Source organism: Pseudomonas kielensis (assembly GCF_030505375.1).
GTDB lineage: Bacteria > Pseudomonadota > Gammaproteobacteria > Pseudomonadales > Pseudomonadaceae > Aquipseudomonas > Aquipseudomonas kielensis.
The window spans coordinates 3,158,128-3,271,117 of record NZ_CP130043.1 but is presented as its reverse complement, the minus strand read 5'-3'; the positions used below and the strand labels follow the sequence as shown (position 1 = coordinate 3,271,117).

Annotated in this window: 108 protein-coding genes, 1 other RNA gene, 2 pseudogenes and 1 riboswitch (1 of these 112 cut by a window edge); of the genes and pseudogenes, 49 read left to right on the top strand and 62 right to left on the bottom strand. The window is 62.0% G+C overall.

What is annotated here, in order from left to right:
- A protein-coding gene (locus tag Q1W70_RS15310) for an ATP-binding protein (RefSeq protein ID WP_182342194.1) crosses the window boundary here: on the bottom strand, positions 1-1,269 show its 5' portion. It extends 75 nt beyond the left edge of the window; 1,269 of the gene's 1,344 nt are visible here — the first part of the coding sequence; the start codon lies at positions 1,267-1,269; its stop codon lies off the left edge, out of view.
- A complete protein-coding gene (locus Q1W70_RS15305) occupies positions 1,266-1,976 on the bottom strand; it encodes a response regulator (protein ID WP_166589669.1) in 711 nt (236 codons plus the stop codon). Before Q1W70_RS15305 ends, Q1W70_RS15310 begins: the two co-directional genes overlap by 4 nt.
- Before the next feature lie 168 nt (positions 1,977-2,144).
- Between Q1W70_RS15305 and Q1W70_RS15300 the strand changes: the two genes are divergently transcribed.
- The 6 genes from Q1W70_RS15300 to fnr all read left to right on the top strand — a co-directional run bounded on the left by Q1W70_RS15300 (position 2,145) and on the right by fnr (position 8,443).
- The gene (locus Q1W70_RS15300) at positions 2,145-2,936 is read left to right on the top strand and encodes an MlaA family lipoprotein (protein ID WP_166589670.1); all 792 of its coding nucleotides are present in this window, start codon (positions 2,145-2,147) and stop codon (positions 2,934-2,936) included.
- Positions 2,926-3,204, top strand: a complete 279-nt coding sequence (locus Q1W70_RS15295) for a hypothetical protein (protein WP_166589671.1) — start codon at positions 2,926-2,928, stop codon at positions 3,202-3,204. Before Q1W70_RS15300 ends, Q1W70_RS15295 begins: the two co-directional genes overlap by 11 nt.
- Before the next feature lie 73 nt (positions 3,205-3,277).
- A complete protein-coding gene (locus Q1W70_RS15290) occupies positions 3,278-5,200 on the top strand; it encodes an alkaline phosphatase D family protein (protein WP_166589672.1) in 1,923 nt (640 codons plus the stop codon).
- A 50-nt stretch (positions 5,201-5,250) separates the two neighbouring features.
- Positions 5,251-5,679, top strand: a complete 429-nt coding sequence (locus tag Q1W70_RS15285) for a bleomycin resistance protein (RefSeq protein WP_166589673.1) — start codon at positions 5,251-5,253, stop codon at positions 5,677-5,679.
- 269 nt (positions 5,680-5,948) lie between these two features.
- Positions 5,949-7,622 (top strand): cation:proton antiporter, encoded by a 1,674-nt coding sequence (locus Q1W70_RS15280; RefSeq protein ID WP_166589674.1) that lies wholly within the window; start codon positions 5,949-5,951, stop codon positions 7,620-7,622.
- A 98-nt stretch (positions 7,623-7,720) separates the two neighbouring features.
- Positions 7,721-8,443: a fumarate/nitrate reduction transcriptional regulator Fnr gene (fnr, locus tag Q1W70_RS15275; RefSeq protein ID WP_302097509.1), complete on the top strand. Its 723-nt coding sequence runs from the start codon at positions 7,721-7,723 to the stop codon at positions 8,441-8,443.
- Between the two features lie 13 nt (positions 8,444-8,456).
- On the opposite strand, the gene Q1W70_RS15270 is transcribed toward fnr, so the two are convergent.
- Positions 8,457-9,632 carry an aspartate aminotransferase family protein gene (locus Q1W70_RS15270; protein ID WP_182342207.1) on the bottom strand — a complete coding sequence of 392 codons (1,176 nt, stop codon included), beginning with the start codon at positions 9,630-9,632 and terminating at the stop codon, positions 8,457-8,459.
- Between the two features lie 102 nt (positions 9,633-9,734).
- On the opposite strand from Q1W70_RS15270, the gene Q1W70_RS15265 reads away from it, so the two are divergent.
- From Q1W70_RS15265 to Q1W70_RS15250, 4 genes are all read left to right on the top strand, one after another.
- Positions 9,735-10,688, top strand: a complete 954-nt coding sequence (locus tag Q1W70_RS15265; protein ID WP_185818382.1) for a LysR family transcriptional regulator — start codon at positions 9,735-9,737, stop codon at positions 10,686-10,688.
- Between the two features lie 274 nt (positions 10,689-10,962).
- Positions 10,963-11,580 carry a hypothetical protein gene (locus tag Q1W70_RS15260; protein WP_166589678.1) on the top strand — a complete coding sequence of 206 codons (618 nt, stop codon included), beginning with the start codon at positions 10,963-10,965 and terminating at the stop codon, positions 11,578-11,580.
- Positions 11,573-12,310, top strand: coding sequence for a hypothetical protein (locus tag Q1W70_RS15255; protein ID WP_302097507.1), 738 nt, complete (start codon positions 11,573-11,575; stop codon positions 12,308-12,310). Before Q1W70_RS15260 ends, Q1W70_RS15255 begins: the two co-directional genes overlap by 8 nt.
- 142 nt (positions 12,311-12,452) lie before the next feature.
- On the top strand, positions 12,453-13,466 hold the full coding sequence (locus Q1W70_RS15250) for a sensor domain-containing diguanylate cyclase (RefSeq protein WP_166589680.1): 1,014 nt from the start codon (positions 12,453-12,455) through the stop codon (positions 13,464-13,466).
- A 6-nt stretch (positions 13,467-13,472) separates the two neighbouring features.
- On the opposite strand, the gene msrA is transcribed toward Q1W70_RS15250, so the two are convergent.
- Together msrA and msrB are read right to left on the bottom strand one after the other, a co-directional pair.
- Positions 13,473-14,180: a peptide-methionine (S)-S-oxide reductase MsrA gene (gene msrA, locus Q1W70_RS15245; protein ID WP_302097506.1), complete on the bottom strand. Its 708-nt coding sequence runs from the start codon at positions 14,178-14,180 to the stop codon at positions 13,473-13,475.
- 69 nt (positions 14,181-14,249) lie between these two features.
- Positions 14,250-14,759 carry a peptide-methionine (R)-S-oxide reductase MsrB gene (gene msrB / locus Q1W70_RS15240; protein ID WP_166589682.1) on the bottom strand — a complete coding sequence of 170 codons (510 nt, stop codon included), beginning with the start codon at positions 14,757-14,759 and terminating at the stop codon, positions 14,250-14,252.
- A gap of 153 nt (positions 14,760-14,912) precedes the next feature.
- On the opposite strand from msrB, the gene Q1W70_RS15235 reads away from it, so the two are divergent.
- Together Q1W70_RS15235 and Q1W70_RS15230 are read left to right on the top strand one after the other, a co-directional pair.
- Positions 14,913-15,629, top strand: a complete 717-nt coding sequence (locus Q1W70_RS15235; protein ID WP_166589683.1) for a response regulator transcription factor — start codon at positions 14,913-14,915, stop codon at positions 15,627-15,629.
- A complete protein-coding gene (locus Q1W70_RS15230; protein WP_166589684.1) occupies positions 15,626-17,146 on the top strand; it encodes a sensor histidine kinase in 1,521 nt (506 codons plus the stop codon). The genes Q1W70_RS15235 and Q1W70_RS15230 overlap by 4 nt, the downstream gene beginning before the upstream one ends.
- Before the next feature lie 134 nt (positions 17,147-17,280).
- On the opposite strand, the gene Q1W70_RS15225 is transcribed toward Q1W70_RS15230, so the two are convergent.
- Genes Q1W70_RS15225 through Q1W70_RS15215 form a run of 3 tightly spaced genes read right to left on the bottom strand, consistent with a single transcriptional unit; the run spans position 17,281 to position 20,710 of the window.
- Positions 17,281-18,039, bottom strand: a complete 759-nt coding sequence (locus Q1W70_RS15225; protein ID WP_166589685.1) for a class II aldolase/adducin family protein — start codon at positions 18,037-18,039, stop codon at positions 17,281-17,283.
- Complete coding sequence (locus Q1W70_RS15220; protein ID WP_182342215.1) at positions 18,036-18,965, bottom strand: CobW family GTP-binding protein; 930 nt, start codon at positions 18,963-18,965, stop codon at positions 18,036-18,038. The genes Q1W70_RS15225 and Q1W70_RS15220 overlap by 4 nt, the downstream gene beginning before the upstream one ends.
- Positions 18,962-20,710, bottom strand: coding sequence for an amidohydrolase (locus Q1W70_RS15215; protein ID WP_095168905.1), 1,749 nt, complete (start codon positions 20,708-20,710; stop codon positions 18,962-18,964). Before Q1W70_RS15215 ends, Q1W70_RS15220 begins: the two co-directional genes overlap by 4 nt.
- A gap of 186 nt (positions 20,711-20,896) precedes the next feature.
- On the opposite strand from Q1W70_RS15215, the gene Q1W70_RS15210 reads away from it, so the two are divergent.
- The 6 genes from Q1W70_RS15210 (at position 20,897) to Q1W70_RS15185 (ending at position 26,792) form a co-directional block, all read left to right on the top strand.
- On the top strand, positions 20,897-21,802 hold the full coding sequence (locus Q1W70_RS15210; RefSeq protein ID WP_095168906.1) for a LysR substrate-binding domain-containing protein: 906 nt from the start codon (positions 20,897-20,899) through the stop codon (positions 21,800-21,802).
- Between the two features lie 186 nt (positions 21,803-21,988).
- A complete protein-coding gene (locus tag Q1W70_RS15205; RefSeq protein WP_166589687.1) occupies positions 21,989-23,080 on the top strand; it encodes an ABC transporter ATP-binding protein in 1,092 nt (363 codons plus the stop codon).
- Between the two features lie 89 nt (positions 23,081-23,169).
- Positions 23,170-24,282 (top strand): ABC transporter substrate-binding protein, encoded by a 1,113-nt coding sequence (locus Q1W70_RS15200; protein ID WP_166589688.1) that lies wholly within the window; start codon positions 23,170-23,172, stop codon positions 24,280-24,282.
- A gap of 10 nt (positions 24,283-24,292) precedes the next feature.
- Entirely contained in the window at positions 24,293-25,159 is an 867-nt protein-coding gene (locus tag Q1W70_RS15195; RefSeq protein WP_166589689.1) for an ABC transporter permease, read from the top strand.
- A gap of 8 nt (positions 25,160-25,167) precedes the next feature.
- Positions 25,168-25,995 (top strand): ABC transporter permease, encoded by an 828-nt coding sequence (locus Q1W70_RS15190; protein WP_166589690.1) that lies wholly within the window; start codon positions 25,168-25,170, stop codon positions 25,993-25,995.
- A gap of 92 nt (positions 25,996-26,087) precedes the next feature.
- On the top strand, positions 26,088-26,792 hold the full coding sequence (locus tag Q1W70_RS15185) for a hypothetical protein (protein WP_166589691.1): 705 nt from the start codon (positions 26,088-26,090) through the stop codon (positions 26,790-26,792).
- A gap of 704 nt (positions 26,793-27,496) precedes the next feature.
- Here Q1W70_RS15185 and cyoE read toward each other — a convergent pair.
- The 7 genes from cyoE to hmpA form a co-directional block, all read right to left on the bottom strand.
- Entirely contained in the window at positions 27,497-28,384 is an 888-nt protein-coding gene (gene cyoE / locus Q1W70_RS15180; RefSeq protein ID WP_095168912.1) for a heme o synthase, read from the bottom strand.
- An 11-nt stretch (positions 28,385-28,395) separates the two neighbouring features.
- Positions 28,396-28,728 (bottom strand): cytochrome o ubiquinol oxidase subunit IV, encoded by a 333-nt coding sequence (gene cyoD / locus Q1W70_RS15175; RefSeq protein ID WP_095168913.1) that lies wholly within the window; start codon positions 28,726-28,728, stop codon positions 28,396-28,398.
- Positions 28,729-29,355: a cytochrome o ubiquinol oxidase subunit III gene (locus Q1W70_RS15170; protein ID WP_166593142.1), complete on the bottom strand. Its 627-nt coding sequence runs from the start codon at positions 29,353-29,355 to the stop codon at positions 28,729-28,731.
- 3 nt (positions 29,356-29,358) lie between these two features.
- The gene (cyoB, locus tag Q1W70_RS15165; RefSeq protein WP_166593143.1) at positions 29,359-31,389 is read right to left on the bottom strand and encodes a cytochrome o ubiquinol oxidase subunit I; all 2,031 of its coding nucleotides are present in this window, start codon (positions 31,387-31,389) and stop codon (positions 29,359-29,361) included.
- A gap of 3 nt (positions 31,390-31,392) precedes the next feature.
- On the bottom strand, positions 31,393-32,328 hold the full coding sequence (cyoA, locus tag Q1W70_RS15160) for a ubiquinol oxidase subunit II (protein ID WP_095168916.1): 936 nt from the start codon (positions 32,326-32,328) through the stop codon (positions 31,393-31,395).
- Between the two features lie 818 nt (positions 32,329-33,146).
- Positions 33,147-33,656, bottom strand: a complete 510-nt coding sequence (locus Q1W70_RS15155) for a disulfide bond formation protein B (protein WP_166593144.1) — start codon at positions 33,654-33,656, stop codon at positions 33,147-33,149.
- Between the two features lie 811 nt (positions 33,657-34,467).
- Positions 34,468-35,649 (bottom strand): NO-inducible flavohemoprotein, encoded by a 1,182-nt coding sequence (gene hmpA, locus Q1W70_RS15150; protein ID WP_182342224.1) that lies wholly within the window; start codon positions 35,647-35,649, stop codon positions 34,468-34,470.
- Between the two features lie 157 nt (positions 35,650-35,806).
- On the opposite strand from hmpA, the gene norR reads away from it, so the two are divergent.
- The 5 genes from norR (at position 35,807) to Q1W70_RS15125 (ending at position 40,123) form a co-directional block, all read left to right on the top strand.
- Complete coding sequence (gene norR / locus Q1W70_RS15145) at positions 35,807-37,363, top strand: nitric oxide reductase transcriptional regulator NorR (protein ID WP_302097502.1); 1,557 nt, start codon at positions 35,807-35,809, stop codon at positions 37,361-37,363.
- 150 nt (positions 37,364-37,513) lie between these two features.
- The gene (locus Q1W70_RS15140; RefSeq protein ID WP_166589694.1) at positions 37,514-38,416 is read left to right on the top strand and encodes a chemotaxis protein CheV; all 903 of its coding nucleotides are present in this window, start codon (positions 37,514-37,516) and stop codon (positions 38,414-38,416) included.
- Positions 38,417-38,419: 3 nt separating this feature from the next.
- Positions 38,420-38,902: a GNAT family N-acetyltransferase gene (locus tag Q1W70_RS15135; RefSeq protein WP_166589695.1), complete on the top strand. Its 483-nt coding sequence runs from the start codon at positions 38,420-38,422 to the stop codon at positions 38,900-38,902.
- Positions 38,903-38,966: 64 nt separating this feature from the next.
- Entirely contained in the window at positions 38,967-39,293 is a 327-nt protein-coding gene (locus Q1W70_RS15130; RefSeq protein WP_166589696.1) for a hypothetical protein, read from the top strand.
- A gap of 80 nt (positions 39,294-39,373) precedes the next feature.
- Entirely contained in the window at positions 39,374-40,123 is a 750-nt protein-coding gene (locus Q1W70_RS15125) for a YkgJ family cysteine cluster protein (RefSeq protein ID WP_302097501.1), read from the top strand.
- Positions 40,124-40,174: 51 nt separating this feature from the next.
- On the opposite strand, the gene Q1W70_RS15120 is transcribed toward Q1W70_RS15125, so the two are convergent.
- The gene (locus Q1W70_RS15120) at positions 40,175-40,420 is read right to left on the bottom strand and encodes a hypothetical protein (RefSeq protein WP_159997873.1); all 246 of its coding nucleotides are present in this window, start codon (positions 40,418-40,420) and stop codon (positions 40,175-40,177) included.
- 209 nt (positions 40,421-40,629) lie between these two features.
- On the opposite strand from Q1W70_RS15120, the gene Q1W70_RS15115 reads away from it, so the two are divergent.
- The 7 genes from Q1W70_RS15115 to Q1W70_RS15085 all read left to right on the top strand — a co-directional run bounded on the left by Q1W70_RS15115 (position 40,630) and on the right by Q1W70_RS15085 (position 50,527).
- Positions 40,630-41,799, top strand: coding sequence for an efflux RND transporter periplasmic adaptor subunit (locus Q1W70_RS15115; protein WP_302097500.1), 1,170 nt, complete (start codon positions 40,630-40,632; stop codon positions 41,797-41,799).
- Complete coding sequence (locus Q1W70_RS15110) at positions 41,796-44,891, top strand: multidrug efflux RND transporter permease subunit (RefSeq protein WP_185818374.1); 3,096 nt, start codon at positions 41,796-41,798, stop codon at positions 44,889-44,891. Before Q1W70_RS15115 ends, Q1W70_RS15110 begins: the two co-directional genes overlap by 4 nt.
- 8 nt (positions 44,892-44,899) lie before the next feature.
- Entirely contained in the window at positions 44,900-45,577 is a 678-nt protein-coding gene (locus tag Q1W70_RS15105) for a heavy metal response regulator transcription factor (protein WP_159997879.1), read from the top strand.
- Entirely contained in the window at positions 45,567-46,931 is a 1,365-nt protein-coding gene (locus Q1W70_RS15100) for a heavy metal sensor histidine kinase (RefSeq protein ID WP_166589700.1), read from the top strand. The genes Q1W70_RS15105 and Q1W70_RS15100 overlap by 11 nt, the downstream gene beginning before the upstream one ends.
- A gap of 141 nt (positions 46,932-47,072) precedes the next feature.
- The gene (locus tag Q1W70_RS15095; protein WP_166589701.1) at positions 47,073-47,297 is read left to right on the top strand and encodes a hypothetical protein; all 225 of its coding nucleotides are present in this window, start codon (positions 47,073-47,075) and stop codon (positions 47,295-47,297) included.
- Positions 47,298-47,490: 193 nt separating this feature from the next.
- Positions 47,491-48,807 carry an OprD family porin gene (locus Q1W70_RS15090; RefSeq protein ID WP_166589702.1) on the top strand — a complete coding sequence of 439 codons (1,317 nt, stop codon included), beginning with the start codon at positions 47,491-47,493 and terminating at the stop codon, positions 48,805-48,807.
- A gap of 211 nt (positions 48,808-49,018) precedes the next feature.
- Positions 49,019-50,527 (top strand): sensor domain-containing diguanylate cyclase, encoded by a 1,509-nt coding sequence (locus Q1W70_RS15085; RefSeq protein WP_166589703.1) that lies wholly within the window; start codon positions 49,019-49,021, stop codon positions 50,525-50,527.
- Between the two features lie 71 nt (positions 50,528-50,598).
- Here Q1W70_RS15085 and lpxC read toward each other — a convergent pair whose 3' ends face one another.
- The 18 genes from lpxC to rsmI form a co-directional block, all read right to left on the bottom strand.
- Positions 50,599-51,510, bottom strand: a complete 912-nt coding sequence (gene lpxC, locus Q1W70_RS15080) for a UDP-3-O-acyl-N-acetylglucosamine deacetylase (protein ID WP_007939852.1) — start codon at positions 51,508-51,510, stop codon at positions 50,599-50,601.
- Positions 51,511-51,622: 112 nt separating this feature from the next.
- Positions 51,623-52,819, bottom strand: a complete 1,197-nt coding sequence (ftsZ, locus tag Q1W70_RS15075; protein ID WP_095168932.1) for a cell division protein FtsZ — start codon at positions 52,817-52,819, stop codon at positions 51,623-51,625.
- Positions 52,820-52,892: 73 nt separating this feature from the next.
- Positions 52,893-54,155, bottom strand: coding sequence for a cell division protein FtsA (gene ftsA / locus Q1W70_RS15070; RefSeq protein WP_095168933.1), 1,263 nt, complete (start codon positions 54,153-54,155; stop codon positions 52,893-52,895).
- A gap of 14 nt (positions 54,156-54,169) precedes the next feature.
- Positions 54,170-55,036, bottom strand: a complete 867-nt coding sequence (locus Q1W70_RS15065) for a cell division protein FtsQ/DivIB (protein ID WP_166589704.1) — start codon at positions 55,034-55,036, stop codon at positions 54,170-54,172.
- Between the two features lie 4 nt (positions 55,037-55,040).
- Positions 55,041-55,997 (bottom strand): D-alanine--D-alanine ligase, encoded by a 957-nt coding sequence (locus Q1W70_RS15060; RefSeq protein ID WP_166589705.1) that lies wholly within the window; start codon positions 55,995-55,997, stop codon positions 55,041-55,043.
- Complete coding sequence (gene murC, locus Q1W70_RS15055; RefSeq protein WP_166589706.1) at positions 55,994-57,454, bottom strand: UDP-N-acetylmuramate--L-alanine ligase; 1,461 nt, start codon at positions 57,452-57,454, stop codon at positions 55,994-55,996. Before murC ends, Q1W70_RS15060 begins: the two co-directional genes overlap by 4 nt.
- A complete protein-coding gene (murG, locus tag Q1W70_RS15050; RefSeq protein WP_166589707.1) occupies positions 57,447-58,517 on the bottom strand; it encodes an undecaprenyldiphospho-muramoylpentapeptide beta-N-acetylglucosaminyltransferase in 1,071 nt (356 codons plus the stop codon). The genes murC and murG overlap by 8 nt, the downstream gene beginning before the upstream one ends.
- Positions 58,507-59,724, bottom strand: a complete 1,218-nt coding sequence (gene ftsW, locus Q1W70_RS15045; protein ID WP_166589708.1) for a putative lipid II flippase FtsW — start codon at positions 59,722-59,724, stop codon at positions 58,507-58,509. The genes murG and ftsW overlap by 11 nt, the downstream gene beginning before the upstream one ends.
- Positions 59,721-61,067: a UDP-N-acetylmuramoyl-L-alanine--D-glutamate ligase gene (gene murD / locus Q1W70_RS15040; protein ID WP_182342248.1), complete on the bottom strand. Its 1,347-nt coding sequence runs from the start codon at positions 61,065-61,067 to the stop codon at positions 59,721-59,723. The genes ftsW and murD overlap by 4 nt, the downstream gene beginning before the upstream one ends.
- Positions 61,068-61,072: 5 nt before the next feature.
- Positions 61,073-62,155 (bottom strand): phospho-N-acetylmuramoyl-pentapeptide-transferase, encoded by a 1,083-nt coding sequence (mraY, locus tag Q1W70_RS15035; RefSeq protein ID WP_095168940.1) that lies wholly within the window; start codon positions 62,153-62,155, stop codon positions 61,073-61,075.
- Positions 62,155-63,522 (bottom strand): UDP-N-acetylmuramoyl-tripeptide--D-alanyl-D-alanine ligase, encoded by a 1,368-nt coding sequence (locus Q1W70_RS15030; RefSeq protein WP_166589710.1) that lies wholly within the window; start codon positions 63,520-63,522, stop codon positions 62,155-62,157. Before Q1W70_RS15030 ends, mraY begins: the two co-directional genes overlap by 1 nt.
- Complete coding sequence (locus tag Q1W70_RS15025) at positions 63,515-64,978, bottom strand: UDP-N-acetylmuramoyl-L-alanyl-D-glutamate--2,6-diaminopimelate ligase (RefSeq protein WP_166589711.1); 1,464 nt, start codon at positions 64,976-64,978, stop codon at positions 63,515-63,517. The genes Q1W70_RS15030 and Q1W70_RS15025 overlap by 8 nt, the downstream gene beginning before the upstream one ends.
- Complete coding sequence (locus tag Q1W70_RS15020) at positions 64,978-66,717, bottom strand: peptidoglycan D,D-transpeptidase FtsI family protein (protein WP_178117370.1); 1,740 nt, start codon at positions 66,715-66,717, stop codon at positions 64,978-64,980. The genes Q1W70_RS15025 and Q1W70_RS15020 overlap by 1 nt, the downstream gene beginning before the upstream one ends.
- The gene (ftsL, locus tag Q1W70_RS15015) at positions 66,717-67,010 is read right to left on the bottom strand and encodes a cell division protein FtsL (protein WP_095168944.1); all 294 of its coding nucleotides are present in this window, start codon (positions 67,008-67,010) and stop codon (positions 66,717-66,719) included. The genes Q1W70_RS15020 and ftsL overlap by 1 nt, the downstream gene beginning before the upstream one ends.
- Positions 67,007-67,954: a 16S rRNA (cytosine(1402)-N(4))-methyltransferase RsmH gene (gene rsmH, locus Q1W70_RS15010; RefSeq protein WP_162530210.1), complete on the bottom strand. Its 948-nt coding sequence runs from the start codon at positions 67,952-67,954 to the stop codon at positions 67,007-67,009. Before rsmH ends, ftsL begins: the two co-directional genes overlap by 4 nt.
- Entirely contained in the window at positions 67,951-68,406 is a 456-nt protein-coding gene (mraZ, locus tag Q1W70_RS15005; RefSeq protein WP_019693566.1) for a division/cell wall cluster transcriptional repressor MraZ, read from the bottom strand. The genes rsmH and mraZ overlap by 4 nt, the downstream gene beginning before the upstream one ends.
- 453 nt (positions 68,407-68,859) lie before the next feature.
- Positions 68,860-69,213: RNase P RNA component class A (gene rnpB, locus Q1W70_RS15000), an RNA gene on the bottom strand.
- 75 nt (positions 69,214-69,288) lie between these two features.
- The gene (gene rsmI / locus Q1W70_RS14995; protein WP_166589713.1) at positions 69,289-70,161 is read right to left on the bottom strand and encodes a 16S rRNA (cytidine(1402)-2'-O)-methyltransferase; all 873 of its coding nucleotides are present in this window, start codon (positions 70,159-70,161) and stop codon (positions 69,289-69,291) included.
- 209 nt (positions 70,162-70,370) lie between these two features.
- Here rsmI and Q1W70_RS14990 point away from each other — a divergent pair, with 209 nt between their 5' ends.
- The 5 genes from Q1W70_RS14990 (at position 70,371) to Q1W70_RS14970 (ending at position 73,983) form a co-directional block, all read left to right on the top strand.
- Positions 70,371-72,182 (top strand): penicillin-binding protein activator, encoded by a 1,812-nt coding sequence (locus Q1W70_RS14990; protein WP_166589714.1) that lies wholly within the window; start codon positions 70,371-70,373, stop codon positions 72,180-72,182.
- Entirely contained in the window at positions 72,182-72,544 is a 363-nt protein-coding gene (locus Q1W70_RS14985) for a YraN family protein (protein WP_166589715.1), read from the top strand. The genes Q1W70_RS14990 and Q1W70_RS14985 overlap by 1 nt, the downstream gene beginning before the upstream one ends.
- 101 nt (positions 72,545-72,645) lie before the next feature.
- Complete coding sequence (locus Q1W70_RS14980) at positions 72,646-73,239, top strand: phosphoheptose isomerase (RefSeq protein ID WP_007904374.1); 594 nt, start codon at positions 72,646-72,648, stop codon at positions 73,237-73,239.
- Positions 73,236-73,814 carry a BON domain-containing protein gene (locus Q1W70_RS14975; RefSeq protein WP_166589716.1) on the top strand — a complete coding sequence of 193 codons (579 nt, stop codon included), beginning with the start codon at positions 73,236-73,238 and terminating at the stop codon, positions 73,812-73,814. Before Q1W70_RS14980 ends, Q1W70_RS14975 begins: the two co-directional genes overlap by 4 nt.
- The gene (locus Q1W70_RS14970) at positions 73,798-73,983 is read left to right on the top strand and encodes a hypothetical protein (protein ID WP_185818420.1); all 186 of its coding nucleotides are present in this window, start codon (positions 73,798-73,800) and stop codon (positions 73,981-73,983) included. Before Q1W70_RS14975 ends, Q1W70_RS14970 begins: the two co-directional genes overlap by 17 nt.
- 24 nt (positions 73,984-74,007) lie before the next feature.
- Here Q1W70_RS14970 and Q1W70_RS14965 read toward each other — a convergent pair.
- The 8 genes and pseudogenes from Q1W70_RS14965 to rplM form a co-directional block, all read right to left on the bottom strand.
- Positions 74,008-74,630: pseudogene (locus Q1W70_RS14965) on the bottom strand (transposase).
- A gap of 62 nt (positions 74,631-74,692) precedes the next feature.
- A complete protein-coding gene (locus tag Q1W70_RS14960) occupies positions 74,693-75,106 on the bottom strand; it encodes a ClpXP protease specificity-enhancing factor (protein ID WP_166589717.1) in 414 nt (137 codons plus the stop codon).
- A gap of 16 nt (positions 75,107-75,122) precedes the next feature.
- A complete protein-coding gene (locus tag Q1W70_RS14955; RefSeq protein WP_095168949.1) occupies positions 75,123-75,740 on the bottom strand; it encodes a glutathione S-transferase N-terminal domain-containing protein in 618 nt (205 codons plus the stop codon).
- A 150-nt stretch (positions 75,741-75,890) separates the two neighbouring features.
- A complete protein-coding gene (locus Q1W70_RS14950; RefSeq protein WP_166589718.1) occupies positions 75,891-76,673 on the bottom strand; it encodes a cytochrome c1 in 783 nt (260 codons plus the stop codon).
- The gene (locus Q1W70_RS14945) at positions 76,673-77,884 is read right to left on the bottom strand and encodes a cytochrome b (RefSeq protein WP_166589719.1); all 1,212 of its coding nucleotides are present in this window, start codon (positions 77,882-77,884) and stop codon (positions 76,673-76,675) included. Before Q1W70_RS14945 ends, Q1W70_RS14950 begins: the two co-directional genes overlap by 1 nt.
- Complete coding sequence (petA, locus tag Q1W70_RS14940; protein WP_095168952.1) at positions 77,884-78,477, bottom strand: ubiquinol-cytochrome c reductase iron-sulfur subunit; 594 nt, start codon at positions 78,475-78,477, stop codon at positions 77,884-77,886. Before petA ends, Q1W70_RS14945 begins: the two co-directional genes overlap by 1 nt.
- Positions 78,478-78,729: 252 nt before the next feature.
- Positions 78,730-79,122 (bottom strand): 30S ribosomal protein S9, encoded by a 393-nt coding sequence (gene rpsI, locus Q1W70_RS14935; RefSeq protein ID WP_003205364.1) that lies wholly within the window; start codon positions 79,120-79,122, stop codon positions 78,730-78,732.
- 14 nt (positions 79,123-79,136) lie between these two features.
- The gene (gene rplM / locus Q1W70_RS14930; RefSeq protein ID WP_007905295.1) at positions 79,137-79,565 is read right to left on the bottom strand and encodes a 50S ribosomal protein L13; all 429 of its coding nucleotides are present in this window, start codon (positions 79,563-79,565) and stop codon (positions 79,137-79,139) included.
- Between the two features lie 245 nt (positions 79,566-79,810).
- Between rplM and Q1W70_RS14925 the strand changes: the two genes are divergently transcribed.
- A complete protein-coding gene (locus Q1W70_RS14925) occupies positions 79,811-80,851 on the top strand; it encodes an NADP(H)-dependent aldo-keto reductase (protein WP_182342254.1) in 1,041 nt (346 codons plus the stop codon).
- Between the two features lie 106 nt (positions 80,852-80,957).
- On the opposite strand, the gene Q1W70_RS14920 is transcribed toward Q1W70_RS14925, so the two are convergent.
- Positions 80,958-82,094 carry an acyl-CoA dehydrogenase family protein gene (locus tag Q1W70_RS14920; RefSeq protein WP_166589721.1) on the bottom strand — a complete coding sequence of 379 codons (1,137 nt, stop codon included), beginning with the start codon at positions 82,092-82,094 and terminating at the stop codon, positions 80,958-80,960.
- 244 nt (positions 82,095-82,338) lie between these two features.
- Here Q1W70_RS14920 and Q1W70_RS14915 point away from each other — a divergent pair, with 244 nt between their 5' ends.
- On the top strand, positions 82,339-83,235 hold the full coding sequence (locus Q1W70_RS14915) for a GlxA family transcriptional regulator (RefSeq protein ID WP_185818413.1): 897 nt from the start codon (positions 82,339-82,341) through the stop codon (positions 83,233-83,235).
- A gap of 74 nt (positions 83,236-83,309) precedes the next feature.
- Here Q1W70_RS14915 and zapE read toward each other — a convergent pair whose 3' ends face one another.
- From zapE to Q1W70_RS14900, 3 genes are all read right to left on the bottom strand, one after another.
- Positions 83,310-84,404 carry a cell division protein ZapE gene (gene zapE / locus Q1W70_RS14910; RefSeq protein WP_182342257.1) on the bottom strand — a complete coding sequence of 365 codons (1,095 nt, stop codon included), beginning with the start codon at positions 84,402-84,404 and terminating at the stop codon, positions 83,310-83,312.
- A gap of 90 nt (positions 84,405-84,494) precedes the next feature.
- On the bottom strand, positions 84,495-85,850 hold the full coding sequence (locus tag Q1W70_RS14905) for a tryptophan--tRNA ligase (protein WP_166589724.1): 1,356 nt from the start codon (positions 85,848-85,850) through the stop codon (positions 84,495-84,497).
- Between the two features lie 24 nt (positions 85,851-85,874).
- Positions 85,875-86,504, bottom strand: a complete 630-nt coding sequence (locus Q1W70_RS14900; RefSeq protein ID WP_166589725.1) for an alpha/beta hydrolase — start codon at positions 86,502-86,504, stop codon at positions 85,875-85,877.
- Positions 86,505-86,650: 146 nt separating this feature from the next.
- Between Q1W70_RS14900 and Q1W70_RS14895 the strand changes: the two genes are divergently transcribed.
- Entirely contained in the window at positions 86,651-87,085 is a 435-nt protein-coding gene (locus Q1W70_RS14895; RefSeq protein WP_095168962.1) for a Z-ring associated ZapG family protein, read from the top strand.
- A gap of 238 nt (positions 87,086-87,323) precedes the next feature.
- On the opposite strand, the gene Q1W70_RS14890 is transcribed toward Q1W70_RS14895, so the two are convergent.
- Complete coding sequence (locus tag Q1W70_RS14890) at positions 87,324-88,052, bottom strand: YiaD family glycine zipper/OmpA-like lipoprotein (RefSeq protein WP_095168963.1); 729 nt, start codon at positions 88,050-88,052, stop codon at positions 87,324-87,326.
- Positions 88,053-88,167: 115 nt separating this feature from the next.
- The gene (locus Q1W70_RS14885; protein WP_182342260.1) at positions 88,168-88,812 is read right to left on the bottom strand and encodes an MBL fold metallo-hydrolase; all 645 of its coding nucleotides are present in this window, start codon (positions 88,810-88,812) and stop codon (positions 88,168-88,170) included.
- Between the two features lie 134 nt (positions 88,813-88,946).
- Here Q1W70_RS14885 and Q1W70_RS14880 point away from each other — a divergent pair, with 134 nt between their 5' ends.
- From Q1W70_RS14880 to Q1W70_RS14870, 3 genes are all read left to right on the top strand, one after another.
- Positions 88,947-89,174 carry a DUF6434 domain-containing protein gene (locus Q1W70_RS14880; protein WP_302097491.1) on the top strand — a complete coding sequence of 76 codons (228 nt, stop codon included), beginning with the start codon at positions 88,947-88,949 and terminating at the stop codon, positions 89,172-89,174.
- A 151-nt stretch (positions 89,175-89,325) separates the two neighbouring features.
- Positions 89,326-89,640, top strand: a complete 315-nt coding sequence (locus Q1W70_RS14875; protein WP_302097489.1) for a PAAR domain-containing protein — start codon at positions 89,326-89,328, stop codon at positions 89,638-89,640.
- Positions 89,637-90,023, top strand: a complete 387-nt coding sequence (locus Q1W70_RS14870) for a hypothetical protein (protein WP_166589732.1) — start codon at positions 89,637-89,639, stop codon at positions 90,021-90,023. The genes Q1W70_RS14875 and Q1W70_RS14870 overlap by 4 nt, the downstream gene beginning before the upstream one ends.
- A 93-nt stretch (positions 90,024-90,116) precedes the next feature.
- Here Q1W70_RS14870 and Q1W70_RS14865 read toward each other — a convergent pair whose 3' ends face one another.
- Both Q1W70_RS14865 and Q1W70_RS14860 read right to left on the bottom strand, forming a co-directional pair.
- Complete coding sequence (locus tag Q1W70_RS14865) at positions 90,117-90,617, bottom strand: methylated-DNA--[protein]-cysteine S-methyltransferase (protein ID WP_166589733.1); 501 nt, start codon at positions 90,615-90,617, stop codon at positions 90,117-90,119.
- Between the two features lie 155 nt (positions 90,618-90,772).
- The gene (locus Q1W70_RS14860) at positions 90,773-92,143 is read right to left on the bottom strand and encodes an aspartate aminotransferase family protein (protein ID WP_185818817.1); all 1,371 of its coding nucleotides are present in this window, start codon (positions 92,141-92,143) and stop codon (positions 90,773-90,775) included.
- A 233-nt stretch (positions 92,144-92,376) separates the two neighbouring features.
- On the opposite strand from Q1W70_RS14860, the gene Q1W70_RS14855 reads away from it, so the two are divergent.
- A complete protein-coding gene (locus Q1W70_RS14855; RefSeq protein ID WP_302097488.1) occupies positions 92,377-93,285 on the top strand; it encodes a LysR family transcriptional regulator in 909 nt (302 codons plus the stop codon).
- Positions 93,286-93,300: 15 nt separating this feature from the next.
- Here Q1W70_RS14855 and Q1W70_RS14850 read toward each other — a convergent pair whose 3' ends face one another.
- The 5 genes from Q1W70_RS14850 to Q1W70_RS14830 all read right to left on the bottom strand — a co-directional run bounded on the left by Q1W70_RS14850 (position 93,301) and on the right by Q1W70_RS14830 (position 102,879).
- On the bottom strand, positions 93,301-96,039 hold the full coding sequence (locus Q1W70_RS14850; RefSeq protein WP_166589736.1) for a winged helix-turn-helix domain-containing protein: 2,739 nt from the start codon (positions 96,037-96,039) through the stop codon (positions 93,301-93,303).
- 222 nt (positions 96,040-96,261) lie between these two features.
- Complete coding sequence (locus tag Q1W70_RS14845) at positions 96,262-97,626, bottom strand: DUF1329 domain-containing protein (RefSeq protein ID WP_166589737.1); 1,365 nt, start codon at positions 97,624-97,626, stop codon at positions 96,262-96,264.
- Between the two features lie 27 nt (positions 97,627-97,653).
- Entirely contained in the window at positions 97,654-99,525 is a 1,872-nt protein-coding gene (locus Q1W70_RS14840; protein WP_166589738.1) for a DUF1302 domain-containing protein, read from the bottom strand.
- Positions 99,526-99,862: 337 nt separating this feature from the next.
- Complete coding sequence (locus Q1W70_RS14835) at positions 99,863-101,545, bottom strand: fatty acid--CoA ligase (RefSeq protein WP_166589739.1); 1,683 nt, start codon at positions 101,543-101,545, stop codon at positions 99,863-99,865.
- Positions 101,546-101,694: 149 nt separating this feature from the next.
- Complete coding sequence (locus tag Q1W70_RS14830; protein ID WP_166589740.1) at positions 101,695-102,879, bottom strand: MFS transporter; 1,185 nt, start codon at positions 102,877-102,879, stop codon at positions 101,695-101,697.
- A gap of 86 nt (positions 102,880-102,965) precedes the next feature.
- Here Q1W70_RS14830 and Q1W70_RS14825 point away from each other — a divergent pair, with 86 nt between their 5' ends.
- Positions 102,966-103,739, top strand: a complete 774-nt coding sequence (locus tag Q1W70_RS14825; protein WP_166589741.1) for an AraC family transcriptional regulator — start codon at positions 102,966-102,968, stop codon at positions 103,737-103,739.
- On the opposite strand, the gene Q1W70_RS14820 is transcribed toward Q1W70_RS14825, so the two are convergent.
- The gene (locus tag Q1W70_RS14820) at positions 103,723-104,352 is read right to left on the bottom strand and encodes a LysE family translocator (RefSeq protein WP_166589742.1); all 630 of its coding nucleotides are present in this window, start codon (positions 104,350-104,352) and stop codon (positions 103,723-103,725) included. The two genes, Q1W70_RS14825 and Q1W70_RS14820, sit on opposite strands and share 17 nt — an antisense overlap.
- A gap of 91 nt (positions 104,353-104,443) precedes the next feature.
- Here Q1W70_RS14820 and Q1W70_RS14815 point away from each other — a divergent pair, with 91 nt between their 5' ends.
- From Q1W70_RS14815 to Q1W70_RS14805, 3 genes are all read left to right on the top strand, one after another.
- A complete protein-coding gene (locus Q1W70_RS14815) occupies positions 104,444-105,409 on the top strand; it encodes a 2-hydroxyacid dehydrogenase (RefSeq protein WP_166589743.1) in 966 nt (321 codons plus the stop codon).
- A 33-nt stretch (positions 105,410-105,442) separates the two neighbouring features.
- Complete coding sequence (locus Q1W70_RS14810; protein WP_166589744.1) at positions 105,443-106,441, top strand: methyltransferase; 999 nt, start codon at positions 105,443-105,445, stop codon at positions 106,439-106,441.
- A 51-nt stretch (positions 106,442-106,492) separates the two neighbouring features.
- Positions 106,493-106,616: riboswitch (yybP-ykoY riboswitch) on the top strand.
- Between the two features lie 88 nt (positions 106,617-106,704).
- The gene (locus tag Q1W70_RS14805) at positions 106,705-107,289 is read left to right on the top strand and encodes a TMEM165/GDT1 family protein (RefSeq protein ID WP_166589745.1); all 585 of its coding nucleotides are present in this window, start codon (positions 106,705-106,707) and stop codon (positions 107,287-107,289) included.
- A gap of 50 nt (positions 107,290-107,339) precedes the next feature.
- On the opposite strand, the gene Q1W70_RS14800 is transcribed toward Q1W70_RS14805, so the two are convergent.
- The 4 genes from Q1W70_RS14800 to Q1W70_RS14785 all read right to left on the bottom strand — a co-directional run bounded on the left by Q1W70_RS14800 (position 107,340) and on the right by Q1W70_RS14785 (position 109,380).
- Entirely contained in the window at positions 107,340-108,158 is an 819-nt protein-coding gene (locus Q1W70_RS14800; RefSeq protein WP_166589746.1) for a M48 family metallopeptidase, read from the bottom strand.
- Positions 108,159-108,268: 110 nt separating this feature from the next.
- Positions 108,269-108,889: an SOS response-associated peptidase gene (locus Q1W70_RS14795; RefSeq protein WP_166589747.1), complete on the bottom strand. Its 621-nt coding sequence runs from the start codon at positions 108,887-108,889 to the stop codon at positions 108,269-108,271.
- 35 nt (positions 108,890-108,924) lie between these two features.
- A complete protein-coding gene (locus tag Q1W70_RS14790; RefSeq protein ID WP_166589748.1) occupies positions 108,925-109,185 on the bottom strand; it encodes a putative signal transducing protein in 261 nt (86 codons plus the stop codon).
- A 12-nt stretch (positions 109,186-109,197) separates the two neighbouring features.
- Positions 109,198-109,380 carry a CPXCG motif-containing cysteine-rich protein gene (locus Q1W70_RS14785; RefSeq protein WP_166589749.1) on the bottom strand — a complete coding sequence of 61 codons (183 nt, stop codon included), beginning with the start codon at positions 109,378-109,380 and terminating at the stop codon, positions 109,198-109,200.
- A gap of 140 nt (positions 109,381-109,520) precedes the next feature.
- On the opposite strand from Q1W70_RS14785, the gene Q1W70_RS14780 reads away from it, so the two are divergent.
- Complete coding sequence (locus Q1W70_RS14780) at positions 109,521-110,687, top strand: 1-acyl-sn-glycerol-3-phosphate acyltransferase (RefSeq protein ID WP_182342275.1); 1,167 nt, start codon at positions 109,521-109,523, stop codon at positions 110,685-110,687.
- A 53-nt stretch (positions 110,688-110,740) separates the two neighbouring features.
- On the opposite strand, the gene Q1W70_RS14775 is transcribed toward Q1W70_RS14780, so the two are convergent.
- Positions 110,741-111,025: a hypothetical protein gene (locus Q1W70_RS14775; protein ID WP_166589751.1), complete on the bottom strand. Its 285-nt coding sequence runs from the start codon at positions 111,023-111,025 to the stop codon at positions 110,741-110,743.
- 174 nt (positions 111,026-111,199) lie between these two features.
- Between Q1W70_RS14775 and Q1W70_RS14770 the strand changes: the two genes are divergently transcribed.
- Complete coding sequence (locus Q1W70_RS14770; RefSeq protein ID WP_166589752.1) at positions 111,200-111,406, top strand: hypothetical protein; 207 nt, start codon at positions 111,200-111,202, stop codon at positions 111,404-111,406.
- 73 nt (positions 111,407-111,479) lie between these two features.
- Here the strand turns inward: Q1W70_RS14770 and Q1W70_RS14765 are convergent.
- Positions 111,480-112,065, bottom strand: a pseudogene (locus Q1W70_RS14765) (YajG family lipoprotein).
- A 182-nt stretch (positions 112,066-112,247) separates the two neighbouring features.
- Here Q1W70_RS14765 and Q1W70_RS14760 point away from each other — a divergent pair.
- Positions 112,248-112,481: a hypothetical protein gene (locus Q1W70_RS14760; protein ID WP_166589754.1), complete on the top strand. Its 234-nt coding sequence runs from the start codon at positions 112,248-112,250 to the stop codon at positions 112,479-112,481.
- The last annotated feature ends 509 nt before the right edge of the window (positions 112,482-112,990 follow it).

Here is a 112,990-nt window from a genome sequence, read left to right as displayed (position 1 = left end):
ACCGTGCTCCAGCACAATCGCCCGGGCGGCCGAGAGGCCGAGGCCGACGCCGCCGGTGCTTTTGTTGCGCGAGCCTTCCAGACGATAGAAAGGCATGAATACCTGTTCATGGCTTTCCTTGGGGATGCCCGGGCCGCGATCCAGCACGCGGATGGTCACGTGGTCGTCGTGGCTGCGCAGTTCAATGGCCGGTTCGCTGGCGTATTTGAGGGCGTTTTCCAGCAGATTGGTGATCACCCGCTTGAGCCCCAGCGGACGGCCGAGGTAGGCCAGGCGCGGGGGGCCGCTGAAGGGGATGTCGATGGACTGGTCACGGTAGTCGTCGATCAGGGTTTGCAGCAGCTCGGCCAGATCGAACGGCGTGGCTTCTTCGAGGCGGGCGTTGTCGCGGAAGAACTCCAGGCTGGAATTGATCATCGCGTGCATCTCGTCGACGTCGCGGAACAGCTTGGCCTGCAGTTGCGGGTCGTCGATGAACTCGCCGCGCAGGCGCATGCGGGTCAGCGGTGCGCGCAGGTCGTGGGAGATGGCGGCGAGCATCTGCGTGCGGTCCTTGATGAAGTGCTGCAACTGGGCCTGCATCGCATTGAACGCGAGGATCGCCTGGCGGATTTCCAGCGGCCCCAACGGTTTGATCGGCGGCGCCCGGAAGTCCACGCCAAAGCGCCGCGCGCCCTGGGCAAAGGTCTGCAGCGGCCGGGCCAGGCGACGGGTGGCGATCAGCGCCACCAGGCCGGTTGACAGCAACACCAGGACGATCACGATCAAGTTGCGCGCCCAATGCTCCAGGCCCCAACTGCGCGAAGGCATGCTGAACATCAGCCAGGAGCCGTCGGTCAACTGCATCGCCATGGCGTACTGACCGTCCTGTTGTGGCCAGTCCGCCGGTTGATAGGCTTCCAGGTGTTGGCTGTTGAACAGTTCGTGAGCCTTCGGCGTGTTGGCCCGGGTGGCCGCCTCGGGGGTTGCCGGCAGGCCCAGGGCCGCATGGCTCGGGCTCCAGCGGATGCCCAGGCTACTGTCGCTGGCGGCAGCCGCCAGTTGTGGGCGCTGCGCGGGGTCGGAAGCGGCAATGACCCGGCTCAGGGAGGAGAGTTTTTCCAGCAGCCCGGTCTCGGTCAAAGGCGGGTAGGCCCACACCCCGGCCACCTGGGTGAACAGGGCGTAGAAGCCCAGCGAGGTGAGCATCGCCAGTATGGTGGTGAGGGCGATCCAGCGGGTCACGGTGTCCCGCGAGCGCAGGCACCAGCCCGCCCGCCAGCCTTTCATTGGCGGGTCACGCTTGGGGTGAACAGGTAACCGCCGTTGCGCACGGTGCGAATCATTTCCGGGCGTTTGCTGTCGATTTCCAGTTTGCGCCGCAAGCGGCTGACCTGGACATCGATGCTGCGGTCGAAGGCTTCGTGGGTGCGTCCCCGGGCCAGGTCCAGCAGCAGTTCACGGGTGAGGATGCGCTGCGGGTGCTCGACGAATACCAGCAACAGGTCGAACTCACCGGCCGACAAGGGAATCATCACTTGGTCGGGCGAGCGCAATTCGCGGCGCGTGAGATCCAGTTGCCAGTCGGCGAATTTGATCAGCGGATGCGGCACCTGGCCGGTCAACGGCCGGACTTCGCCCACCCGGCGCAACACTGCACGCACCCGCGCCAGCAATTCGCGGGCGTCGAAGGGCTTGCTCAGGTAGTCGTCGGCGCCCATTTCCAGGCCCACCACCCGATCGCTCAGCTCGCCCATGGCGGTGAGCATGATCACCGGCGTGGTGTATTGCTGGCGCAGGCGCTGGCACAGGGTCAGGCCGTTGTCGCCGGGCATCATCAAGTCGAGGATGATCAGGTCCGGCATTTGCTGCTCGAGTGCCGCCCACAGCGCGACGCCGTCGGTGGCCACGGCCACGTCATAACCTTGCTGGACAAAAAACTTACTCAGCAGATCGAGGACCTCAAGGTCGTCGTCCACGATCAAAAGATGGCTCACCGGCGGGCATCACTCAACGACTGATAGTGCGGATATCTAAAACCATTCGGCGCGCCGCGTCATTTATTTCATCCCGGTCACAAAGCGTCGACGCGGTAAAAAACCAGACATCTTTGCGCAAGACGCGGATGCCAGGATCAAGCTCCTTTTCTACGAAGACTGTTCCCCATGCCTTTGTTCAAGCGCTCCCCTGCACTGTTTCGCAATGCCGCACTGCTGCTGAGCTTGACCTATCTGTACGGATGCTCCAGTCGCACCTCGACCGATAACCCCATGACCTGCGCGCAAGTCAGCTACCCGCTGTACGACCCGGCCGAGCCGGTCAACCGCGGGATCTTCGCCTTCAACCAGGTGATTGACGAGTACGCCGTCGCGCCGGTCGCCCGAGGCTACGGCTACACGCCGGAATTTTTCCAGTTGGGCCTGCACAACTTCACCACCAACTTCAACGAGCCGACGGTGTTCCTCAACGACCTGTTGCAAGGCAACGGCAAGCGCTCGCTCAACACCCTGGGGCGCTTCACCCTCAACAGCACCGCCGGCTTGCTGGGGGTGATCGATGTCTCGGACTCCCTGGAAATTCCGCGCCACCGCTCCGATTTCGGCCAGACCTTCGGCGTCTGGGGCATCCCGGACGGACCGATCGTCGAAATCCCGGTGCTGGGTACCGCCAACAGCCGCGATGCCGTGGGCAAGGTACTGGCCGTGGCGGTCAACCCGTTCGGCGACAGCAGCGATACCGTCGAGACCCTGACGACCGTGGCCAGTGTCGGCGGCACCATCGACAAGCGCGCCGAAGCGCTGCCGCTGACCGACGCCCTGCAAGCCCTGCCGGACTACTACAGCGCGCTGCGTGACGTCAGCGCCGAAAAACGCGCGGACTTTGTCCTGGAGGGCAAGCGCGGCGCGTCCGGCCTGCACGACGATCTCTGCACAGAAGCTCCAACCGATGCCACGTAACAGCCCGTCGCTGATGCTCGAGCAACGCCTGGTCAAGCGCGCCAACGCCGGCCTGCACTGCAGCGAAACCAGCCTGCGGCTGTCGGAGGACGAGCGCGAACTGATCCTCAGCCGCTACATCGAACTCTACCGCCCCGAAGGCGTGGAGTGGGTCGAACGCAGCCACCGGGTCTCGGTCACCGCCCTGCTGCGCTGGATCATCGCCCAAGGCGAGGCGCTGCCAGTGGAGCAAGGCCAGGAACTGCCGGCGCGCCAGGCAATGAACTGAATTGCGCCGACAAGGGCCGCCTTCAAGTTGGGTTATCATCGCCGGCTTATTTTGCCCTGGAGCTTCGCCCCGGATGTCCACGCCAGCCCCACACACCCACACTTGCGCACCTCTGCCCGCCGTCCTGGTCGGCCCGCTGCTGCGGCGCCTGGAACCGACGCGCCTGGTGCTGTGGCTGGTGGGGTCGCGGGAGCTGGCGCTGACCTTGCGCCTGGCGCCTGTGGGCGACCTGATGCTCGATGCGTCGCAGTGCCGGGTCATCCCGGTCGGCACCCATGCCTTTGTCCACCTGATCGACATCCAGCTGGACAGCGCCCTGCCCCAGGACGTCTGCATTGACTACGACCTGTTGATCCGCGAGGACGACGCCAGCCTGCTCGGCATTGCCCAGTGGGCCCCGCATTTGCTCTACGACCAGGCCCAGTGCCCGAACTTCGTCCTGCGCAGCCGCATCGATCAACTGCTGCACGGCTCGTGCCGCAAGCCCCATCACCCAGCCAATGATGGCTTGCTCTGCGTCGACCAATTGCTGGCGACGGCCCATGAACCGAGCCAACGCCCGGCACTGCTGATGATGAGCGGCGACCAGGTCTACGCCGACGATGTGGCCGGGCCGATGTTGCGGGCCATCCATGCACTGATCGAACGCCTGGGGCTGTACGGCGAGCACCTGGACGGCGCAGTGGTGCAAGACAGCGCCGCGCTCTACCAGCACCCGGCCAGCTACTACCATCGCGCCGACCTGCTGCCGGCGCTGGAAAGTAACGACAGCCTGCGCGAGCGGTTTTTTGGAGGTGCGCGCAAGCCGATCTTCACCAGCAGCAGCGCCGACAATCACCTGGTGACCTTCGCCGAAGTCATGGCCATGTACCTGCTGGTATGGGCCCCGACCGCCTGGACCCTGATCGACCCGCAACCACCGGTGCTGACAGCCGAGCGCCGTGAGCGCTACGCCCTGGAACAGACCCGGATCGACGGCTTCAAGCAGGGCCTGGGCAACGTAGCCCGGGCGTTCGCCCACCTGCCCTGCCTGATGATCTTCGACGACCACGACATCACCGACGACTGGAACCTCAGCGCCCAGTGGGAAGAAACCGCCTACGGCCATCCGTTCTCCAAGCGCATCATCGGCAACGCCCTGCTCGCCTACATGTTGTGCCAGGGCTGGGGCAACAACCCGGATGCCTTCAGCGCGCTGCTGGAGAAAACCCGCGACCTCAACCCCCAGGGCGGCTACCTGGACAACAGCGCCCAGGATGAATTGATCGGCGACCTGCTGAAATTCCAGCAATGGCACTACGTGCTGCCAACCTCCCCGGCACTGGTGGTGCTCGACACCCGCACCCGGCGCTGGCGCAGCGAGTTCAACCTCAAGCAGCCCTCGGGCCTGCTGGACTGGGAAGCCCTCAGCGAGTTGCAGCAGGAATTGCTCGACCACCCTTGCGCCATCATCGTGTCGCCGGCGCCGGTGTTCGGCGTCAAGCTGATCGAAACCGTGCAGAAAGTCTTCAGTTGGTGCGGCTACCCGCTGCTGGTGGACGCGGAAAACTGGATGGCCCACCGTGGCGCGGCGCAGGTCATCCTCAACATCTTTCGCCACTCGCGCACGCCCGGCAATTACGTGATCCTCTCTGGCGATGTGCACTACTCGTTCGTCTACGAGGTGCTGATCCGGCACCGCACCGCCGGGCCACGGATCTGGCAGATCACCAGCAGCGGTATCAAGAATGAATTCCCGCCGAGCCTGCTGGAGTGGTTCGACCGCCTCAACCGCTGGCTGTATTCGCCACGTTCGCCGCTGAACTGGCTGACCAAGCGCCGACGCATGCAAGTGGTGCCCCATGTGCCCGAGCACGCAGAGGCCGGCGAGCGCCTGTGGAATTCGGCGGGCATCGGCCAGGTGTTTTTCAATCAACAAGGCCAGCCGCAAGCGATCTACCAGCACAACGCCAATGGCGCCGAAAAAACCCGGATGGTGGCGCCGACGGTCGATTGACCACGGCCCCCACACCAACGCAGTACTCACCAGGTCTACGAAGGATACGTATGCTCACACGGAACAAGATGGTCCCCGAACTGACGGTCAGCGACATCCAGCAGAGCCTGGCGTTCTGGACCGACCTGATTGGTTTTCAGATCGCCTACGAACGCCGCGAAGAAGGCTTTGCCTACCTGGATTTAGACGGCGTGCAAGTGATGCTCGAACAGTACATCGCCGCGGACGACGAGCAATGGCACACCGGCGCACTGCAAGCGCCGTTTGGCCGCGGGATCAATTTCCAGATGACGGTGGAGCGGGTCGAACCGATCCTGGCCCGCCTGGCCGCGGTGCAATGGCCGCTGTTTTGCCCCTTTGCCGATGCCTGGTATCGCTCCGGCGAGGTGGAGGTCGGCCAGCGTGAATTGATCGTGCAGGACCCCGACGGCTATCTGTTGCGACTGGTCGAAGCCCTGGGCGAAAGGCCCCTGCGCTAACGCCATGGCCTGCGCCGACGGGGTTATCCGTTTATCAATAATGCTTATTTGGCCCCCGGCGCGATTGACCCTAAAGGCCTGGCACGCCCCTAATGAAAGACCATCAGCAGCCGGTCGGGGGCGCGTCAGCCGGTAAACAGCCCTGCGCCGCACACCGGCTTCGCGCTCCAGCCACCGCTGGACTACCCTTGCTGCACCTTGAATGTTCAGTGCCACACCGCGACGCCCCATCTGCCTGACACGCTGTGCAACCACTCAGAGAACGACCCATGCTCAGAGATATTTTAATTATTCTTACGGCATCGCTGGTGGTCATTGCGCTGTTCCGGCGCTTGAACCTGCCACCGATTCTTGGCTACCTGTGTGTCGGCTTGCTGATCGGGCCGCAGGCACTGGGTTGGGTCAGTGACTCCGAAGGCCTGCCCTACCTGGCGGAGCTGGGCGTGGTGTTCCTGCTGTTTTCCCTGGGCCTGGAGTTTTCGCTGTCGAAAATGCTCGCCCTGCGCAAAGTGGTGTTCGGCCTGGGCAGCCTGCAGGTGCTGGTTTCCAGCGTGCTGTTGGGTGGAGCCCTGTACATGGCGGGCTTGCAGCCCAGTGCCGCGGTGCTGTTGGGGGCCGGCCTGGCGCTGTCGTCCACGGCCATCGTCAGCAAAGAGCTGACCAGCCTGGGCGAGGTCTTCAGCCCCCATGGCCAGAACGCCATTGGCGTGCTGCTGTTCCAGGACGTGATCGCCGTCCTGCTGCTGACCATGGTGCCGGTGTTTTCCGGGACGTCCGGACAGGCCTGGTATTGGGCGCTGCCGATTACCCTGGGCAAGACCGTGGTGCTGTTTGCCGGCCTGTTCCTGATCAGCCGCTGGCTGCTGCCCAAGCTGTTCGACGAGATCGCGGCCTCGCGCTCCGCCGAACTGTTCGTGTTGTTGGCCCTGGTGATTGTGATGCTGACGGCCTGGCTGACCCACCTGCTGGGGCTGTCGCCTGCACTGGGGGCATTTCTGGCGGGCATGCTGCTGGGTGAAAGCAGCTATCGCCACCAGATCGAGGCCGACATCCGGCCCTTCCGGGATATTTTGCTCGGGGTGTTTTTTGTCAGTATCGGCATGCTGATCGACCTGAAAATCTTCCAGAGCCACGGTTTGCTGATTGTCGGCCTGACCCTGGCGCTGCTGGTGACCAAGGGCCTGGTGGTCGCCCTGATCCTGCGGTTCACTGGCAACAACAGCGAAACCGCCTGGCGCAGCGGCCTGGCCCTGGCCCAGGGTGGCGAGTTCTGCTTTGCCCTGATGACCCAGATGCAAGCCAACAACCTGGTTTCCAAGGAACTGAGCGGGCTGTTGCTGACCGCGACCTTCTGTTCGATGGTGGTCACCCCGCTGATGCTGCGGGTCGCGCCGGCCATCGCCAAGCGCCTGCACCGGGCGCCGTACGATGCGCTCAACATCGATGAAATCGCCCAGCAAAGCCAGGAACTGCAGGGGCACGTGATCATCTGTGGCTACGGCCGTGTCGGCCGGGCCATTGGCCGGGTGTTGCAGGGTGAGCAGTATCGGTTTGTCGCGGTCGATGATGACCCCGCGCAAATCCAGCATGGGCCCGAGCACAAGCATGTGCACTACGGTGATTCGCGGCGCCTGGAGCTGCTCACCGCCCTGGGGATAAGTCGCGCCCGCCTGGTGGTGATCGCGGTGAATGACCCGGACGCGGCAATGGCCATTACCCACGCCGTGCGCCAGATCAACAGCACCATCGAAATCGTCGTGCGTACCCAGGACGACAGCCAGACGGTCGAGTTGAAAACGGCCGGCGCCACCGAGGTCATCCCCGAAGTGCTCGAGTCGGCGCTGACCATGGCCGCCCACACCCTGATCATGCTCGGCACCTCCAAAGAGCGTGTGCAACTGCGGGTCGAGGACGTTCGCCGCAATCGTTACCGCTTGCTGTAGGCCAGATAAAAGCCAATCCACCGTCACGGATACACGGGCGCCCGCCAGGAGCGACTGCGCCCCTCGATGACGCCCGACGATTCTCTCAAGGCTAAAACATGCTCAATTCTGTCGCCCTCAAGCACGTCGAAACGCTGCATTGTCAAAGCTGCAAGTTAGCCGCCTTGTGCCTGCCGCTGGCCCTCAACAGCCAGGACATCAGCGCGCTGAACGAGATCATCAAACGCGAACGCCCGTTGCGAAAGGGCGATTACCTGTTCCACCAGGGCGCCCCCTTCACCTCCATCTACGCGATCCGCTCCGGCACCCTGAAAACCTCCAGCCTCACCAGCAACGGCGAAGAACACATCATCGGCTTTCATTTGCCGGGCGAACTGATCGGCTTCTCCGCCATGGACCTGAACGCCTACACCTCAACGGCCCAGGCTCAGGAAACCACCACGGTGTGCGAAATCCCCTTCGACCAACTGGAAAACCTGCTGGAGAAAATCCCCAAGCTGCGCCGCCAGTTGATTCACATCATGAGCCGCGAGATTCGCGACGATCAGAACATGATGCGCCTGCTGGCGAAGAAAAATGCCCAGGAGCGCCTGGCGGCTTTTTTGATCAATCTCTCGGTGCGCTTTCACGCCAACGGCTACTCGGCCCATCAGTTTCGCCTGAGCATGACCCGCCAGGAAATCGCCAATTACCTGGGGATCGCCACCGAGACCACCTGCCGCACGTTCACCTTCCTGCAGCAGCAAGGCCTGATCCAGGTGCAGGGCAAATACGTCCAGATCATGGACGCCCCCTCACTGTGCGAGCTGTCCAACCGTTAGGGCCGTGGCCTGTTCACGACGCCTTCAAGACCCCATACACCCCACGCACAATCATCTCCACTTCCCGCTCATCCAGGGTCAGGGGCGGCAGCAGGCGAATGGTCTTGCCCCGGGTGACATTGATCAGCAGGCCATGATCGCGGGCGGCGATCAGGCTCAGGTCGCGGATCGAGTGACTCAGTTCGATCCCGATCATCAAGCCCCGGCCACGAATCGCCACCACGTTCGCCAGGCCATCGAGCTCGGCATGCAGCCGTGCCAGCAGGCGTTCGCCCTGACGCCTGGCGTTGTCCAGCAACCCTTGCTCCTCGATGATCTCCAGCACCGTGCAAGCCACCCGGCAGGCCAGCGGGTTGCCGCCGAAAGTGCTGCCGTGACTGCCGGGGGTGAATAGCCGGGCGGCATTGCCCCGGGCCAGGCACGCGCCGATCGGCACGCCGTTGCCCAGGCCCTTGGCCAGGGTCATGACGTCCGGCACGACACCCTCGTGCTGGAAGGCAAACCATTGCCCGGTACGGCCGATGCCGGTCTGGATCTCATCGAGCATCAGCAGCCAGTTGCGCCGGTTGCACCGCTCGCGCACCGCGCTCAGATAGCCCGGCGGCGCCAATTGCACGCCGCTCTCGCCCTGGATCGGCTCCATCAGAATGGCCACGATGCGCTGCCCGTGATCCTGGTGCGCCTGATCCAGCGCGGCGAGGTCGCCGAACGGCACTTTCAGGAAGTCCCCTGGCAAGGCGCCGAAGCCCAGGCGCACCGCCGGGCCGTCGCTGGCCGACAGGGTGCCGAGGGTGCGCCCGTGAAAGGCGTTTTCCATGACCAGCACCAAGGGTTGCTCGATACCTTTTTGCCAGCCGTACAGGCGCGCCAGCTTCAGCGCGGTTTCATTGGCTTCGGCCCCGGAATTGCTGAAGAACGCCCGCTCCAGGCCTGACAGTTGGGTGAGCTTTTGCGCCAGTTGCTGCTGCCAGTCGATGCTGTACAGGTTGGAGGTGTGCAGCAACAGCCCGGCCTGTTCGCTGATGGCGCTGACCAACCGTGGGTGCGAGTGGCCGACATTGGTCACCGCCACGCCCGCCACCGCGTCCAGGTACTCGCGCCCGGCCTGGTCCCACAGGCGGGTGCCCAGGCCCTTGGCAAAACTCAGGGCCAGGGGTTGGTAGGTGCTCATCAGGTGGGTGGCGGTCATCGCAGCGTGCTCCAGCAGGGTTCGGTGTTTTTGCAGTATCGTTAGCCACCTGAGCTGGATAAACAGCCTGAAACTTCAATCATCTTGAAGCTGGACTTGATAATGGACCTATTCCTGGCCATGACGGTGTACGTCAAAGTGGTCGAGACCGGCAGCATGACCGCCGCCGCCCGCCAGTGCAGCCTGTCGACCACCATGGTCGGCAACCACTTGCGCGCCCTCGAGCAACGCCTGGGCGTCAGCCTGATCAACCGCACCACCCGCCGCCAGCGCCTCACTGAGTTTGGCGCAGCCTACTACGAGCGCTGCCTGGAGGTACTGGGGCTGGTGCAGGACAGCGAACGACTCGCCGAAACCGTGCACGACGAACCCCAGGGGATGCTGCGTATCGCCGCCCCACCGAGCTTCGGTTCCGAATGCCTGGCGCCGGCCATGCACCTGTTCACCCAGCAGTACCCGCAAATCCGCGTCGATGTGGTGCTGAGCCAGCAGGTGGTGGACCTGATCGACAACAGTGTCCACGCCGCCATTCGCCTGGGCACCCCCGAGCCGTCGGGGCTGATCGCCCGGCCGCTGATGGACTTCACCCTGACCATCTGCGCTGCCCCCTCCTACCTGGAACGCCGGGGAGTGCCCCGCACGCCGGCCGAACTGAGCCAACACGCCTGCCTGACCTACGCCTACCCCGTCGGCGATGACTGGAGCGCGGTGGGCAAACAATGGCCACTGAGCGGGCCCGAAGGCGAAGTGCTGGTGCCGGTCAGCGGGCCGATGATGATCAACAGCGCACCCGGCTTGCACCAGGCCGCGCGCGCTGGCATGGGCATAGTCATGCTGCCCGATGCGCTGGTGCAACAGGACCTGCACGACGGCAAGCTGGTGGCGCTGCTGCAGGACTATCAACTGCCCCACCGGCCGATGAACCTGGTCTACGCCCCGGACCGCTACCGCCTGCCGAAGCTGCGCTGCTTTGTCGAGTTCGCACTGCAGATGTGGGGCAAACAAGGGCCCGGGGCCGGCGTACCCAAATCACCCAAATCACCCAAATCAACGTAGGAGCAAAGCTTGCTTGCGATCATGATCTCAAGGGCGTCATCGCGGCATAGGTATCTACACGACTGTGGTGCGACGTTGCATCTGTGGGCCTCCGGGGTGTTGGATTAGGCCGGGTACATATCCAACACCCCAGAGGCCGCCACGCGGGTAAGCCTTGCGCCTACGACAACCGCGCAGTCGAATCACATTATGGATTAGCCTCTAAAGGCTACTTTTGCAAATGTAGCCTTTAGAGGCTACTTTTAAGCACTACGTCTTTCCTCTAGGAACCTGCATGACGATCAAGGCAGTCCTGACCGGTGATCTGATTCACTCCCAGCACTCCCACGACACCCTGGCGTACATCGAGGGGCTTTCCAGGGTGCTGGCGACCTTGAGCGAGCGCTACGGCGCCAGCGCTGAAACCTTCCGTGGCGACGGCTTTCAACTGGTGCTCGGACAACCGGCGCTGGCCTTCGACTGTGCGCTGGCCTTGCGGGCCGGGCTGATTGCCGCCAGCCCCAAAGGCGAGCGCTGGGACGCCCGGGTCGCCGTCGGCATCGGGGCGGCGCCAGTCGATAAAGGCTACGGCGAAGTCTTCGTGCTGTCCGGGCAAGGCCTGGACAGCATGAAAAAGTCGACCCTGGGGGTTTTTTGCAGCGACAGCCGGTTTCTCGAGCGCACAGAGCTGGTGACCGAGTTTGTCGGCGCCATCATCGAGCAATGGACCCAAGTGGAAGCCCAGACCTATGGCGTGCACCTGACCAGCCAGGGCGATCAGTCGAGCACCGCCCACCACCTGGGCAAATCCCGGGTCACGGTGAACAAAGCGCTGCAACGGGCCCAGGCACGTTTGCTGGATCGTTACCTGGAACGCACCCACCAGTGGATCGAGGAGTTGCAACATGGCTGAGCCCAACACTCTGTTGCTGATACTGCTGCTGATCCATGTGCTGGCCGACTTCTCCCTGCCCTGGAAACGCTGGTTCAGCCAAGCCAGCAGCGGGCTCCACCGAGCACGGGCGCTGACCAGCTATGTCGGGGTCGCGGGGCTGGGCTACTGTGCCGCGCTGGCGCTGACCGCCAATCCGCTGCCCTGGGCCGCCCTGATCGCACTGTCGCTGGCCGTGGCGCGAGCCGCCCTGCATGGGTTGCTCCCGCGTCCCGCGCCCCATCCGGTGCGCCGCTTCCTCCTGGAACAGGGGGTTAGCCTGCTGGCGATCCTCGGGGTCTGGGCCGCGATCGAGGGCGCCGCCGTGCCCTGGCGTGCCTGGTTGACGGAACTGGTGAGTGCGCCAAACCTGTTGATCGCCCTGGCCTACCTGCTGGTGTTGCGGCCCACGTCCAGCCTGATCGGGGCCGCCCTTGCCCCGTGGATCAAGGAAATCGACAAACTCGGCTCACTGGCCAACGCCGGGGCGCTGATTGGCAATCTGGAGCGGGTGCTGATCCTGACCTTCGTCCTGTTGCAGCAATGGGAGGCCGTGGGTTTCCTGATCACCGCCAAAAGCATCCTGCGCTTCAATGAAATCCAGGGCGCCAAGGTCCGCTCGCTGAGCGAATACGTGCTGCTGGGCACCTTGTTGAGCTTCACCCTGAGCATCGCCGTCGGGCTGGCGGTGACGCGGATCCTGGGACTGTAGCCTCCTGAGGCTACTTTTCCCGTTGTAGCCTCAGGAAGCTACACCTGCGAGGCGACTCCCGGCACTGGAGCGACCCTGTGCCTTGGGCTAGTCTCAGCGACGCAAGGACCACTTCGGCATCAGCACAGCAAGGAGAGCGATCATGGGGGATGCGTCGGAATTCGAGCCATTGCAGGTCCACCCGGTGGACCTGAACGAAGACATACTGAGGGCGATCCTGGACCTGACCAGCGACGGCATCTGGGACTGGAACGCCAACACCGGCTTCGTCTACCGCAACCGCGGCTGGTACGAGATGCTTGGCTACGCGCCCCACGGCCTGGAAAACAGCGTACTGACCTGGGAAAGCCTGATCCACCCGGAGGATTTCCCCCAGGTGATGCAACTGTTCGACGACCATCTGCAGCAACGCTCGCCGCGTTACCTGGCGCAATACCGTTGCCGCATGCAGGACGGCGCCTACACCCGGATCGAAGACCAGGGCTACGTGGTCGCCCGCAATGCCGATGGCTCGGTCGCGCGGATGATCGGCGCCCACCGCAGCATTGAAGACAAGCAGCGCCTGGTGGAGCAGTTGGAGCAACGCAACAAGTCCCTGGAAGCCATCATCGACGAACGCACCCGCGAGTTATCGCGAGTCAATCAACAGTTGCAGGTGCAGTTGCAGGAGAACCGCAAGCTGGCCGAGAGCGACAGCCTCACCGGCATCGCCAACCGCTACCGCCTGGAAACCGCCCTGCCGCTTGAGTGCGAACGCGCCGAGCGGTTTCGCCAGCCACTGTCGCTGATCGCCATGGACATCGACGACTTCAAAGTCATCAATGACCACTACGGCCATGCCCTGGGTGATGCGGCGCTGGTGCACGTGGTGGAAACCCTCAAGCGCTGCGTGCGCGAAGGCGACTTGCTGGCCCGTTGGGGCGGCGACGAGTTCATCATGCTGCTGCCCAACACCCCCGTCACCACCGCCCGGGTCCTGGCCGAAACCATTCGCTTTGAACTGGAAAGCCTGGCGCCGGTGGGCGACTACCAGGTGACCATGAGCTTTGGCGTGGTCCAGCGCTTCGACGACGAACAGCAGACCGGCCTGCTGGCCCGCGCCGATCAGGCGCTGTATCGCTCGAAAAGCGTCGGCAAGAACATGATCAGCGAATGATCGGACTTACATCCCGGCCTTCACCAACACCGGTTGCGCCGAATACCGCTGCGGGTACAGCTGTTTGAGCTGCGCCACTTTCGGCAGGTCGTTGATGACGATGTAGGGGTGGTTGGGGTGCTCGGTCAGGAAGTCCTGGTGGTAGTCCTCCGCCGGGTAAAAACCACTGTCACGCTCGACGTTGGTCACTATCGGTGCGTTGAAGGCATGGGCCGCGTCCAACTGGGCGATGTAGGCCTGGGCGACCTTCTGTTGCCGGGCATTTTCCACGAACAGTGCCGAACGATACTGGGTGCCCCGGTCGGGCCCCTGACGATTGAGTTCCGTAGGGTTATGGGCCACCGAAAAATAGATCTGCAACAAGCTGCCGTAGCTGACCTGGGCCGGGTCGAAGGTCACTCGCACCGCCTCGGCGTGGCCGGTATCGCCTTCGCCGACACGTTCGTACTGCGCGGTTTCGGCCGTGCCCCCGGCGTAGCCCGACACCGCACTGGTCACCCCTTTGACATGCTGGAACACCCCCTGCACGCCCCAGAAACAACCACCGGCGAACACCGCGGTTTCACTCGCCGTATTCGGTACTTCGTCGACCACTGGCGCTGCCAGGACGACCGCCTCTTCGCTCGCGCCCAGGGAAAAACCCAGGCACTGCCCGACCACGCCGGCGAGCGCCAGGCCGAACAAGGTGTGACGCCAGGTCAATCGGCGATTCATGGTAAGTACTCCTGATGGGGGAAATGGGTGACTGACAGTGCCGTCACTGAGCAAGGTAAAAACCTGGGGTCAGGCCGCAAAGGTCATGGCCAGGCCATTCATGCAGTAGCGCAGTCCGGTCGGTGGTGGGCCGTCGTCGAACACATGGCCCAGGTGCCCGCCGCAGCGCCGGCAATGCACCTCTTCACGCAGCACGCCTAAGCTGCGGTCCTGGCGGGTGGCCACGGCGTTGGGCAGCGGCGCCCAGAAACTTGGCCAGCCGGTATGGCTGTCGAACTTGCGGCTGGAAGTGAACAGCGCCAACTGGCAGCCGGCGCAGGCAAAGGTGCCGTCGCGATGCTCGTCGTTCAGCGCACTGCTGTAGGCGCGCTCGGTGCCCTCCTCCCGCAGGATGTGGTACTGCTCGGGGGTCAGCAGGGCGCGCCATTGCTCATCGCTGTGGCTGACCTCGAAGGTCTCAGCCGCCTGCGCCGCACCGATCAACGTCGGGGGCGCCACCCGCCGGGTCAGGACCCCGGCCACCAGCGCTGCAACACCCAGCCCGCCGCCGGCCAGCAGAAACTGTCGCCGTGAATACATGGTCCCTCTCCTTCACTGTGCTGTGGATAACCTGGAACACAGCCTAGGCTTGAGGTGATCGCCAAATCCTCACGTACAGTTAAACAATTCGTGATAACTGAGCGCCGGGAAAAGCCGCACAATGGCCGCACTACGCAACCGGATCGGAGCTTTATGGACCAGCCAAAACGTGTCCTGGTGGTCGAGGACGACAGTCACATCGCCGACCTGATCTGCCTGCACCTGCGCGACGAACACTTCGAGGTGGTGCACAGCGCCGACGGCAACCAGGGCCTGCACCTGCTCGAACAGGGCAACTGGGACGCGCTGGTCCTGGACCTGATGCTGCCCGGTGTCGACGGCCTGGAAATCTGCCGCCGCGCCCGCGCCATGGCGCGCTACACGCCGATCATCATTACCAGCGCGCGTTCCAGCGAAATGCACCGCATCCTCGGCCTGGAACTGGGTGCCGACGATTACCTGGCCAAGCCGTTTTCCATGCTCGAGCTGGTCGCTCGGGTCAAGGCCCTGCTACGCCGAGTCGATGCCATGGCGCGCAACCTGAAGATGGACGCCGGCAGCCTCAGCAGCGACGGTCTGTTCATCGACCCGATCACCCGCGAAGTGGCGCTGCACGGCAAGCGCCTGGACCTGACGCCGCGCGAGTTCGACCTGCTGTACTTCTTCGCCCGCCAACCGGGCAAGGTGTTCTCGCGCATGGACCTGCTCAACGCGGTCTGGGGCTACAGCCACGAAGGCTACGAACACACGGTCAACACCCACATCAACCGCCTGCGCGCCAAGATCGAGGCCGATCCGGCGCAGCCGGTGCGCATTCTCACGGTCTGGGGGCGCGGCTATAAATTCGCCAGCGCGCAGGAGTCGACATGAAGCTGACCCTCAGCCAACGCCTGTCGCTGGTGTTCGCCCTGCTCCTGCTGATCTGCAGTGGCACCTCGGTATGGATGCAGGTGCGCGCCAACCAGATGCATGAGCTGGAAGTGGTGCAAGGCTTGTCCCGCGACCTGGCGCAGCACATCGCCCGTGACACCCAGTTGATGGATGCCAACGGCCTGAAACCCGAAGCCCTGCGTAACCTGTTCAGCCAACTGATGCTGGTCAACCCGAGTGTCGAGGTGTACCTGCTCGACAACCAGGGCCGAGTGATCGGCGATGCGGCGCCCGAGGGCCATCTGCGCCGCGAGCAGGTCGACCTGGCGCCCTTGCAGCGTTTGCTCAACGACGAGCGCCTGCCGATTCTCGGCGACGATCCGCGCAGTCTCGACGGGCGCAAGGTGTTCAGCGCCGCACCGCTCAAGGTCAACGGCCAGCAGGCCGGATATCTGTATGTGGTGCTGCTCAGCGAAGAACGTGACCGCTTGGCCGCGCGCGGCGCCACCAGTGCGGCGCTGAACACGGCCCTCTGGTCGATTGGCCTGGTGGCGCTTTTGTGCCTGATTGCCGGCCTGACCGCGTTCACCTTGATCACCCGGCCGCTACGGCGCCTGACCGACAGCGTCAAGGGCTTCGACATCGACGGCATCCCCGCCACGGCGCCCGCCCCCGCGCCTGTGGAGCCCTCCACCAGCCAGGACGAAATCGCCGTACTCGCTGCCGCATTCCGGCAAATGCAGAACCGCCTGGGCGAACAATGGCGCTCCCTGACCCGCCAGGATCAGGAGCGCCGTGAACTGGTGGCGAACATTTCCCACGACCTGCGCACTCCCCTGGCGTCGTTGCATGGTTACCTGGAAACCCTGTCGCTCAAGGACGCCAGCCTGACCCCGGACGAACGCCGGCGTTACCTGGGCATCGCCCTGGACCAGAGCCGCAAGGTCGGTGGCCTGGCGCAATCGTTGCTGGAACTGGTGCGCCTGGAGCACGGTTTTGTCCAGCCGGTGCTGGAGCGTTTTTCCCTGACCGACCTGGTGCAGGACATCTTCCAGAAATTCGAGCTGAACGCCGAGTCCCGGCATGTGCAACTCAAGGCCAGTTTTGCGCCGAGCGTGTCAGGGGTGTGCGCCGACCTCGGGTTGATCGAGCGAGTGCTGACCAACCTGTTCGACAACGCCCTGCGCTACACCCCGGCCGGAGGGGTGATCGAAATCCGCCTGGTGCCCCAGGGCAAATTCGTCGAAATCACCGTCAGCGACAGCGGCCCGGGGATTGCCGCCGAACTGCGCGAAGGACTGTTCCTGCGCCCGTTCAACATTGGCGGGGCGCGCCGCGACGGTGGCCTGGGCTTGCGGATTGTGCAGCGGATCCTTGAACTGCACGGCCGCCAGGTGCGCCTGCTGGATGTCCCAGGCCAAGGCGCGACCCTGTGCTTTTCACTGGCGGTGGACGAAGCCACGGCCACGGCCCTGGCAGTGCGCTCGATGAACCTCAACACACCGGGACAGGCCTGACGGACCGACGTAAATCCTGTGGGAGCTCGCTCGCGATGGCGGTGTGTCAGGCGCCATGGATATTGAATGTGCCGGCTTCATCGCGAGCAGGCTCGCTCCCACAATGGTTTTGTGGTGCCCACAGATACCCACTGTCAATCGCGATAACCTGGCGCCACTCGGTCAAGCAGCCGCAGCAAGGCTTTCCAGGCCAGATCCAGGGCATCCGGGTCACTCAGCTCGCCTTCGGCCAGCGGGCGCTGCGGTTGGTTGAACTGGCGTTCAGTGTGTTCGCAGACCGCTGCCGGTGGCAGCACCAGATCACCGCAGGCTTGGGCGGCCAACTGGATGTCGCAGGCCTTTTCCAGGTAGTACATGCGCAAAAAGGCCTGGGCCACACTGCTGCCGACGGTCAACAGGCCGTGGTTGCGCAGCATCAGCACGTGCTTGTCGCCCATGTCCGCCACCAGCCGCGCCTGCTCGGCCAGGTCCAGGGCGATGCCCTCGTAGTCGTGATAGGCGACACGACCATAGAACTCCATGGACATCTGATTAACCGGCAACAAGCCACAGGCCAGCGCCGCCACCGCGCAACCGGCACGGGTGTGGGTGTGCAGCACGCACTGGGCGTCCTCGCGGGCCGCGTGCAGGGCGCTGTGGATGACGAAGCCGGCCGGATTGACGGGATACGGGCTGTCCTCCACCGCACGTCCGTCGAGCCCGATCTTGACCAGGTTCGAAGCGCTGATTTCGTCGAACATCAAGCCATAGGGGTTGATCAGAAAATGGTGCTCAGGCCCCGGCAGGCGCACCGAGATGTGGGTGAAGATCAGGTCAGTCATGCGAAAGTGCGCGATCAAGCGGTAGCAGGCCGCCAATTCCTCACGCAGGGCTTGTTCGCTCGGATGGATCATTGGCATTGCTCCAGGCCCTCGACCAGCGCGTCCCAGTCGGCGAAGTCGCGACGGCCGATGAACACCAGGCGTGACCCCGTGGCGTGGGCCTCGTCGGTGGCGGCCAGAAACTGGCTGCGGGTGCCGACGTGTTGCAGCCAGTGTGCCTTGCTGCCCTGATCCAGCAGCACCAGGCCCTTGACCCGAAACACATCCCGGGGCAAAGCCTGCAACCAGCCGCGCAGGCGCTCGACATTCAACGGCGCCGGGCTCTGCCAGAGGAAGCTGCTGAACATTTCGCCGTGGTCGCCGACGGTTGCCCGGACCAAGGGCTTGAGCGAGCGCGGCTGCAGGTCCAGGTCCGAATCCAGCCACAGGGCGTCGGGCAGTTGCGCCTGGACGCTCTCGTGGATCCGGGTGCGCAGGCCCAGCGCGTCGCGCAGGGCTTGCAACTGGGCGGCGTCCACCAGGTCGGTCTTGTTCAACAGCAGCAGGTCGGCCGCCGCCACTTGCGCCCGGGCCAGGCGTGCGTACTCGCCATCGAGCTGCAAGTGCCCGGTGGCATCGACCACGGTGATCACCATGTCCAGTTGCATCTGGCTGCGCAGTTGCGGGTAGGCCAGGGTCTGCACGATGCGCTGTGGATCGGACACCCCGCTGCACTCGATGACGATGCGCTCCAGGCGTGGCTGCAATTGCGCCAGGCTGCTCAGTTGCGCCAGCAGGTCTTCTTGCACCGTGCAGCAGATGCAGCCGTTTTGCAGGCTGTACACCGCGTCGGTGACCTCGGAAACGATCGCCGCATCGATGTTCAGCTCGCCAAAATCATTGACGATCACCGCCAGCCGACTGCCTTCGGCGCGGCGCACCATGCGGTTGAGCAAGGTGGTCTTGCCGGCCCCGAGAAACCCCGAGACCACGGTCACCGCGATACGTTGAGGGTTCATTGGGCCTTGCCCTCCAGCACCGGTGGCTCACCGGTCCACACGGCCTTGAGGCCGGCGTCGGCCAGTGCGCCGTTGCGGTCATAGACCAGTTGCCCGTCGACGAAGGTCAACAGCACCTGGGTCTGGTGAATGTAATTGCGCGCCGGCTGGGCGAACAGGTCGCGGTCGATGACGATCAGGTCCGCCGACTTGCCAACCTCCAGGCTGCCGGTCGACTGCTCCAGGCCCATGGCCACGGCGCCGTTGAGGGTGATCACGTTCAGTGCCTGCTCGAGGCTGATGGGGTCGCCAAAGCAGGAGGGATCGTCGTTCCACGGGTTCTGCCGGGTGACCATGGTTTCCAGTGCCAGCCACGGGTCGATGGACGCCACCGGCCAGTCAGTGCCCATCACTGCGGTGCCGCCCGCTTCGAGCACGCCTTTGAAATCGTAGATGCGCTTGAGCCGCTCCTGGCCGTAGCCCGAACGTGCGCCGCTGGCGAACGGCGTCGGGTACCAGGCCGCCGGGGAGAATTCGGCGATCACATTGAGTTCCTTGAAGCGCGGCAGGTTGCCCGGGTGCAGCAAGGTGCTGTGGGCGCACTGGTGGCGCACACCGCTGAAGCCGTTGCGCCGACGGGCCTCGGCGACGGCGTCGAGGAACACATCGGAAGCGCCGTCGCCGGTGCAGTGGGCGATGACGCGGATGCCGCGGCTGTCCATGTCCACCACCATGTCGGTGATGTGCTCGGGGGTCAGGTTGAGCTTGCCGCGCCAGCTCGACTCTTCTGGCCAGGGGGTCAGCAGGTACGAGGACTTCGGCTCCACGGTGCCGTCGAAGTGGAACTTCACCGCGTTGGCACTCAGGCGTGCGCTGCGGTAGTAGTGACGTTCACCGCTGAGCAGTTCCCAGCGGCGACGCACCGGGAAGATGTCGTCCTGCCAACTGATGGCGGCTTCAATGCGCACGGTCAGTTCGCCGCTGTCGTCCAGCTCTTTCAGCGCCTGCAGGCGTTGCTCGCAGACGTGCACGTATTTGCTCGCCGTGACACCACGCGAACTCTGGAAATGCACCCCGTCACGGTAGGCGCGGCGCAGCACGCTGACCGGGGTCGGCGGCATGGCGGCGTGGATCATCGCGTAGGCACCGTCGATCATCAGGCCGTTGGGTTCGCCACTCAGTTCGTCGCGCTCCAGGTAGCCGTTGCGCGGGTCGGCGGTGTGGCGGTCGATGCCTGCCAGTTCCAGGGCCTTGGAGTTGACCATCATGGTGCCCCACATACGATCGAGCAGGGCCACCGGGCGATCCGGCATGACGCTGTCGAGCCACGCCCGGCCCGGGGTCAGGCCGGCTTCGCGGAAGGTGTAGCGCACCCAGTATTGCCCATAGATCCAACCGTCGCCGGGGTGGGCATCGGCATAGGCCAGGATGCTCGCGCGCAGCTGTTCCGGGGTCGGGTCTTCGATGCCGACATCCAGGTCGTCGCTGTAGCGCGGGGCCAGGGCCAGGTCAGGGTGGGTGTGCATGTCGTGCAGGCCCGGCATGCAGAAGGCCCCCTGCAGGTCATGCACCAGGGTGTTCGGGCCCTTGAATCCTTGCAACTCGGCCAGGCTGGCAACCCCCACCAACTTGCCGCCGCGAATGGCCACGGCCTCCGCCCAGGGCTGCGCCGGGTTCTGGGTATAGATGCGACCGTTGCCAAGGATCAGGTCGGCATAGGTCCCTTGCGCAGAATGGGTAGAGGAAAAGTTGTCGGACTCAGCCATGCAAGCCACCTTCGAGTTCAGTGCGGGTGAAGGGTCTTCCGCGCACATTTGGCTTCGGTGACCCTGACGAATGGCACTAGTATTGTTGAATCAACCAATACAACAATCGATTTTTTTTGGCTTAATCGTTCGATTTACGTCACCATACGATTCAACACTCAGCCCCCCTTAAAGACAGGATTCTTTATGCGCTTTCCTTCAATGACAGCCCTGCGGGCTCTGGATGCGGTGGCCCGGCTGGGCAGCGTGTCGGTCGCCGCCCGCGAACTGAACCTGACCCGCAGCGCCATCAGCCACCAGATCAGCAAGCTGGAAGAGTGCGTGGGGTTTGCCCTGACCGAGCGCATCGGCCGCGGGATCGGCCTGACCTACCAGGGCGAGCGCTACGCCCGCGAGGTGCACGGAATTCTGCTGAACCTGCTGGACGCCGGCCAGCCGGTGGACGACCAGGAAGTCTCGGGGCGGCTGTGTGTCAGTTGCGCGCCGGGATTCGCCACCTACTGGCTGTGCCACCACATTGGCGCGTTTCTGCGCCAGTACCCGCAGGTGCAGTTGCAGCTGATCTCCCCCAAATCGCCGGATGACACCCACAACACCAACGTCGACCTGTTTATCGCCTACGGCATTGGTGACTGGCCGGAAATGCACGTCGAGGAGATCGTCGCGCTGCGCTTTTTCCCGGTGTGCAGCCCGCGCCTGATCAACGCCTTGAGCGGCCTGAAGAACCCGCAGGAGCTCAGCGCCTACCCGCTGCTGCACATGACCGACTACTCGGACTGGCGCGTCTGGCTGACCGCCGCCGGCGCCTCGGGCGTCAATGCCATGAGCGGAATCCTGTTCTCCGACGCCCACTGCGCGCAGTCGGCGTGCATTGCCGGCCAGGGCATTGCCATCGGCGACAACCTGATCAGTGGCGATGCACTGTCCAAGGGGCTGTTGGTGCGCCCGTTCGACATCACCATCGACCTGCACCGCGGCTACTACCTGGCGACCGACCCGCAAAAAGCCGAGCGGCGGGTGGTCCAGGCTTTCAGCAGTTGGGTCAAGACCCAACTGCAGTCCTCCCACCAGACCTGGCAAGACACCCTCTGAGCCGACGGAAAACGCCGCCCCTTTTCAGGGCGGAATCAGCCGATAATTGAGTAATTTTTCTAACCAATACCCACAAAATAATTCCATTGATGTAGCGATACTTTTAACAATAATAAACCCAAAGCCCATTTCGGATTTGCATCCGTCCTCGTACGTCTTATGGGCAATAAAAAGAGGATCTCCATCGTGTCCAGCGGTTCAGCGATTCAGCTCAGCGCACAAGGTATCAGCCAGTATTACGGTCGTTTCGCAGCGCTGGATAACGTCGACCTGGACGTTCGCCAGGGCGAGTTCCTGACGTTGCTCGGGCCTTCCGGTTCGGGCAAGACCACCTTGCTGATGATCCTCGCGGGCTTCCTCAGCCCGACGTCCGGCAAGTTGATGGAACAGGGCGTCGACATCATCAAGCGCTCGGCCGAGAAGCGTAACTACGGCATGGTGTTCCAGGGGTATGCCCTGTTCCCACACATGACGGTGGCGGACAACGTGGCCTACCCGCTGCGCATCCGCAAAGTCGCCGCCGAAGAACGCCAGCGCCGGGTCAAGCACATCCTCGAAGTGGTCGGCCTCGGCGCCCACATGCACAAGAAGCCGGCCGAAATGTCCGGCGGTCAGCAACAGCGCGTGGCCATTGCCCGGGCGCTGGTGTTCGAACCGGACCTGCTGCTGCTCGACGAGCCCCTGTCGGCCCTGGACAAGAACCTGCGCGAACAACTGCAGACCGAACTGCAACGCATCCATCGCCAGGTCGGCACCAGCTTCGTGTTCGTCACCCACGACCAGAACGAAGCCCTGGCGCTGTCCTCGCGCATCGCGATTTTCAACCACGGCAAGCTGACCCAGGTCGACACCCCGGAAAACATCTACAACCGCCCCGAGAGCCGGTTTGTCGCCGAATTCCTCGGCAAGATGAACCTGTTCCCGCTGCAGGACCTGACCCGCAACGGCCCCACCGCCAGCGGCCGTTGTGGCGACAACCTGCTGCACGCCCAGGCCCCGGCCCCCCTGAGCAAACAGCCAAGCGTGCTGGCGGTGCGCCCCGAACACATGGACCTGCACAGCGAACGTCCGAACCGCGACGGCTACAACGTGATCCCCGCGCAGCTCACCGACAAGGTCTACCAGGGCTCCAGCACTCACCTGTCGCTGAAGGTTGGGGGCGATGCCCTGCCGATCAACCTCTCGGTGCCCGGCAATCACCCGGGAGCCCTGATGCCCAGCGGCGCGCCGGTGTGGCTGAGCTGGCCGGTCCAGCAAAGCTTCCTGCTGCAAGCCTGACCCCTGAACAACGTGCGTCACAAAGCTCTCTCCTAACGACAACAATAGGCCCTTGTCCCAACGGACTGCCGCCATCTGAGGACTTGCCCATGAGCCAGGATCATCAACGCGACTGTATTGAAGTGCTTATCGAAAAGGCCCGTGGCGGGCAGATCAACCGACGCACCTTCATCCAGGCCATGGGCCTGTTGGCGGCCGTGCCCCTGGCGCTGCGCAGCGGTATCAGTTGGTCGGCCGACAAGCCGCTGGTGGTGGTCAACTGGGGTGGCGACGCACTGACCGCCTTCCGCTCCGCCTGGACCGACACCTTCACCAAGAACACCGGAATCCAGGTGCGCATCGACGGCGCCGGCCCCACCGAGGGCGCGATCCGCTCACAACTGGCCAGCGGTCAGCCCAGCTGGGACGTGGTCGACGTCGAGAGCTACAGCGCCATTGTCCTGGGCAAGGAAAAGATCCTGCAGCCCCTGGACTACAACGTGATCAAGCGTGACCAGGTGGCGCCAGTCCTGGCCTCCGACCACGGCATCGCCAGCTACCAGTTCAGCTACGTGATGGCTTGGGACAGCGAGAAGTTCGGCGATAACGGGCCGAAAACCTGGGCCGATTTCTGGGACGTGAAGAAATTCCCCGGCAAACGCACCCTCTACAAATGGATGAACGGCATGCTCGAGGCGGCGCTGCTGGCCGACGGTGTTCCGGCCGATCAGCTCTACCCACTGGACGTGGTGCGCGCCCTGAACAAGATCGACGAGATCAAGCCCCACGTGCTGTCGTTCTGGAGCTCGGGCGCCGAAAGCCAGCAACTGATGGTCGATGGCGAAGTCTCGGTGGGCGCCATCTGGCACACCCGCGCCAAGCTGCTCAGCGAAGACACCGAAGGCCGTGTGCGCTGGAGCTTCGACAACGGCTTCATCAACTCCAGCAGCTGGGCCGTACTGTCGGGCAACCCGGCGGGGAGCCAGCCGGCGATGCAGTTCATCCAGCATGCCCTGCAACCGGAAGGCCAGCTCAAGCTCTTCGAACTGCTGGGCAACGGTCCGTCCAACAGCGCGACCGAGAAGCTGATGTCGGCCGAACAACTGCAAGCCAACTGCGCGTCGCCAGAGAACCTGAAAAAACAGATCGCGCTCAACGCCCAGTGGTACGCCGACAACTACTCCAACGCCCTGGAGCAGTACCTCACGCGGCTGTCCAAGTGAGCCATCGATCATGACCATGACCTTGACCCTGAGCAAACCCAAGCCGCGGTTCAGTTCGCCGGCGCTGGAACGCGGCTTGCTGCTGTTCCCGCTGCCGGTGTTGCTGCTGATCTTCTACGTGCTGCCGTTTATCGGCGTGGTCGGCTGGAGCTTCTCGCTGCCGACACCGGGCCTGGAGCAGTACGAACGCATCGCCACCGACCCGGCCATCCACGACATGCTCTGGCGCACCCTGCGCCTGTGCCTGACCGTCAGCGTGCTGGCCCTGGTGATCGGCTACCTGCTGGCCTACTGCTGGGTGTTCAGCCCGCCGTTCTGGCAGCGGGTGGTGGAGATTTGCATCTTCATCCCGTTCTGGATCTCGGTGCTGGTGCGGGCGTTCGGCTGGTTGATCGCCCTGCGCAGCAATGGGGTGCTCAACAACGGGTTGATGGGCATGGGCCTGATCGATCAACCGCTGCAACTGAGCCGCAATGAAATCGGCGTGGTGATCGGCATGCTCCACGTGATGATTCCGTACGCGGTGTTCCCGCTGCTGTCGAGCATGCGCCAGCTGGACCAGCGCATTCTCATGGCCTCCCGGGGCCTGGGAGCCGGGCCGCTGCGCACGTTCTGGCAAGTGTTGCTGCCCCAGACCCTGCCGGGGATGCTGGGCGCCTTCATCATGGTCTTCGTGTTCTGCCTGGGCTTCTTCATCACCCCGGTACTGCTGGGTGGCGGGCAAACGGTGATGATCGCCGAGTACGTGTTCCTGCAAATGTTCCAGACCAGTAACTGGGGCCTGGGGGCCGCCTTGAGCGTGGTGCTGCTGTTGTTGGTCAGCGCATTGATCTGGGTCCTGCTGAAAATGACCCGTGTGAACCGCCTGGTAGGCTGAGGTTATCTATGAACACCCATCGTACAAGCCTGAGTACCCGCCTGCTGGCCGTGATCGCCATGGCCTTCATGCTGTTCCCGCTGCTGACGGTCATACCGGTGTCGTTCACCAGCAAGCGCTTCCTGTCGATGCCCGAGGGCAACTGGTCGCTACGGCACTACGAGGCGCTGGTGAGCAATCCGGACTGGTTCCATGCCATCAGCCAGAGCCTGACCATTGCCTTTGCCACCAGCCTCATCGCCACCCTGCTGGCGGCCAGCTTCAGCCTGGGCATCTGGTACATGCGCTCGAAACTGGCCACCGCGTTGATCGGCCTGGTGCTGTTGCCGATGGCGATCCCGCCGGTGATTTCGGCGCTGGTGCTGTACTTCATGGAAACCAAGCTCGGCCGATTCGCCCCGGGCATGGGCTACGACACCCTGACCGGGGTGGTGATCGCCCACGTGATCATGGTGGTGCCGTACGGGGTGGTGACCATGCTGGTTGCCCTCAGCCAGATCGACCGACGGATTGAACTGGCCTCGCGCAACCTCGGCGCCAGCCTGATGCAGACCACCTTCATGGTGATCCTGCCGAACCTCAAGCTGGGCCTGGCCTCCACCGCCCTCCTGGGCTTTGCCCTGTCGTGGGAAGAAGTGGCGGTGACCCTGTTCATCACCAGCGTCAACGTCGACACCCTGCCCAAGCGCATCTGGAGCGGCCTGCGCGACAACGTCGACCCAAGCGTGGCGGCCATCTCGGTGCTGCTGATCAGCCTGACCCTGCTGGTGCTGATTGGGCGCCTGGTGGTCCAGCACCTGGTCGACAAACGGGCGCAAAGGCTTCAACACCCGTGACAACACCGCCCCGGTCCAATAGATTAGGCGGCCTGAAAAGGCCGTCGTGCTTTCTCGCCTCAATTCAAGTTTAAAGAAGTAGTGAAATTTCAATGCCAGATTCCAACACCGCTGAATCCGTAGTCACCTTGTCGTCCAAAGCGGAATACGAAAACTCCATCAATCTTTCACAACACGTGCCCCAGGCCAAAACCATCAGCGAGATGGTCCTGGACGCCTTCCACACTTCCAAGGAAAGCGACCAGATTCGCGATCTGCGCGCCGCCATCCGCCAGGCCCACGACCGCTTCGACGACGACCAGGCCTACGAACTGATGGGCCAGCTCAAGCAACTCAAGGACGCCGAGGCCGCCGACATCGCCGCCCTCGAAGACCTGAGCAGCAAATTCCCGATCAGCCGCATCCTGTCCAGCTTCAAGGACGACCCTGCTTTCCAGGAACTGGTCTACGGCCTGGCCCTGAAAGTCCTCAACCAGACCCACCAGGCCATCAGCAACCCAAGCGGCAGCAAGGGCAAGGCCGCCCGCGCGAAGAAAGAAGTCGAAGTGTTCAGCATCAGCAAGGACGGCCTCACCGTCACCCTGCCCCTGCGCACCCCACGCTCGAAACCCAGCGTCGATCGCCAAGCCTATGAATTCCTCGGCTTCACCTTTGTCGGTGAAGGCGACGAACTGGAACTGGAAACCGAAACCTTCCTCGACACCAGCGGCACCGAACAACCGGCCACCCGCAAAGCCATCATCACCGCCCTGCAACAACAGACCGCGTTTGCCGGCTACAGCATCGCGGCCCAGTAATCGCCGAGTAAATCGCCCCAACAAAAAGCCCCGCTCTTCGTTTGAAGGCGGGGCTTTTTGCTGGGGCGAGCGAGCGCATCGGCGGAGAAAACGCAGCGCAAGAGCGGCGAGGACCAGGTCCTCGAACGCAACCTCGCGGGCTCGACAGCTGCGGGGGATTGGGATATTGCCAAGATATGTGGTGTGGCGCAGATCACCATCGCTAGCAAGCTAGCAGCCACAAAGACATCCCACAGAAATACTCCAGCCAAAAAGAAGCAGGCCGGCCGATAGGCCGCCTCGCCCTTACCACTCAACAGGCCGAGCGTTAGCTCGCCTGCAGCTCTTGATCTTGATCCACCCGCCCCATCGGCAGGCTGAGCGAAGGTGTCCATCCGGGGGGAGGCGCGGAGCGCCGTGCGGCGAAGCCGCATACATCGAGAGGAGGTGCAGCGAAGCAAACCGGAGGCGATGCCCCCGGATGGATACCGTAGCGAAGGGACCCCGAGCCTTAGCGAGGGGCCGAACGCCTGGGGCAAAGACCTTTGGTTACTTTGGGCTGGGCCGGCACTCCGGCGTTTGCCAAAGTGACCCGCCGTAAGGGCGGAACCATTAGCCGCCATCACCACAGCAACGGATATGCCCCCCCCCCCCCGACAAACCCAGCCCCAACAAAAAGCCCCGCTCTTCTCACAAAGGCGGGGCTCCAGGCACAACGGCAAACCTTAAGGCGCGTAAGTCAGCAACAACTCACTCGGCACCTTGAAATCCAACGACATCATCACGCTCAACGCCGTGATGGTGAAGATCGAGAACACAAACAGCTTGCGTGCCCACACCGTGTCATCCACCGCCTTATAGCCGGTCCAGGCCATATACAACCAGTACATGCCCATGGCCGCGGCAACGGCCAGGTAGCTCATGCCCGCATAACCACTGAAGGTCAGCATCAAGGTCGCCACCAGGAACGCCAGGATATAGAGCAGGATATGCCGCTTCGCCACCTGGATCCCACGCTTGACCGGCAACACCGGAATCGAGGCCGCCAGGTAGTCGTTGAAGCGGAAAATCGCGATCGCATAGGAATGCGGCATCTGCCACAGGCTGAACATCACCAGCAGGGTCAGCGCAGCCATGTCGAAGCTGTTGCTCACGGCCACATAACCGATCACCGGCGGCATCGCCCCCGACAGACTGCCCACCAGCGTGCCGTGTACCGACTTGCGCTTGAGATACAGGCTGTAGAAGCCGACATAGATGACAAACCCAATCACCGCGAACAGCGCCGCCAACGGGTTGGCCACCTTGTACAGCAGGGCCACGCCCGCAACACCCAGGACAGTCGCGTAAACCAGTGCCAGTTTCAGGGAGATCAGGCCCTGCACCAGCACCCGGTTCTTGGTGCGCTCCATCTTCAGGTCGATATCACGGTCGATGCAGTTGTTGAACACGCAACCCGAGGCTACCACCAGGGACGTGCCGATCATCGCGGCCAGGAAAATGGCCAGATCGACATGCCCCTTCGAGGCCAGGAAGAATCCGCCTGCCACAGAAAGCACGTTACCGAAAATGATCCCCGGTTTGGTGATTTGGATAAAGTGCTTAAAGGACATCCGGACTTACCTCACTTCGCCATCATGAAGGTGTGGATGCTGAACATGATCCACAGCGACAGACCCACCAGCAGGACAATCACCAGTGCGGCGAAGACAAACGCGATCACGTTGTTACGCTGAGCCTGCGAACGATCCAGGTGGAGGAAGTACACCAGGTGCACCAGCACCTGGATCACGGCGAATGCCAGGACGATCCACAGGGTGATCGACTTCGGCAGCGATGGGTACATCACCAGGCCGAACGGGATCACTGTCAGGATGACCGACAGGATGAAGCCGATGGCGTAGGACTTGACGCTGCCGTGGCCGGCATCGTCGTGGGAATGTGATGTGTTAGCCATTTACATAGTCCCCATCAGGTAAACAACGGTGAATACGCAGATCCACACGACGTCCAGGAAGTGCCAGAACAGGCTCAGGCAGCTCAGACGGGTCTTGTTGGTCGCCGTCAGGCCGTTTTTCTGCACCTGATACATCATGATCGCCATCCAGATCAGACCGCTGGTCACGTGCAGACCGTGGGTGCCGACCAGGGTGAAGAACCCGGACAGGAAGCCGGAACGGCTAGGGCCGTAGCCTTCGGAGATCAGCAGGTGGAACTCGTTGATCTCCATGGCGATAAAGCCGGCGCCGAACAGGAAGGTCATGGCCAGCCAGCCCAGGACCTGGCTCTTCTTGCCCTTGAACAACGCCAGCATGGCGAAGCCGTAGGTGATCGAACTGAACAGCAGCAGAGCGGTTTCGCCCAGTACATACGGCAGTTCGAAGATGTCGTGGCCCGACGGGCCACCGGCGACGTTGTTTACCAGTACCGCGTATACCGCGAAGATCGACGCAAACAGGATGCAGTCGGTCATCAGGTAGAGCCAGAAGCCGTATACGGTCATCTCGCCCGAGTCGTGGTGATGGTCATCATGCCCATGTCCATCGACATGGGTGTGTCCAGCATTGGTCACTAAGTTCGACATGGTTTAAGCCTGTTCCAACGAGGTTTCAACACGGGTGGCGGTGGCTGGAACTTTCCCGGCCGCTACCAGACGCTTGTGCTGCTCGGCTTCGATGCGCTCGATCACGTCGACCGGCACCATATAGCCCTGATCATCACGCGCAGCGTGGATCACGAAGTACACCACGGTGCCGACCAGACCGAAGGCGGCCAGCCACCAGATGTGCCAGATCATCGCGAAACCGAACACTGTCAACAGTGCGCCCATGACCACACCGGTCGCGGTGTTGTTTGGCATGTGGATCGGTTCGTAACGGCTTGGCGCCTGGTACGCGGTACCGTTTTCCTTGGCTTCGGTGAACGGATCGATCACATCGGCTTTTGGCAGTACGGCGAAGTTGTAGAACGGTGGTGGCGAGGAGGTCGACCATTCCAGGGTATGGGCATTCCACGGGTCACCGTGTTCGCACATGTTTTCTGGCTTGTTGCGATCACGCACGCTGACGTACAGCTGGATCAACTGGCAGGCGATGCCGACAGCGATCATCACGGCGCCGAACATGGCGACGTACAGGTACGGTACCCATTCCGGGTTGGTGGTGGCGTTCAGGCGACGGGTCATGCCCATGAAGCCCAGGACGTAGAGCGGCATGAATGCGACGAAGAAGCCGGTGATCCAGAACCAGAATGCAGCCTTGCCCCAGCCTTCGTGCAGCTTGAAGCCGAACGCTTTCGGGAAGTAGAACGCGAAACCTGCGATGTAACCGAATACCGCACCGCCGATGATCACGTTGTGGAAGTGCGCGATCACGAACAGGCTGTTGTGCAGGACGAAGTCCGCACCCGGGATGGCCAGCAGTACGCCGGTCATGCCGCCGATGGCGAAGGTCACCATGAAGCCCAGGGTCCACAGCACTTGGCTGGTGAAACGCAGGCGGCCCTGGTAGATGGTGAACAGCCAGTTGAATAGCTTCACACCCGTGGGGATCGAAATCAGCATCGTCGCCAGGCCGAAGAAGGCGTTGACGCTGGCACCCGAACCCATGGTGAAGAAGTGGTGCAGCCAGACCATGAAGCCCAGGATCGAGATCGCGCCCGAGGCGTAGATCATCGAGTGGTGGCCGAACAGTTTCTTGCCAGTGAAGGTCGAGATGACTTCGGAGAAGATCCCGAACGCCGGCAGAATCAGGATGTAAACCTCGGGGTGACCCCAGGCCCAGAACAGGTTGACGTACATCATCGGATTGCCACCAAGTTCATTGGTGAAAATGTGGAAATCCATGTAACGGTCAAGCGTCAGCAGTGCCAGGGTAGCGGTCAGGATCGGGAACGAAGCGACGATCAGGACGTTGGCCCAGGTGCAGGTCCAGGTGAAGATCGGCATGTCCATCAGCTTCATGCCCGGGGTACGCATTTTCAGCACGGTGGCCAGGAAGTTGACCCCCGTCAGCGTCGTACCTAACCCGGATAGCTGTAGCGCCCAGATGTAGTAATCCATCCCCACGCCCGGACTGTATTGCAGGCCCGACAGCGGCGGATAGGCAACCCAACCGGTCTTGGCGAATTCGCCAACGCCCAGGGACAGGTTGATCAGCACCACGCCGGAAACCAGCAGCCAGAAGCTCAGGGAGTTCAGGAACGGGAAGGCAACGTCACGCGCGCCGATCTGCAGCGGCACTGCAAGGTTCATCAGGCCGGTGAAGAATGGCATCGCCATGAAGATGATCATGATCACACCGTGAGCGGTGAAGATCTGGTCATAGTGTTCAGGAGGCAGGTAGCCCGGCGAACCCTCGGTGGCCATGGCCAACTGGGTACGCATCATGATGGCGTCGGCAAAACCGCGCAGCAGCATGACCATGGCGACGATGATGTACATCACGCCGATTTTCTTGTGGTCGACCGAGGTCAACCACTCGGTCCACAGGTAGGTCCACTTCTTGAAGTAGGTGATTGCAGCGAACAGCGCCAGACCGCCGAGCGCGATCATGGCGATGGTAACCATCACGATCGGTTCGTGGAACGGGACCGCTTCCCAACTTAATTTACCAAACATCGTTTACTCCTCTGCCCCGGCAGCTGAATGCGATTCCATGTCCGTAGCGGCCACTTCTTTCTCTTTCTTCTCGTGCTTGACCTTCGGACCCGGTTTCATGCCCTCGTACTTATCGACGATGATCTGGAACAGGTTCGGCGTAACCGAGGAGTAGAGCTCGACTGGGTTGTTCTGGCTCTGCTTGGAAAGGGCTGCGTATTCAGCTTGTTCAAGCTGTTTAGGTGCCTTTTTGACTTCGCTTACCCAGGCGTCGAACTCTTCCTGGGTGGTGGCGATTGCCTTGAATTTCATACCGGTGAAACCAGCGCCGCTGTAGTTGGCGGAGATACCGTCCATTTCAGCGTTCTGGTTGGCGATCAGGTGCAGCTTGGTCTGCATGCCCGCCATCGCGTAGATCTGGCCGCCCAGGCCCGGGATGAAGAACGAGTTCATCACGGCGTCCGAGGTCACCTTGAAGTTGATCGGCGTGTGCGCCGGGAACACGATCTTGTTGACCGTGGCAATGCCTTGTTCCGGGTAGATGAACAGCCACTTCCAGTCCAGCGCGACCACTTCGATGGTCACCGGCTTCACGTCGGATTCCAGCGGACGGTACGGGTCCAGGGCGTGGGTCGATTTGTAGGTGACGTAACCCAGGGCAATGATGATCAGTACCGGGACAGCCCACACTGCGATTTCGATCTTGGTGGAGTGGTTCCACTTGGGCGTGTAGGTGGCGCTGGTGTTGGACGCACGGTACTTCCAGGCGAACAGGAAGGTCATGACGATGACCGGAACCACGACCAGGAGCATCAGCAGCGTTGCGGTGATGATCAGGTTTCGCTCATCCAGGCCGACCTGGCCCTTGGGATCGAGCAAGGTCATGTTGCAGCCTCCCAGCAACAGCGTGCCGAGCAGCGGCAATAAGCCTAGTAGTCTGGGGTACCTGTTTTTACTCATCTCACGACCTCTAAAGCAGCTTGCGCAATGCAGTTGGGTTTTGATCGCCAACACTTCACCCTGCCAAGGGTTGGCATTTTTCTTGGATTGAATAAGGGCTTGCCCGTCACGCGCTAAACGTTGATTGACACATCCTGGGCCAGCGGTGAGTTCTTATTCGAATTCGTGGTCAAAGGCCTTGTTACAGACCAATTCCATTTGGTGCGGATAGTTGGAAAGGCACCGACACCTGGGGTCGCACGAAGCTATCGAACCGCTCCTCGACCACCCTTCTCTGCTCAGGGGTGAGCAGTGCCGGAATTTCAGTGCGGGCGATTGTAGATATGTAACGTTTTATAAACCATGTCTCATCTCGAAATAATTTTTATCGGATACGGCAACAATCATTAACGAATCCTGTAACGATTGCCGATTTTATCGCGATTCATTCTCAACAAGAACCCCAAAAAATGTAGGTCTACTGTGCGCAGTTCAGACAGCTTCTGGGGCCGAGCTCAGCCCGCCATGTTCGCCAAACCCCCATTTTCACAAGGCCTGTGGCCATTCGCCGAAGCCTGTTAAAACTGCCTGGCGCGGCATGGTTGCTGGCTTTTGGCGAAGCCCGGTGCCGGGCAAACCTTTGTATCTTTTCATGCCAAAATGCTGCGCTTGAAATGCGTTGCGACACTTAAGCTGTGACAACATGTCGCACACTTGCCGCACCCTCGATTGTCCTGCATCACGGACTTTTTACCGCGCCACTGAAACGTCAAACGCCCCGGCCTCTTTCGAGGACCAGGGCGTTTTTTGAGCAATGACGGTGGCTGAGGGTAACGGCCTCAGTTCATCTGTTTGCGGTTGCGCGAGACCAGCAGCGGCACCAGGATCACGGTCAGGACAAAGGCCACCAGGGCCCATTGCGCCAGCGACAGGCCGAGGATCGGCGGATAAGGCGTGGAGCAGAAACCGTCGACCTGGAAGCCCAGCGGGAAGATCTTGGCCAGTGGCAGGCCATCGACAATCGGCTGCAGCACATCGATGCCGCAGCTCACCGATGGATAGAACTGGGTGTAGACGTGATGGGCAGCGGTGCCCGCCCCCGCCAGGGCAAAGATCACCACCAGGGTCTCGAACACCGTGACGCTGCGACGGGTGCGCATGGCCGCCCCGGCGAAGGCACTGAGGGCAATCAGCAGCAGCGCGTAGCGTTGCAGGATGCACAGTGGGCACGGGGCTTCACCCAGCACGATCTGCATGTACAGCGCGCCCCCGATCAGCGCCAGGCAGATAATGCCCAACAACACCAGAAAACGCCGCTCACGGCCCAGGCGCATCGAATCCTCGTTCATTCCCGTTTCCTTCGTCATAAATGCAGGCTATGGCCGCCAGTTTACACGCCGGGCGTGCGCATGCAGCACGCGGCGTGGTGTCGGACCTTTCGCGGGGAATTAACCGTGGGGGGTATTAACAGCGGATTAAGCCGTGGAGTCTGTGTTGACGCGCATGACGCCATCGCGAGCAGGCTCGCACAGTGAATCTGTGGGACCAGGCCAGGCGGCGCTCCGCTTGCCCGGGATGGCGGTGGGTCAGGGGGCATAAATGTTGGCTATGCCGGCCTCATCGCGGGCAAGCCCGCTCCCACAAAGATACTCCAACGCAGGAAAGCAGGCCGGCCGGTAGGCCGCCTCGCCTGCCCTTGCCACTCAGGCCGACCGGCAGGTCGCCGTGCTTTTGCTCTTGATCCACCCGCCCCATCGGCAGGCTGAGCGAAGGTGTCCATCAGGGGGGAGGCGCGGAGCGCCGTGCGGCGAAGCCGCATACATCGAGAGGAGGTGCAGCGAAGCAAACCGGAGGCGATGCCCCCGGATGGATACCGTAGCGAAGGGACCCCGAGCCTTAGCGAGGGGCCGAACGCCTGGGGCAAAGACCTTTGGTTACTTTGGGCTGGGCCGGCACTCCGGCGTTTGCCAAAGTGACCCGCCGTCAGGGCGGAACCATTAGCCGCCACAACCGCAGCAATGGATATACCCCAAATCCAAGATCAAAAGATCACAACCTTCAGCAGCTCCCACCGTTGACCTTGCCTAGACTAAAGACTGGTGGAAGCGAGCCTGCCCGCGATGGGGGGCGACTCGGTCTGACCAAGTCGCCCCCTTGCCGTCATTCCAACGCCGCAGCCGGCCCAAAGAACTCGTAGCGGCTCTGGCTTTCAGGCACTCCCAACGCCTTGAGGTGACGCTTGATCACCGCCATGAAGCCCTTGGGCCCCAGGAAGTAGGCGTCCAGGTCCCGCTGCTCGGGCAGCCAGTGACCCAATTGCTCCTGGCTCAGCAGCCCGACCTGGTCGGCTGCCGGGCTGACCCCGTCATCTTCGGCGTAGCAGTAGAAGCGCTTGAGCTGGGGATGACGCTCGGCCAGGCCGTCGATCCAGTCGCGGAAGGCATGCACCGCGCCGTTGCGCGCGCAGTGGATAAAGTGCACCGGGCGCTCGGTGGCCAGGGCCGCTTCGAGCATGGCCAGGGTCGGGGTGATGCCCACCCCGCCGCTGATCAGCACCAGCGGCTTGTCGCTGGCCGTCAGGGTGAAGTCGCCAGCAGGCGGGAACAGCTCGATGTGGGCACCGACCTGGAACTGGTCGTGCAGGTAGTTCGACGCACGGCCACCGGCTTCGCGCTTGACGCTGATGCGGTACTGGCCGTCAGTGCCCAGGGACGACAGCGAGTAGTTGCGACGAATCTCTTCACCGTCCAGCAGCAGCTTCATGCCGATGTACTGGCCAGGTTCTGCGGCAAGGATCGGGCCTTTGTCCGCTGGCTCGAAGTAGAACGAAGTGATTTCCGCGCTCTCCTCGACCCGCTGGGTCAAGACGAACGCCCGCGCCCCGCGCCAGCCACCGACGGCTTCGGCTTTCTGGTCGTAGATCGCGGCTTCGGCACCGATCAGGATCTCGGCCAGTTGGCCGTAGGCCGCGCCCCAGGCACTCATCACTTCGGGCGTGGCGATCTCTTCACCGAGCACTTCGCTGATGGCGCGCAGCAGGCAGCTGCCGACAATCGGATAGTGCTCAGGAAGAATCTGCAGGGCCACATGCTTGTTGATGATTTTCGCCACCAGGTCGCCCAACTGGTCGAGCTGGTCGATGTGCCGGGCGTACATCAGCACACCATTGGCCAGGGCCCGGGGCTGGTCGCCGCTGGCCTGGTGCGCCTGGTTGAACAGCGGGCGCACTTGCGGGTATTCGCTGAGCATCATGCGGTAGAAGTGGGTGATCAGGGCTTCACCACCGCTTTCCAGCAGCGGCACGGTGGATTTGACGATGGCACGGTCTTGGGCACTAAGCATAAGGGGATGAACTCCTGAACGACTGCTTTTAATGAATTGCCCTTTGGTTATCAGTTTCCATGCCAACAATTAAACCCTTATAAATCAATCATTTAATTAATATGTAGTCATAACGACCCTGGGGGTTTTATAGTCACCTCGACTACATGGAGTCAATATGACTGCAAAATCCCTGTTGACCACCCTGCTGCCCCTGGTCTCTGACCTGTCCCGCGAACTGCCCGAAGGCGAGCGCTACCGGCGCCTGCTGGAAGCCATGCGTGCCCTGCTGCCTTGCGATGCCGCCGCCCTGCTGCGCCTGGATGGCGAATGGCTGGTGCCGCTGGCGGTGGACGGCTTGAGCACTGACACCCTGGGTCGGCGCTTCAAGGTCAGCGAGCATCCGCGCTTCGCGGCGCTGCTCAACAGCCCTGGCCCGACGCGCTTTGCCGCCGACAGCGAGCTGCCGGACCCCTATGACGGCCTGGTCGACGGCCTCGACGAGCACTTGGAAGTCCACGACTGCATGGGCTGCCCGCTGTTTATCGATGAGCAGCCCTGGGGCCTGTTGACCCTGGATGCGCTGGACCCGGAACGCTTCGAACCCATCGAGCTGGATGCCCTACAGGCCTTCGCCAGCCTGGCGGCCGCCACGGTCAACGCCGCCGAGCGCATCGAGCGGCTGGCCAATCGGGTTGAAGACGAGCACCAGCGGGCCGAGGTCTATCGTCAGGCCAGCGGCCAGCAAGACCGCGAAATGATCGGCCAGAGCAAGACACACAAGCGCCTGGTGGAGGAGATCAAGCTGGTGGGCGGCAGCGACCTGACGGTGCTGATCACCGGGGAAACCGGGGTCGGCAAGGAGTTGGTGGCCCAGGCGATTCATGCCGCCTCAGCGCGGGCCAACAAGCCGATCATCAGCCTCAACTGCGCCGCCCTGCCCGACACCCTGGTGGAGAGCGAGCTGTTCGGCCATGTGCGCGGGGCCTTCACCGGCGCCACCAGTGACCGACGCGGCAAATTTGAACTGGCCAATGGCGGCACCCTGTTTCTCGACGAAGTCGGCGAGTTGTCCCTGACGGTGCAGGCCAAGTTGCTGCGGGTGCTGCAGAGCGGGCAACTGCAACGCCTGGGGTCGGACAAGGAGCATCAGGTCGATGTGCGCCTGATCGCCGCCACCAACCGCGACCTCGCCGAAGAAGTGCGCAGCGGCCGCTACCGCGCCGACTTTTACCACCGCCTGAGCGTGTATCCGTTGCGGGTGCCGGCCCTGCGTGATCGCGGGCGGGATGTGCTGTTGCTCAGTGGCTATTTCCTCGAACAGAACCGCTCGCGCATGGGCCTCAACAGCCTGCGCCTGTCCAGCGATGCCCAGGCCTCGCTGCTGGCTTACAGCTGGCCGGGCAATGTGCGCGAACTGGAACACTTGATCGGCCGCAGTGCCTTGAAGGCGCTGGGCAGCGCCCGCGAGCGGCCGAAGATCCTCAGCCTCAGCGCCGCCGACCTGGACTTGCCCCACGACGCCCTTGAGGCCAGCGCAGTCCCGGCGCCCGCCATACCTGCGCCAGCACCGGAGGTGAGCGGCGACCTGCGCCAGGCCACCGAGCAGTACCAGCGTCAACTGATCAGCGCCTGCCTGGAGCGCCACCAGCACAACTGGGCCAGCGCCGCCCGCGAGCTGGGCCTGGACCGGGCGAACCTGGGACGAATGGCCAAGCGGCTGGGCATGAAATGATCGCAGCCCCTGTAGACGCTGCCTCGCGGTGCTCGGCAGCTACAAAGGTGGTACCGGCCCTAAAGCCTGCCCCCGACAAGTCGATAACCCGTTATCAATAGTTGTCGGCGCTTGCGCGATCCTCCGTCACCTTTTCCACAGAAGGTTTTTATGTCCTCCACCAAAGCCCGCGCAGATTCACTTTCGCTTCTGCTGTTTACCTTGCGCAGTGGCAAGCTGATGGCGATCAACCTGCTGAAAGTCAGTGAAATCATCCCCTGCCCGCCGCTGACCCGGTTACCGGAGTCGCACCCCCACGTCAAAGGCATCGCGACCCTGCGCGGCAACTCGTTGTCGGTCATCGACCTGAGCCGCGCCATCGGCGAGCGCCCCCTGGCGGACCCCGACGGTGGCTGCCTGATCGTCACCGACGTCAGCCGCTCGAAACAGGGCCTGCACGTGCAGGCGGTGAGCAAGATCGTGCACTGCCTGACCTCCGATATTCGCCCGCCACCGTATGGCTCGGGCGGCGGACGTTCGTACATCACCGGCGTGACCTCGGTTGACGGCACGCTGGTGCAGGTGTTGGACATCGAGAAAGTCATCCACGGCATTGCCCCGGAGCCGGTGCAAATGGCACCCACCGAGTTGAGCATGGAAGATGCCGAGTTGCTGGGCAACGCGCGCATCCTGGTGGTCGACGACAGCCAGGTGGCGCTGCAACAGTCGGTAAACACCCTGCGTCACCTCGGTTTGTTATGCCACACCGCCCGCAGTGCCAAGGAAGCCATCGACTGCCTGCTGGAACTGCAAGGCACCGCGCAGCAGATCAACCTGATTGTTTCGGACATCGAGATGTCGGAAATGGACGGCTACGCCTTTACCCGGACCCTGCGCGAAACCCCGGACTTCGCCCACCTCTACGTGCTGCTGCACACCTCCCTGGACAGCGCGATGAACAGCGAAAAAGCCCGACTGTCCGGGGCCAACGCAGTGCTGACCAAGTTCTCCTCGCCGGAGCTGACCCAATGCCTGATCGACGCCGCCAAAGCGGTGGCGCAGCAGGGGCATTGAGCCGTGGTCCAGGCTTACTGCCTGTTGCTGCGCCGCGAACTGGCCGGCGCGCTGCCGCCCAGCGCCTGGCCGGCGGGCATCAGCCTGGCCACCTACCAGCCGACGATGGCTGAGGCGGTGCATCAGTTGCTGGAGGCGGGATATCGAGCGGGCGGCGGTCAGGTCTCGGCCCTGGCTGTCTGGCGCGAACGGTTTGAGCGCGACCCCGAATACGACCCGCAACTGTGCATCATCGCCTCCGACGCCCAGGGCCTCGTCGGCGTGATCCAGTGCTGGACCAGCGCCTACATCAAGCACCTGGTGGTGCATCCCCGCGCCCAGGGGCAAGGCTTGGGACGGGCGTTGCTGCTGCATGCCTTCAGCGTGTTCCAGCAACGTCGCGAAGGGTTTGTCGACTTGAAGGTGCTGGAAGACAACCTTCGCGCACGGCAGTTGTACGCCAGTTGCGGCATGCGCCAGGTCCGCCGGGAACCCGTCCCCGACTGAGGGCATGCCTGCCCCCACAACGGCATCAGGCATACTTGCTCTCCGACCCATCAGGAGCCCTGCCATGCGATCCCCTGCCCTGCTTTTCATCGCCCTGACCAGCCTCGCCCTCCACGCCCAGGCCTCAAGCCCCGACGCCTGGGCCGCCTACGACAAGGCCGTACTCGCCAGTTGCACCCAGGCCAGCCAGTTGAGCCACGCCAAGCCGGTGGGCAAGGCCGCGCAGTTCGATGATCGCGTCGGCTACAGCGCCTTGCTGCTTGAGGGCCAGTACCCACAGAAACACATGAAGGGACAGCGCGGCACCGAGCTGTGCCTCTACCACAAGCAGAGCAAGACCGCCCACGTCACCGAATGGGATTCAGTGCGCCCGGCCACCCCGGGCCAATGACTGGCGCACAACTTGCTTCGCCGCAGGCCCCGGCGCTGTTTTTTTGTCATCGCTGACGCTTTCGGACTGTGACCCCTCCCATGAACACATCGTTTTCCTGCGTAGGCTGCGGCAAATGCTGCAATGACCACCATGTGCCCCTGACCCTCGCCGAAGCCCGCATGTGGGCAGCCGATGGCGGCGCGGTGATCGTGCTGGTCGAGGGATTCCTGGACAACGGCCTGGGCCTGCCGGCCGCGCAGCGCGAACACGCCCAGCGCCGGTCCGTGGTGGTGCCCTGCGGTGGCACCCACGCCTACGTGACCATTACCTTCGCCGCCTTCAACGTGGGCCGCTGCCGGAATCTTGACGAAGACAACCTGTGCCGGATCTATGAGCGTCGGCCGCTGGTGTGCCGGATCTACCCGATGGAAATCAATCCGCACATTCCCCTGACACCGAGCGCCAAGGACTGCCCGCCCGAGTCATGGCAGCAGGGGGTGGAGTTGATTGTCGGCGGCCAATTGGTCGACCGCTCGCTGGCGAGCCTGATCGAGCAGTCACGCCAGGCCGATCGGGATGATATTCAAGCCAAGGAAGGGATCTGCGCACAGCTGGGGATTTGCACCACGGCCCTCAAGGGCGACGGCTTTACCGCCTATCTGCCTGACATGGCCGCGTTTGCCGCCGCCATGGACCGGGTCCAGGCCGAACCGCTGTCGGGTTCGGTCGGGCAGTGGCAGTTTCATCTGTCGGGAACAGCACTCGCCGACCAGGTGCTGGCCGCCGGTGCGCAGGTGACGACCGAGCACCCCCTGACGTACGCCTTTATCGCGTTGCAGGCGGCCTAGGCCGATATGGCAGCGGCCTGATGACCGCTGCGCAAGGCAAGGATCAGCCGATCAGCGTTTGCCCATCGAGCGACGGGTACCTGGCGGCGCGGCGCCCGGCACCTTGGTGTGGCCATTCTTGGCGCCGTTCTTGTACCACGGCTGGTTGCCGGCCTTGGCCGCAGCCAGTTCACCTGGCTTGAACGGGAACTTGAAGGCCGGGATGGCGGCGTTGCTGTCGCTGTCGGCGCTGGAGTCGACGCTGTCTGGCAGGTCAGCCTGGTCGTCAGCCGCAGGCGCTTGTGTCGGGGAAGTCATGAATGCTCCGGGTGTAGCGTTGAGTCGCGCCCGGATGATGGGTCGCGAAAAGCCGGCAGTATAACGGGAAGCGCCGCGGCAAGCTGCAAGCTTCAAGCGGCAAGCTGTCCGCCCTGTCAGTTAGCCGTCACCCTGCTGACCGTATCGCGGGGTTATAACGGAGGCATACTGGCTACCTACCCGACCCACCGGCCCCGGCGACTGACCTGATGCCCAGCAAAAAAACCACGCTCCTGCTTGTCGGTACCCTCGTCGTGCTTGTCGCCGCTGGGGCCTGGGCTCTGCTGCGGCCGACGGCGAGCAAACTCGCCGCGCCGACAGCGGTGCCGGTGCGTGTGGTCAGCGTCGCGCAACGCGATGTACCGCGTTATGTCAGCGGCATCGGCTCGGTGTTATCGCTGCACAGCGTAATCATTCGCCCGCAGATCGACGGCATCCTCACCCGACTGTTGGTCAAGGAAGGCCAACGGGTAAAAGCCGGCGACCTGCTGGCCACCCTCGACGATCGCTCGATCCGCGCCAGCCTCGATCAGGCCCGCGCGCAGCAGGGCGAAAGCCAGGCCCAGTTGCAGGTGGCGCTGGTCAATCTGCAGCGCTACAAGCTGTTGAGCGCCGATGACGGGGTGTCGAAGCAGACCTACGACCAGCAGCAGGCCCTGGTCAATCAGTTGAAAGCCACGCTGCTGGGCAACCAGGCAGCCATCGATGCGGCGCAGGTGCAGCTCTCCTACACCCAGATACGTTCACCAGTGACCGGGCGGGTCGGGATTCGTACCGTGGACGAAGGCAACTTCCTGCGCATGAGCGATGCCCAAGGGCTGTTCTCGGTGACCCAGATCGACCCGATCGCCGTCGAGTTCTCCCTGCCACAGCAGATGCTGCCGACCCTGCAAGGCCTGATCGGCGCGACGCCCGCCGCCGCGGTCGACGCCTACCTGGGGGCCGACACCGACGGCCAGACCGGCGACTTGCTCGGGGAAGGTCACCTGACGCTGATCGATAACCAGATCAACGCCAACACCGGCACCATTCGCGCCAAGGCCGAATTCAACAACCCCGGGCAAAAGCTCTGGCCCGGGCAACTGGTGACGATCAAGATCCAGACCGCGCTGGACAAGGCGGCCCTGGTGGTACCGCCGACCGTGGTCCAGCGCGGCCTGGACCAGCACTTTGTGTACCGGGTCACGGACGGCAAGGTCGAATCGGTGCCGGTGCAGGTGGTCTATCAGAACAGCGACCTGAACATCATCAAGGGGGTGCAGGCCAATGACGTCCTGGTCAGCGATGGCCAGTCGCGCCTCAAGCCGGGGAGCCGCGTGCAGATCCTCGACGAACCGCCGGAACTGACTCAGGCCACCGTTTCGGAGCAGCAGCCATGAAGGCCCGTGGCGGGATCAGCGCCTGGTGTATCGATCACCCGGTGGCCACGGTCCTGTTGACCTTCGCCCTGGTGCTGCTGGGCCTGATCGCCTTCCCGCGACTGCCGATTGCGCCCCTGCCGGAAGCCGAGTTCCCGACCATCCAGGTCAATGCCCTGCTGCCCGGTGCCAGCCCGGACACCATGGCCTCGTCGGTGGCCACCCCCCTGGAGGTGCAATTCAGCGCCATCCCCGGCATGACCCAGATGACCTCCAGCAGTGCCCTGGGCTCGACCAACCTGACCCTGCAATTCACCCTCGACAAGAGCATCGACACCGCCGCCCAGGAAGTCCAGGCGGCGATCAACACCGCTGCGGGCAAACTGCCCAAGGACATGCCGACCCTGCCAACCTGGCGCAAGGTCAACCCGGCCGACAGCCCGGTGCTGATCCTCAGCGTCAGTTCGACACAAATGCCCGGCACCGAACTCAGCGACTACGCCGAAACCCTGCTCGCTCGCCAACTGAGCCAGGTCGACGGGGTCGGCCAGGTCAACATCACCGGCCAGCAGCGCCCGGCCATCCGCGTCCAGGCCTCGGCCGACAAGCTCGCCGCCATTGGCCTGACCTTGGCCGACATCCGCCTGGCCATCCAGCAGACCAGCCTCAATTTGGCCAAGGGCGCGCTGTATGGCGAGTCGAGCATTTCCACCCTGGCGACCAACGACCAACTGTTCCACCCCGAGGAATACGGCGAACTGATCGTTTCCTACAAAGACGGCGCGCCGGTGCACCTGCGGGATGTCGCCCGGGTGGTCAACGGCGCGGAGGATGCCTATGTGCAGGCCTGGTCCGGCACGCAACCGGGGGTCAACCTGGTGATTTTCCGCCAGCCGGGGGCCAACATCGTCGAGACCGTCGACCGCATCCAGGCGGCGCTGCCCAGCCTGCAGGCGATGCTGCCGGCGTCGGTCGAGGTCAAGGTGCTGATCGACCGTACCCAGACCATCCGCGCCTCGCTGCATGAGGTGGAATTGACGCTGTTGATCGCGGTGTTGCTGGTGGTGGCCGTGATGGCGCTGTTCCTGCGTCAGTTGTCGGCGACGTTGATCGTCTCCAGCGTGCTGGCGGTGTCGTTGATCGCCAGTTTTGCCCTGATGTACGTGATGGGCTTCAGCCTCAACAACCTGACCCTGGTGGCGATCGTGATTTCGGTCGGCTTCGTGGTCGACGATGCGATTGTGGTGGTGGAGAACATTCACCGCCATCTGGAGGCCGGCGACGACCAGCGCGTGGCGGCGATCAAGGGCGCCGGCGAGATTGGCTTCACCGTGGTCTCGATCAGCTTCTCGCTGGTGGCCGCGTTTATTCCATTGCTGTTCATGGGCGGGGTTGTCGGGCGCCTGTTCAAGGAGTTTGCCTTGACCGCGACCTCGACCATCCTGATTTCGGTGGTGGTGTCCCTGACCCTGGCCCCCACCCTGGCCGCCCTGTTCATGCGCGCGCCGGTGCATCGCGCCCATGCCAGGCCGGGCTTCGGCGAACGCCTGCTGGCCCTGTATGAGCGCGGCCTGCGCCGCGCCCTTGCGCACCAGAAAGCCATGCTGGGGGTGTTCGTCCTGACCCTGGCCATGGCTGTGGTGGGCTACGTGTTTATCCCCAAGGGGTTCTTCCCGGTGCAGGACACCGGGTTTGTCCTGGGCACCACCGAAGCCGCCGCCGATATTTCCTATGGCGACATGGTGAAAAAGCACCTGGCGATGGCGCAGATTGTCGCGGCCGATCCCGCCGTGCAGACGTTTTCCCACTCGGTCGGGGTTTCGGGCAGCAACCAGACCATCGCCAACGGTCGTTTCTGGATTGCCCTCAAGCCACGGGGTGAGCGCGATGTCTCCGCCAGCCAGTTCATCGATCGGATTCGCCCGAAATTGATGGCGGTTCCCGGTATCGTCCTGTACTTGCGGGCCGGACAAGACATCAACCTCAGCTCCGGCCCCAGCCGGGCCCAGTACCAGTACGTGCTCAAGAGCAACGACGGCCCGACCCTCAACCAGTGGACCCAGCGCCTGACGGAAAAACTGCGCGGCATCCCGGCCTTCCGCGACATTTCCAACGACCTGCAACTGGGCGGCAGCATCACCCACATCACCATCGACCGGGCAGCCGCCGCGCGTTTCGGGCTGACCGCCAGCGATGTCGACGAAGCACTGTACGATGCCTTCGGCCAACGCCAGGTCAACGAGTTCCAGACCCAGATCAACCAGTACAACGTGATCCTCGAACTGGACACCCGGCAACGGGGCAAGGCCGAAAGCCTGGCGTATTTCTACCTGCGCTCGCCCCTGAGCGGCGAGATGGTGCCGCTGTCGGCGCTGGCCCGCTTCGACGCACCGACCATCGGCCCGCTGTCCATCGCCCACGATGGCATGTTCCCCGCCGCCAACCTGTCGTTCAACCTGGCGCCGGGTGTGGCCCTGGGCGATGCGGTGATCCTGCTCAACCAGGCGAAAGCTGAAATCGGTATGCCGAGCTCGGTCAACGGCAACTTCCAGGGCGCGGCCCAGGCATTCCAAAGCTCGCTGGCCAGCCAGCCATGGTTGATCCTGGCGGCGCTGGTGGCGGTGTACATCATTCTCGGGGTGCTCTATGAGAGTTTCGTGCACCCACTGACGATTATCTCGACCCTGCCCTCGGCCGGCCTCGGTGCCTTGATCATGTTGTGGCTGCTGGGCCAGGACTTCTCGATCATGGCGCTGATCGGCCTGGTGCTGTTGATCGGCATCGTCAAGAAAAACGGCATCCTGATGATCGACTTCGCCCTCGACGCCCAGCGCAATAGCGGGCTGACGCCCGAGGACGCGATCTATCAGGCCTGTATCACGCGCTTCCGGCCGATCATCATGACCACCCTCGCCGCCCTGCTGGGTGCCCTGCCGCTGATGCTGGGCCACGGCCCCGGCGCCGAGTTGCGCCAGCCACTGGGGATTGCCGTGGTCGGCGGCTTGCTGGTCAGCCAGGCGCTGACGCTGTTTACCACGCCGGTCATATACTTGTGGCTTGAACGGCTCTTTCATCGGCCTACACCAGCACCTGCGCTGGCGACCACACACTGAGGCGGGTCATGCGTGTCCTGATCGTTGAAGACGAAGAAAAAACCGCGGACTACCTGTATCGCGGCCTGACGGAGCAAGGCTATACCGTGGACGTCGCCCCCGACGGCATCGAAGGCCTGCACCTGGCGCTGGAAAGCGACTACGCGGTGATTGTCCTCGATGTGATGCTGCCGGGGCTGGACGGCTACGGCGTGCTGCGGGCCCTGCGGGCACGCAAGCAGACGCCGGTGATCATGCTGACCGCCCGCGAACGGGTCGAAGACCGGATCCGCGGCCTGCGCGAGGGGGCCGACGATTACCTGGGCAAGCCCTTCTCGTTCCTCGAACTGGTGGCCAGGCTGCAGGCCCTGACTCGTCGCAGTGGCGGCCACGAACCGGTACAGGTGAGCGTGGCCGACCTGTGGATAGATTTGCTCAGCCGCAAGGCCACGCGCGCCGGCACCCGCCTGGACCTGACCGCCAAGGAGTTCTCCCTGCTCAGTGTGCTGGCCCGGCGCCAGGGGGAAATCCTGTCCAAGACGGCGATTGCGGAAATGGTCTGGGACATCAATTTCGACAGTGATGCCAACGTGGTCGAGGTGGCGATCAAGCGCCTGCGGGCGAAGATCGACGGGCCATTCGAGGAAAAACTGCTGCACACCATCCGCGGCATGGGGTATGTGCTGGAGAGCCGGCGTGCCCCGTAATTCCATTGCCCTGCGCCTGAGCGCCATGTTTACCCTGGTGGCGGCGCTGGTATTCCTGCTGATCGGCTGGGCCTTGTATCAACAGGTCGACAAGGGCCTGGGCCTGTTGCCGGAAGCGGAACTGGATGCGCGCTACAGCGTGCTCGAATCCACGGTGGGCCGTTACGGCACGCCGGAGCATTGGGTCAAGATCAACAACAAGCTCAAGCTGCTCGGCGAAGAAGACAAGCGCATCAGCTTCTGGATCATCAGTGGCGACCGCCGCTACGAGTACGGCGACATCTCCCCACAGGTCCGCGCCTTCGCCGAGGGCCCGCTGGGCATGCGCGACCTGCAGTTACCGCAGCAGCCCTACCCGCTGAAGGTGCTGGTCAGCCAGTTCCCGGCCAAGGATCAGCGCCCGCCGCTGCGCTTCATGATCGGCATCGACACCCAGGCCGTCCAGGCCACCCAGCACCATCTGCTGATCGCCCTGATCAGCCTGGCAATCGTCGGCGTGCTGCTGGCATCGGCGCTGGGTTACTGGGTCGCGCGAATCGGCCTCAAGCCACTGATCAAGCTGTCCCAGGAAGCACAACGCCTGGCCCCGCCACTGCTGTCGGCACGCTTGCAGCTGTCGCCCTTGCCGCCGGAGCTCGATCAGTTTGTCAGCTCGTTCAACTCGACCCTGGAACGGGTCGAGCAGGCCTACACCCGCCTGGAGTCGTTCAACGCCGACGTCGCTCACGAGCTGCGTTCACCGCTGACCAACCTGATCGGCCAGACCCAGGTGGCCCTGACGCGCGGGCGCTCGGCGGAACACTACTTCGAAGTGCTGCAATCGAACCTGGAGGAGCTCGAACGGTTGCGCTCGATCATCAACGACATGTTGTTCCTGGCCAGCGCCGACCAGGGCAGTAAAGCCACCAAACTCACCAGCACCTCGCTGGCCGATGAAGTGGCGACCACCCTGGATTACCTGGACTTCATCCTCGAAGATGCCCAGGTCCAGGTCCGGGTCAGTGGTGACGCCCAGGTGCAGATTGAAATCGCCCACCTGCGCCGGGCCTTGATCAACCTGCTGAACAATGCGGTGCAACACACCGCGCCCGGACAGTTGATCGAGGTGCGGATCGACACCGAACACCATCAGGTCCGCCTTGGCGTGGCCAACCCCGGCGAGCCGATTGCCAGCGAACACCTGCCGCGCCTGTTCGAGCGTTTCTACCGTGTCGACGCCTCACGCAGCAACAGCGGCGCCAACCACGGCCTGGGGCTGGCCATCGTCAAGGCAATTGCGCTGATGCACGGCGGCGATGTGTTTGTGCGCAGTGACGATGGGGTCAATACCTTCGGTCTCTACCTGCCCCTCTAACGACATCCGCGGGGCGGGCGCCGCGCCAACTATTGCTGTTCACGCAACAGTCCTTTCTGCAATCCGCTCTGTTTCCTTTTACCCGGGACCCTTATCTTTGCCCGCACCAAACAGCACTTGCCAAGCAAGAAGGTTCCTTAGATGTCCAACAGTATGGGTATTGCCAGCGCGTTCGTTTTGTCGTCCTTGTTCCTTTCGCCAGTGGTCATGGCCGAAGAGTCGCCCGCCTTTGTCGCGCAGAATGCCGCACGGGCAGCCGCCTTCGACAAAGCCCAGACCGAACTGACCGCCAAGGCGCAAAACCCTGAGCACACCCCGCAAGCAGCGACTGTCCAGGCTCAGCCCCAGGTTGAGAAAGACAGCTGATCGCTCATCGTTTCGAGTTTCCCTCGACACTTCACTCGGCTCTTTCCCACGTGAAGTTGTCTTAAAAGCCGCTGCTATCAGCGGCTTTTTTTTGTTGTGTTTTTGCCCCGCCCGTACGCGTCCCCCTTCATGAGAAACACCGGATTTCAAACAATGACCCTACAGGTCATTGCGCCAAGGAGCTGTATCCCACGTGAGTATCACCGTCAAACTGAGTCCCCTGTTCATTGCAATCGCCGCAACGATCACCCCCGCCCAGGCCGCCGAAAATTCCCCGCGCGAAGGTTTTGTCGAGGGTTCCAGCCTCAACCTCAGTGCCCGCAACTACTACATGAACCGCAATCGCCTGCAGCAGGCTGACGACAATATCGAGTGGGGCCAGGGTTTGCTGGGGCTCTTCGAGTCGGGTTATACCCAAGGCCCGCTGGGCTTTGGCCTGGACGCCAATGCCATGCTTGGGCTCAAACTCGATGGTGGGGGCGGCACTGACGGCTCCAGCATCCTGCCGATCGGCGATGGCAACGGCAAAGCGCCGGGGTCGTTTTCCACCGGCGGTGCGACCCTGAAAATGCGCGCCATGGACACTGAGCTCAAGGCCGGTGACCTGTTTCTCAATAACCCGGTGATTGCCGGCGGCATGAGTCGCCTGTTGCCGCAGACCTTTCGCGGCGTCAGCCTGAGCAACCAGAGCTTCGATGGCTGGCTGCTCGAAGGTGGCCAGGCCAGTTTCACCAAGCCGTACAACCAGAGCGGACATCAGCGCATCGGCACCTCCTACGGAACTTTGGCCGACGGTGACGAAAGCCGCCACCTGAACTGGGCCGGCGTGGCCTGGAGCGCGGTGCCAGGGCTGAGCAGCAGCCTGTATGCCTCCGAACTCAAGGACGTGTGGAACCAGTACTACTACGACCTCGACTACCGCTACGCGCTGAGCGAGCACACCAGCCTGAACCCGGGCCTGCACTACTATCACACCCAGGACAGCGGCGAAGCGCTGCTGGGGGCGATCGACAACAACACTTACAGCCTGCATTTGACCCTCGGCGTCGGCAGTCATAGCGTCACGGCCGCGTATCAGCGGGTGAACGGCAACACGCCGTTTGACTACATCGCCCAGGGCGACAGCGTCTACCTCGACAATTCGCAGCAGTATTCGGACTTCAACGGCCCCAACGAGCGTTCGTGGAAGCTCAAGTACGCCTTTGATTTTGCCGGTGTCGGCGTGCCGGGCCTGACGTCGGCCCTGTCCTATTCGCGCGGTACCCTGAACCTGCGCAAGGTGGACCCGGACAGCCCCGGCTATGGTGCGTACTACAACGCGGACGGTCAGCACGCCAAGCATTGGGAACGTGACCTCGACCTGCAGTACGTCGTCCAGAACGGCACGGCGAAAAACCTCGCCGTGCGCCTGCAATGGGCGACCAACCGCGGTGGCAACGGCTATGGCGCACTGGACAACGATACCGACGAGTACCGAGTGATCCTCGACTACCCGCTGAACGTTTTCTAAGGCGAACGCCCTCCCCCGTAGGCGCGAGCGTGTTCGCGCCTATCAGGAATGGAGCTCGCAAAATTGATCGGTATCCCGCCATTGGGCTGGCCTTTTGTCCGCACCGGATCTATACATGCACTAGGCAATCAATTAACGAACTGATATCTGCAATGCCGCCCGGCCCGTCCGGGAACTACGCTGATGATGTCCCTTTGCAGAAATCAGAACCATGAGTGCAAGCCGTACGCACCTTCACTTGACGGGCAACACCCACCGGCCGGAATTCATGCTGATTCTCGGCAGTTCCCTGACCGTGATTGCCATCATCGCCATCGTCACCTTCCTGCTGATACGCGAACACGCCTACGCGATGCAGACGGCGACCCGTAGCGCGACCAACATCGTGCAATTGATCGATGCGGATGTGCTGCGCAACGTCGAACTCTATGACCTGTCGCTGCAAGGCCTGATCGCCGCCGCCCAGCGAGACGACCTGAAGCAGGTGTCGCCACAGATCCGCCACCTGGTGCTGTTCGATCGCTCCAGCACCGCACGCTTCAAGGGCGACCTGCTGTTACTGGACAAGTATGGCAATGTGATTGCCGACTCCTCCCGGGTGGAACCCAAGCCGGGGAACTTCGCCGACCGTGATTACTTCCTGGCCCATGCGTTCAACGATGACACCGGGATGTTCATCAGCCGTCCCTTCAAACCCCGTTGTGTATGCCCCGACAATGAGCAGTGGCGCATCAGTTTCAGCCGGCGCATCTCTTCACCCTCTGGTGAGTTTCTCGGCGTGGCCGTGGCGTCCATGCGTCTCGCGTATTTCGACGAGCTGTTCAAGAGCCTGAACATCGGCAACGACAGCACCCTCAATGTGCTCGACAAGGACGGTATTCTGCTCGCGCAAAAACCCATGCTGCGTGACAACAGCATCGGTAAGAGCTTCGGCAATCGGCCCAATGTGGTTCGCATCATGCGTGAAGGCAGTGGCAGTTTCAGCAGCGTCTCAAGCATGGACCACCGCAATCGCCTGTACACCTTCTCGCGCGTGGGCAACCTGCCATTGACGGTGATGGTGGCGCTGTCCATGGACGAAGTCTTTGCCACCTGGAAACGTACCGCCTATGTGATCAGTGGCGCCACCGGCGTGCTGTGCATCGGCCTGATGTGGCTGGCCCTGCTGCTGTGTCGCGAACTGCGCTTGCGCCAGCACGCCGAGCAGGAACTGGCCCATCAGGCGGCCATTGATCCACTCACCGGAGTCGCCAACCGCCGCACCCTGGATGCGGTGTTGAACCGCGAATGGTCGCGTGCCCATCGGTCGGGTAAACCGCTGTCGGTGCTGATGATCGACGCCGATCACTTCAAAGCCTTCAATGACCTTCACGGCCATCAGCACGGGGATGATGCGTTGCGCGTGCTGGCGAGGGTCATCAGCGAAAACATCCGCCGCCCGGCTGATCTCGCGGCACGCTATGGCGGCGAAGAGTTCGCCGCGGTGCTGCCCGAGACCGATACCGCCGGTGCACTGCGCATCGCTGAAAACATCCGTGCGGCGGTCGAACAACTACCGCCCTTTGCCGCCGGCGCATCACCCATGACCGTCAGCATCGGTCTCAGTACCTCCACGGGACAGCCGAATCAGAGCCTGGAAAACCTGATGTACACCGCTGACAAGGCCCTGTACAAGGCCAAACACCAGGGGCGCAACTGCGTGGTCAGCGCGCAGGCGTAGGTCTGGCCTGTGCGGCAGGCATAAAAAAAGGCCACCCGAAGGCAGCCTTTAAAAACTAGAGAGGTTTTTACTTACACCGCCGCAACCGGGCGCATGTAAGAGATCGGAGCAGTGCTGGCGTCTTCAAAGGTCACGACTTCCCAAGCATCTGTCTGCTCAATCAATTTGCGCAGAAGCTGGTTGTTCAGTGCGTGGCCGGACTTGAAGCCCTTGAACTCACCAATCAGGCTATTGCCCAGCAGGTAGAGGTCGCCAATGGCGTCGAGGATCTTGTGTTTGACGAATTCGTCTTCGTAGCGAAGGCCGTCTTCGTTCAATACACCGTCCGCATCGACCACGATGGCATTTTCAACGCTACCGCCGAGTGCGAGGTTGTGCTTGCGCAGGTACTCGATATCACTCATGAAACCAAAGGTCCGGGCGCGGCTGACTTCTTTTACGAACGAAGTGCTGGAAAAATCCACGCTGGCACTTTGGGTGCGGTCACGAAACACCGGGTGATCGAAATCGATCTCGAAGCTCACCTTGAAACCTTCGAAAGGGACAAAAGTGGCGCGCTTGTCGCCATCTTCCACAGTCACTTCACGCAGGATACGGATGAACTTCTTGGCGGCATCCTGTTCTTCCAGGCCAGCCGATTGAATCAAGAATACAAAAGGTCCAGCGCTACCATCCATGATTGGCACTTCGGACGCGGAGAGCTCGACGTAGGCGTTATCGATGCCCAGGCCAGCCATGGCCGAGAGCAAGTGCTCCACCGTGTCCACTTTGACGTCACCGTTGACCAGAGTGGTCGACATGGTGGTTTCGCCAACGTTTTCTGCGCGAGCAGGAATCTGCACCACAGGGTCGAGATCGGCACGACAAAACACAATGCCAGTGTCGACAGGTGCAGGCTTGAGGGTCAGGTAGACCTTCTCCCCGGAGTGCAGGCCGACACCTGTGGCACGGATAATATTCTTCAGGGTGCGTTGTTTAATCATGGCATGGGCCGCTTCAGCGCAAAGTGCGAACTGGTATCAACAAAGGCTGGCGATAATAGCAGACCAGACCTTTGCTGAACACCAATCAACTTAATACGCCTGATACATTTCATCAATCGGCCTGACGACGCAGGAATGCCGGGATATCCAGGTAATCCAGATCGTCTTGCGGATTGAGCTTTGCTGCCGCCGCTGCGCCGGCCTGAGCCTGGTTGCGCATCACGGTTGGACGGTCCAGGTCGCGGTAGTTCACCGACGGCATTTCCGGACGTGCGGCAGCGGCAGAAGGAGCCGGGGCGCTGGTCATGGAAGTGTGGACGGTGTTGTCGATGACCTTGACCGGCTTCTCGATTTTCGCGCCCAGACCGGTCGCAACGACGGTCACGTGCAGTTCGTCGCGCATGTCCGGATCGATAACGGTACCGACCTTGACCATGGCGTGCTCGGAAGCGAAGGCTTCGATGATGCTACCCACGTCGGAGTACTCACCCAGGGACAGGTCAGGACCGGCGGTGATGTTCACCAGGATGCCACGCGCGCCTTGCAGGTTGACGTCTTCGAGCAACGGGTTGCGGATGGCCGCTTCAGTTGCTTCACGTGCACGGTTCGGACCGCTGGCGCAGCCAGTGCCCATCATCGCCATGCCCATTTCGCTCATCACGGTACGCACGTCAGCGAAGTCGACGTTGATCATGCCCGGACGCTTGATGATGTCGGAGATACCGCGCACGGCACCGGCCAGCACGTCGTCAGCCTTGGCGAAAGCCGACAGCAGGCTGGCGTCCTTACCGAGGATGGTCAGCAGCTTTTCGTTGGGAATGGTGATCAACGAGTCGACGCTTTCGGACAGCAGGCGGATACCTTCGTCGGCCAGCTGCATGCGCTTGCGACCTTCGAACGGGAACGGACGGGTCACCACCGCAACGGTGAGGATCCCCATTTCCTTGGCCACTTCGGCGATCACAGGTGCAGCACCGGTACCGGTACCACCGCCCATGCCCGTGGTAATGAACACCATGTTGGTGCCCGCCAGTACTTCGGCGATGCGCTCACGGTCTTCCATGGCGGCCTGACGACCGACTTCAGGGTTCGCGCCGGCGCCCAGGCCTTTGGTCACGCTGGTGCCCAGTTGCAGGATGGTCCGCGCGCTGATGCTTTTCAGCGCCTGGGCATCAGTGTTGGCGCAGATGAACTCAACGCCTTCAATGTTGCTCTTGACCATGTGGTTGACAGCGTTGCCGCCGCCTCCGCCAACACCGATGACTTTAATGACCGGGCTTGCGGGGATGTTGTCTACGAGTTCGAACATTTTCCCTCTCCTTCAATTCTCTAGTTTTTTCGCCTACTGCGCCTACTGCTTGTAACGGTGTTGCGGTAAATCTTCAGAAATTGCCCTGGACCCAGCTCTTGATGCGGTCGAGCAACGGGCTCTTGGCCTCTTCGTTGCTGTAGCTATCGCGGCTGCTGCTGATCCCCGAGAAGGAAATGCCGTCGGACTGCTTTTGCAGGCCGTACATCAGCAAACCAACACCGGTTGAATAAATCGGGTTGCGCACAACATCGTCCAGGCCCTTGACGCCGTGGGGCACGCCCAGGCGGACCGGCATGTGGAAAATCTCTTCGGCCAGCTCTACCGCGCCTTCCATTTTCGACGTACCGCCGGTCAGCACGATGCCGGCCGGGATCAGGTCTTCGTAGCCGCTGCGACGCAGCTCGGCCTGGATCAAGGTGAACAGCTCGTCGTAACGCGGCTCGACCACTTCGGCCAGGGCCTGGCGGGACAGCTCGCGGGGCGGACGGTCACCGACACTTGGCACTTTGATGGTTTCACCGGCACCGGCCAGCTTGGCCAGGGCGCAGGCGTAACGGATCTTGATTTCCTCGGCGTACTGGGTCGGGGTGCGCAGCGCCATGGCGATGTCGTTGGTCACCTGGTCGCCGGCAATCGGGATCACCGCGGTATGGCGGATAGCGCCTTCAGTGAAGATCGCGATGTCGGTGGTACCGCCACCGATGTCCACCAGGCACACACCCAGCTCTTTCTCGTCATCGGTCAGCACCGAGTACGCCGAAGCCAGTTGCTCGAGGATGATGTCGTCGATTTCCAGGCCGCAGCGGCGTACGCATTTTTCAATGTTCTGTGCTGCATTGACCGCGCAGGTGACCACGTGGACCTTGGCCTCCAAACGCACGCCGGACATGCCCAGCGGCTCGCGCACGCCTTCCTGGTTATCGATCACGTAGTCCTGCGGCAAGGTGTGCAGGACCCGCTGGTCGGCCGGGATCGCGACTGCCTGGGCGGCGTCGAGGACGCGCTCAAGGTCGGCGGAGCTGACTTCGCGATCACGGATCGCCACGATGCCGTGGGAGTTCAGGCTGCGGATGTGATTGCCCGCCACGCCAACGAACGCCGAGTGGATCCGGCAACCGGCCATCAGTTGCGCTTCTTCGATGGCGCGCTGGATCGACTGCACGGTGGACTCGATGTTCACCACCACGCCCTTCTTCAGGCCGCGGGAAGGATGGGTACCGATCCCGACGATTTCCAGTTGGCCATCGGCCGCGACCTCGCCTACCAGTGCCACCACCTTGGAGGTACCGATATCCAGACCGACGATCATTTTGCCGCTTTGCACGTTTGCCATGGTCCTGCCTCTTCTCAATTCTTCGCGACGGCGGGTTGGGCCGTCGTGGGCGCTACAGGTTCCCGCCAGCCGACGGCAAGGCCGTTGGCATAACGCAGGTCGATGCGCGCTATGTTCGTAATCTGTTCTTTAAGCGTCTTGTCGTAGATGGCAAAGAAGCGGCGCATCTTTTCCACCAGGTTGCCGCGGCCCAACAACAACTCGATCCCCGGTCCCGCACTGCCGGCACCTGTGGTCAGGAACCAGCTGCCGCGTTCACGCAACTCCAGCCGGGCGATGGAAAAACCCAGTGGCCGAAGCATCTGGCTCAACACCTGATACTGCTGCATCACTTGCTGCTGGGCCCGCTGCGGGCCAAACAACTGTGGCAAATGTTCGTAGTTGGCCAGCTCACGCGGGGTAAACGCCTGGCCCTGGTTGTTCAGCAAGGCCTCGTCACCCCAACGGGCCACGGGCAGTTGTTCTTCCAGGCGAATCACCACCTGGTCAGGCCAGACACGACGCACTTCGGCGTGCGCGATCCACGGCATGGTTTCCAGTTCGGTGCGCATGCTCGCCAGGTCGATGGTGAGGAAGCTCGCCGCCACGTAGGGGGCGATCCGCTGCTGCACCGCTTGCTGGCTGATGTAGCTCAAGTCGCCCTGCACGTTGATCTTGCTGATCGGCCGGTCCACGTACGGCATCAGGCGCTGTGCACCCTCATAGGTACCGAAGCCCAACGCCACCAGCAGCACTGGCCAGAACACCGCTTTGAGAAAACCAAAATTGGCTTTCGGCAGGCGCACCGACATCGGCTCTTTGGCCACCATTCGGCTGGCACCCCGCGGTACCGGCTTGCGGCCGGGTGCGGGTGGCTGATGACGTAGCTGGGCGCCTTGCATGGACTTACCCTCGCGGCTCAATGCTTGCAGCCAGGATCGCCAACACCAACTGTTGGAAATCCAGGCCGGCTGCCCGGGCCGCCATCGGCACCAGGCTGTGATCGGTCATGCCCGGTGCGGTGTTGACTTCGAGGAACCAGAACTGCCCTTCGGCGTCCTGCATCACGTCAGCCCGTCCCCAACCGGCGATACCCAGCGCCTCACAGGCTTTCGCCGTGAGGTCCATGAGTTCTTGTTCCTTGGCACTGTCGAGGCCACACGGGATCCGGTACTGGGTATCGGAGGCCAGGTACTTGGCGTCGTAGTCGTAGAAAGTGTGTGGCGTACCCAGGGCGATCGGCGGCAACACCTGGTCGCGCAGCATGGCAATGGTGAACTCCGGACCTTGAATCCATTGTTCGACCAACACTTGCGAATCGTAGGTACTGGCCGCTTTCCAGGCGTCGGTCAATTCAGACGCTGATGTCACTTTGGCCATACCGATACTTGAACCTTCATGCGCCGGTTTGACGATCAAAGGGAAGCCCAGTTCCGTCGCAGCCGAAATACAATCCGCTTCGCTGCTCAGGACGGCGTGACGCGGGGTCGGAATACCCAGGGTATGCCAGACCTGTTTGGTGCGCAGTTTGTCCATGGCCAGGGCCGAAGCGAGAATGCCGCTGCCGGTGTAGGGAATACCCAGGCACTCGAGCAGGCCTTGCATGCTGCCGTCTTCACCGCCGCGACCGTGGAGAATGATGAACGCACGGTCGATCTTTTCATTGAGCAGGCGCTGCAGGAAGTCGTCGCCGACGTCGATGCCGAACGCATCGACACCGGCGCTCTGCAGGGCACTGAGCACAGCGTTACCGGATTTGAGCGACACTTCGCGCTCGGCGCTCTTGCCACCGAACAGCACGGCGACACGCCCGAAGTCTTGCGGGGCGATAGTCGAGAACAGGTTGGCGTAGGCTGCAGTCATTTCAACTTCCCCTCGCTAGGCGCGACAACGGCGCCTGCGAACAACGAACTTTTCAACAATTTGGGTGCAAGGCCACCGATATCACCGGCGCCCTGGCACAGAAGGATGTCTCCGGCACGCAGCAACGGCTTGACCAGCGGCGCGAGGTCAACGCCGCGCTCGATGTAGATCGGGTCAAGCTGGCCACGCTGGCGAATGCTGTTGCACAGCTTGCGGCTGTCGGCGCCCGGGATCGGCTCTTCGCCGGCCGGATAGACTTCCATCAGCAGCAGCACGTTGGCATCGGCCAGGACATTGACGAAGTCGTCATACAGGTCACGGGTGCGGCTGTAGCGGTGCGGCTGGTAGACCATCACCAGGCGGCGCTCCGGCCAGCCACCACGCACGGCCTGGATCACCGCGGCCACTTCGGTCGGATGATGACCGTAGTCGTCCACCAGCATCACGCTGCCGCCTTCGACTGGCAGTTCGCCGTAGACCTGGAAGCGACGGCCGACACCCTGGAAGCCCGACAGGCCCTGGACGATGGCTTCATCGCTGACGCCTTCGTCGGTGGCAATGCAGATGGTCGCCAGGGAGTTGAGCACGTTGTGATTGCCCGGCATGTTCACCGACACGTCCAGCGGCTCGCGATCGGGGCGCAGCACCGTGAAGAAGGTCTGCATGCCTTGCTGGCGAACATTGATTGCGCGCACGTCGGCGTCTTCGCTGAAACCGTAGGTGACGGTTGGGCGCTTGACCTGTGGCAGGATCTCGCGAACCACCGGGTCGTCCAGGCACACCACCGCCAGACCGTAGAACGGCAGGTTGTGCAGGAACTCGACGAAGGTTTTCTTCAGCTTGTTGAAGTCGCCGTCATAGGTCGCCATGTGGTCGGCGTCGATGTTGGTGACCACGGCCACCAGCGGCTGCAGGTGCAGGAAGCTGGCATCGCTTTCATCGGCTTCGGCGATCAGGTAGCGACTGGTGCCGAGCTGGGCATTGGTACCCGCTGCATTCAGGCGGCCACCGATGACGAAGGTCGGGTCCAGGCCACCGGCGGCGAACACCGAGGCGATCAGGCTGGTAGTGGTGGTTTTGCCGTGGGTACCGGCAACGGCGATGCCGTGGCGGTAGCGCATCAGCTCGGCCAGCATTTCGGCACGCGGCACCACCGGGATGCGGCGCTCGAGCGCGGTCGCCACTTCCGGGTTGGAGGTGTTCACGGCACTGGAGACCACCAGCACATCGGCATTGGCGGCGTTCTCGGCACGGTGGCCGAGGAAAATCTGTGCGCCAAAGGATTCCAGGCGCTCGGTCACGGGGGAAGCCTTGAGGTCGGAACCGGACACTTCATAGCCCAGGTTCAGCAACACTTCGGCGATCCCGCACATGCCCACACCGCCGATGCCGACGAAGTGGATACGACGGATACGGCGCATTTCCGGCTGCGGCATGGCTTTCTGATTCTCAACCATGAACCACCTCCAGGCAGATATCGACCACGTTACGGGTGGCATCCGGTTTGGCCAGGCGACGAGCTGCGCCAGCCATGTCGTTGAGTCGTTGTGGTTGCATCAGGACCTCGGTCAGGCGCGCAGCCAGTTCTGCGGCGCCGGTCGTTCTTTGCGGCATCAGGAAGGCAGCGCCTTCACGAGCCAAATAATCGGCATTGCGGGTCTGGTGATCGTCGATCGCGTGGGGCAGCGGCACCAGCATCGAGGGCAGACCGGCAGCAGCCAGCTCACTGACAGTCAGCGCACCTGCGCGACAGACCACCAGGTCGGCCCAGCCGTAGGCTTGGGCCATGTCTTTGATGAACGGCTGCACGTGCGCCTCGACGCCGGCAGCGCGGTAGCGCTCGGCTGTCACTTCATCGTGGTTTTTGCCAGCCTGGTGGAACACTTCCGGGCGCAGTTCGACGGGAACCTGCGACAGGGCTTCAGGCAGCAATTTATTCAAGGGTTCTGCCCCCAGGCTTCCGCCCAGGATCAGCAAACGCGCCTGGCGTCCGGCCAGGGCCGGGCGCGGGGTCTCGAGGAACAACTCGGCGCGCACCGGGTTACCGGTGGTCCGCCGACTGTCACGGGCAGCAAAGGTGTCCGGGAAAGCTTCGCAGACTCGCGCGGCCAAGGGCACCAGCAACCGATTGGCGGTACCGGCCACGGCATTCTGTTCGTGGACGATCACCGGCACGCCGGCCAACCTGGCCGCTACGCCACCAGGACCGGTGACATATCCGCCGAAACCCAGGACGCACACCGGTTTCAACTGACGGATGATCGCGCGCGCCTGGAACACCGCCTTGAGCAGCACAAAAGGCGCCTTGAGCAGGGACAACTTGCTCTTGCCGCGCAGGCCGCTGACGTTGATCAGGTGCAACGGCAGGCCCGCATTGGGCACCAACTCGTTTTCGATGCCACGCGGCGTGCCGAGCCAGTGCACGGTGTAGCCGCGCGCCTGAAACTCGCGGGCACAGGCCAGCGCCGGGAACACATGGCCGCCGGTGCCGCCCGCCATGATCAGCACGTTAGCGCCCATGGGTTGGCTCCTCGGCAAAATCGCTCTCCTTGAATTCCATCTCTTCGCTGCCCAGGTGGGTCCGACTCTCCCACTCGATACGCAGCAACAGCCCCAGGCACGCACAGCAGATCACCAGCGAGCTGCCGCCATAGCTGAGGAACGGCAAGGTCAGGCCCTTGGTCGGCAGCAGGCCGACGTTCACCCCGATGTTGATCAGAAACTGACCGATCCACAGGAACGACAAGCCGTAGGCGATGTAGGCGGCGAAGAACTGCTTGGACTTCTCGGCCCAGTAACCGATGTACATGCCACGGATGCAGACAAAGGTGAACAGTGCGACGGTGCACAGCGAGCCAATGGCGCCCAGCTCTTCGGCCAGGACCGAGAACACGAAGTCGGTGTGGGCTTCCGGCAGGTAGAACTGCTTCTGCACGCTGTTGCCCAGGCCAACCCCCAGCCACTCGCCGCGACCAAACGCGATCAGGGCCTGGGACAGTTGGTAACCGGCGCCGAACTGGTCGGCCCACGGATCGGCAAAGTTGGTCAGGCGCGCCATTCGATACGGCTGCACCTGAATCAACAGCACCACGGCCGCCACGGCCAGGACCACCATCAGGGAGAAGCGGAACAGCCCGACCCCGCCAAGGAACAGCATCGCGGCCGCCGCGCCCATCATCACCACGGTGGCACCGAAGTCCGGTTCCATCAGCAGCAGGCCCGCCATCGGCAGCAGCACGATGAACGGTTTGAAGAAGCCCATCCAGCTTTCTCGCACTTCTTTCTGCCGGCGCACCAGGTAACCGGCGAGGTAGATCACCACGAACACCTTGGCGATCTCGGAAGGCTGGACGTTGAAGAAGCTGAAGCCGATCCAGCGCATCGAGCCGTTCACTTCGCGGCCGATCCCCGGGATGATCACCATCACCAGCAGGCCGAACGCGCCAATCAGCATCAGCCAGCCCAGGCGTTGCCAGGTGGCGATCGGAATCATCATGGTGACGATGCAGGCCCCGAGGCCAAGCACGACGTAGATCAGGTGGCGAATCATGTAGTACAGGGCGCTGCCCGACTGCACGGCCGCCACTTCGGTGGACGCCGATGCAATCATCACCAGCCCCAGGCCGATCAGCGCCAGGCAACCGGCGAGCATCGGGAAGTCGAGGTCGATACCACGCCCGGTAATGATCGGCGAAGGATAAGGCTTGATGATGTTTCTCAGGTTCATGCCAAGTCCTCCACGGCCTGGGCGAACAGGTGCCCACGCTCTTCGTAGTTCTTGAACATGTCGAAACTGGCGCAGGCCGGCGACAGCAGCACCGCATCACCTGGCTGGGCCAGGGCACGGCATTGGGCGACCGCTTCGACCAGCGAGTTGACGCGAATCAGCGGTACACCGTCGCCGATGGCTTGGCCGATCAGCTCGCTGTCACGGCCCATCAACACCACCGCACGGCAGTTCGCCGCGACTGGATCACGCAGGTCCTTGAATTCGGCGCCCTTGCCATCGCCGCCGGCAATCAGCACCAGCTTGCCGTCGATGTCGGCACCCAGGCCTTCGATGGCCGCCAGGGCGGCACCGACGTTGGTGGCCTTGGAGTCGTTGTAGTAGCTCACGCCGTCCAGGTCACGCACCCACTGGCAGCGGTGCTCCAGGCCGGCGAAAGTACGCAGGGTGGCGAGCATGGCGTCGAACGGCAGGCCCACGGCGTGCCCCAGCGCCAAGGCCGCGAGGGCGTTGGACTGGTTGTGGGCGCCACGGATTTTCAGCTCGCGCACCGGCATCAGGTTGGTGAATTCGAAGGCCAGGTATTTCTCGCCATTCTCTTCACGCAGACCAAAGGCCTTGAAGTCAGGTTTGCCCAGGCCGAAGGTCCAGCATGGCAGGCCCTCCCCCATCAACGGCCGGCTCAGGGCGTCCTGGCGGTTGACCACCACTTGCCGCGCGCCGCGGAAGATCCGGTGCTTGGCCAGGTGGTAGGCCGGCAGGCCGCTGTAGCGGTCCATGTGGTCTTCGCTGACGTTGAGCACGGTGGCCACTTCAGCGCCCAGGTGGTCGGTGGTCTCGAGCTGGAAGCTGGACAGCTCCATCACGTACAGCTCGACGTCGTCGCGCAGCAGGTCGAGCGCCGGCGTACCCAGGTTGCCGCCCACGGCCACGCGCTTGCCGGCCGCAGCCGCCATGTCGCCGACCAGGGTAGTCACGGTACTTTTCGCGTTGGAGCCGCTGATGGCAACGATCGGCGCTTTCGCGTTACGCGCGAACAGTTCGATGTCGCCGGACAGTTTCACGCCACGGGCAGCCGCCGCCTGCAGGGCTGGAGTGGCCAGCGCCAGGCCGGGGCTCACGTAGAGCTCGTCGGCACGGCACAGGAACTCGACATCCAGCTCGCCACAACGCACTTCCACGTGCGGGTAGTCACGGCGCAGCGTGACCAGCTCCGGTGGATTGTCCCGCGTGTCGGCCACAGCGAACGCCACGCCCCGGTTCGCCAGGAAGCGAACCAGGGACATGCCGCTCTTGCCGAGGCCGACAACGATGCGGAAGTGGTCAGAAGCGATCAGAGACACTCGTTCTACCTCAGCTTCAGGGTGGCAAGGCCGAACAGCACGAGAATCACGGTGATGATCCAGAATCGGACGATCACGCGTGGCTCGGGCCAGCCCTTGAGTTCAAAGTGGTGATGGATCGGCGCCATGCGAAACACCCGGCGACCGGTCAGCTTGAAGGACGCAACCTGGATCACCACCGACAGGGTTTCCATCACGAACACGCCGCCCATGATGAACAACACGATTTCCTGGCGCACGATCACTGCGATGGTGCCCAGGGCTGCGCCCAGCGCCAATGCGCCGACGTCGCCCATGAACACTTGCGCCGGGTAGGTGTTGAACCACAGGAAGCCCAGGCCGGCACCAATCAGCGCGCCGCAGAACACAATCAGTTCACCCGCGCCCGGGACATAAGGGATCAGCAGGTATTCGGCAAATTTCACGTTACCTGACAGGTAGCAGAAGATCCCCAGGGCACCGCCGACCATCACGGTCGGCATGATCGCCAGGCCGTCGAGGCCGTCGGTCAGGTTGACGGCGTTGCTGGAGCCAACGATCACGAAGTAGGTCAGGACGATGAAGCCGGCACCCAGCGGAATGCTGTAGTCCTTGAGCATCGGCAGGATCAGGGTGGTTTCCACCGGGCTGGCGGCAGTCATATAAAGGAAGATCGCCGCGCCCAGGCCAAACACCGACTGCCAGAAGTACTTCCAGCGGCTCGGCAAGCCACGGGAGTTCTTCTCGATGACTTTGCGGTAGTCGTCGACCCAGCCGATGGCGCCGAACAGCAGGGTCACCAGGAGCACAACCCAGACATAACGGTTGGTCAGGTCGGCCCACAGCAGGGTGCTGACGCCGATGGCGGACAGGATCAGCGCGCCACCCATGGTTGGGGTGCCGGACTTGGACAGGTGCGATTGCGGCCCGTCGTTACGCACCGATTGACCGATCTGACGATTCTGCAGGGTGCGGATCATCCAAGGCCCGAAGCACAGCGACAGCGACAGCGCGGTCAGTACACCCAGAATCCCGCGCAGGGTCAGGTACTGGAAGACCGCGAAGCCTTTGTAGAACTGTTGCAGATACTCCGCTAGCAGCAGCAGCATTAATGTTTCTCCCCGCTCGAACCGCACAGAGCCGCAACGATGTTTTCCATCGCCGCGCTGCGCGAGCCCTTGATCAAAATAGTGGTGTTTGTATCGTGTTCGGCGCCCAGCGCCGCAATCAGGTCGGCCTGGGTGGCAAAGTGACGAGCCTGCTCACCGAAAGCGGCAACGGCATGCGCCATCAACGGCCCCACGGCGTAAAGTGCAGAAACCTTGCCGCTGGCATACGCGCCAACTTCGCGGTGCCCCTGCTCCGCCCACTCGCCCAACTCGCCGATATCTCCGAGCACCAGGACGGTGCGGCCGGAAAAGCCGGCAAGTATATCAACCGCCGCGCACATGGAGGTGGGGTTTGCGTTGTAAGAATCATCAATGACGCGCATGCCATTGCTCGCCAGCTGCGCCACCGCGCGTCCCTTGACCGGTTGCACGGCGTTCAGGCCGGTGACGATGCCGAACAGCGACACCCCGAGGGCATGGGCGGCCGCGGCGGCGGCCAGGGCATTGGCCACGTTGTGGGTGCCCAGCAGGTTCAACTGGACGTGTTCGACACCCAGTGGACTGTGCAGTTTGAAGGATGGGCAACCCCGTGCGTCGCGATCCAGGTCGCTGGCATGGAAGTCGGCCTGGCTATCGAGCAGGGCGAAGGTGAGCACCTGGCGACCGGCTGCGCGGGCCTTCCAGATAGCGAAGGCCTTGTCGTCCAGGTTCAATACGGCGACGCCATCGGCGTCCAGCCCTTCGAGAATTTCACCCTTGGCCTCGACGATTTTTTCCGGCCCACCGAACTCACCGACGTGGGCGGTCCCGGCGTTGTTGAGTACGGCCACGTGGGGCTTGGTCATGGCCACGGTGTAGGCGATTTCGCCGATCCGCGAAGCACCCAGCTCGATCACCGCGGCACTGTGTTCGGCCGCCAGTTCCAGCAGAGTCAGGGGCACACCGAGGTCGTTGTTCAGGTTGCCACGGGTCGCCAGTACGGGGCCGCGGGTGCGCAGGATGCTCGCGAGCATTTCCTTGACCGTGGTCTTGCCGCTGGAGCCGGTGATCGCCGCGACCGGCTTGGTAAAGGCCGCACGGTTCAGGGCACCCAGTTGACCCAGGGCCTGACGCGTGTCCTTGACCAGCAGTTGCGGCAAGGTGGCGTTGGCGACTTCGCGCTCGACCAGGGCGGCGACCGCACCTTTGCCGGCCACTTCATTGAGGTAGTCATGGCCGTCGAAACGCGGACCGGCCAGGGCCACGAACAACTGGCCCGGCACGATGGCCCGGCTGTCGATGCTCACGCCCTCGAAGCGGCTGTCGGTGCTGACCAGACGGCCACCCAGTGGACCCGCCACTTCGCTCAGTTGCAGGGCCTTAAGCATGGGTCACCTCCCAGGCGGTCAAGGCCCGATCGGCCTCCACCAGGTCAGAGAAGGCATGGCGTTGGCCATTGATTTCCTGATAGTCCTCGTGACCTTTGCCGGCCAGGACGATCACGTCATCGGCGCTGGCGCCAGCAACAATTTCGGCTATCGCCTGGCCACGGCCGGCGACAAAACGCACGTTATCCACAGCACTGAAACCGGCGCGGATGTCGTCGAAAATCTGCAGCGGGTCTTCTGTGCGTGGGTTGTCGTCGGTCACCAGCACGCCATCGGCCAGGCGCTCGACCACTTCGGCCATCAGCGGACGCTTGCCCCGATCGCGATCGCCGCCGCAGCCGAACAGGCACAACAACTGGCCCTTGGCGTGTGGACGCAGGGCCATCAGGACTTTTTCCAGGGCATCGGGGGTATGGGCGTAGTCGACCACCACTAACGGCTGGGTGCCACCGCCCAGGCGCTGCATGCGACCGGCCGGGCCTTCGAGCTTGGGCAGCACACGGAGGATTTCGTCCAGCGCATAGTCCAGGCCGAGCAAGGCGCCGACCGCGGCCAGCACGTTGCTCAGGTTGAAGCGACCGAGCAGGGTGCTGCGCAAATGGTGTTCGCCCTGAGGGGTCACCAGCGTGGCGCGCACGCCCTCGTCGTCGAACTGCGCTTCGCGGCAATAGAGGTAGGCGCTGGCGTCTTCCAGGCTGTAGGTGATCAGCCGCGATTCGCCCTTGTCAGCGGCCAGTTGCCGACCGAATTCGTCGTCGAGGTTGACCACCCGGCACTTCAGGTCGCTCCAGGCGAACAGCTTGGCCTTGGCTTCACCGTAGGCCTGCATGGTGCCGTGGTAGTCCAGGTGATCGCGGGACAGGTTGGTCATCACCGCCACGTCGAAGGCCAGCGCACTCACGCGCCCCTGATCCAGGCCGTGGGAAGAGACTTCCATTGCCACCGCCTTGGCACCGGCCTTTTTCAGGTCGGCCAGGGTGGCTTGCATGTCGATCGGGTTGGGCGTGGTGTGCAGGCCGCTTTGCAGCGCGCCGTAGAAGCCACTGCCCAGGGTGCCGACAATGCCGCAGTGCTGGCCGAGCAAGTCGAGGGCCTGGGCAATCAGCTGGGTCACGCTGGTTTTGCCGTTGGTGCCGGTGACACCGACCAGGTTCAGATGACGGCTCGGTTCGCCGTAGAAGCGCCCGGCGATGTCCGACAGTTGCACGGCCAGGCCTTTGACCGGGATCAGCGGTACATCGGTAATCGGCAGGACGGTCGCCCCTTCGACTTCATAGGCCACTGCTGCCGCACCGCGTTGCAGGGCATCGGCGATATGCGCACGACCATCGAACTTGCCGCCCGGCACGGCCAGGAACAGGTCCCCGGCGCGCACATTGCGGCTGTCCAGGGCCAGTTCGCGAATCAACAGATCGCGGCCGGCATGGGCGAAAATCTTGTTCAGGCTCAGAGACATCAGCCGCGCCCTCCGTTGGCTTTGAGTGGGATCGCCGGGGTGGCATTGGCTTGTTGGGTCGGCGGCAGGTTGTCCGGCGAGATGTTCATCAGGCGCAGGGTGCCCGACATCACTTTGCTGAACACCGGGGCAGAGACCAGACCACCGAAGTAGCCGGCCTTGCTTGGCTCATCGATCACCACCACGATGGCAAAACGCGGGTCGCTCATCGGGCCGAAACCGGCAAACAGCGAGCGGTAAGAGTTGACGGCGTAGCCCTTGAGGCCCGCGGAAGTCTTACGTGCAGTACCGGACTTGCCGGCCACGTGATAGGCCGGAACCTGCGCGCGGAATACCCCGCGCGGAGCCTCGATCACCTGCTGCAGCATGCCCTGCATGGTCTTGGCGACGTCTTCCGGAATCACCTGGGTGGTTTGCGGCAGCTTGTCGGTCTTGACCAGGGTCAGCGGCGCGATGCGCCCGTTGTTGGCCAAGGCAGAAAAGGCGTGGACCAACTGGATCGCGGTCACCGAAAGACCGTAGCCGTACGACAGCGTAGCCGTCTCGGCCTTGCGCCATTCACGGTAGTTGGGCAGGTTGCCGACGCGCTCGCCCGGGAAGCCCAGGCCGGTGTCCTGGCCCAGGCCGATTTTCTGAGCCAGGCGGAAAATAGTCTCGCCGCCAATATCGAAGGCGATCTTGCTCATGCCCACGTTACTGGAGTTGATCAGGATGCCGGTGAGGTCGAGCACCGGGCCTTCGCTCTTGGACACGTCACGAATGGTGTACTTGCCCAGTTGCAGGGTGCCCGGATAGACCTCGACCCGGTCGCTCGGCTTCCAGCGCCCGGTTTCCAGGGCGGCACTCATGGAGATGGCCTTCATGGTCGAGCCCGGCTCGAACACGTCGATCATTGCGCGGTTACGCATCATCGCCGGCTGCAGGTTGCGACGGTTGTTCGGGTTGTAGGTCGGCTGGTTGACCATGGCCAGGATCTCGCCGGACTTGACGTCCATGATCACCAGGCTGCCGGCCTTGGCACCGTTCTCGATGATCGCGTTGCGCAGTTCGCGGTTGGCCAGGTATTGCAGGCGCAGGTCAATCGACAACGCCAAGGGCTTGCCGGCCTTGGCGTTTTTGGTGACCTGGACATCTTTGATCAGTCTGCCGCGCCGATCCTTGATGACCTGGCGCTTACCGGGGACCCCGGCCAGCCATTCGTCATAGGCCAGTTCCACGCCTTCGCGGCCATGGTCGTCGATATCGGTAAAGCCGACCATGTGGGCGGTCACTTCCCCGGCTGGGTAGAAGCGCCGGAACTCTTCGATGCCGTAGACGCCCGGTACTTTAAGGTCGAGCACCACCTGGCCTTGCTCCGGCGTCAGGCCGCGCACCAGGTAGATGAATTCTTTGTTGGCCTGGGCTTCCAGGCGCTCGGCCAGCGCACGCGGGTCCTGGCCCAGGGCGGCAGCCAGGGCCGGCCAGCGGTCCTTGGCGCTCTGCATTTCCTTGGCGTTGGCCCACAGGGTGGTGACCGGAGTACTGACCGCCAGGGGTTCGCCGTTGCGATCGGTGATCAGGCCACGGTGTGCGGGGATCGGGATGTGCCGCACACTGCGCGCGTCACCCTGCCCCTTGAGGAAGGCACGATCGACCACTTGCAGGTCAATGATGCGCCAGGCAATCGCCGCCACCATGATCCCGAGCAAGCCCACGACCAAGCGAAACCGCCACGGAAAGAGTGCCCCCTCGAGTTTCATCATGGCGCCACCATCCGCACTTCTGCCGCGCCGGGAATGCGCATTTTCAGTTGTTCGGTGGCCAGCACTTCAATACGGCTGTGGGCGGTCCAGGTGCTCTGCTCGAGAATCAGCCGCCCCCACTCCGCCTGCGCCTTGTCGCGCACACTCAACTCGCCGTACAGCGAGTTGAGCAGTTGCCGGTTCCAGTGGGCGCTGTAGGACACCGCGATCGCGGAAACCAGCACGCCGATAAACAGCAGCAGCATGATAAAGCTGCCGCCTGGAAGAGGCTTGGCGAAAAGCTTGCTCACCGCAGCTTCTCCGCGACACGCATGACAGCGCTACGGGAACGTGGGTTGGCTTTGAGTTCGGCTTCGCCGGCGAACTGCGCTTTGCCATGGACTTTGATTTTCGGCACAAAGGCTTCGAAACGTACCGGCAGATTGCGCGGCAGGTTGTCGGTTTCACCCTTGACCAGCTTGCGCATGAACAGTTTGACGATGCGATCTTCCAGCGAGTGGAAGCTGATTACCACCAGGCGGCCGCCGATTTCCAGCGCTTCAAGCGCTGCTTCAAGGCCGGCTTCGAGGTCGCCCAGTTCATTGTTGACGTGAATACGCAGGCCCTGGAAGGCACGGGTAGCCGGGTTCTTGCCCTTTTCCCACGCTGGATTGGCGACTTTCAGCACTTCTGCCAGGTCACCGGTGCGTTCGAACGGCTTGATGTCGCGGCGCTCAGCCACAGCACGGGCCATACGCCCGGAGAAACGCTCTTCGCCATACTCCTTGAACACCCGGGCGATTTCTTCGACCGGCGCGGTGTTGACGAATTCGGCAGCACTGATCCCGCGGGACGGATCCATGCGCATGTCCAGGGGACCATCATTGAGGAAACTGAAGCCACGCTCAGGGTCGTCGAGTTGAGGCGACGACACGCCCAGGTCGAGCAGCACGCCGCTGACCTTGCCCGCCAGACCGCGCTCGGCAACTTCCGAACCCAGCTCGGCAAAGCTGCGCTGTACAACGACAAAGCGGCCGTCTTCGGCCGCTAGCGTTTGCCCGGTGGCAATCGCTTGAGGATCTTTGTCAAACCCCAGCAACCGGCCATCAGGACCGAGCTGGCTGAGTATCAGGCGGCTGTGGCCGCCGCGCCCGAACGTGCCATCGAGATAGCAACCATCAGGGCGTACGGCGAGAGCCTCGACGGCTTCGTCAAGCAGTACGGTGATGTGGTTAAAGCCGCTATCAATAGTCACAGGATCAAATCACGCAGTTCATCAGGCATGGCGCCCGGTTGTTGAATAGCAGCCAGGTCAGCAGCAGACACTGCATCCCAGGCATCCTCGTCCCACAATTGGAACTTGTTCAGTTGGCCTACCAACATCGCGCGTTTATCCAACTTGGCATATTCACGCAGACGCGGCGGAACCAGAAAACGACCACTGCCGTCGAGTTCAAGGTCGACGGCATTACCAATCAGCAAACGTTGCAGACGACGGTTCTCTTCGCGAAGCGAAGGCAGTGCGCGCAGTTTGGTTTCAATCAGCTCCCACTCATCGAGGGGGTAAACACACAAACAAGGATCAACCGCATCAATGGTCACGATCAGTTGCCCGGAACTACGCGAAACCAACTCGTCGCGGTACCGGCTCGGCATAGCGAGACGGCCCTTTGCATCGAGACTGATAGCGTTAGCTCCGCGAAACACGTCAGCGTTTCTCCAAATTCTAGCGTTTTACGCTCAAAAAACCCACTTCATGCCACTTTCCGCCACTTGCGCACACTATAGGAATGCGCCCACCGCACCGTCAAGGCGCGCAGTAAAGGAAAACCCTTACAGATCGGAGATTTAGCGGTACAAAAGAAGGGGTTACGAGTATTTGGCGGATGACTGAGCTCAATAACTTGAAGCAGCGCAGGAGGCTACGTTCAGAAGTTAAAGTAATTTGTTAAGAGTAAGATTTTTTCGGTATTACAAAAGCGCTTCTGCTATTGATTCAGCAGGGTGGGTAATTGCTACTACACGCGCGCCTCTACAAGGGGGTCAAACGGGATGGTGGCATATCGATATTAAGTGACGCCCGCCGGCAACATGCAGCGGGCGGCCAACCGATAATACCAAGCCCCTGTGCCGGTGATTCAAGCACAAAAGCGAAAAAAGGTGGAGAGTCGATCTGTAAGCCGGGTTCTGTCTTGAACAGTCATTCGTCTACGATGGCCATCACTGGACACCTTTAGCAACCTACCCGGTCCCAGCGCGGGCCACGCCTTGGGACCCTATTTGGTCTTGCTCCAAGTGGGGTTTACCTAGCCACGAACTGTTGCCAGTCGTGCGGTGCGCTCTTACCGCACCTTTTCACCCTTACCGGCACCGAAGTGCTTAGGCGGTTATTTTCTGTGGCACTTTCCGTAGGCTCACGCCTCCCAGGCATTACCTGGCACTTCGCCCTATGGAGCCCGGACTTTCCTCCCCCCCCTAATTTTCATAGAGGGCAGCGACTGTCCAATCGACTCTCCGCCGCGAAGGTTAACGGCACAGCGCCCGAAGAACAAGCAATAAAAGCCTTTTGCCGCTCTGCAGGCCCCGTTTTTACTCGCCCTTCTGCTTTTCCAGGGCGACTTGATAGAGCACATTCTTGCGTTCACCGGTAATTTGCGCCGCCAACGCCGCGGCACGCTTGAGCGGCATCTCCTCGAGCAACAGGTTGAGGATGCGCATGGCCTCGCTGCTGACCGCCTCCTCTGTCTCTGGCGCGGTCCAGCCCGCCACCAGCACTACACACTCGCCACGCTGCTGATTGCTGTCGCTCTCGACAAACCCACGCAGCTCGGCCAGGGGCAGGCCCTTGAGGGTCTCGAAGGTCTTGGTCAGCTCGCGCGCCAGCAAGGCTGGCCGCTCAGGACCGAACACCAGCTCCATGTCCTGCAGGCATTCGAGGATCCGGTGAGGCGCCTCATAGAAGATCAGGGTCCGCGGCTCTTCCTTTATGGATTCCAGGCGCGCGCGCCGGCCAACGGCCTTGGCCGGCAGGAAACCTTCGAAGATAAAGCGGTCGGACGGCAGCCCCGCGGCCGACAGTGCGGCGATCAGCGCGCACGCCCCGGGAACCGGGACTACATTGATACCGGCAGCACGTGCCTGGCGCACCAGGTGATAACCCGGATCGGAAATCAGCGGGGTGCCAGCATCGGAGATCAACGCAACATTGTCACCGGCCAGCAACCGCGTGATGAAGCGACTGCCTTCGTCGCGCTCGTTGTGTTCGTGACAGGCTGCCAGGGGCGTAGCGATGCCGAAATGTTGCAGCAAGCGCAAGGAGTGACGCGTGTCTTCGGCAGCGATCAACGCCACTTCACGCAAGATTTTCAGCGCGCGGGCACTGATGTCATCCAGGTTGCCGATGGGCGTCGCCACCACATAAAGCGAGCCAGCAGCGGAATTCAAAGCACCTGGAGCAGTCAAAGCGCACACCTCATGATCGGTAAAAGCGCCATTGTAGCGCGTAGAAGCCCGCTGGATGCGCACCACTGTCATCAGGTCGCACTACCTTTTCGTGAGTCCGGCAACATTTACACGACCTAAATTGCACGATTCACGCCAGTAACATCGCGCCCCGGCCAGTGCTTGGGTACAATTCCACGCTAATTTGATCGAGTATCAGGAACACTTACATGATCGCTTGCCTGCGGCTGTTCACTGCCCTCTGCCTCGCTGCCCTGTTGGCGGCTTGCGCCAGCTCGCCCTCGTCCAGCCTTGGCGACCTTCCACGGACGGCCGATGCCAGTATCGAGCAACTGCTCGAACAGGCGGCCACCAGCACCAATCCGGAAAAGGCTGCCCTGCTGCGCCTGAGCGCGGCCGACCTGGCCTATCGCCAGGGTAACGCCGGCCAATCCGCACAAATCCTGCAACAGGTTCCGCTGGAAACGCTCAAACCGGGCCAGCAGGTCTTTGCCAGCACCCTGGCCGCCGAACTGGCGATGACCCGCAACCAGCCCAAGGCAGCACTGACTGCCCTGAACCACCCAAGCCTGCAACGCCTGAGCGAATTGCCGGACGAGCAACAGGTCCGCACCGGCACCGTACGTGCCCGCGCCCTCGAAGCCGATGGCCAGACGCTGGCCGCCGCCCGTGAGCGGATCGCCATCGCGCCGATGCTCGAAGGCGAAGCCGCGAACAAGAACCACGAGGCGATCTGGGCGCTCATTGCCTCGCTGCCCACCGATCAACTGCAACCGATCACCGACGATGTGCTCGGTGGCTGGATGAGCCTGGCCGTGGCGGTAAAAACCGCCGGCACCCTGGAACTGCAACAGGCCGCCATCGACAACTGGAAGGCCCAGCACCCGAAACACCCGGCTGCCCTGCAGTTGCCACTGCCACTGACCCAACTCAAGCAACTGGCCAGCCAGCCGCTGGGCAAGATCGGCCTGCTGCTGCCTCAGGAAGGCCCGCTGGCCTCGGTGGCCAAGGCCCTGCGCGAAGGCTTCATGGCTGCTCACTACCAGGCCCAACAGGCCGGCCAGAACCCTCCGGCCATCGAGTTCTATGACAGCTCGCGCCTGACCTCGCTGGACGACTTCTACCGCAAGGCCCAAGCCGACGGCGTGCAACTGGTGGTCGGCCCGCTGGAGAAACCCCTGGTCAAGCAACTCAACGCCCGCCCTCAGTTGCCGATTACCACCCTGGCGCTGAACTACAGCGAAGGCGAGCAAGGTCCGGCCCAACTGTTCCAGTTCGGTCTGGCGGCCGAGGATGAGGCGCGTGAAGTGTCCCGTCGTGCACGTGCCGACGGCCTGCATCGTGCTGCGGTGCTGGTACCCAAAGGCGAATGGGGCGACCGCGTCCTCAAGGCCTTCAGCCAGGACTGGCAAGCCAATGGCGGCACCATCATCGGCGTTGAACGTGTAGATCAGCCGGTGCAACTGGCCCAGCAGATCGCCGACCTGTTCCAGCTGCGCCAGAGCGAAGGTCGCGCCAAGAGCCTGCAAAGCACTGTAGGCTCGCAGATCGCGGCACAACCATCGCGTCGCCAGGACATCGAGTTCATCTTCCTCGCCTCGACCCCGCAACAGGCGCAACAGATCAAGCCCACGCTGAACTTCCAGTACGCCGGTGACGTGCCGGTCTACGCCACTTCCCACGTGTACAGCGCCAGTGGCGACCAGAACCAGTACAACGACATGAACGGCGTGCGCTTCTGCGAAACACCGTGGCTGCTCAACACCAGCGACCCACTGCGCCAGCAAGTGACCGCACAATGGCCACAAGCCAGCAGCAGCCTGGGTCGGCTGTACGCCATGGGCGTCGACGCTTACCGCCTGGCCCCACGCCTGGGTCAACTCAAGGCCCTGCCGGACAGCACCATTGAAGGCCAGTCGGGCAACCTGAGCATGAGCCCGACGCAACGGGTTCAACGCCAACTGCCTTGGGCACAGTTCGTCAACGGCCAGGTCCAACGCCTGCCGGACACCCCGCGCTAATGCCCGACAGGTCACGCCAGCAAAGCGGTCGAGATGCTGAAAGCCAGGCGCTCCAGCATCTCCAGCAACAGGGACTGCGCCTGCTGGCGCAGAACTGGTTGTGTAAACGCGGCGAGCTTGATCTGGTCATGCTTGACGGCGATACAGTAGTATTCGTCGAAGTCCGCTACAGACAAAACACCCAATGGGGTGGCGCGCTCGGCAGTATCGATGCGCGCAAGCGTCAAAAACTGATCCTCGCCGCGCAGTATTTCCTGCAGAGCGAGTCACGCTGGGCCGACTCCCCCTGCCGTTTTGATGTGGTTGCCATAGACAGCACCGCTGCGCATCTGAACTGGCTACGGAATGCCTTTGACAGCTGACCGCTCTCGGGCAGGACCGTTTTTCACCCAACACTTTTGCTCTTTGCTTTGCGGGCCGCACATTGCTGTGCCACCAGGCCGCGCCACTTAAGGTCACACAGATGGACATGCAATCCCGAATTCGCCAGCTTTTTCAGGCCAGTATCGATACCAAGCAACAGGCGATGGACGTACTTGCACCGCACATCGAGCAAGCCAGCCAAGTGATGGTCAACGCCCTGCTCAACGAAGGCAAAATGCTCTCATGCGGCAACGGCGGTTCGGCCGGTGACGCACAGCACTTCTCCTCCGAGCTGCTCAACCGCTTCGAACGCGAACGCCCCAGCCTGCCGGCCATCGCCCTGACCACCGACAGCTCGACGATCACCTCGATCGCCAACGATTACAGCTACAACGAAATCTTCTCCAAACAGATCCGCGCCCTGGGCCAACCCGGCGACGTCCTGCTGGCGATTTCCACCAGCGGCAACTCGGCCAACATAATTCAAGCGATCCAGGCCGCACATGATCGCGAAATGATTGTCGTAGCATTGACCGGTCGCGATGGCGGCGGCATGGCGTCGCTGCTGTTGCCCGAAGACGTGGAGATTCGCGTACCGGCCAACGTCACCGCACGCATTCAGGAAGTTCACCTGCTGGCGATCCACTGCCTCTGTGACTTGATCGACAGCCAATTGTTCGGGAGTGAAGAATGACCCCTAATCGCCTAGGCCTACTGGCCCTGACCCTGTGCCTCGGCATCAGCGGATGCACCTCGGTGGTGACCGCCAGCCGTGAAAGCCCCATCCAGGATGACCGTGGCACCCGCACCTTCGGTAGCAAGATCGACGACTCGTTGATCGAAACCAAGGTCGGCGTGAACGTGGCCAAGGCCAACCCGGACCTGGACACCCAATCGCACATCGTCGTCACCAGCTTCAATGGCGTGGTGCTGCTGGCCGGGCAAACGCCCCGCGCCGACCTCAAGGCCCAGGCCGAGCAGGCTGCTGCCGCTGTGCAGCGGGTCAAGACGGTGCACAACGAACTGCAGATCATGCAGCCCTCGTCACTGCTGGCGCGCAACAACGACGCCTGGCTGACCACCAAGATCAAGACTCAGATGCTCACCGACGCCAGCATTCCCGGCTCGCGCATCAAGGTCGTGACCGAAAACGGCATCGTCTACCTGCTGGGCCTGCTGACGAAGCAGGAAGCGGCCCAGGCTACCAACCTGGTGCAGGGCGTTTCCGGGGTGCAGAAGATCGTGAAGCTGTTTGAGTACATTGACTGACACCCCTCTGCAGGAGCACGGCTGCGATGGCGCCTTTGAAAACGCCATCGTGGGCAAGCCCGGCTCCTACAGCAATAAAAAAGGCGATCCTTTCGCAGACTGTGTGAAAACACAGCCTGCCAAGGTCAAAAACAAATGCCCCGACTTGTCGGGGCATTTGCTTTTCTAACAGGCGGCACGAAAAAAGGGCCTTTCAGCCCATCAATGCCATCAACTGATGGGTGCCCATCACCTTGATCGCTCTTTTCAGGTTATAGGCCTGCACTGCCAGTGCCATTTCGGCTCTGGCGCCTTTCAGCTGTCGCAGCAAGAACCGGCCATTGCCAAATAGCCATTGCTTGAGATTGCCGAAGGGGTGTTCGACGATGGATCGCCGGCTGACCATCATCTCGGGGCGGGCCTGCATTCGCAGCTCCATCCGCTCGAAAGCGGCTTCATGAGCATGGCGAGTGAGATAACGGCGGCTCGCCAGCAATCAGGCCGGCGTGTCGGCAAAACTGAACAAAGGCGCGGCAGGTGGCGCTGACACTCAGCCTCGAGTCGTCGCGATGAGCGAATCCGCTGGAAATAGCCGTACAGGTAGAGTTTGAGCAGATCGGCAGGATCGTACGAAGGACGTCCCGTGGCCTTGGGTCTGGCTTTGTCGAAGCCCAACTGCTCAAAATCCAGAAGGGAAATGCAGGCCTCGATCACCCGAACCAGATGGTCATCGGGGATAAGTTCGTCCAGCGAAAGTGGAAACAGCGCGCTCTGGGAGCGGTCTTCACCTTGGATATAGCGCGCAAACAAAATGCCCGTATCTTGCGATACGGGCATTTTGTTTAACCGGCCGGCAGATTGCTAGGTTTTCACACAGTCTGCGCGGGTCGCCTTTTTTATTACTTCACCACCTTCAAGCTTGGCCGCCCACTCGGACGCGGCGGCTCGTTGTCGGGTGGCGGCAGATCGTCTTCGGGCTCGAACTCTTCCTCGCCCTCTACCGGCGACTCCAGGTCAAACACCATACCCTGGCCGTTCTCCCGGGCGTAAATGCCCAGGATCGCAGCGATAGGCACGTACAGGGTGTGCGGCACACCACCGAAGCGACCTTCAAAGCTCACTGCATCGTTATCCATGTGCAGATGACGCACGGCAGCGGGCGAAACGTTCAGGACAATCTGTCCATCACTGGCAAAACCTTGTGGCACCTGCACCGAAGGAAACTCGGAGTTGACCAGCATGTGCGGGGTGCAATCGTTATCGACAATCCACTCATAGAGCGCACGGACGAGATAAGGACGACTGGAGTTCATAGCGGCTCCTTAAGCCTTAGCGCATATCGCGTTCAACACCAGACAGACTCGCCTGGAATGCCTCACGCGCAAACTGGCGCTCCATATAATCAAGCAGCGGCTTGGCCGGCCGCGGCAGTTCAATACCCAGAATCGGCAAACGCCAGAGTATGGGCAGTAGGCAGCAATCGACCAGGCTTTGTTCCTCACTGAGGAAAAACGGCTTGTCGGCGAACAGCGGCGAGACACCCGTGAGGCTTTCTCGCAGCTCTTTGCGTGCCTGCACGCGCGCTGGCTCCTTGGTCCGTGAATCCAGGATCAAATCCACCAGGCCACACCAATCACGCTGGATGCGATGGATCAGCAGGCGGCTATTGGCCCGCGCCACAGGATACACCGGCAGCAAAGGTGGATGGGGATAACGCTCATCCAGGTATTCCATCACCACGGTCGACTCCCACAACGCCAGGTCACGATCGACCAGGGTGGGCAAGCTGCCGTAAGGGTTCACTTCGATCAGTTTTGGCGGCTGACGGCCCGCCTCCACACTGATGATCTCGGCGCTGACACCCTTCTCTGCCAGTACGATTCGCACTCGGTGGGAATAGTGGTCGGCGGGGTCGGAGTAACAGGCCAACCGGTTGGTCACGCCCATGGCGGTCCTCCTCGCTTGTTGAAATTATTGAAAGCGGAAAAACGAGCGCGCCCAGAGGGCGTCTCCCGTAACGCCTGGATAACCAGACCCGCTACGTTTACAGAGACGCCCTTGGGCGCGCGCGATTAACAGCAAATGCTTGAAGCTAGATCAATGCACATCTTTCCAGTATTCGCGCTTGAGCAAGTAAGCGAATACGAAGAAGAACGCCAGGTACAACAGTACGTAGGTACCGATGCGCTGATGCTCCAGCTTAACCGGGTTAGCCGAGTAAGCGAGGAAGGTTACCAGATTCTTGACCTTCTCATCGAACTGCTCTTCGGTCAGGGCACCGGACTTCGGCACGATGGTCAACTGATCGCACGCTTCATGAGTCAGCGGCGTACCGGTCAGCGGATCATATTGCTTCTTGCCGTCTTCGACGATCTGCACCTGTTTGCAGCCTACGACCTGGCGACCTTGCAGGCCGACCAGCACGTTGGGCATGCCGACGTTCGGGAACACCTTGTTGTTCACGCCCCAAGGACGCGACGGATCTTCGTAGAACGACTTCAGGTAGCCGTAGAGCCAGTCAGTGCCACGCACCCGCGCCACCAGGGTCAGGTCAGGCGGCGCAGCGCCGAACCAGGCCTTGGCGTCTGCCGGCTGCATGCCGATGTTCATGTGGTCGCCGATCTTGGCACCGGTGAACACCAGGTTCTTGAGCATCAGATCGTGGGGAATCCCCAGATCGTCGGCCACACGCTCATAGCGCTGGAACTTGGCACTGTGGCAACCCATGCAGTAGTTGGCGAAGGTACGTGCGCCATCTTGCATTGCTGCTTTATCGGAGACGTCGATCTCGACCTTTTCCAGCTCAGGACCGCCCGCAGTAGATGCGAACGAGAACACAGGCATAGCAGCAAGAATCAGTACAGCAAATAGCTTTTTCATCAGCCAGTCACCCTTTCCGGAACCGGTTTTGTCTTCTCGAGCCGGGTGTAGAACGGCATCAGAATGAAGTAGGCGAAGTACAGGAAGGTACATACCTGCGACAACAGCGTACGACCTGGCGTTGGCGCCAGAACACCCAACACGCCCAGGATCACGAACGAAATGCAGAACACCCAGAGCCAGATCTTGCTCATCCAGCCCTTGTAGCGCATGGATTTGACCGGGCTACGGTCAAGCCATGGCAGGACGAACAGCACGGCGATCGCGGCACCCATGGCGATAACGCCCAGGAGCTTGTCGGGAACGGCACGCAAGATCGCGTAGAACGGGGTGAAGTACCAGACCGGAGCAATGTGCTCTGGGGTCTTGAAGGCGTTCGCCACTTCGAAGTTCGGCTTCTCCAGGAAGTAACCGCCCATCTCCGGGAAGAAGAACACGATCGAGCAGAAGATGAACAGGAACACCACCACGCCGACGATATCTTTCACGGTGTAGTACGGGTGGAAGGCAATGCCATCCAGCGGTACGCCGTTTTCGTCTTTGTATTTCTTGATGTCGACGCCGTCCGGGTTGTTCGAACCGACTTCGTGCAGCGCCAGGACGTGCAGCACGACCAGGCCGAGAATAACGATCGGCAAGGCCACGACGTGCAAGGCGAAGAAGCGGTTCAGGGTAATCCCGGAAATCAGGTAGTCACCACGGATCCACTGGGTCAGGTCGTCGCCGATGACCGGGATCGCACCGAACAGCGAGATGATCACCTGGGCACCCCAGTAGGACATCTGGCCCCACGGCAGCAGGTAACCCATGAAGGCTTCCGCCATCAGGGCCAGGTAGATCAGCATGCCGAACACCCACACCAGCTCACGCGGCTTCTGGTACGAACCGTAGAGCAAGCCACGGAACATGTGCAGGTAGACCACGACGAAGAACGCCGAAGCGCCGGTGGAGTGCAGCAGACGCAGGATCGCGCCGTACTCGACGTCGCGCATGATGTACTCGACGGAGGCAAACGCCTCTTCCGCCGACGGGGTGTAGCTCATGGTCAGCCAGACACCGGTAACGATCTGGTTAACCAGAACCAGCAGTGCCAGGGAGCCAAAGAAGTAGAAGAAGTTGAAGTTCTTCGGAGCGTAATACTTGCTGAGATGGTCTTCCCACATTTTGGTCGCAGGAAAGCGCGCATCAACCCAATCCATGAACTTGCTCATCACGCGTTCTCCGTATCGACGCCGACGACAATGATGTCGTCCGACTCATAGGAATGCGGGGGAACTGGCAGGTTCAAAGGCGCAGGCTGCGATTTGAAGACACGGCCAGCCAGGTCGTAGTGGGAGCCATGGCAAGGGCAGAAGTAGCCGCCCACCCATTTTGGACCGAGGTCGGCCGGCGCCACTTCTGGACGGAAGGTCGGTGAACAGCCCAGGTGCGTGCAGATACCGATCAGCAGCAGCACTTCCGGCTTGATCGAACGCGTCTTGGGATCCACGTAGGTCGGTTGTACCGAGGCCTTGGAGTCCGGATCAGAGAGATCCCCCTCGATCTTCGTCAGGTTCCCCAGAATCTCCTGGGTGCGGCGGACGATGAATACCGGCTGACCGCGCCATTCGGCAATCATTTGCTGACCTGGCTCGATTTTGCTGACATTCACTTTCACCGGTGCACCTGCGGCTTTCGCCTTGGCACTGGGAAACCACGACCCCACGAACGGGACCGCAGCCCCCACCGCTCCTGCAGCACCCACCACGGATGTGGCTGCTACCAAGAAGCGACGCCGGCCTGTATTCACGCCGTCATTGCTCATCCAGTCCTCTCCCATCAGCTTTGTGGCCTGTTAAATCAGGCATCTACTAAGTAAAAATCTGAACTTATAAAAATTTTGCAGAATGGTAATGAAAAGCCCCAATTCTGACAAGGTAATTACCACCCGAGGGTACCGCCAAGCCTTGTAGTATAGGGCCTCTGCGGATGTGGCAAGTTGTCACACCAAAAATCATCGCCCATAAAAAACGCCCAGCTCCGCGAGGAGACTGGGCGCTTTGAACGCGAAAGCGAATTAACGCTTCGAGTACTGCGGACGCTTACGCGCTTTACGCAGACCAACTTTCTTACGTTCAACTTCACGCGCGTCACGGGTTACGAAGCCAGCTTTACGCAGTGCACCGCGCAGAGTTTCGTCGTAATCCATCAGAGCGCGAGTGATGCCGTGGCGGATTGCGCCAGCTTGACCACTTACACCACCACCGATCACGGTGACGTAGATGTCGAACTTCTCGACAGTCTCAGTCAATTCCAGCGGCTGACGAACTACCATGCGGGCAGTTTCGCGACCGAAGAAATTATCCAGCGAACGGTTGTTGATGGAGATGTTACCAGTGCCCGGACGCAGGAAAACGCGTGCGGTTGCGGTCTTGCGACGGCCAGTGCCGTAATTTTGAGTCGCCGACATAATGAACTATTCCGTTAAAACTTCAGTTCTTGGGGCTGCTGAGCAGTATGAGGGTGAACAGCGCCCGCATAGACTTTCAGCTTACGATACATGTCGCGACCCAGTGGGTTCTTAGGCAGCATGCCTTTAACCGCGGTCTCGATCACGCGCTCAGGGGCTTTAGCGATCAGCTTTTCGAAGTTGATCGACTTGATGCCGCCCGGGAAACCGGAGTGGGAGTAGTAGATTTTGTCGGTGGTTTTAGCACCGGTTACACGAATCTGCTCGGCATTGATAACGACGATGTAGTCGCCGGTGTCAACGTGAGGAGTGTACTCAGCTTTATGCTTGCCACGCAGACGGCTCGCGATTTCGGTGGCCAGACGACCCAGGGTCTGACCTGCAGCGTCGACGACAAACCAGTCGCGCTGTACTGTTTCCGGTTTAGCAGTAAAAGTTTTCATTCTTTATAGCCTCAGGGGCCGCCCTGTAAATTAGACGGCGGATCTTACTGAATAGTGCGTACTTTGACAAGTCAAAGGCAGCCGGGTACAGACGCTATCGGGGGCTCGGGTCGGCGCGTCCGTTCAACGGCAAGATTCTTCGGCGGCGGCGCATCACTTCCACTGCAGAAAGAGGTGCGCAATTATGCAGATTGCGAAAAATTTTTCAACCTGCTTTTATGATTGTTTTGCCAAGGGAGCACCCGATGGACTATCGCCAGCTAGGCCGCACCGATCTGAATGTGAGCGCCATCTGCCTCGGAACCATGACCTGGGGTGAGCAAAACAGCGAGGCAGAGGCCTTCGCACAGATCGAACGAGCCAAGAGCGCCGGGATCAATTTCATCGACACCGCCGAGATGTACCCGGTCCCGCCGAAGGCAGAAACCTACGCCAGCACCGAACGCTACATCGGCAACTACTTCAAGAGCCGTGGCGACCGCGCCGACTGGATCCTGGCCAGCAAGATCGCCGGTCCCGGCAATACCATCGACTATATTCGCGATGGTCACCTCAAGCACAACCGCGAACACATCGTCCAGGCCCTGGACGCCAGCCTCAAACGCCTGCAGACCGACTGGATCGACCTCTACCAGTTGCATTGGCCAGAGCGCAGCACCAACTTTTTTGGCCAACTGGGCTACAAGCACAAGAGCGAAGTCAACCTGACACCACTGGAAGACACCCTCGAAGCCCTGGATGAACAGGTCAAGGCCGGCAAGATCCGCCACATTGGCCTGTCCAACGAAACCCCATGGGGCACCATGCGTTTTCTCGCCCTGGCCGAAGCCCGTGGCTGGCCGCGTGCGGTGAGCATCCAAAACCCCTACAACCTGCTCAACCGCAGCTTTGAAGTGGGCCTGGCGGAAATCGCCATCCGTGAACAATGCGGCCTGCTCGCCTACTCGCCGCTGGCGTTCGGCTTCCTGTCAGGCAAGTACGAAGGTGGCGCGCGCCCGGCAAAAGGCCGCCTGAGCCTCTACAGCCGCTTCAGTCGCTATTTCAACCCACAATCGGAAGCAGCCTGCAGCCGCTACGTCGCCCTGGCCCGTGAACACGGCCTGGACCCGGCACAAATGGCCCTGGCCTTCGTCACCCAGCAACCGTTCGTCACCAGCAACATCATCGGGGCGACCACGATCGAACAACTGGACAGCAACATTGCCAGCTTCGACCTGAAGCTGTCGGATGAAGTGCTGGCGGGGATCGAGGCGATCCACAAGGATCACCCGAACCCGGCGCCGTGATCGCTCTCTAGACCCTCGAATCGTCGCACCGCCGCTCCCACAGAGGATCACACCCTACCTGTGGGAGCGGGCTTGCCCGCGATTGCGTCCGTGCCGGCAACGCGAGTCAAAGCGAACGCGCAATGATCTCCTTCATGATCTCGTTGGTCCCCGCATAAATCCGCTGCACCCGCGCATCGGCCCAGGCCCGGGCGATCGGGTATTCCCACATGAAGCCGTAGCCGCCATGCAGCTGAACGCATTCGTCGAGCACCTTGCATTGCAGGTCAGTGCCCCAGTACTTGGCCATCGCCGCCGTCGGCACGTCCAGCTTGCCTTGCAGGTGCAGCTCCAGGCAGCGGTCGACAAAGACTCGGCCGATCTGGATCTCGGTGGCCATTTCCGCCAGTTTGAAGCGGGTGTTCTGGAAGTCCGCAATCGACTTGCCGAACGCCTTGCGCTCGCGGGTGTAATCCAGGGTCCACTGCAGCGCCGCCTCCGCCGACGCCAGGCCGCCGATGGCAACCGTCAGGCGCTCCTGTGGCAACTCCTGCATCAGATAGGCAAAGCCCATCCCCGCCTGCCCCAGCAGGTTCTCCTTGGGCACCCGGACGTCCTGGAAGAACAGCTCGGAAGTGTCCTGGGCCTTCATGCCGACCTTTTCCAGGCGCTTACCCTTGTCAAAGCCCGGTGTGTCGGCTTCCACCAGGAACAGGCTGGTGCCCTTGGCCCCGGCCTTGGGATCGGTCTTGGCCACCACAATCACCAGGTCCGCCAGGTAGCCGTTGGTGATAAAGGTCTTCGAGCCGTTGATCACATACTCGTCACCATCCAGTACCGCCGTGGTCTTCACCCCTTGCAGATCGGACCCCGCGCCCGGCTCGGTCATGGCAATGGCCGTGACCATCTCGCCCGAAACCAGCTTGGGCAGGTATTTGTGTTTCAAGGCTTCACTGCCGTAATGCAGGATGTACGGCGCGACGATGTCCGAATGCAGGGAGAAGCCGATGCCGGTCAAGCCCAGCCGGCCCACCTCCTCGATCACCACCGTGCTGTAGAGAAAGTCCGCCCCCAGGCCGCCGTACTCCTCCGGCAGATGGGAGCAGAGCATCCCCGCCTCCCCCGCCTTGTTCCACAACGCGCGGTCGATGTAGCCCTGCTTTTCCCACTGAGCATGAAACGGCACGGCCTCTTTTTCGAGGAAGGTGCGCACGCTATCGCGAAACAATTCGTGCTCGGAGCTGAACAAGGTTCTAGGGATCATCGGGGCACCTGTCGTTATTGTTGAACGAAAATGTATGCCAGAGACTAATCCCCCCACTTGCAACGGGACACTGGACACATCCGCCAAAAAATAAGACGATCCAGCCGCTTGGTGACCACTTTCCCCTATAAGAATAAATTGAATTATGTCTATCCAATCTTCTACGCCGTTGCGGCGCGTCAGCATCCTGGCGATCGACCGGGTCTTTGCCTACACCCTCATGCAGGCCAAGGATTTTTTCCACCTGGCCAGCCTGCGGTACGGCAAACAACAGGGCCAGGGCCTGACCCCCGGCTTTGAAACCCGCGTGGTCAGCCCCGACGGCAAACCCGTCAACAGCTTCAGCGATGTGCTGATGCCGGTGGACGGTGGCCTGGAAAATGCCGACATCATCATCCTCCCGGCGTTCTGGGACGACTTCGAGACGTTGTGCCAGCGTTATCCACAGGTGTTGCCGTGGCTGCGTGAGCAGCATGCACGGGGCGCAGTGCTCTGCGGCGAGGCGACCGGGGTGTTCTGGCTGGCCGAGGCCGGCCTGCTCGATGGCAAGGAAGCAACCACCTACTGGCGCTTCTTCAACACCTTCGAAGAGCGCTTCCCCAAGGTCCAGCTCAACAAGGACAAGCACCTTACCGATGCCGACAACCTGTTTTGCGCCGGCGGCACCACCTCGGCCTGCGACCTCTACATCTACCTGATCGAGCGCTTCTGCGGGGCCAATATTGCCCAGGCCGTGGCCCGCGACATTCTGTATGAAGTGCAACGCAGCTATTCCCCCGGCCGCATCGGCTTCGGCGGGCAGAAACTGCACCAGGACGTGATCATCCTGCAGATCCAGCACTGGCTCGAAGAGCATTTTGCCGACAAGTTCCGCTTCGAAGACGTCGCCCGCGAGCACGGCATGAGCATCCGCAACTTCATGCGCCGCTTCCAGACCGCCACCGGCGACAAACCGCTGCACTACCTGCAACGCCTGCGCATCGAAACCGCCAAGGGCTTGCTGTCCGGCAGCCGCAAAAGCATCAAGACCATCAGCTACGAAGTCGGCTACGACGATGCGAGCTTCTTCGCCCGACTGTTCCGCCAGCACACCGAATTGTCGCCCAACCAGTACCGGCAGCAGTTCCAGCAAGCCGCGTAGGAGCTACCGCAGCGGTACTGCGCACCATAAAAAAGGGCCTGCAATTGCAGGCCCTTTTTATATTTCGAAACACCTTACGGCTTATGCGCCCGCGACAGGAACTCGTGGGATTGCATCTCCAGCAGGCGACTCAGGGTGCGCTGGAACTCGAAGTTCAGGCGACCGCCGGTGTACAGGTCTTTGAGTTCGACCTCGGCAGAAATGATCAGCTTCACGTTACGGTCGTAGAACTCGTCGACCATGTTGATGAAACGCCGGGCGATGTCGTCGGTGGTGACGCTCATCTGTTCCACGCCACTGAGCAACACGGCATGGAAGATCTTGCCCAGTTCGATGTAGTCATTCTGGCTGCGTGGACCGTCGCACAGTTCGCGGAAGTCGAACCAGGCCACGTCGTCACAGGTACGCAGGGCACGGATTTCCCGGTTCTCGATCATCAGCACGTCGTTTTCGACGGCCTGGGTGCATTCCGGCGTGAGGGCGCGGAAGCTTTTGCGCAGACTCTCGTGGGACGCTTCGTCGAGCGGGAAGTGGAACAGCTCCGCTTGTTCAAGGTGACGCAGGCGGTAATCGACGCCGCTGTCGACGTTGACGATGTCGGTGTTCTGCTTGATCAGCGCAATTGCTGGCAGGAACCGCGCACGCTGCAGACCGTCCTTGTACAGGCCGTCCGGCACAATGTTGGACGTCGCGACCAGGGTCACGCCGTTCTTGAACAGCTCTTCCATCAAGGTGCCGAGGATCATCGCGTCGGTGATATCGGAGACGAAGAATTCATCGAAGCAGATGACCCGCGCCTCGTTGGAAAAACGCTTGGCGATGATAGTCAGCGGGTTCTTCTCACCGCCGAGGGTCTTCATTTCTTCGTGCACACGCTTCATGAAGCGGTGGAAGTGGGTCCGGGACTTTTCCTTGAACGGCAGCGCTTCAAAGAAAGTGTCGACCAGGTAAGTCTTGCCGCGACCTACGCCGCCCCAGAAGTACAGGCCCTTGACCGGCGCCTGCTCTTTCTTGCCGAACAGCTTGCCGAGCAGGCCCGGTTTGTTCTGCGAGGCCGCAACCAGGTCGTCGTACAGGCGCTGCAAATGACGCACGGCAGTTTCCTGGGCGGCGTCATGGAAGAACTCCGGACGTTTGAGATCAGCTTGATATCGTTCTAGGGGCGTCATAATTCGTTAGCAAGGCAACAAAAACGGGCCGTCACTGTAGCGACGGCCCGAAAGAATGGCAATCGGCCCTTGGTCGGGCCGCGCCGTTGATTATTCCTGAACTGGCGTCAGAGCGACCCGCAAGGCGTCGATGGCCAGGTCCCGCGCAGCGCTGTCGGCAAAGGCCGGGCTATCGCCGACACACGCGCCTTCGAGCCAGACGCTGAAACCCAGGTCATCACTGCGCACATCCAGCGCCTGGCCGGATTGCAGCTGCTTGGTTACCTGCCCCGCGGTTTTACCGTCGGCAAAGTTGCGCGACAGCAACAGTTGCTCGCCATCGGCCGCCAGCAGACGGAAGCGGAAACTGCCGTCGTCTTCACGGAAGCTGACAAAGCGCGCGGCCTTGGCGGCTTTTTTCTTGGTGCTGGCAGCGACTTGCGTCTGATTGACGAAAGAACGCAGGCCGACCGCTTCACGCAGTTCGTTGAGGAACGGCGTGGCCACGGCGCGGGCTTTCTTAGCGCCGATCTGCAGAATGTCTTCCAGGTCCGAAGGCCGTGCAATCAGTTGGTGATAACGCTCGCGGGACTCGCCCAGTTCGCTGTCGAGCAGCTGGAACAGACGGTTTTTCGCCTCGCCCCAACCCAGGCCCTGCAACAGTTCGCTGCGGAACTCAGCGGCTTGGTCCGGTGTGGCGAACGCCTGGAACAGGGTGAACAGGTGCGAGTTGTCCGGGTCCTTGGCTTCGCCCGGGGCGCGGGAGTCGGTGACGATGCGCGAGATCGCGTCCTTCATGTCCTTGGCGCTGGTGAACAACGGAATGGTGTTGTCGTAGCTTTTCGACATCTTGCGCCCATCCAGGCCGGGCAAGGTGGCGACGCTCTCTTCGATCAGCGCCTCGGGCATGGTGAAAAACTCCTTGCCCTGGCCAAACAGGTGGTTGAAGCGCTGGCCGATGTCGCGGGCCATTTCCACGTGCTGGATCTGGTCGCGGCCGACCGGCACCTTGTGCGCGTTGAACATCAGGATATCGGCAGCCATCAACACCGGGTAACTGTACAGGCCCATGGTGATGCCGGCGTCCGGGTCTTCGCCGGTCTCCAGGTTCTTGTCCACCGACGCCTTGTAGGCGTGCGCGCGGTTGAGCAGGCCCTTGGCCGCGACGCAGGTCAGCAGCCAGGTCAGCTCAGGGATTTCCGGGATATCGGACTGACGGTAAAAGGTTACCCGGTCCACATCCAGGCCACCGGCCAGCCAGGTCGCGGCGATTTCCAGGCGCGAGCGCTGGATGCGCAGCGGATCGTCGCACTTGATCAGGGCGTGGTAGTCGGCCAGAAAATAGAACGAATCGGCATTGCTGTCGCGGCTGGCGACGATCGCCGGGCGGATCGCACCGGCGTAGTTGCCCAGGTGCGGGGTGCCGGTGGTGGTAATGCCGGTGAGGATGCGCGTACGAGTAGTCATGGGTAATCGCTTATCAGACTGCAATCAATTCGAAAGGCGCGGCAGCAGCAGATCCTTGAGATCGGTCAGCTTGCCGTGAAAAAAGTGTCCGCATTCTGCCACTTTCAGCAGCTCATGGGGGCGATCGAGGGCCGCGGACCAATCGTAAACCAGCTGCGGGTCGATCACTTCGTCGGTTTCCGGCTGGATCAGGGTCAGAGCGCCGTGCTGCGGCAACGGGTCCTGAGCCCCCAGGCGCATCACCGCCGGCGCCACCATGAACAGCCGGGCCAGGGTTTCGCCCTGGGCTTCCAGGCGCCCACCGAGGCTGGCCGCGACAAAGCCGCCGAAGGAAAAACCCAGCAAGGTCAGCGGCAAGTCCGGGTGCCTGGCCCGCAGCCATTGGGCGGCCGCCTGGGCATCGTCAACTTCGCCGCTGCCCATGTCATGGCTGCCGGCGCTGGCGCCCACACCACGGTAGTTGAATCGCAAAGTAATCAAGCCGGCATCACGGGCAGTGCGTTGCAGGGTCGAAACCACTTTATTGAGCATGGTGCCGCCCTGCACCGGGTTGGGATGGCAGATCAGCGCCAGGCCACGTGGTTCGGGGGAATCCAGGTACAAGGCTTCCAATTGACCCACCGGGCCGGCAATCTCTACAGGGGTTTCACGCATAAGCAAGGAAGGAACTCCGTGACCTCTCGAAGGGTCGACTCGTCTAGCTAAAAGTCTGCGCCTGGCATGATTGCGATCTCGTCGCGGTATACAGCGCAGGTCCGAGCCGTTAACGTAAAGCAAAGCCGTTTATAGAGGAAGGACTCGTGGAACACTCGCTCTTAGTTTGGTTGTTGCCGACTCTTGCCCTGGTTGCCGGTGTCGCTATTGGATTCCTGGTTGCGCGTCTGCTGCCCAATGCCGTGCCTAACAGCACGCAACGTCAGCTGGATGACATTCAGGAACGTTTTGACAGCTATCAGAATGAAGTGGTGACCCACTTCAACAGCACCGCAACGCTGGTGAAAAAACTCACCCAGAGCTATCAGGAAGTACAAGACCACCTCGCCGAGGGTGCCAACCGCCTGGCCCTGGACGAGCAGACTCGCCAACGCCTGCTGGCCGCGCTGCACGCCGATGCCGCCCAGGCCCCACGGGAACGCCTGACGCCACCGCGCGACCAGGAACCGCCTCGCGACTACGCGCCAAAAACGCCCAACGCACCGGGCATGCTCGATGAGCATTACGGCCTGAAGAAGTAATACGCTTTCAGGCGATCGCCAAAAGCCCCCGGATGAGTGATTGCCCGGGGGCTTTTTTGTGCCCGTAGGTTCTGACGCCTGCGCGGGCAAGCCGTGCTCCTGGGACTCCAATCGCTCCCCACCTGACGACTGCAGCAGCAAGGCGTGCCCACGAAGCGGCACTCAATGGCCATAAAAAAACCCGCCGGGTCACAAGGACCGGGCGGGCTGTATCAACACCTGGGGTTCAGTCAGATGTTCATGGGTACTGCTGCACTTGACCTTGCTGCTGGCCGCCATACTGCTGGCCAGGAATCGCCTTGAGGTTGACCTCGACACGGCGGTTCTGCGCCCGACCGTTGACGTCGCCGTTGCTGGCAACCGGGTTGTCCGGGCCTGCGCCACGGGCCGACAGGTTGGCGCCGCTGACGCCCTGGGACGTCAAGTACGTCGCGACGCTTTGGGCGCGACGCTGGGACAGGTCCATGTTGTGCTGGCGGCTGCCGGTGCTGTCGGTGTAGCCGACGATTTCGATCTGGTTCTGATTGAACTCTTTCAGCGAGCCGGCCAGGTTGTTGAGCGGCTGGTAGAAACTTGGGGCGATGTTCGCCGAATCGGTGGCGAAGGTAATGTTGCCCGGCATGATCAGCTTGATCTGATCGCCCTGGCGCTGCACTTCAACCCCGGTATTGGCCATGCTGGCGCGCAGTTTCTTTTCCTGCTGGTCGGCGTAGTAGCCATAACCGGCGGCGGAAGCACCGACCACGGCGGCGCCGATCAGCGCCCCCTTGCCACGGTTGTTGTGGTCGATGGCAGCACCTGCCAGGGCGCCAGCCAGGGCTCCCAAGCCACCGTACTTGGCGGTTTTGCTCATGCCCGTGGAGCCACCGTCGGCCTGACCCTGGTTGTCATAAGGGTTAGGGGACGCACAGCCCGACAACAAGGCCACGGCAGTTGCGACAATAATCAAACGACGCGAGGTGAACATGGAGAGCTCCTACTTTTACATTCTGTGGTGCAGCGGACGTTAGCAATGGACCCCTGCGGGCGTTGGAACACGACAACCGGCAAAAATTCCGTGGCGGCTTGTAACACCTCCTGTCCTAGGCACGGACGAACGGATTCTCACGCATCTCATCGCCCAGCCGGGTATCGGGACCATGCCCGGTGACCACGGTCGCCTCTTCATCGAGGGTGTACAGGCGCTGCTTGATCGAACGCACGATAGTCGCCTGGTCACCGCCCCACAAATCCGTGCGCCCTACCCCACGTCGAAACAAGGTGTCACCGGCTATCAGCAGCTTAGCTTCTGCAAACCAGAAACTCATGGAACCCGGTGTGTGACCTGGCGTGTGCAACGCCACGCCACAGCCGCACGCCAACTCTTCATCGTCATCCAGCCAGCGATCCGGCGAAGGTACCGGGGTGTAGGGCACGCGAAACATCTGGCATTGCATCTCCAGGTTGTCCCAGAGGAACTGATCTTCCTTGTGCAAGTGCAGGGTAGCACCGGTTTTTTCCTTCAACTGACCCGATGCCAGGAAGTGATCCAGGTGCGCATGGGTATGAATGATGCTCACCACCTTCAGGCCCAGGGCCTCGAGGCGGGCCAGGATCAACTCGTGATTGCCCCCCGGATCGACGACGATAGCTTTCTTGGTGATCGGATCGCCAATGATCGTGCAGTTGCACTGCAACGGGCCGACGGGGAAGGTTTCGCGGATCAGCGCGGGTTGGGCAGCGTCCATGGGCGTTCCTGGAGAAAATGGATCGGCTATTCTGGCACAGCCCGCCACGATCGCCGATGGCAGGCCGGTAACAAAACGCCCCCGGCCCTGGCATTCGCCAATGCCTGAACTGCCACCCCAACACGGACACACCCATGACGTTTAACTGGCACAGCGACTTACTGACAACCGCAACCGCGCTCGACAAACACTACAAAAACACCCAGAACGTGCGTCGCTTCATGCACGAGCACTGCGGTGCAGACTTCCGCTTCGACCGCAACTTCATGGCCTGGATCCGCAGCGGGACGCCTACACCCCTGGGCGATGTGGTCGATGAGTGGCGGCGTCGGCAACCCGTAATCGAAGATCCACGCACCTAAGGGCGACTGTTCAAGATTCGCCATTAGGTCCGGCAGCATGCTTAGAGTTACTGCAGGGCATGCCTACATCATTCAAAGAGACGTCTGATTTATCTCCCTTTGCCCAGTCATCTAGCGTGCGTCCTTTCGAAACAAAAAGGACGCATGTCGCATGAAGCGCTACCACATCACAGTCGGGGCCAAGACCACCGCCGACGGCACCGTAATCACGGGCTACCCCCACTGGACCATCGATGGCCAGCCCATCGCCCGTGAGGGCGGGGGGATTGGTAGTTGGGCTGCTGCTGGGTTTTTAACTGCGCCCGCTGTTACAGGGCTGTGTGTCGGACTTGGAGTGCCAACAGGCGGAACATCGTTGCTTGTTTGCAGTGTGTTGGCAGTCGGGGCCACATCTCTCGCTGGAGGCTCTATTGGTGCGGTCGGGGGCGAGGCAATAGGTGAAAAAATTTATGAGGCGATGGAATGAGCTTGAACACCGCCGACAAGGTATTCCTTATTATTGGGATACTTGACTTTGGTGGGTTACTTGTCTGGATTGGTGTCGTGCTTCATATGGCCTATACCAGGATGGATTTCTTACTTGAGCTTTTCAAGAACAGCCCAGGCGTTATGGATCTGAGCCGCATCAAACACGGCGGCCCCCTGGGGAAACTGGTAGTAATCGGTAGCATTTCCGGCTACGTCACATTTTCCAGGTTTTATGTACAACGTGGTGGCGTAAACGCCGAAGATGTAAAAAATCTACCCGATTCCATCAGACGAAAACTAGTAGTTTTACAAGGAGTCGGAATAGTCCTTTTGCTCGTCATGCTCGGTATAGCGGCGGTAGTTAAATTGGGGCTTGTTTAAGACACGAGTCCTTTCTGGTTACCCGCCCCCTGCTGAATCTGCTACTCCAGCGAACGTGGCACCTTGGCTCGGACAAGGTGCCTTGATGCTCCATTAAAACCCCAACTGCAACGTCTCCTGCCCCTCCAGCCCCAACAAATACTGCTTGGCCTCCAGACCACCGGCAAACCCGGTCAGGCTGCCTGATGCGCCAATCACCCGGTGGCAGGGGGTGACGATCGAGATCGGGTTTTTGCCGTTGGCGGCGCCCACCGCTCGTACCGCCTTGGGGCTGCCGATCTGCTCGGCGATCTGGCTGTAGCTGCGGGTTTCGCCGAAGGGGATGGTCAGCAAGGCCTGCCAGACCTTCTGCTGGAACTCGGTGCCGACAAAGTCCAGTGGCAGGTCAAAGTGCTCGCGCTCACCGGCGAAGTACTGCTGCAACTGGCGCTCGGTGTCCTGCAGCAGCGGGCTGTGGATATCTTCCTGCAGCGGGCCGATGCGCACGCGGTTGAGCCGTTCGTTTTCCCAGAGGATCGCGCAGAGTTTGTCGCCGCTGGCGATCAGGGTCAGGGTGCCGACCGGCGACGGCATCCGTTTGAATACGTATGACATGGGTGACTCCTGGATCCGACTGTCAGGGTCGGTCGTTGAGTTTGTCAGAGGACGTATTCAGAGTAATCCTGGGTTCAAACGCAAGAACTACGTTTCTTGCGTTTGAACTTTCCTGGCGGACAGCGGATTGCCCGCGACAAGGTCTTCAGAAAGGCTTAGAGCCGGCCATATTCCTGCGCCGTGCGGTCCAGCGCCCGCAACGTCTTGGCGACCAGTTCGTCGATTTCTTCACGGCTGGCGATCAACGCCGGGGCCATGATCATGCGCCCCAGGGTGGAGCGGATGATCACCCCTTCCTCAAAGCCCAGGGTACGGCAGCGCCAGGCGATGTCGTTCTCGTTGACAAACCGTTTGCGGCTGCCCTTGTCCTCGGCCAATTGCAAGGCCGCGACCATGCCCACGCCCTGGATATCACCCACCAGCGGGTGCTGGCCGAACACTTCGCGCAGGCACTGTTGCAGGTAAGGCCCGATGTCCTCCTTGACCCGCTTGACCACCCCTTCATCGCGCAACGCCTTGAGGTTGGCAATGGCCACCGCGGCGGCCACCGGGTGCCCGGAATAGGTCAGGCCGTGGGCGAACACCCCGCCCTGCTCCACCAGCACCTGGGCCATTTTTTTCGACAGGATCAGCCCGCCCATGGGGATGTAGCCCGAGGTCAGGCCCTTGGCGATGGACAGGGTGTCGGGCTCGAACCCGAAGTGCTCATGGGCGAACCATTCACCGGTGCGACCGAAACCACCGATCACTTCGTCGGCGCACAACAGCACGTCGTACTGGCGGCAGATGCGCTGAATTTCCGGCCAGTAGCTCTCGGGAGGGAAGATCATCCCGCCCGCGCCCTGGAAGGGTTCGGCAATGAACCCGGCAACCTTGTCAGCGCCCAGCTCGAGGATCTTGGCCTCTAGTTGCTGCGCCGCCCGCAGGCCAAATTCAGCCGGAGTGAGGTTGCCCTCATGGGCAAAAAAGTACGGCTCGTCGATGTGTGCAATGTCCGGCAGCATGCCGCCCATCTCGTGCATGAACTTCATGCCGCCGAGCGCCGTGGCCGCCAGGGTCGAGCCGTGATAACCGTTCCAGCGGCCGATCATCACCTTCTTCTCTGGCTTGCCGAGCACCTGCCAGTAACGGCGTACGGTGCGGATCAGCACTTCGTTGGCCTCGGAACCGGAGTTGGTGTAGATCGCGTGGCTGTAGTGCCCCGGCAGCAGGCTGAACAGCAACTCCGACAGCTCGATGACCTGCGGGTGGGTGGTGTGGAAAAACATGTTGTAGTACGGCAGTTGCTCAAGCTGCCGGGTCGCCGCGGCGGCCAGGTCCTTGCGCCCGTAGCCCAGGTTGGTGCACCACAGCCCCGACATGCCATCCAGGTAGCGCCGACCGTCGTTGTCCCACAGATGCAGGCGCTCGCCTCGCACCATCACGCGCGGCCCTTCGTCGTTGAGGGCTTTCTGATCGACGAACGCGTGGATGTGGTGTGCAGCGTCGGCGGCCTGGTAGTCGCGGGTGTCACGTGGGGTGGTCATCGCCAGTTCTCCGTTGTGGTAATGGATAGTGGCCCAGGTGCTTGCAGGGCAAAAATAGTAAAAATGTGTTCGCAGGCGATGAAAAAACTGGGCAGCGATTCTCCCCACGCGCGCGCCATGTGGTTATTGTTCAGGCAAGACTCGATCGTCGCCCACGCTTACCTGGGCGGTGCGCAAATTGCTTGGGAGCCGCTGTCGAGACCGACGCCAGTCCCATCACCCCGAGGTTTGCCGTGGCTGCCTACAATCTGCGTCAACTGAAGTACTTCATCACCACCGTGGAATGCGGCAGCGTCGCCGAGGCCTCGCGCAAGCTGTACATCGCCCAGCCGTCGATCTCCACAGCCATCAAGGGCCTGGAAGACAGCTTCGGGGTGCAGCTGCTGATCCGCCACCACGCCCAGGGCGTCTCCCTCACCCCCAGCGGCGCACGCTTTTATCGCAAGGCTCAGGAACTGCTGCGCATGGCCAAGGAGTTCGAACAGAACGCCCTGGCCGACAACGATGTGGTGTCCGGGCAGATCGACATCGGTTGCTTCGAGACAGTCGCACCGCTGTACCTGCCGCAACTGATGGCCGGGTTTTCGGCGCTGTACCCGGGGGTGAAAATCCGCATCCGCGATGGTGAACAGCAGGGGCTGACGTCGGGGGCCTTTGACCTGGCGATCCTCTACGAGCACGACCTGGATGGCACCATCCAGACCGACCCCTTGATGCCGGCGCAACGCCCTTATGCCCTGCTGCCGGCCGACCACCGCTTCGCCCAGCAGGCCCAGGTGTCACTGCGCGACCTGTGCCTGGAGCCGATGATTCTGCTGGATGTGCAGCCGAGCCGGACCTACTTCGTCAGCCTGTTCGATGAGCTGGGGCTGACCCCGCGAATCGCCTTCAGCTCACCCTCGATCGAGATGGTGCGCGGCATGGTCGGCCAAGGTTTCGGCTTTTCGATCCTGGTCACCCGGCCGCATTCGCAATGCACCTACGACGGGCAGAAGGTAGTGTGTGTGGACATCGTCGAAGACGTCACCGGTTCCGGGCTGGTGGCCGCCTGGCTCAAGCGCGGGCAATTGACCAAGCCGGCGCAGTTGTTTGCCGATTACTGCCGGGAGCAATTGACGGCCAAGGCCCTGGGATCGGGCTGATGCAACGAGCCCCGGTCAGGCCAGCAGTCCCAGTTCTTTCGCCCGGGCCACGGCCTGGGTGCGACGCTCGACGCCGAGCTTGCTGTTGATGTGGCTGGCGTGGGTTTTCACCGTGTGCAACGAGATGAACAACTGATCGCTGATTTCCTGGTTCGAACAGCCCCGGGCAATCAGTTGCAGCACCGCTTGCTCACGAACGCTGAGGGTTTCGCCGCCGGGTTGGCTCTCGACGCTTTCGCGAATCGCGACCTGGGGCAGTTGTTCCATCAGGCTCTGGCGCAGCGGTGTGGCTGGACAGTGGGCCAGTTGCTCGCGCAGCCAGTCCGGTCGCTCGCGCAGTAACCCATCAAAGGGTTGCAGCAAACCGCCGCTGGCGGCCTCGAACGCCTGGGCCAGGGCCAGACGCGCTTCTGGCTCGCGCCCATGGCCCAGCAACAGGCTGACTTTCTGAATCAGCGCCATCACGCTGAGCATCTGCCGACCACTTTTTTGCCCCTGTTCGAGCAAGGCATTGAGACGCCCTTCGGCCAGCATCGGCTGGTTCTGCATCGACTCCAGCAGGGCTTGCTGCAACTCGATGTGCAGGGGCATTTGCGGGTGGAATTCGGGGGGCGCCGCGGCCTGTTCGCCGTTATAGGTCTGGCCCAGGCGTGTCAGCCAGGCGCCGGCCAGGTCGGTACGACCCTGGGCCAGCCACAGTTCACATTTGACCAGGGTCAGCATGGCCAGGTAGTAGATCGGTGGCACGTCCCAGATGTGCATCAGCCGCTCGGCCTCGGCCAGTTCGGCGAACGCCTTGGCAAACTCGCCCCGGCTGCCTTCCAGCCGGGCGATCACGCTGTGGCCGATCAGCACGCTGATGTCGCGACAGGCCCGTGCCTCCGTCAGGCCGGCGTGCAGGCGGGCGAGCCCGAGTTCGGGTTGCAGGCGCAGGACCAGCAGGAAACCTTCGTACAGGGTCAGGCGCGCGCGCACCGCATACAGCCGTTGCGGCGCCAGGCCCTGCAAGCGTTGCTGGCCCTGGCGGACTTCGTCCAGGGAGCGAAGAATTTCCCCTCGCGCCTGCAGCACCCGGGCGCGGTCGTAATGGGCCAGCGCTTCAAACAGCGGATTGCCGACCCGTTGCGCCAGCTCCAGGGATTCGCGGTTCAGCTCCCGGGCACGCCACAGGTCGGCGTCGGCAATGGCCAGGTTGGACAGGGTCGACAGGCACATCAGCCGCTGGCCATAGCGCTTGTGCGGCAGGCTTTGCAGGGCCTCGGTGCAGTACAGCAGGGTCAGGTCGCGCTGGCCACGGCCACGGGCGATGATCCCGCTCAGGGCCAGCCACTGCGCCAGCATGGATTTTTGTGCGGTGGCCGACGGGGCCGGCAGGAACCGGCTGAGGTGGCTGGCCAGTTCTTGCGCGGCGTCCAACTGGCAGGCCAGGCCCAGGGCCCAGCTGTACAGCACGATCAGGCGCGGGGTGCTGACCAGCAGGCTGTCGGGCAAGTCCATTTTCCAGCGCAGCAACATGCCGACGTTCTGTTCGGCCAGCAGTTGTTCTTCGGACAGGTTCTGCACCAGGTTCGCCGCCACGTCCAGGTGACCGGCCCGCAAGGCCTGCTCCACGGCTTCGTCGAGCAGGCCCTGGGCATTGAACCAGCGGCACGCCCGCAGGTGCAGGCTGGCGACGGGCACCATGGCGTTAACGGTCGGGCGACTGCGCAGCAGGTCGGAAAACAGATGGTGGTAGCGGAACCAGTGCCCCTGCTCGTCGAGCGGCACCAGGAACACCTGGTGGGACAGCAGGTAACGCAGGATCTCGGCACTGTCGTGGGCTTCGCGCACCGCGTCGCACAGTTCGCTGCAAAAGCGCTCCTGGGGCGCGGTGTCGTAGAGAAAGGCCTGGACCTCGGCGGGCAGGCAATCGATGACTTCTTCGAGCAGGTAGTCGCGGATCAGGCCTTCACCGCCGTGCAGGGGCGGTGGCAGTGTCGCGCCATTGCCAGCTTCCGAGGCCGCGAGCAACCAGAAGCGCAGCCCCGCCACCCAGCCTTCGCTACGCTCGATCAGGCTTTCCAGCGCCTCGCCCCGCAGTGAACTGCTGTGCCGGTTCAGCAGGGCCAGGGATTCGTCGTGCGTCAGGCGCAGGTCCTGCTCGTGCAGTTCGAGCAATTGCCGCGACAGGCGCAAACGGGCCAGGTGCCAGTCGGGCCGCTGGCGGCTGGTGACCAGCACCAGCAGGCCATCGGGCAGGTGGTTGAGGAAAAACTGCAGGCAGCGGTCCAGCACCGGGCCCTGGGCCAAGTGATAGTCATCCAGCACCAGCAGCAACGGGGCACTGGGTGAGAGCTGGACCGCCAGTTCGTCAAGCAGCCCGTCCAGCCATTCCTCGAAGGCGAACGGCTGATGACGCTGGCGCATTTTCAGCAGGCCCAGGGCCTGGCTGCCTAATCGAGGAAAATAGTGTTGCAGGCCTTCGAGTAACCGTTCGAGAAAACGCCCCGGGTCATTGTCCCGTGGGCTGAGCCCCAGCCACAGGCTTTGCCAGTGATCCGGTAGGCTCTGGCAGAACTCCACCGCCAGTGAGCTTTTACCAAACCCGGCCGGGGCGCTGACCAGCAGCAGTCGCCCCGTCAAGCCGGCACTCAGCCGCTCGCACAACCGTGGCCGCAGGATGTGGCCGTCGGGCAAGGGGGGACGGTAAAAGCGTCCTTCCAGCATCGGCACGGCCGAGCTGGGAGGGCTCTGGATTCGGAACAGGTCAGTCATAGCCAACTCTTATTGAAGTACTGTTGTCGGCATTGCAGATGTCCGCAGACTAGCGGCAAACCGCCAGGGTTTGAAGGCAATTGCTACAAATGGCTACAAAAAGTCTACGACCGCCCTTTCTCCTCCCCGTGCGGCGGGGGTCGAACGCTTTATCCGAAGCAAAAAAAAACGCCCCGAACCAGTCGGGGCGTTTTTCGAGGATGCGGCCTCTGGTGCAGCGTATTAGCGAACACCTTCCTGACGCAGTGCGGCCGGGGTGAAGTCGCTGGTGGTGGCGGTGAAGCCAAAGTCGTAAGCCTGTTTCTCTTCGTTCTTCATGCCCAGTGCCAGGTAACGGCCGGACTGCAGGTCGTAGAGGGTTTCCAGGGCATACCACGGCACTTGTTTGTCGTAGTAGTCCTGGGCATGGGCTTCAGCCACGCGCCACAGTTGACCACGACCGTCGTAGTGGTCGATGACAGCGGCTTGCCAGGTGTCTTCGTCGATGTAGAAGTCACGCTTGGCGTAGATGTGACGCTGGCCTTCCTTCAGGGTCGCAACCACATGCCACACGCGGCGCAGCTCGTAGCGGGCCAGGTCCTGGTTGATGTGCCCGGCCTTGATGATGTCGGAGTACTTGAGCTTCGGATCGTCAAGCTTGTAGCTGTCGGAGGCGATGTACATCTCTTTCTTGCCTTCGAGCTTCCAGTCGTAGCGGTCCGGTGCACCGTTGAACATGTCCAGGTTGTCGGAGGTCCGCAGGCCGTCGGCGGCAGTACCCGGGCCGTCATAGGACACTTGCGGGGCACGGCGCACACGACGCTGGCCGGCGTTGTAGACCCACGCCGAACGCGGCTCCTTGACCTGGTCGAGGGTCTCGTGGACCAGCAGCACACCACCGGCCAGACGCGCCGGCGCGGTCACTTTCTGCTTGAAGTAGAACAGGATGTTGCCCGGGTTTTTCGGGTCGTAGTCCTTCATTTTGTCGCGGAACACGAACTGGTCCTGGAAGTACACCAGGCTGTAGGAGCCGTTGGCTTGCGGCGTGGCCTGGGTGACCAGGCGGGTCACGCTGCCACCCCGGTAGCGGGTGATGTGGTTCCAGATCACTTCCACACCGGTTTTCGGGATTGGGAACGGCACGGCCGTTTCGAAGTTTTCCAGGCCGTTGCCACCCGATACGAGGGTGGTGTTGGTGGCGTTGCGCTTGATGGATGCGAACACTTCAGGTGGCACGGTGGCGCCACGGTGCGAGGTGTACACGGGCATCTTGAAGGTTTCCGGGTAACGCTTGAACATCGCGTATTGGCCCGGAGCCAGCTTTTCCTTGTACTTGTCGACGTTCGACGCGGTGATGGTGAACAGCGGTTGCTCGCTGGCAAAGGGATTGGACAGGAAGCCCTTGCTGTCGACCGTGCCGGCGTTCTTGGCCAGGGGTTTCCAGCTCGGGATCGAGCCATCGGCATTGCCGGCCATTTCTGCGCCCATCGGCGTCAGGCTCTTGCCCAGCTTGTCGGCTTCGGCTGCCGGGACGGCGGCCATGACACCGGTCGCCAGCAACGAAAGCCCCAGTCCTGCGACGTACACCAGATTCTTGGTTATTTTCATTTCTTGTTCGTCCTGAAGAAGCAGTGCTTAGAAGTTCACGCCGACGCTGAGCGCGACGAAGTCACGGTCATCCACGGTGGTGTACTTGCCGTCGAAGAAGTTGGTGTAGGCCAGGCTCGCGGTGTAGGTGTTCTGATACTCGGCATCCAGACCCAGGCTGACGGCCTTGCGACCTTCCTCGAAGTTGCCGCCAGGACCCGGCGAGTAGCCGCTGACGTCGTGGGACCAGGCCACGTTCGGCTTGAGGTTGACCCCGGCGAACACGTCGTTGTAGTCCCAGATCGCACGGCCACGGTAGCCCCAGGAGGTCGAGGTGGTGAAACCTTCGTCGGTGCAATTGCGCGTGGCGTTGTTGGTCGCAGCACCCGGACCTGCACCGGCAATGGTGCTGGCGTTCAGGGCCTGGCACGTGCCGCCTGGCAGTTCGCCCGGACCGTAGACAGGGTCGCGGCCATAACGCACGTCCGAGGTGCTTTCCAGCCCGCCAACGTGGGTCACGCCGACTTCACCCACCAGGGTCAGGCGGCTGGCGCCCATGACCTGGTCGAAGAAGTGCGTCAAGGTAGTCTGGAATTGAGTCACTTCCTTGCGGCGGTAGCCGTGCAGGTCGGTACCCGGAGTTCCCTGCAAGAGCGATGCGTTTTGATAGCCCGGCAATGGCGTCACACCGGCAAAGAGGATATCCGTGGAGTTCAGTTGCACCGGTGCGTTAGGACGGTAGCTGACCTCGCCTTGCCACGCCGTACCGGTTGGCAAAGTGGTGGAGAAGCTCAGGCCGTACAGACGTATATCCTCCGGATACTCGACGAAATACTGCGAGTTACCTGCTACCAGCAATGGCGCCAGACGGGCGATCGGCCCCTGGAGCGACGAGGCAAGGTTGTAAATCGATTGCGGGCCACCGGTGGCGCTGAAGATTGGTGCCCGGCTGTGGTAGTTCATGAAGTAAGCACCGAACTCGGTGTCCAGCGGGTCGAACATGTACTTGAAGGATGCGCCCCACTGGCCGCTGTCCCGTGCATCGCGGTCCGGACCGCGACGTACCAGCACGCCTTCCTCGTTGACGTCGACACCCAGTGCAGCGGCTGGGCCCAGGGCTGCAGCCGGCAGGGTCGAGCGCTTGTTCAATACGCGCAGGTTGTTGTCGCAACCGTCGGCGATGATGTCTGGCTGGGAGAAGAAGGTCCCGCAGTTGTCGACAACCGTCTGGTCCCACTCAAGCTGGTAGAAGGCTTCCGCCGACAGGTTTTCGGTCAGGCTCTGGGACACGTAGAACATGTTGACCGGGATCAGGCCTTCCTTGATCTCGGCACCCGGACGACGGAATGCGGACACGTCGATCGGGTTGATGGAGTTGATGCCGCCGCCGATGAAAGTACTTTCACCCCAGCTGACCACCTGCTTGCCCAGACGCACGGAGCCCGGCTGATCGGCAATCGCGTAGTTGTGGTAGACGAAGGCGTCGAGGATCTGCCCGCCGGAGGACTTGGCGCCTTCCTTGCGGTTGTCGTTGCTGACGTCCTTGAATTCCAGCTCTTCGTTCTGCAGCGCGAAGTCATACCAGTACTTGCCCCGGACAAACACGCCGGTGTCACCGTACTTCAGTTCAAGGTCATGAATGCCTTTGAAGATCTTCGAGAACGCTTGTCCGCTCTTGAAGTTCAAGTGGCCGTCATCGGAGGTCTGGGACAGGCCGTGCCCACCGTTGTTGACGCCGATGAGGTTCTTGTTTGGCGATTGGGTCGACACACTCATGCCCAACGAGAGGGACGAGTCGAATTGACCTTCGATTTCACCAACGTTGAAACTGACGCCGAATGCAGGCCCGGCGAGCGTAGAGGCGAGACTGACCGCCAAGGGCAGTTTCGCCCGGCGCCAGAACTGGTTTACTGATGTCATCGACGCTACTCCATGTGCTTTTATTGTTATGGCAGTGAGCACTTTTAAAAACGCTCTGGAGGACGGTGAGCCATGCGCTCGCGAAGTCATCCAAAGTTGCATCGCCCCTGTTCGTGCGTGCGTCTCGCTCTTAAAAATCCTTGAACGGACTATATCCAGCAGGCTGTACTGCTTGATCCCTCTAAAGTGTGATTTGCAGCCCCCAACCACTCTGGAACGGTCCTTCTGCCAGTCCGGCAGATGCCGGCACGGCAAGGATGGCTGAAAATTCGGAATTAACAAGCCAAGCGCTTGCTTGGTGGGCATGTCGTGCCCTTTCGGGCACGACACAGGAGACTTAAAGCGTCGACAGGAAGGTACTGTTATTGGCCTGCCACTGCGTGATGTCGAGGCGGATGCGTTTCTTGTCGAGCTTGCCGACACTGGTCTTGGGAATTTCCGTAACAAGGGCGATCTGGCTCGGGATGGCCCACTTGCTCAAGTGGCCCAATTCCACGAAGGGCTTGAGGTGCTCCTTGAGTTCCTTGGCCCCGATCACGTGGCCTTCACGGACCACCAGCAAGGCAAACGGGCGTTCGCCCCACTGCGGATCGGGGATGCCCACCACTGCTACTTCGCGTACCGCCAGGTGGCGGCTGATCAAGTCTTCGAGGTCCAGGGACGAGATCCACTCGCCGCCGGTCTTGATCACGTCCTTGATCCGGTCACGGATGTCGATCACCCCCATGCTGTCCAGGGTCGCAACGTCCCCGGTGTGCAGCCAGCCCCCGGCCCAGAGCTCTGCGCCCTTCTGCGGCTCGTTGAAATAACCCTCGGTGAGCCACGGCGCGCGCAGCACCAGCTCGCCCTGGGACTCGCCATCGGCCGGCAGGAAGTTACCCTCGGCGTCGATCACCGCCGCGTCCACCAACGGCACTGGCACCCCGGCCTTGATCCGATAGGTGGTGCGCTCGTCTTCGGTACCGGCCATCAGCTCATCGTTGAGGTGGGCACAGGACACCAGCGGCCCGGTTTCCGACATGCCATAGGCCGCAGTGAGCTGAATGCCCCTGGCCTTGGCCGCTTCGTACAGCGCACGGTTCAGCGCGCTGCCGCCAATGACGATTTTCCAGCCAGCAAAATCGGTGTTTTGCGCCGCCTTGGCATTGAGCACCATTTGCAGGATGGTCGGCACGCAGTGGGAGAAGCTGACTTTTTCCTTGCGCCACAACTCCACCAGGTATTCCGGGTCATAACGACCGGGGTAGACCTGCTTGAGGCCAAGCATGGTGGCCACGTAGGGCAAGCCCCAGGCGTGTACGTGGAACATTGGGGTGATGGGCATGTACACATCGTTGGTCCCCAACAGGCGCACGCTGTCGATGCTGCCCATGATCGTCGACACGCCCATGGTATGCAGCACCAGTTGCCGGTGGGTGAAGTACACGCCCTTGGGATTGCCAGTGGTACCGGTGGTGTAGAAGGTAGTCGCTACCGAGTTCTCGTCGAAGTCGGCGAAATCGTAGTGCGGGCTCGCGGCCGCCAGCAGTTGTTCGTACTCGCCCACCAGGTTCGGCAGCTCGGCCGTCTTTTCCGGCAGGTCGGTGAGCAGCAGGGTTTTCTCCACCGTGGTCAGTTGCCCGGCGATGGCCTGGTACAACCCGACGAATTCGCTGTTGACCAGCACGAAGCGGTCCTCGGCGTGGTTCATGGTGTAGAGGATCTGCTCAGGCGACAGGCGCACGTTGATGGTGTGGATCACCGCGCCGATCATCGGGATGGCGAACATGCACTCCAGGTAACGATGGCTGTCCCAGTCCATCACCGCCACGGTATCACCGGCCTTGACCCCGGCCGCCGTCAGCACGTTGGCCAGCCGCGCGACGCGCTCGATCAGGGTCGGATAGCTGTAGCGCAACTGGTCGCGGTAGACAATCTCGCGGGTTTTCTCATAGCGACTGCCCGACATCAGCAATCGCTTGATCAACAACGGGTATCGATAAGCACCTTCGGCTGGCGGAATAACGCGAGTCTGCAACATAAGCATCCCTTTCATCTGACTGCACGGTCTTGGCGTAAAGACTGCACTTTAGTCAGGCTGGGCGCGCGCTAAATCAGCCAAAGGAATGATTTGAGAGCGGGGCAAATGCTGGCTCTAAGCCAGCATTGCTGGGGAAAAGACAACCATCATCAAGCCGTTTGTCCTACTGCCGCCTCGGCTGGTGTGCGCGGGAAAATCAGCGCCGAGAGGAAGGTCAACGCCGCAAAACCGGCCAGGATCAGGTACAGCCCGACAAAACCCTGGCGGGGCTCGACAAAGGCAATCAGCGGGATGGCCGTGGCACTGGCACCGAATGACAGGCAATAACGCAAGGCAAATACCCGCGATTGCCAGTGCGGCGCCACGAAGTTGGCGACCATCGCGTCATTCACCGTGACCTGCCCAAACACCACGAACATGAAGGCGGCACCCAATACGATGACGGCCGAGCCCTCGACATAGGCCATGGCAAACAACAGCGGGGCCTGGCACAGGGTGAGCAACATGAACGGCCATTTCAGGCTGAAGCGGTGCAGCACCCGCCCGATACTCAACTGGGCCACCGCGCCAAAGGCGTACGCCAGGCTGACCACCACCCCAAGGGTCTGCGGTGAGGCGAACAGGTCGTGCAGGCGTTCCTGGAACAACTTCGGATAGGTCATGGTCGTGGCGTTGAACACCACCCCGCCCGTGGCGGTAGCCAAGGCCAGCACCCCGAACACCATGACCATGGAGATCCGCTGGCCCGCGGCGCCCTTGAGGGGAGCATGGGCACGCACGGGAATCGGCTCCTCGCGCACCTGCAAGGCAAAGCCGATGCCCAGGGCAATGGCGGCAACACCCGGCAGGATAAACGCCGAACGCCAGCCAAACTGCGCCACCAACAAGCCGGTGACCAAGGCCGAAAACGCCACCCCCAGATTGCCCCACATGCCGTTGATGCCAATTTCCCGGCCACGGTTCTGGGCGTAGGCCACCAGCATCGCAGTGCCGACCGGGTGATAGATCGCGGCGAACACCCCCATCAGCGTCAACCCCAGGACCAGCATCGGCGCGGAACTGCTCAGGCCGGTGAAAATCGCCGAGGCGCCGATCCCGAAGAAAAACACCAGCATCATCTGGCGTCGACTCCAGTGATCGCCCAGCCAACCCGCCGGCAACGAACAGGCACCAAAGGCGATGAACCCGCCCAGGGACAGGCCGATCATGCTGGCGTAGTCCAGGCCGAAGACCTCGGTCATGCCCAGCACGGCGGCGGGAAAAATCAGCATGAACATGTGATCGATCACATGGGCGGCGTTGATGTAGCGAATGACATTCCTGGGTTGATGCATGGCAGCACACTATTCGTTGAGGGTGTGGCGCTATGCTAAGTTGGCAATAACACGCATTCCTGACAACAAACTCATCGAACCAGACAATGTTAATCAGCCACTTCCATCATGGCCCCGTCAGCGCCCATCCGCACGATTACCCGGATGGCGCGCACCAGGAGCGGCATATCCATCGCGAGGCGCAATTGCTGTACGCCATGTGCGGCACCATGCGCGTGGTCACGGCCCAAGGTGCGTGGGTGATTCCGCCGACTCGGGCGGTGTGGATTGCACCGTGGATCGAGCATGAAATCTTCATGTCGGGCAAGGTGTGCATGCGCTCGCTGTTCATTGACCCCGAACTGTCGCCCGCCAACCTCAGCCAGTGCTGCGTACTGGCCGTCACCCCACTGCTGCGCGAGCTGATCCTCAAGGCGGTGCAGGCCCCCCGTCATGCAAAGAACCCGCTGATCCAACAGTTGATGCTCGAAGAAATTGCCAGCCTGGAAAACCTCCCGCTGCACATCCCCATGCCCGAGGATCGGCGCCTGCAAGGGATCTGCCTGGCCCTGCTGCAAACCCCCGACCATCCCAATACCCTGGAAGATTGGGCGCAACAGGTCGGCGCCAGCTCACGCACCCTGGCGCGACTGTTCCAGCAACAGTTGCAGATGAGTTTCAACGCCTGGCGCCAGCAACTGCGCCTGATGGAAGCCCTGCCGCGGCTGATCGCCGGGCAAAGCGTGCAGAGCGTTGCCGATCAATTGGGGTATGGCAGTGCCCGAGCCTTCAGCGCGATGTTCCGGCGCTTGCTGGGGCACAACCCCCGGGAATACCTCAGCGCGCTGAATCAGCTCAGTGCGATCAATGCATCTCGGTAAAGGCCAGCTTCACACCGATGGCGATCAGCACCACGCCCATCATGCGGTCGAACCAGTGCCCCATGCGGGCAAAACCGGCGCGCACTCGCTGCTGGCTGAACAGCATCGCCACCAGGCAGAACCAGATGGCAGTCGCCACGGCCAGGTAGATACCGTAGCCGGCTTGAATCGCCAATGGCGTATGCGGATTGATCACCACGGTGAACAGGGACAGGAAGAACAGCGTGGCCTTGGGGTTCAGGCCGTTGGTCACGAAGCCCGAGGTAAAGGCACCGCGTGCCGTACGAATACCGGCTTCCTTGTGCAGGTCTTCGGTGGCAGGCTTGGCCGGTTGGGCGCGCAGGGCCTTGTAGCCGATGTACAACAGGTAGGCCGCCGCCAGCCACTTCAGGGCGTTGAACAGCACGATCGACTGCGACACGATCAAGCCGATGCCCAGCAACGAGTAACCCACGTGCAGGAAGATCGCGCTGCCCACCCCCAGTGCCGTCCAGGTACCCGCACGCCGACCGTGGGTCACGGCCTCACGCACCACCACGGCAAAGTCCGGACCGGGACTTGCGACGGCCAGCAGGTGAATCAGGGCAACGGTCAAAAACTCTGTCCAGTACATTGGGGCTCCTTGAGGGCAAGCGTAACTATTTATTTCATCTGGTAGGCTCGGCAGATTACGCCTTCAGACTCACGCGCAAAAGGTACAGTTAATGACGAACAATCGCCGCGCCGTTTTCCTTGATCACCCATCACTGGACCTGGGGGACCTCGACCTCAGTGCATTGCGCGACTGTTTCAGCGAACTGCAACTGTTCGCCCAGACCGAGCCCGGACAAGTCACCGAACGCCTGCAAGGCGCCGCGGTGGCGATCACCAACAAGATCCCGATCGATGCCAGCGCCATGGCCGCCAACCCGGACCTGAAGCTGATCCTGATCAGCGCCACCGGCACCAACAACGTCGACCTCGCTGCCGCCCGCGCCCACGGGATTACCGTGTGCAACTGCCAGGGCTACGGCACACCGTCGGTCGCCCAGCACACGATCATGTTGCTGCTCAACCTGGCCACCCGGCTGGGTGACTATCGCAAGGCCGTCGAGGCAGGCCGCTGGCAGCAGGCCAAACAGTTCTGCCTGCTGGACTACCCGATTGTCGAGCTGCAAGGCAAAACCCTCGGCCTGCTCGGCCACGGCGAACTGGGGGGCGCGGTGGCGCGATTGGCCGAAGCCTTTGGCATGCGGGTGATCTCGGGCCAGCTTCCCGGCCGCCCGGCTCGCGCCGACCGGATGCCGCTGGATGAGTTGCTGCCTCAGGTCGACGCCCTGACCCTGCACTGCCCACTCAACGAACACACTCGCCACTTCATCGGCGCGCGCGAACTGGCGCTGCTCAAGCCCGGCGCATTAGTGGTCAACACTGCGCGCGGAGGCCTGATCGATGAACAGGCGCTGACCGATGCCTTGCGCAGTGGTCACCTGGGAGGCGCGGCCACCGACGTGCTGAGCGTCGAACCGCCGACCACCGGCAATCCGCTGCTGGACAACGACCTCCCACGCTTGATCGTCACCCCGCACAACGCCTGGGGCAGCCGCGAAGCGCGGCAGCGGATCGTCGGTCAGTTGAGCGAAAATGCCCGGGGCTTTTTCAGCGGTACAGCGCTGCGGGTCGTCAGTTGATAAACTGCCGCACTTTTTTTCAAGGAGCAGAGTATGGATCCGCGCAGTGAAGTACTGCTTCGACAGGCTGAATTGTTTCAAGGCAACGTGCTGCTGGCCGGCTTGCCTGCCGACGACTTGCTGGGAAAACTGCCCGACGCCCATGGTTGGTGCTGGCACGCCGGCGATCAGGCGGCCCTGGACGCCCGTTTTGCCGAGCGCAGCCATTTCGGGGTGAACGCGCCCACCCGTGAGTTTGCAACGGCGGTGCTGTTCCTGCCCAAGTCCAAGGACCTGACCGACTACATCCTCAACGCCCTCGCCTCGCGCCTGGCTGGTTGTGAGCTGTACCTGGTAGGGGAAAAACGCAGCGGCATCGAAGGCGCCGCCAAGCAGCTCAACCCGTTCGGTAAACCCCGCAAGCTCGACAGCGCGCGACACTGCCAGTTGTGGCAAGTGACCGTGGCCAATGCACCGCAAGCCAAGTCCCTGGAAAGCCTGGCGCAGACCTATGAGTTGCCGCTGGCCGAAGGCCCGCTGACCGTCATCAGCCTGCCCGGGGTGTTCAGCCACGGTCGACTGGATCGCGGCAGTGCCCTGCTGCTCGAACACCTCGACAAGCTGCCCAGCGGCCATCTGCTGGACTTCGGCTGTGGGGCCGGCGTACTGGGCGCGGCGGTCAAGCGCCGTTATCCGCACAACACCGTGACCCTGCTCGACGTCGACGCCTTTGCCGCCGCCAGTAGCCGCCTGACCCTGGCAGCCAATGGTCTTGAAGCCGAGGTGCTGACCGGCGATGGCATCGACGCTGCCCCCATGGGACTGAGTGCGATTCTGAGCAATCCGCCGTTCCATGTCGGGGTCCACACGGACTACTTCGCCACGGAGAACTTGCTGCGAAAAGCGGTTAAACATCTGAAATCTGGCGGCGAACTACGACTGGTAGCCAACAGTTTCCTGAAGTACCAGCCGTTGATCGAAGAGCACCTGGGGCAGTGTTCGATCAAGGCCGAAGGACAGGGTTTCCGCATCTACCGAGCCAAGCGCGGTTAACTCACCGGATGAAAAAGAAGGCTTGCCGAATGGATTTTGCCTAGGCAGAATCCGCTCCGTCCTAGGGGAGTAGTCTCCCACGAGCGCCATGCTCGTCCGGCATACGTCAACATACTTGGTCAACAGGCCATGGCGTATGCGACCCAAGCGTCCGCACAGACGGACCGCAGGGTTTGACAAGACCTATGACACGCACACCTTACCCGGGGCGGGAAGGCTGTACGTGTCATAGCCGTGTCGACCCGCCCCTTAGGAAAACCCTGATGCTGGATTCGTTACTCGTTCCTACCGCAATCGTTGCCTTGGCCGAAATCGGCGACAAGACGCAACTGCTCGCACTCATTCTCGCCGCCCGCTTCCGCAAGCCCTGGCCGATCATTGCCGGCATCGTCGCCGCGACCCTGGCCAACCACGCAGCCGCTGGCGCCGTGGGTGCCTGGTTCGGCAGCTTCTTCTCGGATGCAACCCTGCACTGGATCCTCGCCGCCAGCTTTGCCGCCACCGCCCTGTGGACCCTGGTGCCGGACAAGATGGATGACGACGAGACCAGCACCGCCCGCAAGTTCGGGCCGTTCCTGACCACGTTGATCGCGTTCTTCCTGGCGGAGATGGGGGACAAGACCCAGGTCGCCACCGTGATGCTCGCAGCGCAATACCCGGAACTGTGGCTGGTGATCATCGGCACCACCGCCGGCATGCTGATCGCCAACGTGCCGGTGGTCCTGGCGGGCAACTTTGCCGCAGACAAACTGCCCCTGACCCTGATCCGGCGCCTGGCAGCATCGGCATTCCTGATCCTGGCCATCGTCGCGGTGTACAAGGCGATGCAGAGCAGTGGCTGGGTTTAAAGCGTTACCGCGCAGCATTAACGTGCGGCGCTACCAGCGCCGCACAATCCTCAGGACTTCTTGGCCTGCTGGTAAAGCGGCATGACTTTCGGAATCGCCGCCTGCAAGGAGGCGATCCGGCTGGCCGAAGCCGGGTGAGTGCTCATGAACTCCGGCGGCGCGCCCTCGTTCACTTTGCTCATCTTGTTCCACAGGGTGATCGCGGCGTTCGGGTCGTAGCCCGCACGGGCCGCCAGTTCCAGGCCGATCAGGTCGGCTTCGTTCTCGTTGGCCCGGCTGTTGGGCAAGGTCATGCCGTAGTTGGCCACGGTATCGGCCAGCGCCAGGGTGTCCTGGCCCAGACCGAGCAAGGCACCAGCGCCCTGCTTGGCCATTTCGATGCCATAGGCCTTGGACATCGCTTCACGGCCATGCTCGCGCAGGGCGTGGGCGATTTCATGGCCCATGATCGCGGCGATTTCATCGTCGGTGAGTTTCAGCGTGTCGATCAGCCCGGTGTAGAAAATGATCTTGCCGCCAGGACCGCAGTTGGCGTTGAGCTCATCGCTCTTGATCAGGTTGACTTCCCACTTCCACTGCGCCGAATCCGGACGGAACACCGGCGCCTGGGCGATCAGACGGGTGGCGATGGCCTGGACCCGCTTGGCGTCACGGCTGGTCTTGTCCAACACGCCCTTGCTGCCCGCCTCGCCCACGGTCTTCTGGTAAGACTGGGCGTACATCTGGTTGACCTCGTCGGTCGACAGCATGCTGAACATCCATTGCGAGCGCTCTACGCCCACTGCCCCGCCGCTGGTGGTGTTGACCGACTGACAACCACCGAGCAACAGACTGGCGCTCAGCGCACACACAACCCAAATCTTGTTCATGAGTACACTCCCTGAAAACATGGCGCGTATCGTAGGCGGTGACGGATGTTGGCGCCAGATGTAACAGGCGTGTTATCCATCATTGACCGAGTGAAATCCGATGCAGCGTTTCAACCGGGGGTCAGGCACTCCGGGGCATTGAGTTTGGGATCGTTGACCAGGTTCGCCAGCACCCGCTCGCGCAGGACGACGGGTTCGCTGGCGAGCAGTGCCTGCAGGACATGCAGCGGGGTTTGGGGGTCGAGCCAGGCTTGCTGGCCCGCCGCATCGAGAATCAATGGACGCCGCTGGCTGGCTGCCGGCTGGGTAATCACCGCCGTGCTCAACCACAGCTGTTCCTGCACCGGATAGGCTTCCCAGATGGCCGCAAAAAACAGCGACGATCCCTCGCCCGGGGTCAGCCAATACGGGCGCTTGCGGTGGGTGCCGCGCCACTCGTAAAAACCGTTGGCCGGCAGCAGGCAACGCCGCTGGCGGAAGGCCTCGCGAAACATCGGTTGTTCGGCGACGGTTTCCGCCCGGGCATGGGCCGGCGTCTTCGACAGGTCGGTCAGCCAAGGCGGTGTCAAACCCCAACGGGCACGTGCCAGCGTGCGCTCGCCGGCCTCGGCACGCAGGATCAGCACCGAAGCATTCGGCGAAATATTCCACTGCGCCTGCTGATCGGCCGGGAATCCGGGCAAGGCCGCAAACGCGGGATTCCAGCGAAACAGTGCAAAACGTCCACACATGGGGCAACACGACTCTTGATCAAACGAACGTCAGCCTAACAGACCAGCACGTCCGGGAAGCTATCCGGTTCGTCGCCGGGCATCGGCAACGCCGCATTGTACGCGGCGATCAGCTCGCGGGCGTATTGCGCCTGATCATTATCCACCGCCAGGCCCAGCAGGCCGTACACCGGCAACTCGCCCGTAGCCCCGAGCAAATCACGCCCCACCAGATGGGCTTCTATCCCCTCGCTGGCCAGCATCCCTTGCAGCAACTCCCCCTCCATCAGGTTTTCCGGCTCGTAGATGCGCTGCATAGAGGGCACTCCTCAGTCGTTTTCACTGTGAACTTCGAGCATCCACTCCCGACCGTCGGTCTGTAGCGTGAACACTATCGGCCGACAACACACCGGGCAGTCCTCGATATAGGTCTGGTCGCCCCCGGACAAATCCAGAACCGCTTCGGCGTCCTCACCACAATAAGGGCATTCATAGCGCTCGGTTTCCAGCATCACGGTCTCCCAAGTGACTTGTGCGTATAATCGCCGGTCTATTTGCAGGGCTATTTTTGTTTGAGCTGACTTTTCAGACCGTACCCTGTGTGGATTTGATCCAATCCATTACTTACCCTAGCCGTTTCTAACAAGAGAGCATGATGGGCGAATTCGATGCCATCCGACCTTACGACGACAGCGAAGTCCCAGCGGTGCTGGCACGGCTGCTGAGCGACAAGGCGTTTCTAGATATCCTCACCCACTTTCGCTTTCCGCGGTTTGCCAGCGCCCTGGGCTGGATGCTCAAACCCCTTATAGCTCATCGCCTGCGCCGTGAGTTCGCCGGTGTCTGCTCGGTTGCCGCCTTGCAGGACAAGGTCGAGTTCTATGTCGACCACACCATCGAGCGCGCCACCGATGGCGTGACCTATACCGGTGTCGAGCAATTCAAGTCCGGCAGTGCCTATCTGTTCCTGGCCAACCACCGCGACATCGTGATGGACCCGGCCTTCGTCAACTACGCGATCTACCACGCAGGCCTGCCCACGCCGCGCATCGCGATTGGCGACAACCTGCTGCAAAAGCCCTTCGTCAGCGACCTGATGCGCCTGAACAAGAGCTTCATCGTGCACCGCTCCATCAGCGGTCGCCGCGAGAAGATGGCGGCGTATCAATTGCTGTCGGCGTACATCAACCATTCGATTCGCAATGACTGCCAATCGATCTGGATCGCCCAGGCCGAAGGCCGCGCCAAGGACGGCGACGACCGTACCGAGTCGGCAATCCTCAAGATGTTCCACATGAGCCGCAAGGACGAGCCGTTTGCCGAGGTGATCCTGTCGCTGAACCTGACGCCGGTCTCGATCAGCTACGAGTACGACCCATGCGACCAGGCCAAGGCTCGCGAGCTGTACATCCGCGCCACCACCGGCAGCTACACCAAGGAGCCCGGCGAAGATGACGTGAGCATCGCCAAGGGGATTACCGGCTACAAGGGCCGGGTCCATGTGAACTTTGCCGCGCCGATCAGCGAACGGTTCGAAGACACCAAGCAATTGGCAATCGAGATGGACCGGCAGATCCTCGGCGGCTATCGCCTGTTCCCGGTGCACTACCTGGCCTACGCCCAGTGGCAGGACGCCGACCCACAATTGAACGTACCGAGTGCCGCCGAGCTGTTCCCGGCCGACGAACTGGCCAAGGCCCGGCAAGAATGGCAAGACCGCCTCACGGCTTGCCCCGAGGAGCACCGTCCGTACCTGGTGCTGCAGTACGCCACCCCCGTGCGCAACCAGTATCGGGTCAAGGCCGGGCTGCCCCTGTAGGGCTCTGCCTGCAGCAAAAACGGCGCCTTGAGCGCCGTTTTTTTATCTGGGGATCAGACCCGGGTGCTGATCCATGACACCAGCAGCGCCAGGCCCAGGCAGGCGAAACCAAACGCATAGAAGAAGCGATTCATACGCAAGGTGGCGATGCTCGCCAGATGCACCTGGTTGTCGGTATTGGCGCGCCCTGCCTGGGCGGCCAGGCTGGCGCGCGCCTGTTGCTCGCGGCGACGGGTCGAATGCAGCAGCCAACCACCCGGGCAGGCGAACAGCAGTGCAAGGAGGTTGATCAGCTTGGCGGGATGAGCGGAAAACAGCGACCAGAGTTGCAGAGACATCGTGGACCTCAATCGAAACAGGGCAAGCGCGGCGCGAATTCTACCCAAACCCGCACTGTCTGCCTGGGCTTTCCGACAAAAAACGAAACATCTGCCTGACTAATGTTCTGCGTCACGGCTTCGTCATCTAAATACGGCAGTCTGTCGCCCCTCGAAACCGACACGGAGCTTGTCATGCTGCACGCCGAAAACCAGGACCGCCTGTACCTCATCACTGCAACCGACGAACAACAGGCCCTCGTCGGCAGCCTGGCCTTCAATGTCCAGGATCGTCACTGGCTGGTGTATTGCGCCCTGGGCGGACACCAGCATGCCGACCTGCCGGAAACCGACCTGCTGACCGGGGTGAGCGTGCTGGATTTCTATTCGCAGGCGGCGTAACGGGCTGACACGGACAATAAAAAACCCGGGCCATGACTGGCTCCGGGTTTTGTAAGCGCACTACAACAACGCGTTACTCGGCCAGGATCTGACCCACGGTCGGGTCCTTGAACAGGCGGGTCAACGCATCGCTCAACACATCGCTGACCAGCTTGGTGTTGGTCTCCTGGTTCGGCGCCATGCCGAAACGCTGGTCCAGCGAGGCACCGTAGCGCCCGCTGTAACGACGGCCGGCGTTCTGCACATCGGAGCGGAAGGTCGCGCCAATGGTCGCCTCGGTCACGTACATGCCTTCCTTGGGCGACTGATACTTCAGTTCCGCCAGGGTCACCGTCAGCTGCGGGGCATTCAGCGCGTTGGCGGTCGGGGTGAAGCCCAGCAACCGCACAGCCGCTTCGGCCTGGGCCTGCAGCTTGGGCAGGATCTGCGCGCTCTGCACCGTGATCGCGCTGGTTTCAGGGTACAAGCCACCACGGGTGCCCAGGGTCGGTGACGGACGACCGTCCACCACCCGCACTACCACCGGCTGGCCACGCCCGACCGGCGCCAGCTCGAGTCGTCAGTTTCGGCTCCGGGGCGAGTTGTTGCGGGCTGTGGGCGCAGCCAACCAGGGTCAAACTGGTCACAGTGATCAAACCGAACAACAGGCGTTGCAACATGCGTTTCTCTCCAGAATCAGGCACAGACAGACGCGCAGTATAGCGGTCGGCACCGGCAGCAAACCAGCGACCCTGAACACCGGCTGAAGACTTGCGCAATGTCATCCCTGGCGACTGCTCGGTCACGGGAGTGTCATGCCACACTGCTAACTTCAACACCGTCACCGAACGAGGGCATCGCCATGCAGTTTCTCTGGTCGCTTTTCGCTCCACGCCGCACCTATCGTTACTTCGCCCGACTCGACAGCGCCGAACGCTGCCTGGCATTCAAACACTGCCAGGTGCCTCCGATGGGCGATGGCTGGGTCGAAATCAACGAGATTCGCCCCCACTGGTTGCACCAGCCACTGCCCACCAGCGCCCGTCTTAGCCCACGCATTCGTCGCCTCAGGTTGCACTCGGCACTGGCCGGCTGACCGAACGGCTAATAAAAGTCATTAAACACGACCATTTCCCTGCGTTTCTTCGCTACAATCTCCCCCCGATTATAAGGACGTCTCCTGATCGGGCCTCGCAGCACCGCTGATACCTGCGTATTGGCACCCCCGCACCGCCCACAGAGAGCCGCCCACACAGATCGAGTGAAGCTGGCGAGCTTGCTGTTTTATCTTGCAAACCACCACTTTTCGCGAATCTGCAGAGCTGTCATGACGCTCGGCCACTGAGCTGTTTGCCCGTTTTCGACGCGGGTCCGGTGCCAGGCGCAGATAGCCCTTTTTGAGGTTCACGTCTTCAAAAGAGCGTGAAAAAACGGGTTTTCACAACTTCACAAGAGTGTGGCGAGCAAATGAATAGTTTTGCGTCTGAATATGCACCATTAGCGTCTACAACAGCCCAACGACACAGGACCGGATACGCCTCGAATACCGGAGCCTGAAGCCTGTCCGCTACGGATTTGGTTGCACAAACGGACGTATCGACCATA

Coding starts and splice junctions, on each gene's coding strand:
- Q1W70_RS15300 (WP_166589670.1), top strand. CDS start 2,145: ATGCCTTTGTTCAAGCGCTCCCCTGCACTGTTTCGCAATGCCGCACTG.
- Q1W70_RS15295 (WP_166589671.1), top strand. CDS start 2,926: ATGCCACGTAACAGCCCGTCGCTGATGCTCGAGCAACGCCTGGTCAAG.
- Q1W70_RS15290 (WP_166589672.1), top strand. CDS start 3,278: ATGTCCACGCCAGCCCCACACACCCACACTTGCGCACCTCTGCCCGCC.
- Q1W70_RS15285 (WP_166589673.1), top strand. CDS start 5,251: ATGCTCACACGGAACAAGATGGTCCCCGAACTGACGGTCAGCGACATC.
- Q1W70_RS15280 (WP_166589674.1), top strand. CDS start 5,949: ATGCTCAGAGATATTTTAATTATTCTTACGGCATCGCTGGTGGTCATT.
- fnr (WP_302097509.1), top strand. CDS start 7,721: ATGCTCAATTCTGTCGCCCTCAAGCACGTCGAAACGCTGCATTGTCAA.
- Q1W70_RS15270 (WP_182342207.1), bottom strand. CDS start 9,632: ATGACCGCCACCCACCTGATGAGCACCTACCAACCCCTGGCCCTGAGT.
- Q1W70_RS15265 (WP_185818382.1), top strand. CDS start 9,735: ATGGACCTATTCCTGGCCATGACGGTGTACGTCAAAGTGGTCGAGACC.
- Q1W70_RS15260 (WP_166589678.1), top strand. CDS start 10,963: ATGACGATCAAGGCAGTCCTGACCGGTGATCTGATTCACTCCCAGCAC.
- Q1W70_RS15255 (WP_302097507.1), top strand. CDS start 11,573: ATGGCTGAGCCCAACACTCTGTTGCTGATACTGCTGCTGATCCATGTG.
- Q1W70_RS15250 (WP_166589680.1), top strand. CDS start 12,453: ATGGGGGATGCGTCGGAATTCGAGCCATTGCAGGTCCACCCGGTGGAC.
- msrA (WP_302097506.1), bottom strand. CDS start 14,180: ATGAATCGCCGATTGACCTGGCGTCACACCTTGTTCGGCCTGGCGCTC.
- msrB (WP_166589682.1), bottom strand. CDS start 14,759: ATGTATTCACGGCGACAGTTTCTGCTGGCCGGCGGCGGGCTGGGTGTT.
- Q1W70_RS15235 (WP_166589683.1), top strand. CDS start 14,913: ATGGACCAGCCAAAACGTGTCCTGGTGGTCGAGGACGACAGTCACATC.
- Q1W70_RS15230 (WP_166589684.1), top strand. CDS start 15,626: ATGAAGCTGACCCTCAGCCAACGCCTGTCGCTGGTGTTCGCCCTGCTC.
- Q1W70_RS15225 (WP_166589685.1), bottom strand. CDS start 18,039: ATGATCCATCCGAGCGAACAAGCCCTGCGTGAGGAATTGGCGGCCTGC.
- Q1W70_RS15220 (WP_182342215.1), bottom strand. CDS start 18,965: ATGAACCCTCAACGTATCGCGGTGACCGTGGTCTCGGGGTTTCTCGGG.
- Q1W70_RS15215 (WP_095168905.1), bottom strand. CDS start 20,710: ATGGCTGAGTCCGACAACTTTTCCTCTACCCATTCTGCGCAAGGGACC.
- Q1W70_RS15210 (WP_095168906.1), top strand. CDS start 20,897: ATGCGCTTTCCTTCAATGACAGCCCTGCGGGCTCTGGATGCGGTGGCC.
- Q1W70_RS15200 (WP_166589688.1), top strand. CDS start 23,170: ATGAGCCAGGATCATCAACGCGACTGTATTGAAGTGCTTATCGAAAAG.
- Q1W70_RS15195 (WP_166589689.1), top strand. CDS start 24,293: ATGACCATGACCTTGACCCTGAGCAAACCCAAGCCGCGGTTCAGTTCG.
- Q1W70_RS15190 (WP_166589690.1), top strand. CDS start 25,168: ATGAACACCCATCGTACAAGCCTGAGTACCCGCCTGCTGGCCGTGATC.
- Q1W70_RS15185 (WP_166589691.1), top strand. CDS start 26,088: ATGCCAGATTCCAACACCGCTGAATCCGTAGTCACCTTGTCGTCCAAA.
- cyoE (WP_095168912.1), bottom strand. CDS start 28,384: ATGTCCTTTAAGCACTTTATCCAAATCACCAAACCGGGGATCATTTTC.
- cyoD (WP_095168913.1), bottom strand. CDS start 28,728: ATGGCTAACACATCACATTCCCACGACGATGCCGGCCACGGCAGCGTC.
- Q1W70_RS15170 (WP_166593142.1), bottom strand. CDS start 29,355: ATGTCGAACTTAGTGACCAATGCTGGACACACCCATGTCGATGGACAT.
- cyoB (WP_166593143.1), bottom strand. CDS start 31,389: ATGTTTGGTAAATTAAGTTGGGAAGCGGTCCCGTTCCACGAACCGATC.
- cyoA (WP_095168916.1), bottom strand. CDS start 32,328: ATGAGTAAAAACAGGTACCCCAGACTACTAGGCTTATTGCCGCTGCTC.
- Q1W70_RS15155 (WP_166593144.1), bottom strand. CDS start 33,656: ATGAACGAGGATTCGATGCGCCTGGGCCGTGAGCGGCGTTTTCTGGTG.
- hmpA (WP_182342224.1), bottom strand. CDS start 35,649: ATGCTTAGTGCCCAAGACCGTGCCATCGTCAAATCCACCGTGCCGCTG.
- norR (WP_302097502.1), top strand. CDS start 35,807: ATGACTGCAAAATCCCTGTTGACCACCCTGCTGCCCCTGGTCTCTGAC.
- Q1W70_RS15140 (WP_166589694.1), top strand. CDS start 37,514: ATGTCCTCCACCAAAGCCCGCGCAGATTCACTTTCGCTTCTGCTGTTT.
- Q1W70_RS15130 (WP_166589696.1), top strand. CDS start 38,967: ATGCGATCCCCTGCCCTGCTTTTCATCGCCCTGACCAGCCTCGCCCTC.
- Q1W70_RS15125 (WP_302097501.1), top strand. CDS start 39,374: ATGAACACATCGTTTTCCTGCGTAGGCTGCGGCAAATGCTGCAATGAC.
- Q1W70_RS15120 (WP_159997873.1), bottom strand. CDS start 40,420: ATGACTTCCCCGACACAAGCGCCTGCGGCTGACGACCAGGCTGACCTG.
- Q1W70_RS15115 (WP_302097500.1), top strand. CDS start 40,630: ATGCCCAGCAAAAAAACCACGCTCCTGCTTGTCGGTACCCTCGTCGTG.
- Q1W70_RS15110 (WP_185818374.1), top strand. CDS start 41,796: ATGAAGGCCCGTGGCGGGATCAGCGCCTGGTGTATCGATCACCCGGTG.
- Q1W70_RS15105 (WP_159997879.1), top strand. CDS start 44,900: ATGCGTGTCCTGATCGTTGAAGACGAAGAAAAAACCGCGGACTACCTG.
- Q1W70_RS15095 (WP_166589701.1), top strand. CDS start 47,073: ATGTCCAACAGTATGGGTATTGCCAGCGCGTTCGTTTTGTCGTCCTTG.
- Q1W70_RS15085 (WP_166589703.1), top strand. CDS start 49,019: ATGAGTGCAAGCCGTACGCACCTTCACTTGACGGGCAACACCCACCGG.
- lpxC (WP_007939852.1), bottom strand. CDS start 51,510: ATGATTAAACAACGCACCCTGAAGAATATTATCCGTGCCACAGGTGTC.
- ftsZ (WP_095168932.1), bottom strand. CDS start 52,819: ATGTTCGAACTCGTAGACAACATCCCCGCAAGCCCGGTCATTAAAGTC.
- ftsA (WP_095168933.1), bottom strand. CDS start 54,155: ATGGCAAACGTGCAAAGCGGCAAAATGATCGTCGGTCTGGATATCGGT.
- Q1W70_RS15065 (WP_166589704.1), bottom strand. CDS start 55,036: ATGCAAGGCGCCCAGCTACGTCATCAGCCACCCGCACCCGGCCGCAAG.
- Q1W70_RS15060 (WP_166589705.1), bottom strand. CDS start 55,997: ATGACTGCAGCCTACGCCAACCTGTTCTCGACTATCGCCCCGCAAGAC.
- murC (WP_166589706.1), bottom strand. CDS start 57,454: ATGGTTGAGAATCAGAAAGCCATGCCGCAGCCGGAAATGCGCCGTATC.
- murG (WP_166589707.1), bottom strand. CDS start 58,517: ATGGGCGCTAACGTGCTGATCATGGCGGGCGGCACCGGCGGCCATGTG.
- ftsW (WP_166589708.1), bottom strand. CDS start 59,724: ATGAACCTGAGAAACATCATCAAGCCTTATCCTTCGCCGATCATTACC.
- mraY (WP_095168940.1), bottom strand. CDS start 62,155: ATGCTGCTGCTGCTAGCGGAGTATCTGCAACAGTTCTACAAAGGCTTC.
- Q1W70_RS15030 (WP_166589710.1), bottom strand. CDS start 63,522: ATGCTTAAGGCCCTGCAACTGAGCGAAGTGGCGGGTCCACTGGGTGGC.
- Q1W70_RS15025 (WP_166589711.1), bottom strand. CDS start 64,978: ATGTCTCTGAGCCTGAACAAGATTTTCGCCCATGCCGGCCGCGATCTG.
- Q1W70_RS15020 (WP_178117370.1), bottom strand. CDS start 66,717: ATGAAACTCGAGGGGGCACTCTTTCCGTGGCGGTTTCGCTTGGTCGTG.
- Q1W70_RS14990 (WP_166589714.1), top strand. CDS start 70,371: ATGATCGCTTGCCTGCGGCTGTTCACTGCCCTCTGCCTCGCTGCCCTG.
- Q1W70_RS14985 (WP_166589715.1), top strand. CDS start 72,182: ATGCCCGACAGGTCACGCCAGCAAAGCGGTCGAGATGCTGAAAGCCAG.
- Q1W70_RS14980 (WP_007904374.1), top strand. CDS start 72,646: ATGGACATGCAATCCCGAATTCGCCAGCTTTTTCAGGCCAGTATCGAT.
- Q1W70_RS14975 (WP_166589716.1), top strand. CDS start 73,236: ATGACCCCTAATCGCCTAGGCCTACTGGCCCTGACCCTGTGCCTCGGC.
- Q1W70_RS14960 (WP_166589717.1), bottom strand. CDS start 75,106: ATGAACTCCAGTCGTCCTTATCTCGTCCGTGCGCTCTATGAGTGGATT.
- Q1W70_RS14955 (WP_095168949.1), bottom strand. CDS start 75,740: ATGGGCGTGACCAACCGGTTGGCCTGTTACTCCGACCCCGCCGACCAC.
- Q1W70_RS14950 (WP_166589718.1), bottom strand. CDS start 76,673: ATGAAAAAGCTATTTGCTGTACTGATTCTTGCTGCTATGCCTGTGTTC.
- Q1W70_RS14945 (WP_166589719.1), bottom strand. CDS start 77,884: ATGAGCAAGTTCATGGATTGGGTTGATGCGCGCTTTCCTGCGACCAAA.
- petA (WP_095168952.1), bottom strand. CDS start 78,477: ATGAGCAATGACGGCGTGAATACAGGCCGGCGTCGCTTCTTGGTAGCA.
- rpsI (WP_003205364.1), bottom strand. CDS start 79,122: ATGTCGGCGACTCAAAATTACGGCACTGGCCGTCGCAAGACCGCAACC.
- rplM (WP_007905295.1), bottom strand. CDS start 79,565: ATGAAAACTTTTACTGCTAAACCGGAAACAGTACAGCGCGACTGGTTT.
- Q1W70_RS14925 (WP_182342254.1), top strand. CDS start 79,811: ATGGACTATCGCCAGCTAGGCCGCACCGATCTGAATGTGAGCGCCATC.
- Q1W70_RS14920 (WP_166589721.1), bottom strand. CDS start 82,094: ATGATCCCTAGAACCTTGTTCAGCTCCGAGCACGAATTGTTTCGCGAT.
- zapE (WP_182342257.1), bottom strand. CDS start 84,404: ATGACGCCCCTAGAACGATATCAAGCTGATCTCAAACGTCCGGAGTTC.
- Q1W70_RS14905 (WP_166589724.1), bottom strand. CDS start 85,850: ATGACTACTCGTACGCGCATCCTCACCGGCATTACCACCACCGGCACC.
- Q1W70_RS14900 (WP_166589725.1), bottom strand. CDS start 86,504: ATGCGTGAAACCCCTGTAGAGATTGCCGGCCCGGTGGGTCAATTGGAA.
- Q1W70_RS14890 (WP_095168963.1), bottom strand. CDS start 88,052: ATGTTCACCTCGCGTCGTTTGATTATTGTCGCAACTGCCGTGGCCTTG.
- Q1W70_RS14885 (WP_182342260.1), bottom strand. CDS start 88,812: ATGGACGCTGCCCAACCCGCGCTGATCCGCGAAACCTTCCCCGTCGGC.
- Q1W70_RS14880 (WP_302097491.1), top strand. CDS start 88,947: ATGACGTTTAACTGGCACAGCGACTTACTGACAACCGCAACCGCGCTC.
- Q1W70_RS14875 (WP_302097489.1), top strand. CDS start 89,326: ATGAAGCGCTACCACATCACAGTCGGGGCCAAGACCACCGCCGACGGC.
- Q1W70_RS14870 (WP_166589732.1), top strand. CDS start 89,637: ATGAGCTTGAACACCGCCGACAAGGTATTCCTTATTATTGGGATACTT.
- Q1W70_RS14865 (WP_166589733.1), bottom strand. CDS start 90,617: ATGTCATACGTATTCAAACGGATGCCGTCGCCGGTCGGCACCCTGACC.
- Q1W70_RS14860 (WP_185818817.1), bottom strand. CDS start 92,143: ATGACCACCCCACGTGACACCCGCGACTACCAGGCCGCCGACGCTGCA.
- Q1W70_RS14850 (WP_166589736.1), bottom strand. CDS start 96,039: ATGACTGACCTGTTCCGAATCCAGAGCCCTCCCAGCTCGGCCGTGCCG.
- Q1W70_RS14845 (WP_166589737.1), bottom strand. CDS start 97,626: ATGAAAATAACCAAGAATCTGGTGTACGTCGCAGGACTGGGGCTTTCG.
- Q1W70_RS14840 (WP_166589738.1), bottom strand. CDS start 99,525: ATGACATCAGTAAACCAGTTCTGGCGCCGGGCGAAACTGCCCTTGGCG.
- Q1W70_RS14835 (WP_166589739.1), bottom strand. CDS start 101,545: ATGTTGCAGACTCGCGTTATTCCGCCAGCCGAAGGTGCTTATCGATAC.
- Q1W70_RS14830 (WP_166589740.1), bottom strand. CDS start 102,879: ATGCATCAACCCAGGAATGTCATTCGCTACATCAACGCCGCCCATGTG.
- Q1W70_RS14825 (WP_166589741.1), top strand. CDS start 102,966: ATGTTAATCAGCCACTTCCATCATGGCCCCGTCAGCGCCCATCCGCAC.
- Q1W70_RS14820 (WP_166589742.1), bottom strand. CDS start 104,352: ATGTACTGGACAGAGTTTTTGACCGTTGCCCTGATTCACCTGCTGGCC.
- Q1W70_RS14815 (WP_166589743.1), top strand. CDS start 104,444: ATGACGAACAATCGCCGCGCCGTTTTCCTTGATCACCCATCACTGGAC.
- Q1W70_RS14810 (WP_166589744.1), top strand. CDS start 105,443: ATGGATCCGCGCAGTGAAGTACTGCTTCGACAGGCTGAATTGTTTCAA.
- Q1W70_RS14805 (WP_166589745.1), top strand. CDS start 106,705: ATGCTGGATTCGTTACTCGTTCCTACCGCAATCGTTGCCTTGGCCGAA.
- Q1W70_RS14800 (WP_166589746.1), bottom strand. CDS start 108,158: ATGAACAAGATTTGGGTTGTGTGTGCGCTGAGCGCCAGTCTGTTGCTC.
- Q1W70_RS14795 (WP_166589747.1), bottom strand. CDS start 108,889: ATGTGTGGACGTTTTGCACTGTTTCGCTGGAATCCCGCGTTTGCGGCC.
- Q1W70_RS14790 (WP_166589748.1), bottom strand. CDS start 109,185: ATGCAGCGCATCTACGAGCCGGAAAACCTGATGGAGGGGGAGTTGCTG.
- Q1W70_RS14785 (WP_166589749.1), bottom strand. CDS start 109,380: ATGCTGGAAACCGAGCGCTATGAATGCCCTTATTGTGGTGAGGACGCC.
- Q1W70_RS14780 (WP_182342275.1), top strand. CDS start 109,521: ATGATGGGCGAATTCGATGCCATCCGACCTTACGACGACAGCGAAGTC.
- Q1W70_RS14775 (WP_166589751.1), bottom strand. CDS start 111,025: ATGTCTCTGCAACTCTGGTCGCTGTTTTCCGCTCATCCCGCCAAGCTG.
- Q1W70_RS14770 (WP_166589752.1), top strand. CDS start 111,200: ATGCTGCACGCCGAAAACCAGGACCGCCTGTACCTCATCACTGCAACC.
- Q1W70_RS14760 (WP_166589754.1), top strand. CDS start 112,248: ATGCAGTTTCTCTGGTCGCTTTTCGCTCCACGCCGCACCTATCGTTAC.